Source organism: Limnohabitans sp. G3-2 (assembly GCF_002778275.1).
Taxonomy (GTDB): Bacteria; Pseudomonadota; Gammaproteobacteria; order Burkholderiales; family Burkholderiaceae_C; genus Limnohabitans_A.
The window spans coordinates 169,946-280,995 of sequence record NZ_NESG01000005.1; the positions used below are offsets into that span (position 1 = coordinate 169,946).

At 60.7% G+C, this 111,050-nt stretch carries 111 protein-coding genes and 1 tRNA gene (2 of these 112 running past the window's edge); 28 read left to right on the forward strand and 84 right to left on the reverse strand.

Features of this window, described 5'->3' with window-relative positions; genetic code table 11:
• The 3 genes from B9Z31_RS09360 to secA all read right to left on the reverse strand — a co-directional run.
• Positions 1–718, reverse strand: partial view of an ATP-binding protein gene (locus B9Z31_RS09360; RefSeq protein WP_100119297.1) — the 5' portion only. 173 nt of this gene lie to the left of the window's left edge; 718 of the gene's 891 nt are visible here — the first part of the coding sequence; it begins with the start codon at positions 716–718; its stop codon lies beyond the left edge, outside the window.
• A complete protein-coding gene (argJ, locus tag B9Z31_RS09365) occupies positions 715–1,944 on the reverse strand; it encodes a bifunctional glutamate N-acetyltransferase/amino-acid acetyltransferase ArgJ (RefSeq protein WP_100119298.1) in 1,230 nt (409 codons plus the stop codon). The genes B9Z31_RS09360 and argJ overlap by 4 nt, the downstream gene beginning before the upstream one ends.
• A 77-nt stretch (positions 1,945–2,021) precedes the next feature.
• Entirely contained in the window at positions 2,022–4,769 is a 2,748-nt protein-coding gene (gene secA, locus B9Z31_RS09370; protein ID WP_100119299.1) for a preprotein translocase subunit SecA, read from the reverse strand.
• A gap of 232 nt (positions 4,770–5,001) precedes the next feature.
• On the opposite strand from secA, the gene B9Z31_RS09375 reads away from it, so the two are divergent.
• The gene (locus tag B9Z31_RS09375; RefSeq protein ID WP_100119300.1) at positions 5,002–5,310 is read left to right on the forward strand and encodes a DciA family protein; all 309 of its coding nucleotides are present in this window, start codon (positions 5,002–5,004) and stop codon (positions 5,308–5,310) included.
• Positions 5,311–5,383: 73 nt separating this feature from the next.
• Here B9Z31_RS09375 and B9Z31_RS09380 read toward each other — a convergent pair.
• The 8 genes from B9Z31_RS09380 to B9Z31_RS09415 form a co-directional block, all read right to left on the reverse strand.
• Positions 5,384–5,459, reverse strand: a tRNA-Thr gene (locus tag B9Z31_RS09380).
• A gap of 57 nt (positions 5,460–5,516) precedes the next feature.
• Positions 5,517–5,963 (reverse strand): ClpXP protease specificity-enhancing factor, encoded by a 447-nt coding sequence (locus B9Z31_RS09385; RefSeq protein ID WP_100119301.1) that lies wholly within the window; start codon positions 5,961–5,963, stop codon positions 5,517–5,519.
• 18 nt (positions 5,964–5,981) lie between these two features.
• Positions 5,982–6,593 carry a glutathione S-transferase N-terminal domain-containing protein gene (locus tag B9Z31_RS09390; protein WP_100119302.1) on the reverse strand — a complete coding sequence of 204 codons (612 nt, stop codon included), beginning with the start codon at positions 6,591–6,593 and terminating at the stop codon, positions 5,982–5,984.
• 95 nt (positions 6,594–6,688) lie between these two features.
• Positions 6,689–7,444, reverse strand: coding sequence for a cytochrome c1 (locus B9Z31_RS09395; RefSeq protein ID WP_100119478.1), 756 nt, complete (start codon positions 7,442–7,444; stop codon positions 6,689–6,691).
• Between the two features lie 29 nt (positions 7,445–7,473).
• Positions 7,474–8,883 (reverse strand): cytochrome bc complex cytochrome b subunit, encoded by a 1,410-nt coding sequence (locus B9Z31_RS09400; RefSeq protein ID WP_199174471.1) that lies wholly within the window; start codon positions 8,881–8,883, stop codon positions 7,474–7,476.
• An 11-nt stretch (positions 8,884–8,894) separates the two neighbouring features.
• Complete coding sequence (gene petA, locus B9Z31_RS09405) at positions 8,895–9,491, reverse strand: ubiquinol-cytochrome c reductase iron-sulfur subunit (protein WP_100119304.1); 597 nt, start codon at positions 9,489–9,491, stop codon at positions 8,895–8,897.
• Between the two features lie 171 nt (positions 9,492–9,662).
• A complete protein-coding gene (pdxA, locus tag B9Z31_RS09410; RefSeq protein ID WP_199174472.1) occupies positions 9,663–10,709 on the reverse strand; it encodes a 4-hydroxythreonine-4-phosphate dehydrogenase PdxA in 1,047 nt (348 codons plus the stop codon).
• Positions 10,710–10,775: 66 nt separating this feature from the next.
• Positions 10,776–11,528, reverse strand: coding sequence for a Nif3-like dinuclear metal center hexameric protein (locus B9Z31_RS09415; protein ID WP_100119305.1), 753 nt, complete (start codon positions 11,526–11,528; stop codon positions 10,776–10,778).
• Between the two features lie 84 nt (positions 11,529–11,612).
• Here B9Z31_RS09415 and B9Z31_RS09420 point away from each other — a divergent pair, with 84 nt between their 5' ends.
• Positions 11,613–12,770, forward strand: coding sequence for a S1C family serine protease (locus tag B9Z31_RS09420; RefSeq protein ID WP_100119306.1), 1,158 nt, complete (start codon positions 11,613–11,615; stop codon positions 12,768–12,770).
• An 81-nt stretch (positions 12,771–12,851) separates the two neighbouring features.
• Here B9Z31_RS09420 and tatC read toward each other — a convergent pair whose 3' ends face one another.
• From tatC to hisI, 7 genes are all read right to left on the reverse strand, one after another.
• On the reverse strand, positions 12,852–13,640 hold the full coding sequence (tatC, locus tag B9Z31_RS09425) for a twin-arginine translocase subunit TatC (RefSeq protein WP_100119307.1): 789 nt from the start codon (positions 13,638–13,640) through the stop codon (positions 12,852–12,854).
• Positions 13,641–13,682: 42 nt separating this feature from the next.
• Positions 13,683–14,150, reverse strand: coding sequence for a Sec-independent protein translocase protein TatB (gene tatB / locus B9Z31_RS09430; protein WP_100119308.1), 468 nt, complete (start codon positions 14,148–14,150; stop codon positions 13,683–13,685).
• A 26-nt stretch (positions 14,151–14,176) separates the two neighbouring features.
• Complete coding sequence (gene tatA, locus B9Z31_RS09435; RefSeq protein WP_100119309.1) at positions 14,177–14,425, reverse strand: Sec-independent protein translocase subunit TatA; 249 nt, start codon at positions 14,423–14,425, stop codon at positions 14,177–14,179.
• Positions 14,426–14,521: 96 nt separating this feature from the next.
• Positions 14,522–14,878 carry a histidine triad nucleotide-binding protein gene (locus B9Z31_RS09440; RefSeq protein WP_100119310.1) on the reverse strand — a complete coding sequence of 119 codons (357 nt, stop codon included), beginning with the start codon at positions 14,876–14,878 and terminating at the stop codon, positions 14,522–14,524.
• A gap of 29 nt (positions 14,879–14,907) precedes the next feature.
• Positions 14,908–15,270 carry a hypothetical protein gene (locus B9Z31_RS09445; protein ID WP_100119311.1) on the reverse strand — a complete coding sequence of 121 codons (363 nt, stop codon included), beginning with the start codon at positions 15,268–15,270 and terminating at the stop codon, positions 14,908–14,910.
• Between the two features lie 3 nt (positions 15,271–15,273).
• Positions 15,274–15,642, reverse strand: coding sequence for a phosphoribosyl-ATP diphosphatase (locus tag B9Z31_RS09450; protein ID WP_100119312.1), 369 nt, complete (start codon positions 15,640–15,642; stop codon positions 15,274–15,276).
• 14 nt (positions 15,643–15,656) lie between these two features.
• Positions 15,657–16,046 carry a phosphoribosyl-AMP cyclohydrolase gene (gene hisI, locus B9Z31_RS09455; protein ID WP_100119313.1) on the reverse strand — a complete coding sequence of 130 codons (390 nt, stop codon included), beginning with the start codon at positions 16,044–16,046 and terminating at the stop codon, positions 15,657–15,659.
• 140 nt (positions 16,047–16,186) lie between these two features.
• On the opposite strand from hisI, the gene B9Z31_RS09460 reads away from it, so the two are divergent.
• Together B9Z31_RS09460 and B9Z31_RS09465 are read left to right on the forward strand one after the other, a co-directional pair.
• A complete protein-coding gene (locus B9Z31_RS09460) occupies positions 16,187–16,402 on the forward strand; it encodes a hypothetical protein (protein WP_100119314.1) in 216 nt (71 codons plus the stop codon).
• Complete coding sequence (locus B9Z31_RS09465; protein WP_100119315.1) at positions 16,402–16,701, forward strand: type II toxin-antitoxin system RelE/ParE family toxin; 300 nt, start codon at positions 16,402–16,404, stop codon at positions 16,699–16,701. Before B9Z31_RS09460 ends, B9Z31_RS09465 begins: the two co-directional genes overlap by 1 nt.
• On the opposite strand, the gene B9Z31_RS15370 is transcribed toward B9Z31_RS09465, so the two are convergent.
• The gene (locus B9Z31_RS15370; RefSeq protein WP_143473833.1) at positions 16,698–16,982 is read right to left on the reverse strand and encodes a hypothetical protein; all 285 of its coding nucleotides are present in this window, start codon (positions 16,980–16,982) and stop codon (positions 16,698–16,700) included. The two genes, B9Z31_RS09465 and B9Z31_RS15370, sit on opposite strands and share 4 nt — an antisense overlap.
• A gap of 36 nt (positions 16,983–17,018) precedes the next feature.
• Between B9Z31_RS15370 and B9Z31_RS15375 the strand changes: the two genes are divergently transcribed.
• Entirely contained in the window at positions 17,019–17,309 is a 291-nt protein-coding gene (locus B9Z31_RS15375) for a hypothetical protein (RefSeq protein WP_143473834.1), read from the forward strand.
• Positions 17,310–17,591: 282 nt separating this feature from the next.
• Here B9Z31_RS15375 and hisF read toward each other — a convergent pair whose 3' ends face one another.
• From hisF to B9Z31_RS09575, 21 genes are all read right to left on the reverse strand, one after another.
• Positions 17,592–18,392: an imidazole glycerol phosphate synthase subunit HisF gene (gene hisF, locus B9Z31_RS09475; protein WP_100119317.1), complete on the reverse strand. Its 801-nt coding sequence runs from the start codon at positions 18,390–18,392 to the stop codon at positions 17,592–17,594.
• Positions 18,393–18,415: 23 nt separating this feature from the next.
• Complete coding sequence (locus B9Z31_RS09480; protein WP_100119318.1) at positions 18,416–19,273, reverse strand: D-hexose-6-phosphate mutarotase; 858 nt, start codon at positions 19,271–19,273, stop codon at positions 18,416–18,418.
• Between the two features lie 19 nt (positions 19,274–19,292).
• Positions 19,293–20,033 carry a 1-(5-phosphoribosyl)-5-[(5-phosphoribosylamino)methylideneamino]imidazole-4-carboxamide isomerase gene (gene hisA / locus B9Z31_RS09485; RefSeq protein ID WP_100119319.1) on the reverse strand — a complete coding sequence of 247 codons (741 nt, stop codon included), beginning with the start codon at positions 20,031–20,033 and terminating at the stop codon, positions 19,293–19,295.
• Between the two features lie 48 nt (positions 20,034–20,081).
• Positions 20,082–20,738: an imidazole glycerol phosphate synthase subunit HisH gene (gene hisH / locus B9Z31_RS09490; protein WP_199174473.1), complete on the reverse strand. Its 657-nt coding sequence runs from the start codon at positions 20,736–20,738 to the stop codon at positions 20,082–20,084.
• Between the two features lie 2 nt (positions 20,739–20,740).
• Positions 20,741–21,331, reverse strand: a complete 591-nt coding sequence (gene hisB, locus B9Z31_RS09495; protein ID WP_100119320.1) for an imidazoleglycerol-phosphate dehydratase HisB — start codon at positions 21,329–21,331, stop codon at positions 20,741–20,743.
• Entirely contained in the window at positions 21,328–22,413 is a 1,086-nt protein-coding gene (gene hisC / locus B9Z31_RS09500; RefSeq protein ID WP_100119321.1) for a histidinol-phosphate transaminase, read from the reverse strand. The genes hisB and hisC overlap by 4 nt, the downstream gene beginning before the upstream one ends.
• Positions 22,410–23,753 (reverse strand): histidinol dehydrogenase, encoded by a 1,344-nt coding sequence (gene hisD, locus B9Z31_RS09505; RefSeq protein ID WP_100119322.1) that lies wholly within the window; start codon positions 23,751–23,753, stop codon positions 22,410–22,412. The genes hisC and hisD overlap by 4 nt, the downstream gene beginning before the upstream one ends.
• A 2-nt stretch (positions 23,754–23,755) precedes the next feature.
• Complete coding sequence (gene hisG, locus B9Z31_RS09510; RefSeq protein ID WP_100119323.1) at positions 23,756–24,397, reverse strand: ATP phosphoribosyltransferase; 642 nt, start codon at positions 24,395–24,397, stop codon at positions 23,756–23,758.
• Positions 24,394–25,659: a UDP-N-acetylglucosamine 1-carboxyvinyltransferase gene (murA, locus tag B9Z31_RS09515; RefSeq protein WP_100119324.1), complete on the reverse strand. Its 1,266-nt coding sequence runs from the start codon at positions 25,657–25,659 to the stop codon at positions 24,394–24,396. The genes hisG and murA overlap by 4 nt, the downstream gene beginning before the upstream one ends.
• A gap of 37 nt (positions 25,660–25,696) precedes the next feature.
• The gene (locus tag B9Z31_RS09520; protein ID WP_100119325.1) at positions 25,697–25,939 is read right to left on the reverse strand and encodes a BolA family protein; all 243 of its coding nucleotides are present in this window, start codon (positions 25,937–25,939) and stop codon (positions 25,697–25,699) included.
• 6 nt (positions 25,940–25,945) lie between these two features.
• A complete protein-coding gene (locus B9Z31_RS09525) occupies positions 25,946–26,701 on the reverse strand; it encodes an ABC transporter permease (RefSeq protein WP_100119326.1) in 756 nt (251 codons plus the stop codon).
• Positions 26,698–27,633 carry an ABC transporter ATP-binding protein gene (locus tag B9Z31_RS09530; RefSeq protein WP_100119327.1) on the reverse strand — a complete coding sequence of 312 codons (936 nt, stop codon included), beginning with the start codon at positions 27,631–27,633 and terminating at the stop codon, positions 26,698–26,700. The genes B9Z31_RS09525 and B9Z31_RS09530 overlap by 4 nt, the downstream gene beginning before the upstream one ends.
• 84 nt (positions 27,634–27,717) lie before the next feature.
• Positions 27,718–27,993, reverse strand: a complete 276-nt coding sequence (locus B9Z31_RS09535; protein WP_100119328.1) for a lipid asymmetry maintenance protein MlaB — start codon at positions 27,991–27,993, stop codon at positions 27,718–27,720.
• Between the two features lie 11 nt (positions 27,994–28,004).
• Positions 28,005–28,655, reverse strand: a complete 651-nt coding sequence (locus tag B9Z31_RS09540) for a phospholipid-binding protein MlaC (RefSeq protein WP_233200876.1) — start codon at positions 28,653–28,655, stop codon at positions 28,005–28,007.
• A 77-nt stretch (positions 28,656–28,732) separates the two neighbouring features.
• Complete coding sequence (locus B9Z31_RS09545; RefSeq protein WP_100119330.1) at positions 28,733–29,464, reverse strand: VacJ family lipoprotein; 732 nt, start codon at positions 29,462–29,464, stop codon at positions 28,733–28,735.
• Positions 29,461–29,940, reverse strand: a complete 480-nt coding sequence (gene mlaD / locus B9Z31_RS09550) for an outer membrane lipid asymmetry maintenance protein MlaD (RefSeq protein ID WP_100119331.1) — start codon at positions 29,938–29,940, stop codon at positions 29,461–29,463. The genes B9Z31_RS09545 and mlaD overlap by 4 nt, the downstream gene beginning before the upstream one ends.
• Before the next feature lie 10 nt (positions 29,941–29,950).
• Positions 29,951–30,733, reverse strand: a complete 783-nt coding sequence (gene mlaE, locus B9Z31_RS09555) for a lipid asymmetry maintenance ABC transporter permease subunit MlaE (protein WP_100119332.1) — start codon at positions 30,731–30,733, stop codon at positions 29,951–29,953.
• Positions 30,730–31,545, reverse strand: coding sequence for an ABC transporter ATP-binding protein (locus B9Z31_RS09560; protein ID WP_100119333.1), 816 nt, complete (start codon positions 31,543–31,545; stop codon positions 30,730–30,732). The genes mlaE and B9Z31_RS09560 overlap by 4 nt, the downstream gene beginning before the upstream one ends.
• 105 nt (positions 31,546–31,650) lie before the next feature.
• Positions 31,651–33,132, reverse strand: coding sequence for a glutamate synthase subunit beta (locus B9Z31_RS09565; RefSeq protein WP_100119334.1), 1,482 nt, complete (start codon positions 33,130–33,132; stop codon positions 31,651–31,653).
• A gap of 29 nt (positions 33,133–33,161) precedes the next feature.
• Entirely contained in the window at positions 33,162–37,862 is a 4,701-nt protein-coding gene (locus B9Z31_RS09570) for a glutamate synthase-related protein (protein ID WP_100119335.1), read from the reverse strand.
• A 132-nt stretch (positions 37,863–37,994) separates the two neighbouring features.
• On the reverse strand, positions 37,995–38,690 hold the full coding sequence (locus B9Z31_RS09575) for a transposase (protein WP_100119336.1): 696 nt from the start codon (positions 38,688–38,690) through the stop codon (positions 37,995–37,997).
• A gap of 119 nt (positions 38,691–38,809) precedes the next feature.
• Between B9Z31_RS09575 and B9Z31_RS09580 the strand changes: the two genes are divergently transcribed.
• Genes B9Z31_RS09580 through B9Z31_RS09590 form a run of 3 tightly spaced genes read left to right on the forward strand, consistent with a single transcriptional unit; the run spans position 38,810 to position 41,471 of the window.
• Positions 38,810–40,171 carry an acyclic terpene utilization AtuA family protein gene (locus B9Z31_RS09580; protein WP_100119337.1) on the forward strand — a complete coding sequence of 454 codons (1,362 nt, stop codon included), beginning with the start codon at positions 38,810–38,812 and terminating at the stop codon, positions 40,169–40,171.
• A 1-nt stretch (position 40,172) separates the two neighbouring features.
• On the forward strand, positions 40,173–40,475 hold the full coding sequence (locus B9Z31_RS09585) for a hypothetical protein (protein ID WP_100119338.1): 303 nt from the start codon (positions 40,173–40,175) through the stop codon (positions 40,473–40,475).
• Positions 40,476–40,496: 21 nt separating this feature from the next.
• Positions 40,497–41,471 carry a tripartite tricarboxylate transporter substrate binding protein gene (locus B9Z31_RS09590; RefSeq protein ID WP_100119339.1) on the forward strand — a complete coding sequence of 325 codons (975 nt, stop codon included), beginning with the start codon at positions 40,497–40,499 and terminating at the stop codon, positions 41,469–41,471.
• Between the two features lie 27 nt (positions 41,472–41,498).
• On the opposite strand, the gene B9Z31_RS09595 is transcribed toward B9Z31_RS09590, so the two are convergent.
• The 10 genes from B9Z31_RS09595 to B9Z31_RS09640 form a co-directional block, all read right to left on the reverse strand.
• Positions 41,499–42,374 carry an SAM-dependent methyltransferase gene (locus tag B9Z31_RS09595; RefSeq protein WP_100119340.1) on the reverse strand — a complete coding sequence of 292 codons (876 nt, stop codon included), beginning with the start codon at positions 42,372–42,374 and terminating at the stop codon, positions 41,499–41,501.
• A 75-nt stretch (positions 42,375–42,449) separates the two neighbouring features.
• Positions 42,450–43,004 carry a DUF1415 domain-containing protein gene (locus B9Z31_RS09600; protein ID WP_100119341.1) on the reverse strand — a complete coding sequence of 185 codons (555 nt, stop codon included), beginning with the start codon at positions 43,002–43,004 and terminating at the stop codon, positions 42,450–42,452.
• Positions 43,001–44,203, reverse strand: a complete 1,203-nt coding sequence (locus B9Z31_RS09605) for a CynX/NimT family MFS transporter (RefSeq protein ID WP_100119342.1) — start codon at positions 44,201–44,203, stop codon at positions 43,001–43,003. Before B9Z31_RS09605 ends, B9Z31_RS09600 begins: the two co-directional genes overlap by 4 nt.
• A 72-nt stretch (positions 44,204–44,275) precedes the next feature.
• On the reverse strand, positions 44,276–45,457 hold the full coding sequence (locus B9Z31_RS09610) for a deoxyguanosinetriphosphate triphosphohydrolase (RefSeq protein WP_369804683.1): 1,182 nt from the start codon (positions 45,455–45,457) through the stop codon (positions 44,276–44,278).
• Between the two features lie 5 nt (positions 45,458–45,462).
• A complete protein-coding gene (gene aroB / locus B9Z31_RS09615; RefSeq protein ID WP_100119344.1) occupies positions 45,463–46,575 on the reverse strand; it encodes a 3-dehydroquinate synthase in 1,113 nt (370 codons plus the stop codon).
• Positions 46,576–46,594: 19 nt separating this feature from the next.
• Positions 46,595–47,152: a shikimate kinase gene (locus B9Z31_RS09620; RefSeq protein ID WP_100119345.1), complete on the reverse strand. Its 558-nt coding sequence runs from the start codon at positions 47,150–47,152 to the stop codon at positions 46,595–46,597.
• 113 nt (positions 47,153–47,265) lie between these two features.
• Positions 47,266–48,714 (reverse strand): type IV pilus secretin PilQ, encoded by a 1,449-nt coding sequence (locus tag B9Z31_RS09625; protein ID WP_100119346.1) that lies wholly within the window; start codon positions 48,712–48,714, stop codon positions 47,266–47,268.
• Positions 48,711–49,868 (reverse strand): hypothetical protein, encoded by a 1,158-nt coding sequence (locus B9Z31_RS09630; protein WP_100119347.1) that lies wholly within the window; start codon positions 49,866–49,868, stop codon positions 48,711–48,713. Before B9Z31_RS09630 ends, B9Z31_RS09625 begins: the two co-directional genes overlap by 4 nt.
• On the reverse strand, positions 49,865–50,452 hold the full coding sequence (locus B9Z31_RS09635) for a hypothetical protein (protein ID WP_143473835.1): 588 nt from the start codon (positions 50,450–50,452) through the stop codon (positions 49,865–49,867). The genes B9Z31_RS09630 and B9Z31_RS09635 overlap by 4 nt, the downstream gene beginning before the upstream one ends.
• A complete protein-coding gene (locus tag B9Z31_RS09640; protein WP_143473836.1) occupies positions 50,443–51,201 on the reverse strand; it encodes a hypothetical protein in 759 nt (252 codons plus the stop codon). The genes B9Z31_RS09635 and B9Z31_RS09640 overlap by 10 nt, the downstream gene beginning before the upstream one ends.
• Before the next feature lie 186 nt (positions 51,202–51,387).
• Here B9Z31_RS09640 and B9Z31_RS09645 point away from each other — a divergent pair, with 186 nt between their 5' ends.
• Entirely contained in the window at positions 51,388–53,778 is a 2,391-nt protein-coding gene (locus tag B9Z31_RS09645) for a penicillin-binding protein 1A (RefSeq protein WP_100119350.1), read from the forward strand.
• Positions 53,779–53,830: 52 nt separating this feature from the next.
• Here the strand turns inward: B9Z31_RS09645 and cyaY are convergent, their stop codons facing one another.
• Positions 53,831–54,160: an iron donor protein CyaY gene (cyaY, locus tag B9Z31_RS09650; RefSeq protein WP_100119351.1), complete on the reverse strand. Its 330-nt coding sequence runs from the start codon at positions 54,158–54,160 to the stop codon at positions 53,831–53,833.
• A 12-nt stretch (positions 54,161–54,172) separates the two neighbouring features.
• On the opposite strand from cyaY, the gene B9Z31_RS15625 reads away from it, so the two are divergent.
• Together B9Z31_RS15625 and lysA are read left to right on the forward strand one after the other, a co-directional pair.
• Complete coding sequence (locus B9Z31_RS15625) at positions 54,173–54,466, forward strand: lipoprotein (RefSeq protein ID WP_100119352.1); 294 nt, start codon at positions 54,173–54,175, stop codon at positions 54,464–54,466.
• Positions 54,463–55,749, forward strand: a complete 1,287-nt coding sequence (gene lysA, locus B9Z31_RS09660) for a diaminopimelate decarboxylase (protein ID WP_100119353.1) — start codon at positions 54,463–54,465, stop codon at positions 55,747–55,749. The genes B9Z31_RS15625 and lysA overlap by 4 nt, the downstream gene beginning before the upstream one ends.
• 48 nt (positions 55,750–55,797) lie before the next feature.
• Here lysA and B9Z31_RS09665 read toward each other — a convergent pair whose 3' ends face one another.
• The 5 genes from B9Z31_RS09665 to B9Z31_RS09685 all read right to left on the reverse strand — a co-directional run bounded on the left by B9Z31_RS09665 (position 55,798) and on the right by B9Z31_RS09685 (position 61,962).
• Entirely contained in the window at positions 55,798–56,397 is a 600-nt protein-coding gene (locus B9Z31_RS09665; RefSeq protein ID WP_100119354.1) for a sulfite oxidase heme-binding subunit YedZ, read from the reverse strand.
• Positions 56,398–56,425: 28 nt separating this feature from the next.
• Positions 56,426–57,421 carry a protein-methionine-sulfoxide reductase catalytic subunit MsrP gene (gene msrP, locus B9Z31_RS09670; protein WP_100119355.1) on the reverse strand — a complete coding sequence of 332 codons (996 nt, stop codon included), beginning with the start codon at positions 57,419–57,421 and terminating at the stop codon, positions 56,426–56,428.
• 256 nt (positions 57,422–57,677) lie between these two features.
• On the reverse strand, positions 57,678–58,988 hold the full coding sequence (gene ccsB, locus B9Z31_RS09675; RefSeq protein WP_100119356.1) for a c-type cytochrome biogenesis protein CcsB: 1,311 nt from the start codon (positions 58,986–58,988) through the stop codon (positions 57,678–57,680).
• Positions 58,985–61,111: a cytochrome c biogenesis protein ResB gene (locus tag B9Z31_RS09680; RefSeq protein ID WP_100119357.1), complete on the reverse strand. Its 2,127-nt coding sequence runs from the start codon at positions 61,109–61,111 to the stop codon at positions 58,985–58,987. Before B9Z31_RS09680 ends, ccsB begins: the two co-directional genes overlap by 4 nt.
• A 209-nt stretch (positions 61,112–61,320) precedes the next feature.
• Entirely contained in the window at positions 61,321–61,962 is a 642-nt protein-coding gene (locus B9Z31_RS09685; RefSeq protein ID WP_100119358.1) for a cytochrome c, read from the reverse strand.
• Positions 61,963–62,240: 278 nt separating this feature from the next.
• Here B9Z31_RS09685 and yihA point away from each other — a divergent pair, with 278 nt between their 5' ends.
• Complete coding sequence (gene yihA / locus B9Z31_RS09690; RefSeq protein ID WP_100119481.1) at positions 62,241–62,921, forward strand: ribosome biogenesis GTP-binding protein YihA/YsxC; 681 nt, start codon at positions 62,241–62,243, stop codon at positions 62,919–62,921.
• 39 nt (positions 62,922–62,960) lie between these two features.
• Positions 62,961–63,941: an alpha/beta fold hydrolase gene (locus B9Z31_RS09695; RefSeq protein ID WP_233200878.1), complete on the forward strand. Its 981-nt coding sequence runs from the start codon at positions 62,961–62,963 to the stop codon at positions 63,939–63,941.
• Between the two features lie 28 nt (positions 63,942–63,969).
• Here B9Z31_RS09695 and B9Z31_RS09700 read toward each other — a convergent pair whose 3' ends face one another.
• Both B9Z31_RS09700 and B9Z31_RS09705 read right to left on the reverse strand, forming a co-directional pair.
• Entirely contained in the window at positions 63,970–64,836 is an 867-nt protein-coding gene (locus B9Z31_RS09700; protein ID WP_100119359.1) for a lipid A biosynthesis acyltransferase, read from the reverse strand.
• A gap of 11 nt (positions 64,837–64,847) precedes the next feature.
• Positions 64,848–65,675, reverse strand: a complete 828-nt coding sequence (locus B9Z31_RS09705; protein WP_100119360.1) for a lysophospholipid acyltransferase family protein — start codon at positions 65,673–65,675, stop codon at positions 64,848–64,850.
• 229 nt (positions 65,676–65,904) lie between these two features.
• Here B9Z31_RS09705 and groES point away from each other — a divergent pair, with 229 nt between their 5' ends.
• From groES to B9Z31_RS09725, 4 genes are all read left to right on the forward strand, one after another.
• Positions 65,905–66,192, forward strand: a complete 288-nt coding sequence (gene groES / locus B9Z31_RS09710) for a co-chaperone GroES (protein ID WP_019426307.1) — start codon at positions 65,905–65,907, stop codon at positions 66,190–66,192.
• 81 nt (positions 66,193–66,273) lie between these two features.
• Positions 66,274–67,926: a chaperonin GroEL gene (groL, locus tag B9Z31_RS09715; RefSeq protein WP_100119361.1), complete on the forward strand. Its 1,653-nt coding sequence runs from the start codon at positions 66,274–66,276 to the stop codon at positions 67,924–67,926.
• A 121-nt stretch (positions 67,927–68,047) separates the two neighbouring features.
• Complete coding sequence (locus tag B9Z31_RS09720; protein ID WP_100119362.1) at positions 68,048–68,425, forward strand: hypothetical protein; 378 nt, start codon at positions 68,048–68,050, stop codon at positions 68,423–68,425.
• Between the two features lie 91 nt (positions 68,426–68,516).
• The gene (locus B9Z31_RS09725) at positions 68,517–69,524 is read left to right on the forward strand and encodes a plastocyanin/azurin family copper-binding protein (protein WP_100119363.1); all 1,008 of its coding nucleotides are present in this window, start codon (positions 68,517–68,519) and stop codon (positions 69,522–69,524) included.
• 52 nt (positions 69,525–69,576) lie between these two features.
• Here B9Z31_RS09725 and B9Z31_RS09730 read toward each other — a convergent pair whose 3' ends face one another.
• The 3 genes from B9Z31_RS09730 to tal form a co-directional block, all read right to left on the reverse strand.
• Positions 69,577–69,915, reverse strand: coding sequence for a J domain-containing protein (locus B9Z31_RS09730; RefSeq protein ID WP_100119364.1), 339 nt, complete (start codon positions 69,913–69,915; stop codon positions 69,577–69,579).
• 226 nt (positions 69,916–70,141) lie between these two features.
• The gene (gene pgi / locus B9Z31_RS09735; protein ID WP_100119365.1) at positions 70,142–71,692 is read right to left on the reverse strand and encodes a glucose-6-phosphate isomerase; all 1,551 of its coding nucleotides are present in this window, start codon (positions 71,690–71,692) and stop codon (positions 70,142–70,144) included.
• Between the two features lie 3 nt (positions 71,693–71,695).
• Positions 71,696–72,643, reverse strand: a complete 948-nt coding sequence (gene tal, locus B9Z31_RS09740; RefSeq protein WP_100119366.1) for a transaldolase — start codon at positions 72,641–72,643, stop codon at positions 71,696–71,698.
• 83 nt (positions 72,644–72,726) lie between these two features.
• Between tal and zwf the strand changes: the two genes are divergently transcribed.
• Complete coding sequence (zwf, locus tag B9Z31_RS09745) at positions 72,727–74,190, forward strand: glucose-6-phosphate dehydrogenase (RefSeq protein ID WP_100119367.1); 1,464 nt, start codon at positions 72,727–72,729, stop codon at positions 74,188–74,190.
• A 14-nt stretch (positions 74,191–74,204) separates the two neighbouring features.
• Positions 74,205–75,050, forward strand: coding sequence for a MurR/RpiR family transcriptional regulator (locus tag B9Z31_RS09750; protein WP_100119368.1), 846 nt, complete (start codon positions 74,205–74,207; stop codon positions 75,048–75,050).
• Positions 75,051–75,199: 149 nt separating this feature from the next.
• Here the strand turns inward: B9Z31_RS09750 and B9Z31_RS09755 are convergent, their stop codons facing one another.
• Entirely contained in the window at positions 75,200–76,639 is a 1,440-nt protein-coding gene (locus B9Z31_RS09755) for a sensor histidine kinase (protein WP_100119369.1), read from the reverse strand.
• On the reverse strand, positions 76,636–77,358 hold the full coding sequence (locus tag B9Z31_RS09760; protein ID WP_100119370.1) for a response regulator transcription factor: 723 nt from the start codon (positions 77,356–77,358) through the stop codon (positions 76,636–76,638). Before B9Z31_RS09760 ends, B9Z31_RS09755 begins: the two co-directional genes overlap by 4 nt.
• A 137-nt stretch (positions 77,359–77,495) precedes the next feature.
• Between B9Z31_RS09760 and B9Z31_RS09765 the strand changes: the two genes are divergently transcribed.
• From B9Z31_RS09765 to B9Z31_RS09775, 3 genes are read left to right on the forward strand one after another with little or no spacing between them, the layout of a single operon-like run.
• Entirely contained in the window at positions 77,496–78,470 is a 975-nt protein-coding gene (locus B9Z31_RS09765; protein WP_100119371.1) for a tripartite tricarboxylate transporter substrate binding protein, read from the forward strand.
• A complete protein-coding gene (locus tag B9Z31_RS09770) occupies positions 78,467–78,931 on the forward strand; it encodes a tripartite tricarboxylate transporter TctB family protein (protein ID WP_100119372.1) in 465 nt (154 codons plus the stop codon). Before B9Z31_RS09765 ends, B9Z31_RS09770 begins: the two co-directional genes overlap by 4 nt.
• A 12-nt stretch (positions 78,932–78,943) precedes the next feature.
• Positions 78,944–80,440 carry a tripartite tricarboxylate transporter permease gene (locus B9Z31_RS09775; RefSeq protein WP_100119373.1) on the forward strand — a complete coding sequence of 499 codons (1,497 nt, stop codon included), beginning with the start codon at positions 78,944–78,946 and terminating at the stop codon, positions 80,438–80,440.
• 57 nt (positions 80,441–80,497) lie between these two features.
• Here the strand turns inward: B9Z31_RS09775 and B9Z31_RS09780 are convergent, their stop codons facing one another.
• Entirely contained in the window at positions 80,498–81,847 is a 1,350-nt protein-coding gene (locus B9Z31_RS09780; protein WP_233200880.1) for a hypothetical protein, read from the reverse strand.
• Positions 81,848–81,924: 77 nt separating this feature from the next.
• Between B9Z31_RS09780 and B9Z31_RS09785 the strand changes: the two genes are divergently transcribed.
• Positions 81,925–82,944 (forward strand): porin, encoded by a 1,020-nt coding sequence (locus tag B9Z31_RS09785; protein ID WP_255408654.1) that lies wholly within the window; start codon positions 81,925–81,927, stop codon positions 82,942–82,944.
• Positions 82,945–83,244: 300 nt separating this feature from the next.
• On the opposite strand, the gene B9Z31_RS09790 is transcribed toward B9Z31_RS09785, so the two are convergent.
• From B9Z31_RS09790 to B9Z31_RS09825, 8 genes are all read right to left on the reverse strand, one after another.
• Positions 83,245–84,240: an ABC transporter ATP-binding protein gene (locus B9Z31_RS09790; protein ID WP_100119375.1), complete on the reverse strand. Its 996-nt coding sequence runs from the start codon at positions 84,238–84,240 to the stop codon at positions 83,245–83,247.
• Positions 84,237–85,205, reverse strand: coding sequence for an ABC transporter ATP-binding protein (locus tag B9Z31_RS09795; protein ID WP_100119376.1), 969 nt, complete (start codon positions 85,203–85,205; stop codon positions 84,237–84,239). The genes B9Z31_RS09790 and B9Z31_RS09795 overlap by 4 nt, the downstream gene beginning before the upstream one ends.
• Positions 85,202–86,110, reverse strand: coding sequence for an ABC transporter permease (locus B9Z31_RS09800; protein ID WP_100119377.1), 909 nt, complete (start codon positions 86,108–86,110; stop codon positions 85,202–85,204). Before B9Z31_RS09800 ends, B9Z31_RS09795 begins: the two co-directional genes overlap by 4 nt.
• A 3-nt stretch (positions 86,111–86,113) precedes the next feature.
• The gene (locus B9Z31_RS09805) at positions 86,114–87,694 is read right to left on the reverse strand and encodes an ABC transporter substrate-binding protein (RefSeq protein ID WP_100119378.1); all 1,581 of its coding nucleotides are present in this window, start codon (positions 87,692–87,694) and stop codon (positions 86,114–86,116) included.
• A 37-nt stretch (positions 87,695–87,731) separates the two neighbouring features.
• Positions 87,732–88,973 (reverse strand): M20 aminoacylase family protein, encoded by a 1,242-nt coding sequence (locus tag B9Z31_RS09810; protein ID WP_100119379.1) that lies wholly within the window; start codon positions 88,971–88,973, stop codon positions 87,732–87,734.
• 2 nt (positions 88,974–88,975) lie between these two features.
• Entirely contained in the window at positions 88,976–89,956 is a 981-nt protein-coding gene (locus tag B9Z31_RS09815) for an ABC transporter permease (protein ID WP_100119380.1), read from the reverse strand.
• A complete protein-coding gene (locus B9Z31_RS09820) occupies positions 89,956–91,563 on the reverse strand; it encodes an ABC transporter substrate-binding protein (protein WP_100119484.1) in 1,608 nt (535 codons plus the stop codon). Before B9Z31_RS09820 ends, B9Z31_RS09815 begins: the two co-directional genes overlap by 1 nt.
• Before the next feature lie 148 nt (positions 91,564–91,711).
• Positions 91,712–92,467 carry a DUF3047 domain-containing protein gene (locus B9Z31_RS09825; RefSeq protein WP_100119381.1) on the reverse strand — a complete coding sequence of 252 codons (756 nt, stop codon included), beginning with the start codon at positions 92,465–92,467 and terminating at the stop codon, positions 91,712–91,714.
• Positions 92,468–92,586: 119 nt separating this feature from the next.
• On the opposite strand from B9Z31_RS09825, the gene B9Z31_RS09830 reads away from it, so the two are divergent.
• Positions 92,587–93,561 (forward strand): tripartite tricarboxylate transporter substrate binding protein, encoded by a 975-nt coding sequence (locus tag B9Z31_RS09830; RefSeq protein ID WP_100119382.1) that lies wholly within the window; start codon positions 92,587–92,589, stop codon positions 93,559–93,561.
• A gap of 59 nt (positions 93,562–93,620) precedes the next feature.
• Here the strand turns inward: B9Z31_RS09830 and B9Z31_RS09835 are convergent, their stop codons facing one another.
• The 5 genes from B9Z31_RS09835 to B9Z31_RS09855 form a co-directional block, all read right to left on the reverse strand.
• Positions 93,621–95,774: a TIM-barrel domain-containing protein gene (locus B9Z31_RS09835; protein WP_100119383.1), complete on the reverse strand. Its 2,154-nt coding sequence runs from the start codon at positions 95,772–95,774 to the stop codon at positions 93,621–93,623.
• A complete protein-coding gene (locus B9Z31_RS09840) occupies positions 95,771–96,811 on the reverse strand; it encodes an ABC transporter ATP-binding protein (RefSeq protein WP_199174474.1) in 1,041 nt (346 codons plus the stop codon). The genes B9Z31_RS09835 and B9Z31_RS09840 overlap by 4 nt, the downstream gene beginning before the upstream one ends.
• A gap of 36 nt (positions 96,812–96,847) precedes the next feature.
• Positions 96,848–97,888 carry a carbohydrate ABC transporter permease gene (locus tag B9Z31_RS09845; RefSeq protein ID WP_233200884.1) on the reverse strand — a complete coding sequence of 347 codons (1,041 nt, stop codon included), beginning with the start codon at positions 97,886–97,888 and terminating at the stop codon, positions 96,848–96,850.
• Between the two features lie 10 nt (positions 97,889–97,898).
• Positions 97,899–98,876: a carbohydrate ABC transporter permease gene (locus tag B9Z31_RS09850; RefSeq protein WP_100119385.1), complete on the reverse strand. Its 978-nt coding sequence runs from the start codon at positions 98,874–98,876 to the stop codon at positions 97,899–97,901.
• A 107-nt stretch (positions 98,877–98,983) separates the two neighbouring features.
• Positions 98,984–100,255, reverse strand: coding sequence for an ABC transporter substrate-binding protein (locus B9Z31_RS09855; RefSeq protein WP_100119386.1), 1,272 nt, complete (start codon positions 100,253–100,255; stop codon positions 98,984–98,986).
• A gap of 146 nt (positions 100,256–100,401) precedes the next feature.
• Between B9Z31_RS09855 and B9Z31_RS09860 the strand changes: the two genes are divergently transcribed.
• Positions 100,402–101,304, forward strand: a complete 903-nt coding sequence (locus tag B9Z31_RS09860; protein WP_158235676.1) for an alpha/beta hydrolase — start codon at positions 100,402–100,404, stop codon at positions 101,302–101,304.
• A 25-nt stretch (positions 101,305–101,329) separates the two neighbouring features.
• Here the strand turns inward: B9Z31_RS09860 and B9Z31_RS09865 are convergent, their stop codons facing one another.
• Both B9Z31_RS09865 and B9Z31_RS09870 read right to left on the reverse strand, forming a co-directional pair.
• A complete protein-coding gene (locus B9Z31_RS09865; RefSeq protein WP_100119486.1) occupies positions 101,330–102,469 on the reverse strand; it encodes a Gfo/Idh/MocA family protein in 1,140 nt (379 codons plus the stop codon).
• A 21-nt stretch (positions 102,470–102,490) separates the two neighbouring features.
• Positions 102,491–104,080 carry a glycerol-3-phosphate dehydrogenase/oxidase gene (locus tag B9Z31_RS09870; RefSeq protein ID WP_100119388.1) on the reverse strand — a complete coding sequence of 530 codons (1,590 nt, stop codon included), beginning with the start codon at positions 104,078–104,080 and terminating at the stop codon, positions 102,491–102,493.
• Positions 104,081–104,212: 132 nt separating this feature from the next.
• On the opposite strand from B9Z31_RS09870, the gene B9Z31_RS09875 reads away from it, so the two are divergent.
• Positions 104,213–105,013 (forward strand): DeoR/GlpR family DNA-binding transcription regulator, encoded by an 801-nt coding sequence (locus B9Z31_RS09875; protein WP_100119487.1) that lies wholly within the window; start codon positions 104,213–104,215, stop codon positions 105,011–105,013.
• A gap of 3 nt (positions 105,014–105,016) precedes the next feature.
• Positions 105,017–106,522, forward strand: coding sequence for a glycerol kinase GlpK (gene glpK / locus B9Z31_RS09880; protein WP_100119389.1), 1,506 nt, complete (start codon positions 105,017–105,019; stop codon positions 106,520–106,522).
• 40 nt (positions 106,523–106,562) lie between these two features.
• On the opposite strand, the gene B9Z31_RS09885 is transcribed toward glpK, so the two are convergent.
• Both B9Z31_RS09885 and B9Z31_RS09890 read right to left on the reverse strand, forming a co-directional pair.
• Positions 106,563–107,591: a tripartite tricarboxylate transporter substrate binding protein gene (locus tag B9Z31_RS09885; RefSeq protein WP_100119390.1), complete on the reverse strand. Its 1,029-nt coding sequence runs from the start codon at positions 107,589–107,591 to the stop codon at positions 106,563–106,565.
• Positions 107,592–107,808: 217 nt separating this feature from the next.
• Positions 107,809–108,966: a porin gene (locus B9Z31_RS09890; protein WP_100119391.1), complete on the reverse strand. Its 1,158-nt coding sequence runs from the start codon at positions 108,964–108,966 to the stop codon at positions 107,809–107,811.
• A gap of 357 nt (positions 108,967–109,323) precedes the next feature.
• On the opposite strand from B9Z31_RS09890, the gene coq7 reads away from it, so the two are divergent.
• Entirely contained in the window at positions 109,324–109,950 is a 627-nt protein-coding gene (coq7, locus tag B9Z31_RS09895) for a 2-polyprenyl-3-methyl-6-methoxy-1,4-benzoquinone monooxygenase (protein ID WP_100119392.1), read from the forward strand.
• A 37-nt stretch (positions 109,951–109,987) separates the two neighbouring features.
• Here coq7 and B9Z31_RS09900 read toward each other — a convergent pair whose 3' ends face one another.
• The 3 genes in view from B9Z31_RS09900 to B9Z31_RS09910 are tightly spaced (at most 18 nt apart) and all read right to left on the reverse strand, a layout consistent with a single transcriptional unit that may run on beyond the window.
• The gene (locus B9Z31_RS09900; RefSeq protein WP_100119393.1) at positions 109,988–110,491 is read right to left on the reverse strand and encodes a hypothetical protein; all 504 of its coding nucleotides are present in this window, start codon (positions 110,489–110,491) and stop codon (positions 109,988–109,990) included.
• Complete coding sequence (locus B9Z31_RS09905) at positions 110,488–110,790, reverse strand: DNA polymerase III subunit beta (RefSeq protein ID WP_100119394.1); 303 nt, start codon at positions 110,788–110,790, stop codon at positions 110,488–110,490. The genes B9Z31_RS09900 and B9Z31_RS09905 overlap by 4 nt, the downstream gene beginning before the upstream one ends.
• Positions 110,791–110,808: 18 nt before the next feature.
• Positions 110,809–111,050, reverse strand: partial view of an OsmC family protein gene (locus B9Z31_RS09910; protein ID WP_100119395.1) — the 3' portion only. It continues 211 nt past the right edge of the window; only the last 242 of its 453 coding nucleotides appear in the window; the start codon falls outside the window, past its right edge; the stop codon is at positions 110,809–110,811.

A 111,050-nucleotide genomic window follows, 5' to 3' on the forward strand; every position in this document is an offset into this window, starting at 1 on the left:
CGTCTTGCGAGAAGGGGTAGAAACTGATCCACAGGCCAAAGCGCTCGGACAGGGAGATTTTTTCTTCCACGCCTTCACCTGGGTGCACCTCGCCGTCGTCGGTGTGCTTGTAGGTGAGGTTCTCGCTCATGTACTCGGGCAGCAAATGGCGGCGGTTGCTGGTGGCGTACACCAGCACATTGGGGGTCGAGGCCGCCACCGTACCGTCCAGAATCGACTTGAGCGCCTTGTAGCCCGGCTCTCCGTCTTCAAAGCTCAGGTCGTCGCAATAGACCACGAATTTTTCGGGGCGGCCCGCCACCACGTCGATGATGTCGGGCAGGTCGGTCAGGTCCTCTTTGTCCACCTCAATCAGGCGCAGGCCTTGGGGCGCATAGGTGTTCAGGCACGCCTTGATGAGCGAGGACTTGCCCGTGCCGCGTGCGCCCGTGAGCAACACGTTGTTGGCCGGGCGGCCCTGCACAAACTGCTCGGTGTTGCGTTGCAGTTTTTCCTTTTGGTCGTCGATTTCCTGGAGGTCGTCCAGCGTCATGGCCGCCACATGGCGCACCGGCTCGAGCACGCCGTGACCCGATGAGCGCTTGCGGTAGCGCCAGGCAATGGCCTGCGCCCAGTCGGGTGCCGACAGGGGTTGGGGCAAGACCGACTCGATGCGGTCGACCAATTGGCTGACTTTGGCCAGCAACTGATCCAGGGCGGCATTGGAAGAGGCGTTCATGAACGGTAATCCGCGTTGATGGTGACGTAGTCGTGGCTCAGGTCGCAGGTCCACACGGTGTCGCTGGCGGCGCCCCGGCCCAGACCCACGCGCACGGTGATCTCGCTGCCCTTCATGACGCGCTGACCATCTTCTTCGCGGTACTCGGCCAGGCGGCCGCCTTGCGAGACCACATGCACATCGTCCAGGTGCAACTCGATCAGGCTCTGGTCCAGGTCTTCAATGCCGGCGTAACCCACCGCCGCCAAAATGCGGCCCAGGTTGGGGTCGCTGGCGAAGAAAGCGGTTTTGACCAAGGGCGAATGCGCAATGGCATAGGCCACGAGACGGCATTCCTCGCCCGAGCGGCCGCCGTCGACCTGCACCGTGATGAACTTGGTGGCGCCCTCGCCATCGCGCACGATGGCGTGCGCCAACTGGCGGGCCACTTGCATCAAACCCTTGAGCAGCGCCTGCCCATCGGCGCTGTCCAGCGCGGTGATGGGCGTGTGGCCAGCCTTGTGCGTGGCGATCAGCATGAAGGCGTCGTTGGTCGAGGTGTCACCGTCGATGGTGATGCGGTTGAACGAACCATCGGCCAAATGTTTGGCCAAAGCCGGCAGCAAAGCCGGATCGATGCACGCGTCGGTGGCGACAAAGCCCAGCATGGTGGCCATGTTGGGGCGGATCATGCCTGCGCCCTTGCTGATGCCGGTGATGCTGACCGTTTTGCCACCCACTTGAACTTGCACGCTCGCCGCTTTGGGCACGGTGTCGGTGGTCATGATGCCTTCGGCAGCTTGCGCCCAGTGGGCGGCTTGCGCGTTGGCCAGCGCAGCAGGCATGCCCGCCACGATGCGCTCCACGGGCAGCGGCTCCATGATCACGCCCGTGGAAAACGGCAGCACTTGTGCGGGCGTGCATTGCAGCAAACGGGCCATCGCCTCGCAGGTTTGCCGCGCATGGGCCAAGCCTGGCGCACCGGTGCCTGCGTTGGCATTGCCCGTGTTGATGACCAGTGCACGCACGGCACTTCCTGCAACCAAGTGCTCACGGCAAACTTGGACAGGCGCGGCGCAAAAACGGTTGCGTGTGAACACCCCCGCGACGCTGGTGCCTTCGTCCAGCAAAAACACCGTGAGGTCTTTGCGGTTGGCTTTGCGAACACCCGCTTCGGCAACACCGATGCGAACGCCCGCAATGGGGCTGAGTTGGGCGGGATCCAATGGGGGCAAGTTCACAGGCATGGCGGTCCTTTGAAAAAAACGTTTCGGGTGGCACACAAACAAAACGGGCCGAAGCCCGTTTCATCCGCGCTGCCCATTCAGGCGAGTTTGCCGTGGCAGTGCTTGAACTTCTTGCCACTGCCGCAAGGGCAAGGGTCATTGCGACCGACTTGGCCAAAAGCTTCTTGCAAACCTGCCAAATCAGCCGCCACAGTTTGTGGCTCACCGGACTCGTCCGGTGCACTGTAGGTCACATGGCTGATGTGCTCGGCGCGCTCTTCGATGGCCTGGGCCGCTTGCTCGATCTGTTCACCCGAGTCGATGCGCACTGTCATCAAGGTGCGGGTGACTTCGTTTTTGACAGCGTCGAGCAATTGGCCAAACAACTCAAACGCTTCGCGCTTGTATTCTTGCTTGGGCTGCTTTTGGGCATAACCGCGCAGGTGGATGCCTTGGCGCAGGTAGTCGAGCGAACTGAGGTGTTCACGCCAATGCGTGTCGATGCTTTGCAACAAAATCATGCGCTCAAACGATGTGAAATTGTCCGCGCCCACGCTGTCCAGTTTGGCTTGGAAATGGGCATTGGCTGCGCCCACCACGGCTTCGAGGATGTCCTCGTCGGTGATGGCGTTGGAGGCTTGGACCTTGCCGCGCAGGTCCAATGTCAACTGCCATTCTTCGGCCAAAGCCTTTTCCAAACTGGCCAAGTCCCACTGCTCTTCCACCGTTTCGGCGGGCACGTATTGGCGCACCAGATCGCTGAAACAGCCTTCGCGCAAGGAGGCGATTTGACCGTTCAGATCTTGCGCGTCCAGGATGTCGTTGCGCTGTTGGTAAATCACCTTGCGCTGGTCGTTGGAGACATCGTCGTATTCCAGCAATTGCTTGCGGATGTCGAAGTTACGGGACTCCACCTTGCGCTGGGCGCTTTCGATGCTGCGCGTGACAATGCCCGCTTCGATGGCTTCGCCTTCGGGCATTTTCAGTCGGTCCATGATGGAGCGCACACGGTCACCCGCAAAAATCCGCATCAGTGGATCGTCCAGGCTCAGATAAAAGCGCGAAGAACCTGGGTCACCCTGGCGGCCCGAACGGCCACGCAACTGGTTGTCGATGCGGCGTGATTCGTGGCGCTCGGTGGCGATGATGCGCAGACCGCCCAAGGCCTTGACCTGCTCGTGCACGGCTTTCCATTGCTCGCGCAATTCGTTCACACGGGCTTGACGCGCCTCTTCAGACAGGGCCTCGTCGGCCTCCACCGCCTGGATGTCTTTTTCGATGTTGCCACCCAAGACGATGTCGGTCCCGCGGCCAGCCATGTTGGTGGCAATGGTGATCATGCCAGGACGGCCGGCTTGGGCCACAATGTCCGCCTCACGGGCATGTTGTTTGGCGTTGAGCACCTGGTGCGGCAGTTTCTCTTGCGTCAGCAACTGTGCGATCAACTCGGAGTTCTCGATCGACGTGGTGCCCACCAACACAGGTTGCCCGCGTTCATGGCATTCACGAATGTCCGCAATCGCGGCCGTGTAACGTTCTTGCGAGGTCTTGTAAACGCGGTCCAGCTGGTCTTCGCGCTGGCTCTTGCGGTGCGGCGGAATGACCACGGTCTCCAGGCCGTAAATTTCCTGAAACTCATAAGCCTCGGTGTCCGCCGTGCCGGTCATGCCACCGATCTTGTTGTAGAGGCGGAAATAGTTTTGGAAGGTGATGGAGGCCAAGGTCTGGTTTTCAGCCTGGATGTCCACGCCCTCTTTGGCCTCCACGGCCTGGTGCAAGCCATCGCTCCAGCGGCGACCGGTCATCAAGCGGCCCGTGAACTCGTCGACGATGACAATTTCACCGTCTTGCACCACATAGTGTTGGTCGCGGTGGTACAGGTGCTGCGCACGCAAGGCCGCGTTCAGGTGGTGCATCAAGGTGATGTTGGCCGGGTCGTACAGGCTCGCGCCCTCTGGAATCATGCCCAACTGGGCCAACAGGCCTTCGGCTTTTTCATGGCCTTGCTCGGTCAAGAAAATCTGGTGGGCTTTTTCGTCCAGTGTGAAGTCACCGGGGGTGATCACGCCCTCGCCCGTGCGGGGATCGGCTTCACCTTCTTGGCGGGTGAGCAATGGCACCACCTGCTTCATCGAGAGGTACGTGGCGGTGTGGTCTTCAGCCTGGCCGCTGATGATCAAGGGCGTGCGTGCCTCGTCGATCAGGATCGAGTCCACCTCGTCGACGATGGCGTAGTTCAGCGGGCGCTGCACGCGGTCATGGGCTTCGTACACCATGTTGTCGCGCAGGTAATCAAAACCGTACTCGTTGTTGGTGCCGTAGGTGATGTCCGAGTTGTAAGCCGCTTGCTTTTCTTCACGCGACATTTGGGCCAAGTTGATGCCCACCGACAAGCCCAGGAAGTTGAACAACTTGCCCATCCAACGCGCATCACGGCTGGCCAGGTAATCGTTCACGGTGACCACGTGCACACCTTTGCCCGCCAAAGCATTGAGGTAGGCGGGCAATGTGGAGGTCAGCGTTTTGCCTTCACCTGTTCGCATCTCCGCCACTTTGCCGTTGTGCAGGGCGATGCCGCCCGACATTTGGACGTCGAAGTGGCGCATTTTCATCACGCGCTTGGAACCCTCTCGCACCACGGCGAAGGCTTCTGGCAACAGCGCATCCAGGGTTTCGCCAGCGGCAAATCGATCGCGAAAGTTCTGGGTTTTGGCCCGCAAGGCATCGTCACTGAGCGATTCCAGTCCAGCCTCGAGTGCGTTGATGCGCTCCACCGTTTTGCGGTATTGCTTGAGCAGGCGGTCGTTGCGGCTGCCGAAAATTTTGGTGAGGAAAGGGATGGCCATGTCTACGAGATCCTCTCTCAAACCCAAGGTTGAGAAACAGACCGTCAATCCTGTCTAGTTAAGGTTTCAAGTGTTACAGGACCTGCGGGACCCAATCCCCCACGCCCATGAACAGGCACCATCGAAGCGCACCCGTCGAATCCCCTGATTTTAGCCGCTGGGCGATGTGTTTTGCGGGGCCGTTGCCCCGCGGTCCTGCACGGGCGGCCCAAGCGGTGTTAACCTTTTGGACATGCAAAGACGCCATCAAGCCATTCCCCTGCAGCAAGCGGCGCAAGAGTCGCCTGCGTTTGCACGTTTGTCGGAATTGATCCGGGCGTCCAGCGACCGTCTGCAGGCCATTCGCAGCCTGCTGCCAGCCCCCTTGCGCGCCAGTGTCCAGGCCGGCCCGATGGACGAGGGCAGCTGGTGCTTGTTGGTCAGCTCCAACGCTGTGGCCGCCAAACTTCGCCAACTGTTGCCGGCATTGCAAGCGCATTTGTCACAAAATGGTTTGCCCGTGACCGCCATTCGCATCAAGGTTCAAAACCGCCAGGGCTGACTTTCCGCTGTTGCGCTTGCTTTTTTGAGCCCAAAGAAAAAGGCCCCGATCATTGATCAGGGCCTTTTAAATTTGGTGCCGCTTGTCGGATTCGAACTGACGACCTACCGCTTACAAGGCGGGTGCTCTACCAACTGAGCTAAAGCGGCACGGGCTGAATTCTAACGTGCTCTGGGGCCTTTTCCGTGCCCCATGCTGTCAATTTTTTATTTGATGCGTTTCAAGGCGGGACGAGAAGACGAAGTGCTCGGTGGCGTTGGCTCATCGTCGGGCAGCGCCTCGGCGGCGTGGGGCTGCACCGCAGTCAAGGTGGCCCCGGGGGTCTCGTCATCACTGACAGGAAAGGCCATGCCTTGCCCGTTCTCACGGGCATAAATGGCCATCACGCGGTGGATCGGCACCATGATGTCACGGGGCTTGCCACCGAAGCGGGCTTTGAACTCAATGAAGTCATTGCCCAGCTTGAGTGAGCTGGTGGCGTCCATGCTGACATTCAACACAATCTCGCCACCTTGCACATACTCACGGGGCACTTGAACGGAGGCGTCGACCTTGACGGCCACATAAGGTGTGAAACCGTTCTCGGAGCACCAATCGTACAAAGCCCGGATCAAATACGGGCGCGTGGATGGCAATTCGGTGGCACTGATCATCGTCGGCTCCAGCAGAACTTACTTGCGCATGACCTTCTCGGAGGGGGTCAATGCTTCAATATAAGCGGGGCGCGAAAAGATGCGCTCAGCGTATTTGAGCAAAGGCGCCGCATTTTTGCTCAGCTCAATGCCGTAGTAATCCAAACGCCACAACAGCGGCGCAATGGCCACGTCGAGCATCGAGAAGTTGTCACCCAACATGAACTTGTTTTTCAAAAACACGGGGGCCAATTGCGTCAAACGGTCACGGATGTGCGCGCGCGCTTTCTCCAGAGCCTTGTCATTGCCTTTGAGTGTGCGGTTTTCCAAGGTCAAGACATGGGCGAACAGCTCTTTTTCGAAGTTGAGCAAGAACAGGCGCACGCGGGCACGGTCCACAGGGTCGCCGGGCATGAGTTGAGGGTGAGGGAAACGCTCGTCGATGTACTCGTTGATGATGTTCGACTCGTACAAGATCAGGTCACGTTCCACCAAAATCGGCACTTGGCCGTAAGGGTTCATGACATTGATGTCTTCGGGCTTGTTGTAGAGGTCAACGTCACGGATCTCGAAGTCCATGCCCTTTTCAAACAGCACAAAACGGCAACGGTGGGAAAAAGGGCAAGTGGTTCCGGAATAAAGCACCATCATGGCGGAGGCTCCTCAAAAAATCAAAAAGAGTGGAAGGCCCCAAGGCCTGCCACTCCAAAAGACCCGACCGATGAAATGGCCGGGTGAAAGATCAATTACTTGATGTCTTTCCAGAACGCCGCATTCAAACGCCAAGCGATAAAGGAGAAGAAGGTCAAGAAAATCAGGACCCAGACACCGATGCGAACACGGGTGTTTTGAGCAGGCTCTGCCATCCACTGCATGTAGCCCACCAGATCACCGATCGCTTGGTCGTATTGCAAAGGCGTCATGGTGCCGGGCTTGACTTGCTTCCAGCCAGAGAAGATTTGGACCGTATGGCCGTGCTCTTCTTTTTCAGTGAAAACCGGCTCGCGCTCACCTTGAAGTTCCCACAGTGGGTTGGGCATACCGACGTTGGGCATGGCCAAGTTGTTCCAACCCGTGGGTTTGGTCGAGTCGCGGTAGTACGTGCGCAAATAGGTGTAGAGGTAGTCTGCACCTGTGCCACCGTGGCCTGAACGCGAACGCGCCATCAAGGTCAAATCAGGTGGGTTCTTGCCGAACCAGTCCTTGGCCAGGACGGGGTCCATGGCCACCTTCATGTTGTCACCGACGCGGTCGGTGGCAAACAACAAGTTGTCCTTGATTTGCTGATCGGTCAAGCCAATGTCTTTCAGGCGGTTGTAGCGCATGAAAGCTGCAGAGTGGCAGTTCAAACAGTAGTTGACAAACAACTTGGCGCCGTTTTGCAAAGCGGCCAAATCGTTGGTTTTCTTCGGTGCTTTGTCCCAAGCGATGCCGCCGCCAGCGGCGTGAGCGCCGGCCATCAGACCGAGGGCCATCACAAAGCCCAAAGCGAGTTTCTTGATGTTTTTCATGTTCTTGAATCTCCGTGATCTCAGTGAGGCGTGAAGGTCACGCGGTCAGGAACGGGCTTGGGCGTGCCCAGCTTGCTCCACCAAGGCATCAACAGGAAGAAGCCGAAATAAAACAGTGAACCGACTTGGGAGACACGCTCACCGATGGGTGAAGGTGGCTGAACGCCCAAATAGCCCAAGATCAGGAAGTTGATGACGAACACAGCGTACAAGTACTTGTGCCAATCAGGACGGTAGCGGATCGACTTGACGGGGCTGTTGTCGAGCCATGGCAAGAAGAACAAGATCACCACCGCGCCACCCATGACCACCACACCCCAGAACTTGGCATCGATGGCCAGCATCAGGGCAGAGATCACCACAGCAGCACCCACCACAGCGCCTTTGAGCAATGTGGGCAGCTTGCCTTTGGCCACAGCCAGCACAGCACCGATCACCACGCAAGCGATCAAGGCGTACATCATCTCGCTGGTGATGGCACGCAACATCGAATAGAAGGGCGTGAAATACCAAACGGGCGCAATGTGCAAAGGCGTGGTCAGCGGATCGGCTGGGATGAAGTTGTTGTACTCGAGGAAGTAGCCACCCAGCTCCGGTGCGAAGAACACGATCGCGGTGAAGACCATCAAGAAGACACTCACACCCATGATGTCATGCACCGAGTAGTAAGGGTGGAAAGGAATGCCGTCCAAAGGATGGCCATTGGCGTCCTTGGGTGCATTGGGACCCTTGATTTCAACGCCATCTGGGTTGTTGGAGCCCACTTCGTGCAAGGCGATGATGTGCGCCACCACCAAGCCCAACAGCACCAAAGGCACCGCAATGACGTGGAAGCTGAAGAAGCGGTTCAAGGTGGCGTCGCCCACCACGAAGTCGCCGCGGATCAACAAAGCCAAATCAGGGCCAATGAAAGGAATGGCCGAGAACAAGTTCACGATCACCTGGGCACCCCAGTAGGACATCTGGCCCCATGGCAACAAATAGCCCATGAAAGCTTCGGCCATCAAGCACAGGAAAATCGCGCAACCAAAGATCCAGACCAACTCACGCGGCTTGCGGTAGCTGCCATAAATCAGGCCACGGAACATGTGCAGGTAGACCACCACAAAAAACGCGGATGCGCCTGTGGAGTGCATGTAGCGAATCAACCAGCCCCAAGGCACATCGCGCATGATGTACTCAACCGAAGCAAAAGCCAAAGCCGCATCGGGCTTGTAGTGCATGACCAGGAAAATACCCGTCACGATCTGGATCACCAGCACCAGCAAAGCCAGCGAGCCGAAGAAATACCAGAAGTTGAAGTTTTTAGGTGCGTAGTACTCGGACAGGTGCTCTTTGTAGAGCTTGGACGCCGGGAAGCGGTTGTCCACCCAGTTGAGCAGCTTTTCGCCAGCAGGGGCGTTCGGAGAGATTTCTTTGAATTCAGCCATGTTGTTCTCCATCAGGCCTTTTTGTCTTCACCAATGATCAACTTGGTGTCCGACAGGTACATGTGAGGCGGCACTTCGAGGTTGTCCGGTGCTGGCTTGTTCTTGAACACACGACCGGCCAAATCGAAAGTCGAGCCGTGGCAGGCGCACAAGAAACCACCTGCCCAATCATCGGGCAAAGACGGCTGGGCACCGGTGGCGAACTTGTCGCCTGGCGAGCATCCCAAATGGGTGCAAATACCCACAGCCACCATGATTTCTGGCTTGATCGAACGGTGACCGTTCTTGGCGTATTCGGGGGTGGGGTAAGCCGTGCGGTCAGATGCCGGATCGGCCAACTGCCCTTCAATTTTCTTGAGGGATTCGAGCTGCTCTGGCGAGCGCTTCATGATCCAAACGGGTTTGCCGCGCCATTCGACGGTCAATTTCTCACCCGGGTTCAAAGCGGAAATATCCACCTCGACGGCCGCACCAGCCGCTTTGGCTCGTTCGGAGGGTTGGAAACTGCTGACGAAGGGGGTGGCCACAAAGCCAGCGCCTACGGCACCTGCGCAAGTGGAGGCAATCAGCCAGGTCCGCTTGCTGCTGTCGACTGGGGTGTCACTCATGGGAATCCTCTAGCGAGTCGTTATCAGGGTCAACCCGCGATTGTAGCGGAGTGAAACAGACAAGCGTCTTACAAGACCCCTGCCTTGCCTGTGTTGCCTCAAAATCGGCCGCGCCGTTTTCATCTGACGGTGAAATAACGGTCATTTCGAAAAAAATTAGATGATTTAGAACTACAAAACCATGCCGCCGATCATGTGCCGGGCCATGCGAATGGCCTGAATCAGGCTGCTGGCATTCGCGATGCCTTGGCCCGCCACATCCATGGCAGTGCCATGGTCCGGACTGGTTCGGATCAAGGGCAGCCCCAGCGTCACATTGACCCCTTGTTCCACGCCCAAGTATTTGACAGGGATCAGTCCTTGGTCGTGGTACATGGCGATCACCACATCGAATTCACGGCGACCGTCGGCTTGTTGGCGCGCCCGCATGAACACCGTGTCGGGCGCATAGGGGCCGTGCACATCCAAACCTTCTTGCTGGGCCATGGCCAAGCAGGGCTGCAAGATGTCGATTTCCTCGCGCCCAAACAAACCGCCTTCGCCCGCGTGCGGGTTCACGCCCGCCACCGCCATGCGCGGCCTGCGACCCAAAACTGGCGTCAATGCAGCGTCGGTGATGCGCAGCGTTTGCAAAACACGCGCTGAGGTGATCGCCTCCAGCGCTTGGCGCAAGGACACATGGATGCTCACCAACACGGTGCGCAACTCGTCGTTGGCCAGCATCATGCGCACGGGCATCTGATCCAGCGGCACCCCCATGTGCAGCGCCGACTCGGCCTGCAGCAACTCGGTGTGACCCGGGTATTGGTTGTACGGCGCGCCTGCGGCATGCAAGGCCTCTTTGTGCAAGGGGGCTGTGACCAAGGCCGCCACATCACCGCGCAATGCAGCCCGGGTGGCCCACAGCACCGCATCACCGGCCAATTGACCCGCACGGGCGTCGACGCGCCCCCATGGCAGCGCAGGGGCCACAGGCACCACCTGCAACACAGGCAAGCACCGCGCAGGCACATGCAAAGCGTCTGCAGGGGTCTCAATTTCACACACAGGGTAAGCGGGGAGCGTTTGCACCAAAGCCATCGCTCGGCGCATCAAGCCGACATCCCCCGCCACAAAACAGCCTTGCGTCATCTCAGGCGCTTGGCACCAAGCGCGGGCCACGATTTCAGGGCCAATGCCGCAAGGATCACCCGGCGTGATGGCGATGGGCCGGCTCATCAGGGGCGTTGGCAAAAAAGATGTTGAGCTCATTCGGTGGGGTTTCAACAGGCGGCCGCTGGGACTTCAGGCCGGGTTATCGATCTCGATGAAAAGGTGCTGCAAACCGAGGTTTTGCGCCACATGGGCGGCCAATGCGGGCGCGCCATAGCGCTCGGTGGCATGGTGGCCACAGGCCAAAAAGGCCACCCCCGTTTCTCGCGCCAAATGGGCTTGAGGCTCCGAAATTTCACCCGTGATGAACGCATCCACGCCTTGGGCAATCGCCACCTCAAAATAACTTTGCGCCCCACCCGTGCACCACGCCACACGCCGAACAGGACGATCACCGCCGCCCACACAGGTCACCGATCGGCCCAACTGCGCCGCCACATGCTTGGCCAAAGCCTGCGGATCTGACCATGCTTGTGCGCCAGCACCCACGAAGCCCAGTTCTTGCTCGCCAAAGCGGCCATCGGCTTGCAAGCCCAGCACCCGCGCCAGTTGGGCGTTGTTGCCCAGTTCGGGGTGGGCGTCCAGCGGCAAGTGGTAAGCGAACAGGTGCATGCCGTGCGCCAGCAACAAGCGCAGCCGCTCGCGCATCCAGCCTGTCACGCGCCCATCTTGGCCGCGCCAAAACAAACCATGATGGACCACGATGGCGTCGGCTTTTGCAGCAATGGCCGCTTCAATCAAGGCACGGCTGGCGGTGACTCCGCTGACCAACAACTGGATGTCGCGCTCACCCTCCACTTGCAAGCCGTTGGGGCCGTAATCACGGAACTTCTCTGGCTGGAGCAAAGCATCAAAGGCTTGGCCCAGTATTTTGGCGTCGGTCATTGGCGAAAGCTTTCTGTCTGGTCTGGCTATTGTGGCGCAGGCCGTTTCATGTTGGACGGGCTCGAATCAAGCACAATCGCTTCTATGAAACGTTATTGGCTTTTATTTTCGCAGTGGGTCACCGTGTTGGTCGCCATCTGGTTCGTGGTGGCCACTTTGCAGCCTGAATGGCTGCGCAGTGCCAAACGCTCGGCCGATGGCATGACCTTGCTGCAAGCCCCGGTGGGGTCTGACCTGAATCGCCCGGCAGGCAGCCTGAGTGCGCCAGCCCGCCAAGCTTCTCCCGCTGTGGTCAGCATCAACACCAGCAAATCGAACAGCAGCCGCCCCCAAAGCCAGGACCCTTGGTTCCGCTTCTTTCAGGGGGAGCAAGACGAACAAAATCCGGCAGGACTGGGCAGCGGGGTCATTGTGAGCCCAGAAGGCCACATCTTGACCAACAACCACGTCATTGAAGATGCGGACGACATCGAAGTGGTGCTGGCCGATGGGCGCAAAGCCGTCGCCAAAGTCATCGGCACCGATCCCGAAACCGACTTGGCCCTGTTGAAAATCACACTCGACAAACTGCCCGTGATTGTTTTGGGGCAAACCCAAAATTTGCAGGTGGGTGATGTCGTGTTGGCCATTGGCAATCCATTCGGCGTCGGCCAAACCGTGACTTCGGGCATTGTCAGCGCCTTGGGCCGAAGCCAACTGGGCATCAACACCTTTGAAAATTTCATCCAGACCGATGCCGCCATCAACCCGGGCAACTCGGGCGGTGCCTTGATCGACGTGAACGGCCATTTGATGGGCATCAACACCGCCATCTACTCCCGCTCGGGTGGCAACATGGGCATTGGTTTTGCCATTCCCATCTCGACGGCCCAGCAGGTCATGCAAGACTTGCTGCAAAACGGCAAAGTGATTCGGGGCTGGATTGGGGTGGAGCCCCAAGAGCTGTCTGCCGAATTGGCCCAAACCTTTCAACTGCCGGCAGCAGGGCAAGGCCTGCCCTCGGGCGTGGTCATCACGGGGGTCCTGAAAAATGGCCCGGCAGCCAGTGCGGGCATCCGCCCAGGGGATGTGATCGTCAAGGTGGCGGGGCAACCTGTGCGCAATGTGGCCGAGTTGTTGACCCAAGTGGCCAGCTTGAAGCCTGGCACCCCCGCAGAGCTGAACATTTGGCGTCGCCAAGGCGAGGTCAACCTTCGCTTGACCCCCGCTGAGCGCCCTGCCGTCAACAAACAGCGCAGGTGATTCACGCCCGAACGCGGCGACCGAATTGCACACGCAAAAAAGAGGCCAGCAGGCCTCTTTTTTCAACCGAATTCTGAGCGCTCAGGCCGCCGCGTCGGGCTCTTGCGGCGCTTGGGTGTGCTTGATGAAGATCTGCGCGGCCCAAATGCCCAACTCGTACAGCAGGCACATGGGAATGGCCAGCGCCAGTTGCGACACCACATCGGGAGGGGTGACCACGGCAGCGATCACAAAGGCCAGCACCACAAAGTAGCCCCGAAAGTCCTTGAGCTTTTGCACGCTGACCACGCCCATGCGGGCCAACACCACGACCGCCACGGGCACTTCAAATGCCAAACCAAAGGCCAGGAACATGGACAACACGAAGCTCAAATAAGCCTCGATATCAGGCGCCGCCGTGATGCTTTTGGGCGCAAAGCTTTGAATGAAGCTGAACACTTGGCCAAACACAAAGAAGTAACAAAACGCCACCCCAATGAAAAACAGCAAGGTGCTGGACACCACCAAAGGCATGACCAACTTTTTCTCGTGGCTGTAGAGCCCTGGGGCAATGAAGGCCCAGACTTGGTACAACACCACAGGCAAAGCGATGAGGAACGCGCTCATCAGCAATATCTTCAGGGGCACCATGAAAGGCGAGATGACCGACGTGGCGATCAAAGTGGCGCCTTTGGGCAAATGCACCACCAAGGGCGCCGCCAAAATGTCGTACAAGTTGCCAGGCCCCGGGAAGATGGCCAATACCGCTGCGGCCACAGCCACGGCGATCACGGCCCGCACCAAGCGGTCGCGCAACTCGATCAGGTGCGCCACGAACGGTTGCTCAGAACCTTTGAGTTCGTCGTCGGGCTGGGAGGGGGTATCGGACATGGCGGGGTCGGTTGGACAGTGAGCACCCAAGGTGCGCCAGCGTCAATGAGAATTGAGGGGCTTGGGCCGATAACGGGCCACGCGTGCGGCACCCGAAAGCGCTTTGGTGCGCACACCTGAGCGGGCTTTGTACCACTGGGGCATGGCGCCACGCTTCAAACGCCAGTTTTTGTCTGGGCGCACATAGTAAGGCGGGGGCGGCTCGATGGCGGGCAAATCGCTGTTCAAGCCAGCCGTGGTGTCAGCCCAGTCTTTTTCAAAGTCAGAAGCCGTGGTTTGAACGGTTTGCTCGACATCGCGAGCCGCCGTCTCCATGGTCTCTTTCATCTTTTTGAGTTCTTCGAGGTCCATGGAACGGTTGACCTCAGCTTTGACATCCGACACGTAACGCTGCGCTTTGCCGATCAAGGCACCGAGGGTTCGGGCGACCTTGGGCAACTTTTCGGGGCCGATGACGATCAACGCCACCACACCGATGAGGGCCATTTTCGAAAAACTTAAATCCAGCACAGTGCAGCGTTCAATCGTTCAAAAGTTCAAGACTTGGTCTTGGCTTCAACGTCGATGGTGGTCTTGTCGGCTTGGGCGGGCGTCGAAGCGGTCACCTGACCGGCCACGGGCGCAGCACTCTCTTCGGGCTTGGCGCCGCCGTCTTTCATGCCGTCTTTGAAACCTTTGACAGCACCACCGAGGTCAGAGCCCATGTTTTTGAGCTTTTTGGTGCCGAACACCATGACCACGATCAACAAAACGATCAACCAGTGCCAAATGGAAAAAGTACCCATGAAACTCTCCTGTTAATGCAAGGATTCTAAGGGGATCGACATCCGCCATCGGATCGTCCCTGAGGAAGGAAGGATTTGAAAGGAAAAGACCCGCGCTCAACCCCGCAACCAGGGGCGTGGACCGCCCATGACGTGCATGTGCAGGTGGTGAACCTCTTGACCGCCTTCGGTCCCGTTGTTGACCACGATGCGGAAACCGCCATCCGGGTAAGGGTTACAGCCCTCCTGCAGGGCCAGCTTGGGGGCCAGGGTCATCATGTGGCCCATCAAGGCGGCATGCTCAGGGGCCAAATGCATCATCGACGGGATGTGCAGCTTGGGGATGATCAAAAAGTGAATGGGCGCCCACGGTGCGATGTCGTGGAAGGCGAACACGTGTTCGTCTTCATGCACTTTGCGCGAAGGGATCTGGCCCGCGATGATTTTGCAAAAAATACAGTGGGAGTCGGTCATGGCTCGATAGGTTTCAAATTCAAAAAATGTCAGTCAGTCACCGGGCGCTGCCCGTTCAGGCGCACCATGCCCAGCACGATGCGGTACAAAAACCAGATGGAGATGGTCACCCAGGCCAACCATCCGGGAAAGACAAAGAAGAACCACAGAGGAAACGTCACCAGGTAGAGCAAGGCCGCCCAGATCACGGTGCGGATTCGGTAGCTGAAATGTGTGCGCTCCCAGCCCTGGGCATCGCCTTTTTTGACCGCATCGATGATGAGCGCCACCACCAGCAAGGCCGGACCCATCTGCGCCCCGGGAATGACGGCACTCACCGCCACGATCAGGTGAAGGATGTAGCTGACCCAGCTGATGGTGTGGGTGCTGTCGTCCTGGGCTTGGTCATTCATGGCTTATTCGCCCAAGCGCTCGCGCTCTTGCACTTTGCGCAGGGCTTTTTCTTCCAGGCCGCTCAGTCCTTCACGCCGGGCCAGCTCCTTGACCACATCAGCCGGCGTCAAGCCATAGTGCGCCAGCGCGATCATGCTGTGGAACCACAGGTCGGCCACCTCGCCCACCAGCTTGGCTTTGTCCCCGCCGTGGTCCACGTCTTTGGCGGCCATGACGGTTTCGGTGGCTTCTTCGCCGATCTTCTTCAAAAAGGCGTCGGGCCCTTTGTGCAGCAGGCGGGCCACATAGCTTTTTTCGGGGTCGCCACCGTTGGCGGGTTTGCGGCTTTCGACCACGGCCGCGAGTCGGTCAAGGATGTCCTGGTTGCTCATAGGCTTGGGCTCGCTCACTTGTAAATGGTTTCAGGGTCCTTCAGGACCGGATCGGTCGCCTGCCAGCCGTGCGGCTGCAGGCTCTGAAAAAAACAGCTGTGGCGGCCCGTATGGCAGGCAATGCCCGGCTCATGCCCCAGTTGGGTCACCTTGAGCAGCACCACATCGTTGTCGCAATCGATGCGGATGTCGTGCACCGTCTGCACATGGCCAGACTCCTCGCCCTTGAACCACAACTTGTTGCGCGAGCGGCTGAAATACACCGCCCGTTTCAGCTCGGCCGTCTTTTGCAAAGCCTCGCGGTTCATCCAGGCAAACATCAGCACGTCGCCAGTGTCTTTTTCTTGGGCGATCACAGGCACCAAGCCTTTGTCGTCCCATTTGATTTGATCGAGCCAGTTCATAGGGGGGTGATCTTAAGACATTGGGGTGTCAGGGCTGGATTCGCAGCCTGTAGCACCGTGAATCCAGCTGCATCCAAGACTTGCCGGGTTGCACAAAACACCCATTGGTTGCAAAATACAACCCACCAAGGAGATGCCCCATGGCTGTTGCAATGAAACTATCGGACGAGTTGGTCGAAGACGCCAAACCTTACGCCGCCGCAGAGCACCGCTCGGTGCCACGGCAAATCGAGTATTGGGCACGCATCGGCAAAGCCGTGATCGACAACCCGGACATGCCTTTGCGGCTGATTCAAGACACCATGCTCTCGCGTGAAGAAGTCAAAGCTGGACTGGCTGCGCTTGAGTTTGGCTGATGCTGCAAGTCAGCGCCTCGCCATCGTTCAACCGGGTGGCCAAAAAACTGCACGCCCGGGACAAGAAAACACTGGATGAAGCCATCAAAGCCATTCTTCAAAATCCGCAGCTGGGCGAAGAAAAGAAAGGCGACCTCGCGGGTGTGTTCGTCTACAAGTTCAAATTGAACGGCCAAGAAACCCTGCTGGCCTATGAACTGCAGCCGCACAAAACAGCCCCTTTCGAAGCCATATTGCTGGCGGCTTGCAAGGCGTCCGCGCCGCCGATTGGCGGCGCGTCCGGTGGAAGGGTGGCTTAGGCCTTGCCCTTCACCAACACGTGCTCGGTCTTGATGTCTTTGGGTGACAAACCGAACTTGCTGTAGTAACTCGCATGGCTGGTGTCTTGGAAAGCATCTTTCCTTGCCTCAAAGTAGTCCTTGGAATACCAAGCCACCGAGAACTCCATCAGCATCTTGTCGCGGTACGACTCTTTCCAAGCCCAGAGAATCACGGGATCGGTTCTTGCGCGCATGCGCTCGTCTGACCACTGAAGCATTCGTGCGCATCGAATCACATCGTCTTCATGGATGAAGTTCATCTTCACCACTGTGTACGCATACGGCTTGAGGTGGTCATGCTGCTCAAGCGCAGAGCCGTGAAGAATCTGTGTCCGCTGCGTTCGACCTTGAATCAGCCGCTCAAGAACGTGCTTCGGGAGAGGCTTGACCTCGTCTTGGATCACATTCAGGACGTCCGTAGCCAGAACGATCTTCTCGGTATTGGCATCTGTTTTTCTTGTGGCCATTTTCTTTCCTCCTTTTGCTGCGCCTTCAGAAACCAGGAGGCGCGACTGGTGTATGGGCGAGGCCTGACGGTTGACATGAAAGGTGTGCCATGGCTTTGTGCTGGTGAAAATGGGCCATGACACCCGCTGCCCCTTTTGCAGTCCACCCGTTTGCCCGATCAGGTGAGAGAGCGGTTTTTCACGTGCACTATAGCGTCAACATTGAAAAATGAACACCATATAGCGCAATTTTTATGCACTGGCGTGCCATGCAGCCCGGCGGGCAGCGCCACCCATCGCACGCTGGGTGTGGCCGGTGTGGCATCGGTTTTGAATCAGCAGGAAAGATCGCAAGGACAAATCAGGGGGGCCCCGCCAGCCCGATGGGGGCCTGGCTTTCTACGTGATCGATGGATCAGCGCATCACAAACGCACGGCGATGCCGCGCTCGCGCATGCGCGTTTTGGCCTGTTGCACGGTGTATTCACCGTAGTGGAAGATGCTGGCGGCCAGCACCGCATCCGCGCCGCCGATGCTCACGCCATCGGCCAGGTGGTCCAGGTTACCCACGCCGCCGGACGCGATCACGGGCACGCTCACGGCGTCGCTCACGGCGCGGGTGAGCTGCAGGTCAAAGCCGCTTTTGGTGCCGTCGCGGTCCATGCTGGTGAGCAGGATTTCGCCTGCGCCGAACTCGGCCATTTGGCTGGCCCAGGCCACGGCGTCCAGGCCGACGTTTTTGCGGCCGCCGTGGCTGTACACGTCCCAGCCAGGGCCCATGGGCAGACCGTGGGTGCCGATGCGCTGCTCGTCCTCGGGTGTGCGGCGCTTGGCGTCGATCGCCACCACGATGCATTGCGCGCCGTATTTGGCCGACGCATCGCGGATGACCTGGGGGTTGGCAATGGCGGCCGAGTTGAAGCTGGTTTTGTCGGCGCCTGCGTTGAGCAAACGGCGCACGTCTTCGACCGTGCGCACACCGCCGCCCACGGTGAGCGGGATGAAGACCTGGCTGGCCACGGCTTCGATGATGTGCAGGATCACGTCGCGGCCATCGCTGGTGGCGGTGATGTCAAGGAAAGTCAGCTCGTCAGCGCCCTGCTCGTTGTAGCGGGCCGCGATTTCAACCGGGTCGCCGGCGTCGCGCAGTTCGACAAAGTTGACGCCCTTGACCACGCGACCGCCGGTCACGTCGAGGCAAGGGATGATGCGTTTGGCGAGCATGGCGACTTCTCTTTTTGGATGGTTCAGGGGTTGCGCACTTGCAAGCGCTGCCAACCCGCCCAGCGCCCGCCCGCTGGCAAGGTGATGGGTTCGTAGACCTGCGCGGCTTCGACGCAGAGCATCTGTCGCCAGCCGCCGCCTGGCATGTCGGCCAGGCGTTGACACAGGTCTTGCGCGGGGTTCCAGACCACGGTGTTGGCCCAGCTGGGGCTTTGGCTGATGTGCAGGCTTTGGTTCAGCGTCAGCGGATTCGGTGCAGCTTCGTACACGCGGTCAAATTCGGCGGCAAAGCCGATCGCCTCGGCCGCGTGCGCATGCGAGTTGGTGAGTGAATCCCACTCGGGCTGACCACCCAAGCCCTGCAGCGTGGCCTGCGTGACATCGGGCACGGCCAAATAGGTGTGCAGTGCGCCCGAAAACGCCAAGGGCTGGGCGTCGGTGTTGTGGATGTTCAGGGTCAGCTGCAAGGCACCTGGACTCAGATCGATGTGCAGCGCCAAGGCAAAGGCTTGCGGCCACCACTGGCGGGTCTGGGCGTTGTCTCTCAGGCGCAAGGCAAGGCGGGCATGCTCGGCACCCAGTTCGGGCGCATCGGCCTGCCAGGCCACGTTGCGGGCAAAGCCGTGTTTGGGCAGGCGCTCGGCCAGGGGGCCGCGTTGGTTGAACTGCGGAAAGCAGACGGGCACACCGCCGCGGATGGCGGCTTGGCCGTCCATCACGCTGTGGGGGCTGAGGTACAGCCGCTCTTGGCCGCCCGACACCCAAGACAGCACATGCGCGCCGTGCAGGGCCACCACCAAGCGATCACCTTGCGGCAACGCCAACTCGCAAGCCGGCAGGCCTGCGAACACGGTGTCGCGACAAGTGGCCTGCCCGCTCATCTGGCTTGTCCTGTGGGGTTCAACCGTTCAGTTCGTCGGCGCGTTGCTGCGCCAGCGCGAAGTCGAGGTCGCCCGAATACACGGCGCGGCCGCAGATCACGCCTTCCACGCCTTCGTCTTCCACGGCGCAGAGCTGCTCGATGTCGGCCATGTTGGACAGACCGCCTGAGGCAATCACGGGAATGTGGAGGGCTTGGGCCAGTTTGACGGTGGCGTCGATGTTGATGCCGCTCAACATGCCGTCGCGGCCGATGTCGGTGTAGATGATGGACTCAACGCCCCAGTCTTCGAACTTCTTGGCCAGGTCCACCACCTCGTGGCCAGTGAGCTTGCTCCAGCCGTCGGTGGCGACTTTGCCGTCCTTGGCGTCCAGGCCCACGATGATGTGGCCGCCAAAAGCGGTGCAGGCGTCTTTCAAGAAGCCGGGGTTCTTCACGGCGGCGGTGCCGATGATCACGTAGCGCAGGCCGCTGTCGATGTATTTTTCAATCGTGTCCAGATCGCGGATGCCACCGCCGAGCTGCACCGGGATGTCGTCGCCCACGGCCTTGAGAATGGACTTGATGGCACTGAAGTTTTGCGGCTTGCCCGCGAAGGCGCCGTTCAAATCCACCAGATGCAGACGGCGTGCGCCTTTTTCGAGCCAGGTGCGTGCCATGGCAGCCGGGTCTTCGCCGAATGTCGTGGCTTGGTCCATATCGCCCTGTTTGAGGCGAACGCAGTGGCCGTCTTTGAGGTCAATGGCGGGGATCAGAATCATGGCGAATTTAAAAAGGCTGAGGGGCTGAATAACGGCAGTGAAAACTTCTCAAGGCTGCCAGTGGAGGAAATTGCGGAACAAGGCCAAGCCTTGGGCCGCGCTTTTTTCGGGGTGAAACTGGGTGGCAAAAATGTTGTCGCGGGCCGTGGCGCAGGCAAAGCGGCCGCCGTAATCGGTCTGGGCCGCGCTGTGCGCCGGGTTGGCCACCTGGGCATAAAAGCTGTGCACAAAATAATACCAGCTGCCGTCCGCAATGCCGCGCCACAAGGGGTGCGCCGGTGCCTCTTGCCAGACCTGGTTCCAGCCCATTTGCGGCACTTTGTAGCGGGTGCCATCGGGCTGGATGCGTCCGGCCAAATCGAACTTGACCACGCGCCCAGGGATCAGGCCCAAGCCGGGCGTATCGCCCTCGTCGCTGTGGTCGAGCAGCATTTGCATGCCCACGCACACGCCAAACAGGGGCTTGGATGCCGCGGCTTCGAGCACAGCCTCCATCAAGCCGGACTCACGCAGCTCGCGCATGCAATCGGGCATGGCGCCCTGCCCCGGCAAGACCACCCGGTGGGCGTCGCGCACGACCTGCGAATCCGACGTGACGGTGACTTCGGCATGGTCCACGCTGGAGGCCGCATGCATCACCGCCTGCGCCACCGAGCGCAGGTTGCCCATGCCGTAGTCCACAACAGCGACGCGGTTGACGCTCATGCTCAGAGACTTCCTTTGGTGGAAGGGATCACACCCGCCGAGCGGGGATCGAGTTCGAGCGCGGCGCGCACGGCGCGGGCGAAGGCCTTGAAGATGGTCTCGCACTGGTGGTGCGCGTTCACGCCCTTGAGGTTGTCGATGTGCAGCGTGCACAGCGCATGGTTCACAAAGCCCTGGAAGAACTCGTACACCAGTTGCGTGTCGAGCGAGCCCAGCGAGCCGGAGGTGAAATTCACATCCATGTGCAAACCTGGGCGGCCCGAAAAGTCCACCACCACACGGCTCAAAGCTTCGTCGAGCGGCACATAGGCGTGACCGTAACGGCGGATGCCTTTTTTGTCGCCCATGGCTTGCGCGAACGCCTGGCCCAGGGTGATGCCAATGTCTTCGACGGTGTGGTGGCCATCGATGTGCAGGTCGCCTTCGCAGGCAATGTCCAGGTCGATCAGGCCGTGGCGGGCGATTTGGTCCAGCATGTGGTCCAGAAAACCGATGCCCGAGGCCAGTTTGGCCTGGCCCGTGCCATCCAGGTTGAGGGCCACTCGGATCTTCGTCTCGGCGGTTTTGCGGGTGACGGCAGCGGTGCGGTTCATAAGGAGGCTTTCAAAGCGGCGAGGAGTTGGTCGTTTTCGGTGGCCGTGCCCACCGTCAGGCGCAGGCAGTTGGCCAGCAATGGGTGCATTTTAGAAATGTTCTTGATCAACACCCCTTGGGCCTTGAGGCCGTCAAAGGTTTTGGCCGCATCGGGCACGCGGGCCAGAATCATGTTGGCCTCGCTCGGGAAGGGGGTGACGCCGGGCATGGCGGCCAGCGCTTTCAACAAACGGGTGCGCTGCTCGCGCAGGTCTTTGGCTTGGGCCGCAAACACATCGGTGTGCTCCAGCGCAAACAGGGCGCACTCGCAGTTGAGCACGCTGATGTTGTAAGGCGGGCGCACTTTGTCGATCTCGGCGATGAGGGCCTTGGGGCCGATCATGTAACCCAAGCGAACCCCGGCCAAACCAAATTTGCTGAGCGTGCGCATCAACAGCACATGCGAGTGGCGCGTGATGCGGTCGGCATAGCTGCGGCTGGCAAAGGGTTGGTAGGCCTCGTCCATGACCACCAAACCGCCTTGCGCACCTTGCGCGAGGACGATTTTCTCGATCACCTCGTCATGCCACAAATTGCCCGTGGGGTTGTTGGGGTAAGCCAAATAGACGATGGACGGCTTGTGCTCAGCTATGGCGGCCAGCATGGCGGCTTCGTCGAGTTCGAAGTCGGCCGTGAGCGGCACACCATGGAAGGCCAAGCCTTGCAGCTGAGCGCTCATGGCGTACATCACAAAGCCGGGCAAGGGCGAAAGAATCGAAGCGCCAGGCACATCGCAAGCCAGCGCCAGCAAGGAAATCAATTCGTCGGAGCCGTTGCCCAACATGATGTCGAAGCCTTCGGGCATGCCGGCGTATTGGGCCAAAGCTTGGCGCAGTTCATTCACACGGCCATCGGGGTAGCGGTTGAGCGCCAGCGCGCCCAGGCGTTCACCCAAGGCCTTTTGCAAATCTGCAGGCAGGCGGTGCGGGTTTTCCATCGCGTCGAGCTTGACCATGCCGACCGAGTCCTGGATGGCGTAGGCGTGCATGGACTGCACGTCTTGGCGGATTCTTTGCAGGAGTTCAGGACGGACTTGGCTCATGGTGTGTCTCGCATGGGGGGCACAGGGTTCAGGCGCAATTCGGCGGCGCGGGCGTGCGCTTGCAGGCCTTCGCCATAGGCCAGCTCGGCGGCGATGCGGCCCAGCGGCTGCGCACCGGCTTCGCTCACCTCGATCAAGCTGCTGCGTTTCTGGAAGTCGTACACGCCCAGGGGCGAGGAGAAACGTGCCGTGCCGCTGGTGGGCAACACGTGGTTGGGGCCGGCGCAGTAGTCGCCCAGCGATTCGCTGGTGAAAGCGCCCAAAAAGATGGCCCCTGCGTGGCGCAGCAAGGGCTCCCAGCGGTGCGGCTCGCGGCTCGACACCTCCAAGTGCTCGGGCGCGATGCGGTTGCTGATGGCGCAGGCTTCTTCCATGTGGCGCGTGAGGATCAGCGCACCCCGGTCGTTCAGGCTCTTGGCAATGATCTCGCGACGCGGCATCTGCGGCAGCAGGCGGTCAATGGCGGCCTGCACTTGGGCGATGTACGCCGCATCCGGGCACAGCAAAATGCTTTGCGCCAGCTCGTCGTGCTCGGCCTGGCTGAAGAGGTCCATCGCCACCCATTCGGCGGGGGTGGAGCCGTCGGCCAAGACCAAAATTTCTGAGGGGCCCGCGATCATGTCGATGCCCACGGTGCCGAACACACGCTTTTTGGCGCTGGCCACATAGGCGTTGCCCGGGCCGGTGATCTTGTCCACTTTGGGGATGGTGGCCGTGCCATACGCCAGCGCGGCCACGGCTTGCGCACCACCCACCGTGAAGGCGCGGCTCACGCCTGCCACACACGCGGCGGCCAGCACCAGCGGGTTGCGCACGCCCTGCGGCGTGGGCACCACCATGATGATCTCTTGCACCCCGGCCACATGGGCAGGAATGGCGTTCATCAACACCGAAGAGGGGTATGCCGCTTTGCCACCAGGCACATAGATGCCCACGCGGTCGAGCGGCGTGACTTTTTGGCCCAGCAGCGTGCCGTCTTCATCGCGGTAGCTCCAGCTCTCGCCGGACGCTTTCTTTTGCGCTTCATGGTACTGGCGAACCCGGGCGGCGGCGGCCTGCAGGGCCTCGCGCTGGGGAGCAGGCAGGCTGTCCAAGGCGGACTGCAGCTCGGTTTGGGTGATCTCGAGCGCTGTCACATCGGCCGCTTGCAGGCCATCAAAGCGCTGGGTGTAGTCGAGCACGGCTGCATCGCCCCGCTTTTGCACATCGGCCAGGATGTCGGCCACACGCTGCTCGATGGCCGCGTCGGTGTCGGCAGACCAGTGCAGGCGCGCCGCGAAGGCCGCTTCAAAACCGGCGTCCGCCGTGTTCAGTTGCAATGGTTTGGCGTGCAATCCCATGTTCAGTCTTTCTTCACCGCGCCCGCAAAGGCATCGATGATGGCGCGGATCGGCGCTTGTTTGAGCTTGAGTGCGGCTTGGTTGACGACCAGACGCGAGCTGATGTCCATGATGCGCTCGACCTCCACCAAGTGGTTGGCCTTGAGCGTGTTGCCGGTCGACACCAGATCGACGATGGCGTCGGCCAGGCCCGTGAGTGGCGCCAGCTCCATGCTGCCATAGAGCTTGATCAGGTCCACGTGCACACCCTTGGTGGCAAAAAATTCGCGCGCAATCGCGGTGTATTTGGTGGCCACTTTCAGGCGGGCACCCGTGCGCACCAGCGCCGCGTAGTCGTCATCGGCCCGCACGGCCACGCTCATGCGGCATTTGGCGATGTTCAGGTCCAGCGGCTGGTACAGGCCTTGGCCGCCGTGCTCAATCAAGGTATCGAGGCCGGTCACGCCCAAGTCGGCACCGCCGTACTCCACATAGGTGGGCACATCGCTGGCACGCACCAACACCACGCGCACGTTGGGCTGGTTGGTGGGCAAGATCAACTTGCGCGATTTTTCGGGGTCTTCCAGCACCTCGATGCCCGCGGCTTGGAGCAGCGGCAGGGTTTCGTCAAAGATGCGTCCTTTGGACAGGGCCAGCGTGATCATTTCACTCTTTCAATGTCGGCCCCCAGGCCGCGCAGTTTCAGTTCCATGCGGTCATAGCCGCGGTCCAGGTGGTAAATGCGGTCAACCACGGTTTCGCCTTCGGCCACCAAGCCGGCAATCACCAAGCTGGCCGAAGCCCGCAAGTCCGTCGCCATGACCGTCGCACCCGAGAGCTTTTCAACGCCCTCGATCACCGACACTTTGCCGTCGATCTGGATGTGCGCACCCAGGCGCACCAGCTCGTTGACGTGCATGAAGCGGTTTTCAAAAATGGTTTCGGTGACCTTGCTGGCACCCTGCGCGATGCAGTTGAGCGCCATGAATTGCGCTTGCATGTCGGTCGGAAAGCCCGGGTACTCGGTGGTGCGAAAGCTCTGCGCCTTCAGGCGGCCATCGGCCTTGACGCGGATGAAGTCCACACCCGCTTCGATCGTGGCTCCGGCGTCGCGCAGCTTCTCGATCACAACCTCGAGGTGATCGGCGCGGCCATGGCGCAGGACCACGTCGCCGCCTGTCGCAGCCACAGCGCACAAGAAGGTGCCCGCTTCAATCCGGTCTGCCACCACTTGGTGCGCGCAACCGTGCAAACGCTCCACACCCTGAATGCGGATGCGGCGCGTGCCATGGCCTTCGATCTTGGCGCCCATTTTGATGAGCATCTCGGCCAGGTCTGGAATTTCAGGCTCCTGGGCCGCGTTTTCCAGCACCGTCTCGCCTTCGGCCAAGGCCGCGGCCATCATGAAGTTTTCAGTGCCAGTGACGGTGACCATGTCGGTGGTGATGCGTGCGCCTTTGAGGCGCGCGCGGCCCGCGGGCAAGCTGGCCAGCATGTAGCCATGGTCCACCGTGATGACAGCGCCCATGGCCTGCAGGCCTTTGATGTGCTGGTCAACCGGGCGCGAGCCAATGGCGCAGCCGCCTGGCAAAGACACCTTGGCATGGCCAAAGCGGGCCAGCAGGGGACCCAGTGCCAGAACCGAGGCGCGCATGGTTTTCACCAACTCGTAGGGCGCTTCGGGGTTGTTCAAAGCGCCCGCGTCCAAGGTGACGCGACCGTCTTCGTGGTGCTCGGCCGTCACGCCCATGTTGCGGATCAGCTTGAGCATGGTCGAGACGTCTTGCAGGCGCGGCACATTGGCCAGCGTCACAGGCTCGGCACTCAACAAAGCCGCGCACAGCTCGGGCAGGGCAGCGTTTTTGGCACCCGACACATCGAGCGTGCCTTGCAGGCGGTGGCCACCGCGAATTTTCAGTTTGTCCATGGGTCAGGTCGGTGCGTTGGGCCCGAAGGCCTTCGGTTCATTTCGCTTGTGCGGCCCATTCAGCGGGCGTGTAGGTTTTCATCGACAAGGCGTGCACCTCGTCGGTATGCATTTTTTGGCCCAGCGTGGCGTACACCCTTTGGTGGCGAGCGATGGGACGCATGCCGGCAAAGGCTTCGGACACGACCACGGCACTCCAGTGGCGGCCATCGCCCTCCACCGTGAGGTGGGTGCACGAAAGGCCTGCGGCGATGATGGCTTGGAGTTGCTCAGCGTTCATGGGGTTTCAGCTTCGGATTTTGTAGCCGATGCGCAAGAGGTGAAGGGTCAGGCCCGCGATGGCCGCCAAGGCGGTACCGACCACCGCCAAACTGATCCAGGGCGACACATCGCTTTGGCCAAAAAAGCCATACCGGAAGCCGTCGATCATGTAGAAAAACGGGTTCAAGTGGCTGAGTTTTTGCCAAAAGGGTGGCAGCGAATGAATGGAGTAAAAAACGCCCGACAAAAACGTCATGGGCATGATGATGAAATTCTGAAAGGCCGCCATTTGGTCGAACTTTTCGGCCCACAAACCGGCGATCACACCCAACGAGCCCATCATGGCAGCGCCCATGACGGCAAAAGCCAAAATCCACAGTGGATTGACAAAGGTGATGTTGACCATCCAGCCGGTGATGACAAACACGCCCAAGCCCACCGCCAGACCGCGCACCACCGAAGAACCCACATAGGCCACAAACCAGCTGCGGTGTGACAAGGGTGTGAGCAAAAGAAACACCAAGCTGCCCATGATCTTGCTTTGCACCAAGCTCGACGAACTGTTGGCAAACGCGTTTTGCAACACGCCCATCATCATCAAACCAGGCAGCAAAAACGAGGTGTAAGACACCTTGTCATAGACCTTGACATGGTCTTCCAGCACATGGCCAAAGATGAGCATGTACAGCACCGAGGTGAGCACGGGCGCGGCCACGGTCTGGAAAGCGACTTTCCAAAAACGCAGCACCTCTTTGTAGAGCAGGGTTTGCCAGCCCGTCATGCCAGCGCTCCCGATGCGGTTTGTTTGCGGTTCATGACTTCGAGGAAGACATCTTCCAGGTCAGCTTGGCGAATTTCCACGTCTTCCGCGACCAAGCCGGCGGTGCGGATGGTGGCGAGGTGTTTTTCAATCTCGACCGCGTTGTGCACGGGCAGCTGAACAATGCGGCCCGTGACGCGGGCGATGGCGGCCAGGGCAGGCGGCAAGTCGCCGTCGAGCTTGAAACGCAGCACTTGGCTGGTGGCCGAGCGCAGCAAATCGGAAGTGCGCTCCAGCGCCAGCAATTGGCCGCGCTTGAGCATGGCGATGCGGCCGCACAGGGCTTCGGCCTCTTCCAGGTAATGGGTGGTGAGCAAGACCGTATGGCCTTGCTTGTTGAGTTTGGCGATGAACTGCCACAAGGTCTGACGCAGCTCCACATCGACCCCGGCGGTGGGCTCGTCGAGCACGATGACCCGCGGTTTGTGCACGAGGGCTTGGGCCACCAGGACACGGCGTTTCATGCCGCCCGAGAGCTGGCGCATGTTGGATCCGGCCTTGTCGGCCAGGCCCAAACTGTCCAACAGCTCGTCGATCCATGCCTCGTTTTTCTTGACCCCGAAATAGCCCGACTGGATGCGCAGGGACTCACGCACCGTGAAAAATGGGTCAAAGACCAACTCTTGCGGCACCACCCCCAAAAGGCGTCGGGCGGCGGCGTAATCGGATTGCACATCGTGGCCATGGACCTGCACATGGCCCGTGCTGGGGCGCGTCAAACCCGCCAAAGTGCTGATCAGGGTGGTTTTGCCCGCGCCGTTGGGGCCCAAAAGACCAAAAAACTCGCCCTCTTGCACATCAAAGCTGACTTGGTCGAGTGCTTTGAATGCGGCTGTTCCCGCCTGGCGTGCAGGATAGGTTTTAGAGACGGATTGGAATGAGAGCGCAGGCATGTGAAGGGGGTATTTTAAGTGCTGGCCCACAGACCCTGCTGGTCAACCCGTGGATCCGGTCAAAAAGACCTGAAAACCCTGCATTCAGTGGGGCTCGAGCAGGTCCATCACCCCATAGAGGCCTGCCAATTCGCGCAAACGCGCTGACATGCCCGTCACTTGCAAAGCGCTGCCCCGCAACACCAACTCCCGCCGCAAGCCCAGCATGACAGCCAGCGCCGAAGAATCAAACTCGGTCAGCTCCGAAGCATCGAGGCCAACGGAGGGCGGCAAATGGCCCGGCAGTTGCGCCACCCACTGGGCCAAGCACGCATTGGCTTGGTCATGCAGCAGACGGTTGGGCAACTTCAAGGGCAACATGTCAAAGCGCCTCAAGCGGGTTTGGCGTTGGATTTGTTGCGCAGCGCCAAGCTGGCAATCAAGGCGTCGATGCCCCCGGCATTGATCTCTTTGGTGAACTGGGTGCGGTAATTCTCAACCAACCAGACGCCCAGAACATTCAAGTCAAAGATCATCCAGCCAGCACCTTCACCCGGGGTTTTCTCCAAGCGGTAATCCAGTTGGATCGGATCGCCCTTGCCGCGCACCTCGGTGTTGACCACCAGATTTTTGTCTTCTTGGCCTGCCCGCAGGGGTTTGACCACCACCACCTGGTCGCTGACTTGGCTGAGCGCGCCGGAATAGGTGCGCACCAACAAAATTTTGAACTCATCTTGCAGCCGTTTTTGCTGCTCCGGCGTGGCTTTGCGCCAAGCAGGGCCGGTGGCCAAAGAAGTCATGCGGCGAAAATTCACATGCGGCATCAGTTTGGCATCCACCAACTGGATGAGTTTGCTCATGTCCCCGCTGCGCAGTGATTTGTCCGCCTTGATGAGCTCCAAGGTGTCGTTGGTGATGCGCTTGATGAAGGCGTCCGGGGCCTCATCGGCAGCCCATGCAGGCGCCAAGGCAGACGCCAGGGCCAAGGCGGCAAGCTGCAGGCCGTGTCGGCGACTCAGGGACATCGGGATCGAAGTTTTCATGCCATCACTATAAGGTTTTACCACCAGCATCTTGTGAACAACTGTAACGTTCACCAGGGATGGCTTGAGGTCATCCATCAAGGCGCGTCAGACTCTGAATAATCAAATCGGGCAGGCGGATTGCCGTCGTGCACATCGTTTTCGCGTTTTTGCAAATACGCGTCGCGCACGAAGGAGTAAGGGTCAAGGGCTGCGGCCTTGATGACATCCAAAGACTCCAACAAACCCGAACGCACATCCAAGACACGGGTGGCTGTCAAAACTTGGCGCGTGGCCGGGTCGTTGAACTGCTGGGTCACATTGCCCTGCATGTCGACGGGGGTGGCCAAAGCGTCACGCAAAGTGGACGGTCCCAACACCGGCAGCACCACATACGGACCGGGCTTGACACCCCAGTAGCCCAGCGTCTGCCCAAAGTCTTCTTTGCGCTTTTCAAGCCGCATCTCTGTGGCCACATCCAGCACGCCACCCAGACCCAAGAAGGTATTGACCGAGATGCGCATGAAGGTCTCTGCCGTGGCCTGCAGTTTCAATTGCATGGCGGTATTGGCCAAGGTCCAAACATCGCCCAAATTCCCCACAAAATTGTGGATGCCCGTGCGCACGGGGCTCGGCAACACAGCGGTATAGGCCTTGGCGGCTGGTTGGATGGCGACGTTGTCCAACATTTCATTGAAGTTGTAGACACTTCGGTTCATGGGCTCCCAAGGGTCACGCACATCGGCATTTTTGACCGATGCGCACGCCTGCAACAGGAGCAGACCAGCGATCGCAAGGATTTTCCCGAATCGTGGGTTCCAGGTGTTCATGGCTGCGTGCTTCCTGCGGCAGGTTTTTCAGCCTGGCTGTAAAGAAATTGGCTGATCAGGTTTTCCAGAATCACCGCCGATTGGGTTGAGCCAATTTTGTCGCCCGCGACCAGATTTTTCTCATCCGCACCTGGCGACACGTCCAGGTATTGCTCGCCCAGCAAACCACTGGTCAAAATTTTCAGCGAACTGTCTTGCGGAAACGCCAAGCCGGTTTGCAAAGCCAAGGTCACCTTGGCTTGAAAGGACTCGCCGTCGAACTCGATTTTCTTGACGCGGCCCACCACCACGCCAGCACTCTTGACCGCTGCGCCAGGCTTGAGCCCACCGATGTTGTCAAACTTGGCGCTCACTTCGTAATCCTGGTTCAGGCTCCAGGTCAACAAATTGGCCGCCTTGAGCGCCAAAAAAAGCACCGCGACAGCCCCGAGCATCACAAACAAACCGACCCACACATCATTTTTTGAACTTTGCATGCCGTCCTCCTCAAACGCTGAACATCATGGCGGTGAGGATGAAATCCAGCCCCAGCACCGACAAAGAAGAAACCACCACGCTGCGCGTGGTGGCGCTGGCCACACCTTCTGGGGTGGGCTTGGCCACATAGCCCTGGAGCAAGGCGATGAAAGTCACAGCCACACCAAACACCACACTTTTGAGGATGCCGTTGCCCACGTCTTTGAACACATCGACCCCCCCCTGCATTTGGCTCCAAAAGGAGCCGGCGTCCACGCCAATGAGCAACACGCCGACCACGTAGCCACCGCATATGCCCACGGCACTGAACACGGCAGCCAGCAGGGGCAAGGCGAGGATCCCGCCCCAAAAACGGGGGGCCAAAATGCGTTGAACCGGGTCCACCGCCATCATCTCCAATGCGGTCAGTTGCTCGCCAGCCCGCATCAAGCCAATCTCGGCTGTGAGCGAAGCTCCTGCCCGCCCGGCAAAAAGCAAAGCGGCCACCACAGGGCCCAATTCTCGTACCAGAGTGAGCGCCACCAAAAGACCCAAGGCTTCTGCAGAGCCGTAACGCTGCAAGGTGTAGTAGCCCTGCAAACCCAATACAAAACCCACAAACAAGCCAGACACCACGATGATGGCCAGCGAATAATTGCCCAAGAAATGGATTTGGTCACGGACCAAGCCAAAACGTTTGAGCACAGCACCCGACATGCCCAAAAGCTTGAAAAACAAGCGGGCAGCAAAACCCCAATCGGCCAACATCTGGCGAGTGGCCGTGCCCAAAATCGTCAACCAGCGGATGATCATGAGGACCTCATCCCGTAGTCACTCAGCGCGGGAGGTGCCGGGTAATGGAAGGGCACAGGGCCATCGCTCAAGGCATGCACAAATTGGTGAATCAAGGGGTCGGTGCTGGCCCGCAGTTCAGCAGGTGAACCCTGGGCCGCCACACCGCCGTGCGCCAAAATCACCACGTGGTCCGCGATCTCGAAAGTCTCGGTCACATCGTGGGACACGACCACGCTGGTGATGCCCAAGCTGTCGTTCAATCGGCGGATCAAGCGGGCCGCAGTCCCCAATGAAATCGGATCGAGACCGGCAAAGGGCTCGTCGTACATGATCAGGTCCGGATCCAGGGCGATGGCGCGCGCCAGAGCCACACGGCGACTCATGCCACCCGAAATTTCTGAGGGCTTGAGGTCACGCGCGCCTCGCAAACCCACCGCATCGAGCTTCATCAGCACGATGTCACGGATCAGGTCTTCGGACAGATGGCTGTGCTCGCGCAGCGGGAATGCCACGTTGTCGAACACACTCATGTCGGTGAACAAGGCCCCAAACTGAAACAACATGCCCATGCGGCGCCGGGCAGCATACAGCTCGGTTTGGCGCATGGGGGTGATGTCCTGCCCATCAAACAACAATTGCCCTGCACTGGCGCGGATCTGCCCACCGATCAAACGCAAGACCGTGGTTTTGCCCCCACCCGACACCCCCATCAGGGCCGTGACTTGGCCACGCGGCACATTGAAGCTGAGGTTCTTCAAAATGACGCGGTCGCCGTACCCGAAACTCAGGTCACGCAATTCAACGAGTGGCGGTGGTGTGCTGGTGGTCATGAAAAAACAAAAGCCGGAAGGTCCGGCTCTTGTGGTTGGAGGGGGTTTTGGGCGGGCTGGCGAGCGCCCCAACATTCTAGGGATTTTACCTAGAACGAATGTTCCTCATCGCGGCAGGTCGCTGACCCCCATCAAGAACTCGTCCACAGCACGCGCGGCTTGACGGCCTTCGCGGATGGCCCAGACCACCAGCGACTGACCCCGGCGCATGTCGCCGGCGGCAAACACCTTGGCCACATTGGTGGCATAGCCGCCTGTGAAGTCGGTGCTGGCCTTGGCGTTGCCACGGGCGTCTTTGTCAATGCCAAAGGCGTCGAGCACCGTGGCGACCGGGTTGGTGAAACCCATGGCCAGGAGAACCAAGTCCGCTTTGTGCTGTTTTTCGGTGCCTGGCACTTCGACCATCTTGCCGTCTTTGAATTCGACTTGAACGGTGGTCAAACCCGTGACCTTGCCCTTGTCACCGGTGAAGGCTTTGGTGGAGATGGCGAACTCGCGCTGCAACAAGCCTTTTTCGGCGCTCTCGTCGTGGCTGGAGCTGGTGCGCAGCTTCATGGGCCAGTAAGGCCAGACCATCAACTTGTCTTCTTTTTCGGGTGGCTCGGGCATCACCTCGAACTGGGTCACGCTGACAGCGCCGTGGCGTGTGCTGGTGCCCACGCAGTCGCTGCCGGTGTCGCCACCGCCGATCACGATGACGTTTTTGCCGTCAGCGCGCAATTGGCCCTTGAGCTTGTCGCCCGCATTGACCTTGTTTTGCTGGGGCAAGAATTCCATCGCGAAGTGGATGCCCTCCAGGTCACGGCCTGGCACCGGCAGGTCACGCGACTGCTCGGAGCCGCCCGTGAGCAGCACGGCGTCAAAGTCTTTTTTCAGCTGCTCGGCGCTGATGGTTTCCTTGGCCCAGTTGGTGACCTTGGAGTCCTTGGGCCACTCGCCCACCAAGACGCTGGTGCGGATCGTCACGCCTTCGGCTTCGAGCTGCTGGACGCGGCGGTCGATGTGCGTCTTTTCCATCTTGAAGTCGGGAATGCCGTAGCGCAACAAACCACCCACGCGGTCGTTCTTCTCGAACAAGGTCACGTCGTGTCCAGCGCGCGCCAGCTGCTGGGCCGCGGCCAAGCCGGCCGGGCCTGCACCAATCACGGCCACTGTTTTGCCAGTTTTGACTTTGGCAGGACGGGGTGTGACCCAGCCTTCGGCCCAAGCGCGGTCGATGATGGCGTGCTCAATCGACTTGATGCCCACCGCATCGTCGTTGAAGTTCACCACACAAGCGGCTTCGCAAGGCGCGGGGCAGATGCGGCCCGTGAACTCGGGAAAGTTGTTGGTGCTGTGCAGCACCTCGATCGCGTTCTTCCAGTCGCCTTCAAACACCAGGTTGTTGAAGTCTGGAATGATGTTGTTGACCGGGCAACCGTTGTTGCAAAACGGCGTACCGCAGTCCATGCAGCGCGCGGCCTGGGTTTTGGATTGTTCTTCGGTCAAACCGATCACGAACTCACCGTAGTTCTTGAGGCGCTCGGAGACCGGCTTGTAGCCCTCTTCGATGCGCTCAAATTCCATGAAACCTGTGATTTTTCCCATGATGTTTCCTTAGCTTCTTGACGTGGGGCTCAGGCGGCCACAGGCTTGGCGGCCTTGGCCGCATTCGCCGCTTTGCGTGCATTGATCTCACCCAAGGCGCGTTTGTATTCGTTCGGGAAGACCTTCACGAACTTGGCCCGAGCCGTGGCCCAGTTGTCCAGCAACTCGCGGGCGCGCTGGCTGCCGGTCCACTTGTGGTGGTCTTCCAACAGCTTCTTCAGCTGCGCTTCGTCGGCTTGGTCGCGGTGCCAGACCTTGCGGTCCACTTGCGCTTCTTGCTCGGCGGCTGACAACACTTTTTCCATGCTGACCATGGCCGTGTTGCAACGCGACGCAAACTCACCGTCTTCGTCGTACACATAAGCGATGCCGCCGCTCATGCCGGCGCCGAAGTTGCGGCCGGTCTTGCCCAGCACCGCCACGGTGCCGCCGGTCATGTATTCGCAACCGTGGTCACCGGTGCCTTCGACCACGGCTGTGGCACCTGACAGACGCACCGCAAAACGCTCGCCGGCCACGCCAGCAAAGAAGGCCTCACCCGTGGTCGCGCCGTACATGACGGTGTTGCCCACAATGATATTTTGCGCCGCCACGCCACGGAACTCGAGGCTCGGACGCACCACCACACGGCCACCGGACAAACCTTTGCCGGTGTAGTCGTTGGCCTCGCCGATCAGGTACAGGGTGATGCCCTTGGCCAAGAAGGCGCCAAAGGACTGACCGCCTGTGCCTTCGAGCTGGATGCGCAAGGTGTCGTCTGGCAAGCCTTCAGGGTGCACTTTGGTGACCGCACCCGACAACATGGCACCGACCGAGCGGTTCACGTTGCGCGCGACTTCCATGAACTGCACTTTTTCGCCTTTGTCGATGGCGGCGCGGCTCTTGGCGATCAGCACGTTGTCAAGGGCTTTTTCGAGGCCGTGGTTCTGCGTGTCCACATGGCGCACAGCCACGGTGGATGCCACTTGGGGCACCGCCAGCAGGCGACCAAAGTCCAGGCCACGGGCTTTCCAGTGCGCCACACCGCTCTTCATGTCGAGCAGGTCAGCACGGCCCACCAGATCGTCGAACTTGGCAATGCCCAACTGGGCCATGATCTGACGCACCTCTTCGGCGATGAAGAAGAAGTAGTTCACGACATGCTCAGGCTTGCCGGTGAACTTCTTGCGCAGTGTGGGGTCTTGCGTGGCCACGCCCACCGGGCAGGTGTTCAGGTGGCACTTGCGCATCATGATGCAGCCTTCCACCACCAGCGGTGCGGTGGCAAAGCCGAACTCGTCTGCACCGAGCAAGGCGCCAATGGCCACGTCACGGCCGGTTTTCATCTGGCCATCGGCCTGCACGCGGATGCGACCGCGCAAACCGTTGAGCACCAGCGTTTGCTGGGTTTCGGCCAGACCGATTTCCCATGGGCTACCCGCATGCTTGACGGACGACCAAGGCGACGCGCCCGTGCCACCATCGTGGCCCGCGATCACCACGTGGTCGGCCTTGCACTTGGCCACACCGGCGGCGATGGTGCCCACACCGATTTCGGACACGAGCTTGACGCTGATGTCGCTGTGCGGCGCCACGTTCTTCAGGTCGTGGATCAGCTGCGCCAAGTCCTCGATCGAGTAGATGTCGTGGTGCGGTGGTGGCGAGATCAGGCCCACACCGGGCACCGAGTGGCGCAGCTTGCCGATGTAGTCGGACACCTTGCCACCGGGCAGCTGACCGCCTTCACCGGGCTTGGCACCTTGGGCCATCTTGATCTGGATTTGATCGGCGCTGGAGAGGTATTCGGCCGTCACACCAAAGCGGCCCGAAGCCACTTGTTTGATGCGCGAACGCAGGCTGTCACCCGCGGCCAAAGGCATGTCCACTTCGACGTTTTCTTCACCGATGACGCTCTTCAAGGAATCGCCCAACTTGATCGGGATGCCCTTGAGCTCGTTGCGGTAACGGTTGGCGTCTTCACCGCCTTCACCGGTGTTGCTCTTGCCGCCGATGCGGTTCATGGCCACAGCCAAAGTGGCGTGCGCTTCGGTGGAGATCGAGCCCAGCGACATCGCGCCGGTCGCAAAACGCTTGACGATCTCGGCAGCAGGCTCGACCTGCTCCAGCGGGATGGCTTTGGACGGGTCGATCTTGAACTCAAACAAACCGCGCAGCGTCATGTGGCGCTTGCTTTGGTCGTTGATGATCTGCGCGTATTCCTTGTAGGTGCTGAAGTTGTTGGCACGCGTGGAGTGCTGCAACTTGGCAATCGCGTCCGGGGTCCACATGTGCTCTTCGCCACGGGCACGCCAGGCGTATTCGCCGCCCGCGTCCAGCATGGTGGCCAGGATCGGATCGTCGCTGAAGGCGGCGGTGTGCATGCGGAAAGCTTCTTCGGCGATCTCAAACACACCGATGCCGCCCACGCGGCTGGCTGTGCCGGTGAAGTACTTGTTGATGGTCTCGCTGTTGATGCCGATGGCCTCGAACAACTGCGCGCCGCAGTAAGACATGTAGGTCGAGACGCCCATCTTGGACATGATCTTGGACAGGCCCTTGCCGATCGCCTTGATGTAGTTGTAGATGGCTTTCTCGGCGGACAAATCACCGGGCAGCTCTTTGTGCAGCGCGGCCAGGGTTTCCATCGCCAAGTAGGGGTGGACGGCTTCAGCGCCGTAACCGGCCAGCACAGCGAAGTGGTGCACTTCGCGGGCCGTGCCGGTCTCGACCACCAAGCCAGCGGTGGTGCGCAAGCCTGCGGTGACCAAGTGCTGGTGGATGGCGGACAGGGCCAGCAAGGCGGGCACCGCCACTTGGGTGGCGCTCACGCCACGGTCACTGATGATCAGGATGTTGTGACCGCCCTTGATGGCGTCCACGGCTTCGGCGCAGAGCGAGGCCAGCTTGGCCTCCACACCTTCGCGTCCCCACAGCGCGGGGTAGGTGATGTCCAACGTCGCGCTCTTGAACTTGCCCTTGGTCGCGCTGTCGATGTTGCGCAGCTTGGCCATGTCGGCGAAATCCAGAATCGGCTGGCTCACTTCCAGGCGCATGGGCGGGTTGACCTGGTTGATGTCCAGCAGGTTGGGCTTGGGGCCGATGAAGGACACCAGCGACATCACGATCGCTTCGCGGATCGGGTCAATCGGCGGGTTGGTCACTTGCGCGAACAGCTGCTTGAAGTAGTTGTAAAGCGGTTTGTTCTTGTCGGACAGCACGGCCAGTGGGCTGTCGTTGCCCATGGAGCCAATGGCCTCTTCACCGGCCGAGGCCATCGGGGCCAGCAAGAACTTGATGTCTTCTTGCGTGGTGCCAAAGGCTTGTTGCAGATCGAGCAAGGGCACATCAGAGGCTGGGGCCACGGGGGCCTCGGCCACATCGTCCAGCTTGATGCGCAGGTTCTCGATCCACTGTTTGTAGGGCTTGGCACTGGCCAAACCGGCTTTCAACTCTTCGTCGTTGATCATGCGGCCCTGTTCCAGATCGATCAGGAACATCTTGCCGGGCTGCAGACGCCACTTGCGCACGATCTTGCTCTCAGGGATCGGCAACACGCCGGTCTCGGAGCCCATGATGACCATGTCGTCGTCTGTGATGATGTAACGCGAGGGGCGCAGGCCGTTGCGGTCCAGCGTGGCGCCGATCTGGCGACCGTCGGTGAACACGATCGATGCGGGGCCATCCCATGGCTCGAGCATGGCGGCGTGGTACTCGTAGAAGGCCTTGCGGCGCTCGTCCATGGTGGTGTGCTGCTCCCAAGGCTCGGGGATCATCATCATCACGGCCTGGCTGATGGGGTAGCCCGCCATGGTCAGCAGTTCCAAGCAGTTGTCAAAGGTCGCGGTGTCGGACTGGCCGGCAAAGCTGATGGGGTAGAGCTTTTGCAGGTCGTTGGCCAACACGGGTGAAGACATCACGCCTTCGCGGGCCTTCATCCAGTTGTAGTTGCCCTTGACGGTGTTGATCTCGCCGTTGTGCGCCACGTAGCGGTAGGGGTGGGCCAATGGCCACTCAGGGAAGGTGTTGGTGGAAAAACGCTGGTGCACCAGACCCAAAGCCGAGACGCAGCGCTCGTCTTGCAGGTCCAGGTAATAGGTGCCCACTTGGTCGGCCAGCAGCAAGCCTTTGTAGACCGCGGTGCGGCTGGACATGCTGGGGATGTAGTACTCGTTGCTGTGCGTCAAGTTCAGGGCCTGGATCGCGGCGCTGGCGGTCTTGCGGATCACGTACAGCTTGCGCTCCAAAGCGTCTTGCACGATCACATCGGCGCCGCGCCCGATGAAGATCTGGCGCATGATGGGCTCTTTTTCGCGCACGGTGGGCGACATGGGCATGTCACGGTTCACCGGCACATCACGCCAGCCCAGCACCACCTGGCCTTCGGCCTTGACGGCACGCTCCAGCTCCTGCTCGCATGCCATGCGCGAGGCGTGCTCTTTGGGCAAAAACACCATGCCGACGCCGTATTCACCAAACGGGGGCAAAGCCACGCCTTGCTTGGCCATCTCGTCGCGGTACAGCGCATCGGGCAACTGAATCAAGATACCGGCACCGTCGCCCATGAGCGCGTCAGCCCCCACAGCACCCCGGTGGTCCAGGTTTTCCAGGATCTTGAGCGCCTGCGTCACGATGGCGTGCGTCTTGTGACCTTTGATGTGGGCCACAAAGCCGACACCACACGCATCGTGCTCGTTGGCAGGGTCATACAGACCGGTCGATTGGAAATGTTCTTTTGCACTGGCCGAAGTCATGGGCGCTCCTAAGGGTTTTCACGCAGACCGAAGAGTGTAGTGCACAGCAGCATCCATGCCAATCTTTTTAATTGGGGTCAGATCCCAATTAATTTAGCTTTTCCCCTGGCATTTATTTAATTGGGGACAGATTCAATCGGCGGTCTTTTTGGCCGGTCGCCCGGCCTTTCCCGGCAGCAGGCGCCGCTGGGTGGCTTGCTGCAAGCCTCCCAAGAAGTCGGCCGATCCCAAGGCCCAGCCCGACAAGGCGCTTTGGGTGAGTTGCTCCTTTTCGCGCTGGGCCAGGCCGGTTTGCACCAGCTCGGCATAAACCGCCTCACGGGCAAAGGGGGTGTTGCCCAAGCCCCAAAACAAGGCATGCGGCGTCACCCATTTGGCGCTCAACTGCCCAATACAGTGCCTGTGGCTGGACCATTTGAAGTCGGCAGCTTGTGCCACCATGCCCGCACGCACCGGATTCAGGTCGATGTAGACCATGCACGCCAAAAGATAGCGCTCACTCTCTATGAGGTTGCTGCGGTAGCGCCCTTCCCACAGCGTGCCGCTGCGGTGGTGGCGCACATTGAAGTAGCGCACATACGCCCGCCCCACCGCCTGCATCATCTGCGGCAGGCCCTCGTCTGTTTCGGGCGTGAGCAGCAAATGAAAGTGGTTGTCCATGATCACGTAGGCATGGATGGCCACCTTGAAGGTCTGCGCATGCTCTTGCCACAGCGCAAGCAAGCGCTCCCGGTCCGCATCGTCGCGCACGATGGCCTGGCGGTCATTGCCGCGCTGGATGACGTGGTGCGGGTAACCGGAAACGGTGAGACGGGGTTGGCGGGCCATGGGGACTTCCTGAACTGGACCCGCAGTTTAATTGGGATCTGACCCCAATTAGCTGATTCCAATCAAATACGAGCTCTCGCGTGACAGGCTGTTGGCGCGCGTGCCATTAAGCTTGGTACATGCACAAGACATCCCTTCGCATCGGCGCCGGAGCCGGCTATTCGGGTGACCGCATCCCCCCTGCCGTCGAGCTGGCCGACAAGGGGCAGCTCGACTATCTGGTGTTCGAGTGCCTGGCCGAGCGCACGATTGCCTTGGCGCAGCTGGAGCGGTCCAAAGACCCCGCTGCTGGCTTTGACCCGATGCTGGCAGCCCGCATGCGGGCCGTGCTGCCCGCCTGCCTTCGCCATGGCACACGCATCATCAGCAATATGGGCGCGGCCAACCCGCTGCAAGCCGGGCACGCGGTGCTGGCAGTGGCGCGTGAATTGGGTTTGCCGCAGCTCAAAGTGGCGGTGGTGCTGGGCGACGATGTGCTGGCCACCCTGACCCAAACCGGCTTGGCGCTGCCCGTGCTGGAAAGCACACAAACTTTGGCCGACTTGCAGCCCCAGCTGATTTCAGCCAATGCTTACCTTGGCGCAGAGGCCCTTGTGCCCGCGCTGCAGACCGACGCCCAAGTCATCATCACCGGCCGCGTGGCCGACCCGGCCCTGTTTTTGGCGCCCTTGATGCACCACTTTGGCTGGGCCGCTGACGACTGGCAACGGCTGGGCAAAGGGGTTCTGGTCGGACACCTGCTGGAATGCGCGGCGCAGATCACGGGCGGGTACTTTGCCGATCCGGGCTACAAGGATGTGCCCAACTTGGCCCAGCTGGGTTTCCCGTTGGCCGAAGTCAGCGCCTCGGGGGACGCCGTCATCACCAAAGTGGCGGGTTCTGGCGGTTGCGTGACGGTCGCCACCTGCACCGAACAACTTCTGTATGAAATCGAGAACCCCGCTCGCTACCTGCAGCCGGATGTGGTGGCGGATTTTTCGCAGGTGCAACTGACGCAACGGGGGCCGGACCGCGTTCAGGTCACCGGTGGCAACGGCCACCCACGCACCGAAACCCTCAAGGTCACGCTGGGTTACCGCGACGGCTTCATTGGCGAAGGCCAAATCAGTTATGCCGGGCCGGGCGCACAAGCGCGGGGCCAACTGGCGCTGGACGTGGTGCGCGAGCGCCTGGCCTTGGCAGCTTACGCCGACTATGAAAGCCGCTACGACCTGATCGGTGTGAACGCGATCTTCGGACCCAGCGCCTCAAGCGCTGACCGGGAAGAACCCACCGAAGTGCGCGCCCGCGTGGCCCTGCGCGTGCCCAGCTTGCAGCAGGCCCAGCATGTGGCGCACGAGGTCGAAGCGCTCTACACCAACGGCCCGGCCGGTGGGGGCGGCGCCACACGCGCGGTGCGTGAGGTGATTGCCGCTGCCGCCGTGCTCATGCCGCGCAGCGCTGTGCACACCACCACCGTGCTGCTCACACAGGACCCCTGACATGCTGCTGCGCGACATCGCCCATACCCGCACCGGGGACAAAGGCAACCGGTCCACCTTGTCGGTGATTGCTCACGACAAAAATGACTTTGCCTTGCTGGAACAGCACCTGACGGCCGAACGCGTGCAAGTCCACTTTGCTGGCACGGTGCTCGGCCCGCTCGAACGCTACGCCCTGCCCCAGCTGGGCGCCCTCCACTTTGTCATGCACAAGGCCCTGGGCGGTGGCGTGACCCGCTCGCTGGCGCTCGACGCCCACGGGAAATGCCTGAGTGCGCACCTGCTGACATTTGTGATTGAATGACTTTTTTCCACTGGAGACCCCATGAAACGTTTGCGCATCACCTCTTTGTTGTCTGCCGCCCTGGGCCTCAGCCTTGTGGCTTCTCAAGCGCTGGCTCAGGCCTACCCCAACAAACCCATCAAAGCCATCGTGCCCTTTGCCGCAGGCAGCGCGACCGACCAAATTGGCCGTGCCTTTGCACAAAAAATGTCCGAGGTTTTGGGCCAGCCCGTGGTGGTGGACAACCGCGCTGGCGTGAACGGCATGCTGGGGGCCGACGCTGTGGCCAAGTCGGCGCCTGACGGCTACACCCTCCTGATCGGCACCAACAGCACCAACGCAGCGCTCAAAAGCCTGATGAAAAAACTGCCCTACGACCAAGACACCGCCTTTGCGCCTGTGGCCTACATGGGCTCGGTGCCGCTGATCGTGGCCGTGAACAACGAGGTGCCCGCCAAAACGCTCAAAGAGTTTGTGGACCTGGCCAAATCCAAGCCCACACAAATCACCTTCGCCAGCGCCAGCACTTCGCAACTGGTGTCCAGCGAAGTGCTCTCCAGCATGGCCGGCATCCAGATGACCAACGTGCCCTACAAAAGCGGCCCCGCAGCCATGACCGACTTGATTGGCGGCCAGGTGAACATGTTCAGTGCCGACTTTGCTGTGATGCTGCCTCAGGTCAAGGCGGGCAAGATCCGCGGCTTGGCCGTGACCTCGACACAGCGCTCCAAGGCCATCCCTGAACTGCCCACGGTGAACGAAGCCCTGGGCCTGAAAGACTATGAATTGATCGCCTACTTTGCGGTCTTTGCGCCCGCTGGCACACCTGCAGACATCATCACCAAGCTCAACGCTGCGGTGAATGCTGCGGCCACCGACAAGACGATCTTGGAGCGCTTCTCTGCCCTGGGCTTTGAAACCGCTCCCGCATCACCCGAAGCATTGGCACAACGCTCCAAAGCCGAAACCGCCAAATGGGCCAAGGCCATTCGCGACGCAAAAATTGAACCGCAATAAGGCGCTGCTTGCCTGCTGAGCGCCCGATCAGACCGTTTCTGATTTGGCGACCAGCGGGTAGCGCCCACCCATCAGCGCCGCCACCCCAAACTCCTGCAGCAAAGCCAGCAGGCGCTCGCCGGAGGTGCGTTTTTTCTGGCCGGTGTATTTCGCCAGAATCAGCTCGTTTTTCATGGAATGTTCCCAGCCCACCAGCTCGGTCACCGTGACCTGGTAGCCCTGTGACTCCAAGTAGAGGCAGCGCAACACATTGGTCAGTTGGCTGCCCACTTCGCGGGTGTGCAAGGGGTGACGCCACAGCTCGGCCAAAGGCGTGCGCTGCAAATTCATAGCCTTGTTCTGGTTGAGTGCCCGGGCCAATTCGGCCTGGCAGCAAGGCACCAGCACCATGTATTGGGCTTTCTTTTGCAGGCCAAAGGCGATGGCGTCGTCGGTGGCAGTGTCGCAGGCGTGCAAGGCCGTCACCACGTCGATTTGCGCGGGCAGTTCACCACTTTGCGTCGATTCGGCCACGCTCACATTCAAAAAGCGCATGCGCTCAAAGCCCAGCCTCTGGGCCAGCGCCTTGGACGAGTCCACCAGTTCGCTGCGCGTTTCGATGCCGTAGATCGTGCCTTGGCCCAAGGCCTTGAAAAACAGGTCGTAAATGATGAAGCCCAAATACGACTTGCCTGCACCGTGGTCGGCCAAGGTCGGCCCGCCTTCACGGGCAGGCAGCTCCAGCAGCAGTTTTTCGATGAACTGAAACAGGTGGTACACCTGCTTGAGCTTGCGGCGCGAATCTTGGTTGAGCTTGCCTTCGCGGGTCAGGATGTGCAGCTGCTTGAGCAGCTCGACCGACTGGCCCGGGCGCACTTCGGGCGGCAAGGCTTGGCTGTCGACGGTAGGTGTTTTTTTCTTCATGGTTTTTTGATGGGCGCTGCGCCCTCGCGGCGTTCAGGCTGGGTTGATCGCGACGAGGGCGTCGCTCCTACGGCTTCAGGGGCTTGGGCCCACATCCAGCTTGTTCCAGCCCTCGGCACCCAACTTGTCCATCGTCTCGATGTTGGTTTCGTAAATCATCTCGGCTTCAGGAAAAGCCTCCACCGCCCGGTCGATGCTTTCCTCGCGCAGCAGGTGCAGCGTGGGGTAAGGCGAGCGGTTGGTGAAATTACCAATGTCGTCCGGCTCGGTATCCGCGAACTGGAACTGCGGATGGAAACTCGCCACCTGGAACACGCCTTCCATGTCCAGCTCTTGCAGCACCGCATCGGCCTCGTCCAGGAAATCGTTGAACGCCAGGAAATCCTGCAGCATCTGCGGCACGATCAAGAGCACGGTTTCGCGTTCTTCGGCGGGCGTGGCAGCCAGCGCCTGCAGCTGCTCTATCAGCTCATCGCGCAAGCCTTCCAGGCCCTTGGCTTCGCTCAGCACGTAATGGATCTGGCCCTTGACGTGCGGGGCTTTGGCAAAAGGGCAGAGGTTCAGGCCAATCACGGCGCGCTCAAGCCAGCGCACGGTGTCGGCAATTTCAAGGGTGTTCATGTCGGTCATGGGCGAGATTGTGCCTGTGGCAGCAAGCGCCCAGCCGCCCACGCCAACAGCGCCCCCACCGCGCAACACCCGAGCGTGACCACAGGCGTGAGCTGCCAGCCCCCTGCCCGCGCAGCCACGCTGGCCACCAGCGGTGGCCCGACAAATTGGCCCAGCGCCGAGAGTTGCTGCATCCAACCCACCGTGGTGGCCACCTGCTGCTCCCCCGGGGCCAAGCGCACGGCCAGGCTGAACAGGGTGCCCGGCACCAAACCACCCAAGCCCGAGAACACCAGCACACCCGCATAACGCAGCCAAGGCTGCGTTTCGGTGAAAGGCGCAAAAGCCACGGTGCTGCCCAGCGCCATGGCGCCAAAACCCAGCCACAGTGTGCTGCGGGGTGCCCAGCCGCGCTGCAGCAAGCGGCCAGAGCCCATATTGCCCAAGATGTTGACGGCCGCCGCCAAAGCGGTGAGCACGCCCAGCAACGCACCGCTCACGCCAGCGGCTGCGTAAATCGACGGCAAGAAGCCCACCACAGCCAGCCACTGGCCCGAATACATGCAAAAGGTGAGCGCCACCAGCCAAGGGCCGGGGGCGCCGAGGGTGCGGCGCAGGCGCAGCCAAGCACCTGTCTCAGCGGCTGCGGCTGGGGCCATCGGGTCGATGGGGACACTGCGCCAAACCCAAGCGGCCATGGCCAAGGACACGCCCGCAAACAAAGCCCACCAAGCCCCCCAACCCCAAGCCGGTATGAACAGCGGCCCGGCCAGCAAAGCCAGGGCCGTGCCCGTGGGCATGTAGGCCCCCCACACACCGAGCATGCCGGGCAGTTGAGCGGGTGGAACCAAGCGGCGGATCAAGGCCGGTGCAGGCAAGGCCACCAACAAGAAGCCCAGGCCTTCGATGGCGCGCAGCGCCAGCAATGCGGTCGCCGAGGTGGCGAATGCGCCCAAGCCACTGGCCATCGCCAGCAAACACAGGCCACGCACCATGCTGCGCTTCAGCCCCATGCCATCGGCCCACAAACCCATGAAGACCGCCAGGCTCATGCCAGCGAGTTGCACCATGGACAAGAGGAAACCGGACTGCACCAGCGTCAGGCCCAGCTCGGCCTGCAGCGCGGGCAAGGCGGGCGGCAGCTTGCCGACTTGCAAAGCGGCCACGCCGCCAGCGGCAACGACCAGCCAGGCGGCGCGATTTTGGCGCAGAGTGCTCATGCGGCCAAGCCTCCGATCACCCGTTCGCGAGCAGGGGCTCGCGCCCACCAAGGGCCCACCGTACCCGTTCGCTCACAGCAGTTTGCGCCCCGTCAGGCGTTCGTGTTCGCGCAGGGCGAAGCGGTCGGTCATGCCTGCGATGTAGTCGGCCACCGAGCGGTGCAGGTCGGCACTGGCTGCGAAATCGGCGCTCATCTCGGAGGGCTGGGCCACATACGCGGCGAACAACTCGCGCACCACCTGCTGCGCCTGACCCGTGGTGTGCATGACCTGCGGGTGGCGGTAGAGCTGGCCGAACAAAAACTGTTTGAGTTCGGTGCTGCGCGCCTTCATCTCGGTGCTGAAAGCCACCAAAGGCCCCGCTTGGCGGGCCTCTGCCAGCGTCGTCACACCCGAACGGGCAACGCACTGGCGCGTGGTGTCGATCACGTCGTACACCTGGTCGCTCAGCATACGGCGGATGGTTTCGTACAAGACGCGGCGCGGCTTTTCAGACAAGCGCGGGTGCTCGGCCAGCGTCTGGCGGTGGTAGTGCGCGAAGAGTTCCACCTGCAGCAATTGCTCGATGCTGATCAGGCCGGAGCGCACGCCGTCGTCGATGTCGTGCGCGTTGTAGGCAATCGCATCGGCCAGGTTGCACAGCTGCGCTTCCAGGCTGGGCTGGGTGCGGTCCATGAAACGCCGTCCCACCCCCCCGGGTTCGGCCAACTCCAGCTGTTCGGCGTTGCTGCGCGAGCAGTGCTTGAGCACGCCCTCGCGGGTTTCAAAGCTCAGGTTCAGACCGTCAAACGCGGGGTAGCGCTCTTCGAGTTGGTCCACCACCCGCAAACTTTGCAGGTTGTGCTCGAAGCCGCCGTGTTCGCTCATGCAGTCGTTCAGCGCGTCCTGCCCAGCGTGACCGAACGGGGTGTGGCCCAAGTCGTGAGCCAGCGACACGGCTTCGACCAAATCCTCATGGAGCCCCAGCGCCCGGGCGATGGAGCGGCCCAGCTGGGCCACTTCGATGGAGTGCGTGAGCCGCGTGCGAAACAAGTCGCCTTCGTGGTTCAAAAACACCTGTGTTTTGTAAACCAGCCGCCGAAACGCGGTGGAGTGCACGATGCGGTCGCGGTCGCGCTGAAAAGCGTTGCGTGTCGGCGCAGCCGGTTCGGCAAACCGTCGGCCCCGGCTGTGCGCCGGGTCGCAGGCCAGCGGCGACAAGCGGCTCGGCGCCTGGCTTGAAAGCACCGACACATCCAGTGATTCGGCGAACATGGGCATCAAGCGCAGCAGGCGTTGATCACCTCGCGCACCATGGCGTCGGGCGCACCGCACACGGTGGCTTGGCCGGGGCCATTGATCACCACAAATTGGATGTCGCCGCCAATGGCTTTTTTATCGAGGCGCATGTGCTCGATGTAATGGCCTGCGTTGTCGGCCGCGTCAATGACCGGGCCGCGCACGGGCAGCCCCGCACGCGCGATCAAGGCGCGCAAACGCGCCACAAAAGCGGCGTCGACTTGGCCCAGTCGCTGCGACAGCTCTGCCGCCATGACCATGCCGCAGCCCACGGCCTCGCCGTGCAGCCAAACGCCAAAGCCCAGACCGGCCTCGATGGCGTGGCCGAAGGTGTGGCCAAAATTCAGGATGGCCCGCAGACCCGCTTCGCGCTCGTCCTGCCCCACCACCCAGGCCTTGATTTGGCAGCTGCGCTGGACAGCGTGCGCCAGCGCGGCCGGGTCTTGGGCAACGAGCGCATCGATGTTCACCTCGATCCAGTCCAGAAAAGCCATGTCGGCGATCGGGCCGTATTTGATGACCTCGGCCAGGCCTGCGCTCAACTCGCGCGGGGGCAAGGTGGCCAAGGTGTTCAGGTCACAGACCACGCGCACCGGCTGGTAGAACGCGCCAATCATGTTTTTGCCCAGCGGGTGGTTGATGGCGGTTTTGCCGCCGACCGACGAATCCACCTGCGACAACAAGGTCGTCGGCACCTGCACAAAAGGCACACCGCGCATGTAGCTGGCCGCCGCAAAACCGGTCATGTCGCCCACCACACCGCCGCCCAAAGCAAACAGCACCGTTTTGCGGTCGCAGCCTTGGCCCAGCAGCGCGTCAAAAATCAGGTTCAGGGTCTGCCAGTCCTTGTGCGCCTCGCCATCGGGCAGCACCACGGTGTGCACTTGTTTGTAATGCGGGGCGATGGCGCTGCGCAAAGCGGCTTCGTACAGCGGGGCAATCGTGTCGTTGGTGACGATCATGGCCGTCTGCGCCTTGGGCAGGCCGGCCCAGCTTTCAGGGCGGCTCAGCAGGCCTTGGCCAATGTGGATGTCGTAACTGCGGTCGTCCAGCGATATGGCAACCGTTTGGATAGGGGATGTGGACTCGGACATAGCCCTCAAGTGTAGGCGCTCAGGGCTGCAGTTTGGGTGGTGACGGTGCCTGCGCATGGGCCGGCAGATGCCCGGCCAGTTCCAGCTGCATGGTGATCATGTTGACCAAAGTGGCCACAGAGGGACGCCCGGTTTCGATCACAAAGTGGGCGGCTTGGCGGTACAGCGGGTCTCGCGCCTCAAACAAGGTCCGCAAGCGGTTCAAGGGGTCGTCCACCTGCAGCAAGGGGCGGGCTTTGTCGTGGCGCACACGGCGAAACACATCTTCGGGCGTGGACCGCAGGTAAACCACTTGGCCCCGCTCGTGCAAACGGCGGCGGTTGGCTTCGCGCAGCACTGCACCGCCCCCTGTGGCGATCACCCCGTGGTGCGATTGGGTCAGTTCGTGGAGCACTTGCTCTTCCACATCCCGAAAGCTGTCTTCGCCTTCGCGGGCAAAAAACTCCCGTATCGAGCAGCCCAATTGGTGCTCGATCACATGGTCAGAGTCCACAAACGGCACATCCAACCGGCGTGCCAATTGCCTGCCGATGGTGGTTTTGCCCGAACCTGGAAGGCCCACGAAGATGATGCTCAAGGAAATCTCACACTGAAAAAGCCGCTCGGGACGCCATGTCAACGGCCCTCACTTTGAATGCAAAGAGTGTATTCGACCTGCTGCCGACACTTTCCAATGGCCATGCGCAGGGCCTAGGGGGAAATGTTCTCGGATGAGACGTTCGCAGGGCCATCCGCGACCACCCGGGGCGTCAAAAAAATCAGCAGCTCGCTTTTGCGCTGGGTTTGGTCGCGCTTTTTAAACAACCAGCCCAAACCCGGCACGTCGCCCAAACCGGGCACTTTGGCATCGTCACTGCGACGGGTCTCCTCGTAAATGCCGCCCAGCACCACCGTCCCCCCGTCTTCGACGCGCACTTGGGTTTTCACATGCTTGGTGTTGATGGCATAACCGGCTGCCGTGATCTGACCCACGCTGTCGCGGTTCACATCCACCTCCAACACCACAGAACCATCGGGCGTGATCTGGGGCGTCACCTCCAGCTTGAGGTTGGCCTTTCTGAAGGAAATGGCGGTCACCCCGTTGCCCGCGGCGGTTAAATAAGGCAACTCGGTGCCCTGCTCGATCAAGGCTTTGGTCTGGTCGGCCGTCACCACCCGAGGCCGCGACACCACCTTGCCCAGCCCGGCGGCTTCCAGGGCCGAGATTTCGACATTGATGAACCGGTCGGCAGCGGCATTGAAGAGCGACACCGCAAAGGTCGCTGGGGTGCTGACCGTTTGCCCCGCCAGCCCTGCAGGCAGGTTCACTTGTTGGCCCGCCACCGTCCCGGCGGCTGCGGGCGGGAGACTGGCGCCCACCGCCAAGGTATTGGACCGCCCCTGCACCTGCAGGGGAACCGCCAGGGCAGAGCCCAAGCGCACCCCGAGCGACTGGCCAAACTGGTCATCCGCCTCCACGATTCTTGCCTCGATCAAGATTTGCCGGACAGGCACATCCAGCAGCACCAGCATTTTTTGCAGGTCTTGCAAACGGCCAGGCAGGTCCAGAATGAAAAGTTGGTTGGTGCGGGGTTCGGCCAAAACACTGCCGCGGGCACTCAACCAACGCCCAGCGCTGCTGCCCGCGGCACCCCCTTGCAAGCGCTGAGCCACTTCAGTGGCGCGGGCGTACTGCAAGCGCAGCGACATCATGTGAAGAGGGCTGACCGCGTCCAAAGCCGCCTGGGCATCCAGTTGTTTTTTTTCGCGCAAGGCCCACTCACCTTGCGGCGAAATCCACACCACGCGACCTTCTTGGCGCGCCAGCAGGCCCTTGGATTGCAGCACGATGTCCAGCGCTTGTGGCCAGGGCACATCGCTCAAACGCACACTGACCGGGCCCGTCACACTGTCGGTGGGCACCAGATGCAAGCCTGAAAAATCGGCAAACACCTGCAACAAGGCTTTGATGTCGATGTGTTGGAAATTCAAGCTGATGGGCTTGGCATGGAGCACCGAAGTGGAGGGCCATGAGGGGTTGACCACCGTCCAAACGGGGGGCGAAGGCGGGGCATGGGTTTGCCCCAAAACCGCACTGGATGGGTCAAGACCCGCCAGCCACAAGCCAATGGATGCGCCCAAATGGGTCATTTTTTTCATGGGGGTGAACTCCCAGTGTTAAGGCCCGGATGGATGCTGGGCTTGGATGGGCCTGGCAAGACACCTGGTATGACGCCTGCCATGACACCTGCCGACAGCCCCCCCGAGCCACCCACTTGAGCCGTGTCAGCCCAAGGCAGTTCCAGCGCGGGCCCCTTGCCCAAACGCACGTGCACCCCCAGGTCGGTGATGGCGGCCACCCGATGCCCCTCCAAAGAGATGCGTTGGCCCTGCGTCACCTTGACCGCGTGCGCGCCGGCTGAGACAAACGCTTGCCGTTCATCGCCGTGTCGCCACAAGCCGGCCAATCGGATGCGTGCCCAAGGCCATTGCCTGGGGTCATCCGGCAAGGCCGACACACCCGCCTCGCCAGCAGAGCGCCCTGCGGCGCCTGTGGGCGGCACCTGTGCGACCGCCTGCGTCGTCTGCAGATCCGCTGCCGATGAACCGCTGGGTGCAAACAAGGCGGTGCGCGAATGAGCGGATGGCCGCGCGCCCTGTTGCACAGCCGCCACCCAATCGGCCAACGCCAACGCATCGGACGGCGGCCCTTCGGCAGAACGCATCCAAACGCGCATCACGGCATCCATTTGCACTTCGCCGGGTTGGGGCGTGGCCACCACGCTGATGCGCTCAAGGGCACACACCGGCCCACTTTCGGCGCAAGCCGCCCAGACCCGCACCCAATCGTCAAAGCGCCCCACCACCCGCCATGCGGCCGCGTGGCTGACCCCTGCATCGCCTCGCCCAACCGGGCCGTTGGAAGGCATGGGCTGCAAGAACACAAGCCGCAAATCATGGGTCGCCAAAATTTGCTGCCACGCCGCCCACAGGTTGTCTGGCCGGGTCGACACAGGCAACTGACTGAAAAGGCGCTGCGCTTGGGGCCCCGAATCGACGTCGGTGGCCGCCACTTTTTCCGGTGTGGCGCCAGCAGCACTGGGGCGCAGGTCTGCCAATTGCTGAGCCAGCCGAGCATGCGCTTGAAGCGCTGAGGCGTAAGACTCGCCCACCTCAGGCTGAGCCAGCCACATCCCCCCCAGGCCCAGGGCCCATCCCGCGAAGGCATAGCCCCAACGGCGCAAGCCACGCTGCGCCAGTCTTTGCAGGTGAGGCCAAGCCCATGCGCCTGATGGCCATGCGATGGGGCTCATGGCTGCACCTTGAGCGCGGGTTCAGCCTGTGTCAGCCGGGCACCGAGCAAGGCCGGCCAAGTGGTTTGCCAGACGAACTCCACTTGGGATGCCGGCCCCATGGCCATGTCTTTGAGGCTCAGGTCTTGCCCCCATTGCTCAGACAGGCTTTGGCGCGCAGCGGCCATGGCTTCGAAGCGGCTGAACTCGCCATGCCAAGCCACATGGTCGGCATCCGCATTCAAGCGCGACAGCCTCAGACCTTCCTGGGCCATGTCCTGCATCCGCTCATGCACGGCCATCCAGGCCTGTTGGTGCGTGGCGATGCGCTGCAAATGCAGGTCTTGCTCCACCTGCAGACGCTGGCGCAACTGCTGCTGAGCCGCGTCCTTGGCCTGTTGCGTGCGTGCAAGCCACTCCGATTGGAGCTGACTGTGTGCCCCTTGGAGCCGCAGCGTCTCAGCCGTTTGCCACTGCTGCCCGCACCAGGCCAGCGAACAGCCCACCACCACACCCGCCCCACTGGTCCACCAGCGGTGGAACACCCTGCGCTGATGAGCCAGGCCAGGATGGCTCAATAAATTGAACGGGCGCATCAATGCCACGCCTTCAGCGCCAAGCCAGCGGCCACCAAGCGAGCGCCACCCGGCGTGCGCATGATCTGATCAAGGGCTTGCGCGATGGTGTCGTCGGATTCCTCTGAAGGCGCCGCCGACGCGTCGGGCGGCCGGGGCATCACCCGGTCCAATTCGAATTGCCAGTCTTGCGGCGCTTGGGTCAACAAGCTGAGCGACCCACCCTTCAAAGCGCGAACGCCCCGCTGTGCCGCCTGTTGTTCCATTTCGACGGCCGCCAAACGCCAACCCGCGGCCCGGATACAGTTTTTGTACACCGCCATTTGCGCTTGTGCACAGCCCACCCAATGCACACGCCGCACCAAACCATCACTGTAGGGGGCCGGCTCAAAATCAAAATGGACCTCGTCAGGCGCCAATTGCAAGGCTTGTGCGACGTCCAGCTGCACCTCGTACAGCCAGTCTTTTTCTGGCCATTCGAGCGGAAAGTCGATGAAACCCTCATGGACAAAATCTCTGGGCAAAGCCATGTTCAGTCGCCGGTGGGCACCCCCCCGAGCACGGGCGTGTTGGCGCAAATGCGCACTCAAACCACTCAGGTCGGTCGTGTCGGCTTCGCTCAAGGGACGCCATGTGGCCCATGTCTGCACTTTGACCAAGGCACTGCTTTGCCGAACCAATCCGGCCAACAGCCAGGCACCGTCCATCGGCGCCATGCCCCATGCGTGACGAACGGCCCCTCGGGCCCACCTTTGCCACCAATGCGCCAATCCGTGCATGTTGAGCCTCCCTGAAAGTGCCCAGATCCGACTGAACAGGGCAGTTTTGTAACATGAATCCGCTTGAATGATCATTTTTAAAAACAAAATCATTCATTTTTAAATTGGGTTTGACCCATACTTCCAGTCGATTTTTTTATAATGGACAAGCGCTGTGCAACTCGCACGCTGCCTCAAAGCCCACCTATGCCTGCCCACCACAACGCCTCTCCAGAAAAACAAAGCCCCTCGGCGACCATCGGTACAGGGGGCCCCCTGTCTTGGGCCCTCAAGTTGGGGGCGTGGGGCGTGGGCCTGGCCGTTGCGGGATTGGCTGCGATCTTGTTGGTGGTGGGTGTGGCCATGGTCATGGCGTACCCGAACTTGCCGGACATCTCGGACCTGGCCGACTACAAACCCAAACTGCCGCTGCGCGTGTTCACGGCAGATGGCCAACTGATGGGTGAGTTTGGAGAAGAACGCCGCAACCTCACGCCCATCAAAGACATTCCGAAAGTGATGAAAGACGCGGTGCTGTCCATCGAAGACAACCGCTTCTACCAACACGGCGGCGTCGACTATTTGGGCATTTTGCGTGCGGGCATTGCCAATATCGGCCGCATGAAAAGCCAAGGCGCGTCGACCATCACCATGCAGGTGGCCCGCAATGTGTACCTGTCATCAGAGAAAACCTACACCCGCAAAATTTATGAAATTTTGCTGACCTACAAGCTCGAGCACCTGTTGACCAAGGATCAGATCCTTGAGATTTACATGAACCAGATCTTCTTGGGCAACCGGGCTTATGGTTTTGCCTCGGCCGCAGAAACTTACTTTGGCAAACCCCTCAAAGACATCACCGTCGCCGAAGCGGCCATGTTGGCTGGACTGCCCAAAGCACCCTCGGCCTACAACCCGATCAGCAACCCCAAACGCGCCCGTTCACGCCAGCTCTACATCATTGAGCGGATGGAAGAAAACCAGTACATCACGGCGGCCCAGGCCAGGGCAGCCAAGAGCGAGCCGCTCAAACTGCGCTCGGCGGCCGACAAAAAAATCCTGCACGCGGAATACGTGGCAGAAACCGTGCGCCAAATGGTCTTTGCCCAGTACGGCCAAGAGACGTACACCCGTGGCCTGAACGTGTACACCACGGTCCAGTCGACCGAGCAGATGGCGGCATACAAAGCCTTGCGCCAAGGCATCATGGATTTTGAGCGCCGCCAGATTTACCGCGGCCCAGAGAAATTCATCGATCTGCCGAGCGACCCTCAAAAGATGGACGACGCCATCGATGACGCCCTGGAAGAGCACCCTGACAATGGCGACGTGTTGTCGGCCGTGGTGCTCGAAGCCTCGCCCCGCAAAGTGGTGGTGATTCGTCAAAACGGCGAACAAATCACCCTCTCTGGTGACGGCCTCAAGCCCGCGCAATCGGGACTGTCCGACAAGACCCCCCCGGCCAAACAGATCCGCAAAGGCGCTTTGATCCGCGTCACGCAAACGCCCAAAGGCGCTTGGGAGATCACCCAACTGCCCGAAGTGGAAGGTGCCTTGGTCGCCATCACCCCCCAAACGGGCGCCATCCGCGCCTTGGTCGGAGGCTTTGACTTTGCCAAAAACAAATTCAACCATGTGACGCAGGCTTGGCGCCAGCCCGGCTCGAGCTTCAAACCCTTCATCTATTCGGCCGCCCTCGAAAAAGGCTTCACGCCAGCCACCATGGTGAACGACGCCCCCTTGTTTTTTGACAGCGGCGTCACAGGCGGACAGCCCTGGGAACCCAAAAACTACGATGGCAAGTTTGACGGGCTCATGAGTTTGCGCACAGGCTTGGCCAAATCGAAAAACATGGTCTCCATTCGCGTCTTGCAGGCCGTCGGGCCTCGGCCAGCGCAGGAGTGGGTGACCCGTTTTGGCTTTGATGAAGACAAACACCCCGCCTTTTTGACCATGGCGCTGGGTGCGGGTTCGGTCACCCCCATGCAAATGGCGACGGGTTACTCGGTGTTTGCAAACGGCGGGCACTTGGTTCAACCCCACCTCATCACCCGCATCACCGACTTCAAGGACCGCGTCTTGGTCGACAGCCCTGCTGTGGCGCAGTTGGGCGAGACACCCGTCATCCCTGCACGGAACGCTTTTGTCATGACCAGTTTGCTGCAAGAGGTCACGCGATCGGGCACCGCCGCCCGCGCCCAAGGCACCCTCAAGCGGCCTGACATTTACGGCAAAACCGGCACAACCAACGATGCGATGGACGCCTGGTTTGCGGGCTACCAAACCAACTTGGCCGCCGTGGTCTGGATTGGCTACGACACCCCACGCAAATTGGGCGATCGGGAAACAGGCGGTGGCTTGAGTTTGCCGGTGTGGATCAGTTTCATGGAAACCGCTTTGCGCAGTGTGCCCATTTCCGAGCCCCCCGTGCCCGAAGGCCTTGTCCATGTGAGCGGCGATTGGATGTACGAGGAGTACGCCAAAGGGGGTGGCATCAGCAGCCTGGGCGCTGGCAACGACAGCTCAGGCAAATCGAGCAACGCTGCCATGCCTCCCGCCGAAGAGCGCAGCCGGATTTTGGACCTGTTCAGGAACTGAGTGGCCGCACAAAAGCCATCGGCCTTGAACCGTCCAAGAATCCGTCAGGGTCTCACAGCTTGAAAGACAAGGCTTGGCCCGCCTGCTCAGAGGCATAACGCGACAGGCTTTCCCAAAATTCGCCCTGCCCTTTGGTGTCCATCCAGTGCGCACCGTCAAATTTGTAATGGAAGCCGCCACACCGCGCCGCCAACCACACCTCGTGCAGGGGCTTTTGCAGGTTGATGACGATCTGACTGCGGTTGGGAAAAGTGAGCGTCACCATGCCGCCCACGCGCTGGTTGTCGATATCGGCGTCGGTGTCGTCGTTGAGGCGATCGCTGCTGATCTCCACGCCCGCGAGCAGGCGTTCAGCTTGGTCCAGAAATTCAAGGTCGGTCATTACAATCGCTGCATGTTGAAGGTATTGAAGATTTTAGTCACGGCGCATGCCCTTGTCGGTGGTGCGGCGATGCTGAGCGCTTGCGGTCAAAAAGGGGCTTTGTTTTTGCCAAGCACCCCCGAGTCCCTTGGGCGCGCCACCTTGCCACAAACACTCAAAATGTGGCCGGCGCCCACCGAGTCTGTCCCCCCTGCACAGCCCGCCCCTGGCGCCTCGCCTGGGCCATCTGCGTCATCACCCACCCTTTCGTCTCCGACCCCCCGCCCCTCGAACCTGCCTGCGGCTCCCAAGACCACCCCACCATGAACGCACCCGTCACTGCCCAAGGCCTGCCCGGCCAGCCCCATATCGCATACACCGAGCACCAACTCATGGTGGAAGGCCTTCGTTTGTCGGACCTGGCCCGCGAACATGGCACGCCCCTGTTTGTGTATTCCAAAGCGGCCATGCTGTCGGCCCTGGCCGCTTACCAGCGCGGCTTTGCCGGACGCCAAGCGCAAATTTGCTACGCCATGAAAGCCAACTCGACCCTCGCCGTGCTGCAGGTTTTTGCCGATGCGGGTTGTGGTTTTGACACCGTCTCGGGTGGCGAGCTGGCCCGGGTGCTGGCCGCTGGCGCGGATCCGGCCAAGGTGATTTTTTCGGGCGTGGGCAAAACCCGTGCAGAGATGAAGCAAGCCCTGCAAGTGGGCATTGGCTGCTTCAACGTGGAGAGCGAAGCCGAACTGGACGTCCTGAGCGAGGTCGCTGTCGGCTTGGGCCTGCAAGCCCCGGTCAGTTTGCGCGTGAACCCCAACGTGGACGCCAAGACACACCCCTACATCTCGACCGGCCTGAAAGGCAACAAATTCGGCATCGCCCATGAAGACAGCCTGCGCGCTTACCGCCACGCGGCCAGCCTGCCGGGCCTCAAAGTGGTGGGCATCGACTGCCATATCGGCTCGCAAATCACCGAAACCACCCCCTACCTGGACGCCATGGACCGCGTGCTGGACCTGGTGGGCGAGATCGAAGCGGCAGGCATCCCGATTCACCACATCGACTTTGGCGGTGGCTTGGGCATCAATTACAACGGTGACACCCCACCCGAAGCCGACGCGCTGTGGGCACTGTTGCTGGCCAAACTCGATGCACGTGGCTACGGCCAGCGGAAGATCATGATCGAACCTGGCCGCTCTTTGGTGGGCAACGCAGGCGTTTGCCTGACCGAAGTGCTGTACCTCAAGCCCGGCGAACAAAAGAACTTTTGTATCGTCGACGCCGCCATGAACGACCTGCCCCGCCCGGCCATGTACCAGGCCTTCCACCACATCGTGCCCGTGGCGCCTGTTGCCGGTGAGGGTGTGCTGTACGACGTGGTGGGCCCCGTGTGCGAGAGCGGCGATTGGATCGGCCGCGACCGGCAACTGCAGGTGCAAGCGGGTGATGTGCTGGCCGTGTTGTCAGCCGGTGCTTACTGCATGAGCATGGCCAGCAACTACAACACGCGAGGGCGCGCCGCCGAGATTTTGGTCGACGGCCAACAAGCCCATCTGATTCGCCAGCGTGAATCCGTGTTCGACACCTTTGCGCTGGAGCAATTGGTCTGACACGCCGCGCCGCCTGCCATCGGCTGCATCGCCACTGAAGGGGGGCTCTCAGCTTCGCCGCAATGCGCGCAAAGCACGCCAGCCCAGCAAACCCGCCAAGATGCCCGCGTACACCAGCACCTCGGCAAAATCTTGCTTGCCCGCGCGCATCCACCAAAAGTGCAGCACGGCGAGCACAGCCACCAGATAAACAGCCCGGTGCAGGCGCTGCCAGCGCTTGCCCCCCAGCCAACGCACAGCGCGGTTGAATGAAGTGGCCGCCAGCGCCAGCAACATCACAAAAGCACTGAAACCCAACCAGATGAAGGGGCGCTTGATGAGGTCTTGCAGCGTGTCGGCCAGGTCAAAGCCCATGTCAAACCAGGCGTAGCACAGGAGGTGCAGGCTGGCATAGCCAAACACCAGCAAGCCCAGCATGCGCCGAAACCGCAGCAACTCGGGCCAGCCCAGCCAAGTCCGCAAAGGGGTCACCAGCAACACCAGGCACAGGCTGCGCAGCGTCCAATCGCCTGTCGCCCGGATCAAGGCTTCTGCCGGGTTGGGCCCGAGCTGGTCCTGCAGGGTTTGCACCACCAACCAGACCCCAGGCCCGCAGCCGAGCGCCAACAGGGCCCACCAAGCGGCGGGATGACACAGCAGCCCCCTCATGCCCCTGAAACCTTGGCCTGAAACAGCATCAGAAGAATTTTTTCAGGTCCATGCCCGCGTACAGCTGGCCCACCTGCGCCTCGTAGCCGTTGAACATCAGCGTCTTGCGTTTCTTGGCCAGCAAGCCATCTTCCCCAATGCGCCGCTCGGTGGCCTGACTCCAGCGCGGGTGGTCCACCGTCGGATTCACGTTGGAGTAAAAGCCATACTCCTGCGGCGCGGCTTTTTCCCACGACGACACAGGCTGCTTGTCGGTGAAACGGATCTTGACCAGGCTTTTACCGCTCTTGAAGCCGTATTTCCAAGGCACCACCAAACGCAGGGGTGCACCGTTTTGCTTGGGCATGACCTCGCCATACATGCCAAAGGCCAGCAGGGTCAGCGGGTGCATGGCTTCGTCCAGGCGCAAGGCCTCGACATACGGCCAGTCCAAAGCCCCGCCGCGCACGCCCGGCATGGTCTTGGGGTCTGCTTGCGTGACGAATTCCACAAATTTGGCCCCAGGCAGGGGTTCCACGCGGCGGATCAGATCGGCCATGGCATAACCCACCCAAGGAATCACCATCGACCACCCTTCCACGCAGCGCAGGCGGTAGATGCGCTCTTCCATGGCGCCCCACTTCATCAGGTCTTCCAGGTTCACACGGGCAGGTTTCTTCACCAAACCTTCGATCTCCACGCTCCAAGGGTCGGTCTTGAGGGTGTGGGCCCGCTTGGCCGGGTCGCCTTTGTCGGTGCCAAACTCGTAGAAATTGTTGTAGGTGGTGGCGTCTTTGTAGGGCGTGGGCTTGTCCAAGACCATGGCCCCAGCCAGTTTGGAGGGCACCGCGTCGAGGGCCGGCAATTGCCCAGGCCGGGCCATTTGAGCCTGCGCATCGCGCATGCCCCAAGCGGCCATGGCCAAACCCGCCGAGCCTGAGGCCATCAGGCGAATGATCTCGCGCCGCGTCTGGTACACCGATTCAGGGGTGATCTCGCTGCCGATGGGGTGCTGGAAACCGGACTTGTCTGTGTGAATGATCATGCTGGACCTTGGCTGATGACGGAGAATGCAAAAGGTATTTTGAACTGTTTCAGCCACCCTCGCCCAATCGGCCTGCCTCCCCCTCGGAATAACCCCTCTGTGTGTGACCGCCGTTCAACACCCAAGAGATGCTGCGGGTGATTGGCCAAGCGAAGGGGCAAACGGGCGCCCCACTGTCGCCTGCCGCATCCCAGCCCCAAGGAACGGCGCATTCGGCGATCTGTGGGCGCAGGCGCAGCCTGCCCCCCCGCCGCGCTCAAAGCGTGCCGTAGCTGTGCAGGCCGCTCAAGAACATGTTCACGCCCAAGAAGGCGAAGGTGGTCACCGCCAAGCCCATCAGGGCCCACCAAGCGGCCACGGTGCCGCGCAAACCCTTCATGAGGCGCATGTGCAGCCAAGCGGCGTAATTGAGCCAGACGATCAAAGCCCAGGTTTCTTTCGGGTCCCAGCTCCAGTAGCCGCCCCAAGCTTCGGCCGCCCACAAGGCCCCCAACACGGTGGCGATGGTGAAAAAGGCAAAGCCCACGGCGATGGCTTTGTACATCACATCGTCCAAGATTTCGAACGAGGGCAAGCGCTCGGCAATGCGACGACGGCCCCACAAAATAGCGGCCACGATCAGCGCCGAGATCCCGAAATAAACCATCCAATAGCCGCTGCCCCCGTCTGTCGGCGACTTGCGGAACACCACCGGCTCAAAGCACAACACAATGCCCAACAACCACAAGGGTGCGAGCTTGTACCAACGGGTCTCGCCTGCGGTTTGCTTGATCAGGTAGGCAAACGCCACCATGGCCGCCAAGGCAAAAGTGCCGTAACCGATGAAGTTGGCCGGCACATGGATCTTCATCCACCAGCTCTTGAGGGCCGGCACCAAAGGCTGGATGGCGTGCGCCTCGCGCACCAAGGTGTACCACAGCAAAAAGCCCACCGCCGCGCTGACCACCAACATCACAAACGCACCCAAAGCACGGGTTTTGTACTGCGCTTCGTAGTACAGGTAAAACGCTGCCGTCATCCAGCAGAACATGACAAAGACTTCGTACAGGTTGCTGACCGGGATGTGTCCAATATCAGGGCCCAACTGGTGGCTTTCATACCAGCGCACCAAAGTGCCAATCAGGGCCAGGCCCACCGCCACCCAAGCCATGCGCGAGCCCAAAGACTCCATGGCGTCGCCTTGCCCGCGAACGAACATGCCCGCCCAGTAAAAAACCGTGCTGATGAAAAACAGCAAGCTCATCCACAAAATGGCCGACTGGCTGGACAGGAAATATTTGAGCAAAAACACCTGCTCCGAGCGGGCCAGATCACCTTGGTAGAGGTAAATGGCCAACAGCGACAAGCCCGTGACCACCAGCATCAAGGTGCGCAGGGGACTCCAAAACCAAGCCAGCCCCACAACGGCTGGCAGCGTGCAGACCAATATGGCTTGCTCGTACACGTCCATCGACTGCTGGTAGCGGGTGAAGGCGAACACGGTGCCCAGCAGCGCAAGCATTGCAAAGCCCCAGTCTAAAGCCGAGCGGCTCGAAAAATAGCCCGGGTTCAAGGTCACAGTCGTCATGGTGTTTTCTCGGAGCGGCCCAGCAATCGGGCGGTCAGTTGTTCAAATTCACGGTCTACGTCCATGGTCTTGCGGTTGGACGACAAAGCCACGGTGGCTTGCGCGCCCCCCCCCTGAGGAGAGAGCCAGACCCACAAGCGACGGTCCCGAACATACAGCATTGCAAAAATACCCAGGATCAAAAGGGCACAGCCCAGATAAACGATCGACTGGCCAGGCGCCCGGGCCACCTGAAACACGCTGGCTTGCACTTGCTTGAAGTCTTTCAACAGGAACGTCATGGGGGCCGAGTAAAGCGGCGCATCGGACAAGGCCAGCACCGCTTGGGACATGAAGCCCTGAACCTTGTCTTCGGGCAAAGGTTTGGCGGCGGCCTGCTCGCGGGCCACCGTGTCCAACTCGAGCAAAGTGCCGTTCAGGATGCGCACAAACATTTCACCCGCACGGGCGCGTTCGGCCTCGGGCACATTGGCTTCCAAAAAGTCGGCCAAGGCCTGCAAGCCCGCCACTTTTTTGCCTTTGACCTCCTCTTGACCCGCGAACAAGCCCAAGGCCCGCTCTGCCGAATCGGCCAGTTGCTGGGTCAGTTCGGGCCGCTTCGGGTCCACCGCCTGGCGGGCGTAGCGCTGCACCGCCCGCTCGCGCAAGGCGGGTGTTTCCAGGGCCGCACGCAAGCGGATGAAGCCGGTCAACTCGCCGTTTTCATCCGCTGGAGGGCGCAGGTAGCGGTAGGGCTCACTGGGCGTTTCGCGCATGCCCAACAAGAACACCGGCACACCGTCGCCGGCATCCACGGGCAACATGTAGTTGTTGTACTCACGGGCCTGGCCTGCCGCATCGCGCAGCTTGTAGCTCACGCTGGGGCCAACGTTGTGCAGGTTTTTGGTTTGGGTGGTTTTGTGTCCTGCCCCCATGCGCGCCTCGAGCGAGCTGCGCAAATCGACTTTGCGCACGTCCACACCCGTGGCTTGAGGCCCCTCGCCACCGGAGAGGTTTTCCACGTTGATGACACGCAGGCCGGTGAACTCCAAACTTATTTTTTCGCTGCCATTGGTGAGGTCGGTGCTGCCGCCAATGGTGCCTTCCACCTCGAACGACTTGGTGGCTGCGGACATCGGCACAGCTTGGAGTTTGACACTCGAGCCGCCGTCGTCAAAGCTGGACTGGTAAATGTTGATGCCTTTGAAACTGGCCGGATGGTTCACCTCCACACGGGCTTCTTTTTTCTCGCCTGTGGCTTTGTCGTGGATGATGATGTCGCTGGCAAACAGCTTGGGCATGCCCGTCGAGTAGTACTCGACAATGAACTTTTTGAGCTCGATCACAAAAGGCAGCTCTTGCAACAAGATGCCATTGGACTGGTTCAAGATGGCGGTGCCCGAAGCCGTGTCTTCGGCCACCAGCAAGTTGGCGCGAAAGGCCGGGTTGCGTTCTGACAAACGGTGCTTTTCAGGCACATCCACGATCAGGCCGCCGCCGTTGTAAATTTCTTTGCCGCCAAACCACATCTGGGCGCGCACCATCAAATCGCCGTCGAGCAAACCACCCACACACACCAACACAATGGCCGAGTGCGCAAAGATGTAACCGATCTTGTTCGCCGCACCCGCCTTGGCCGCCAACATCCAGCCCTTGCCTGCCGGCGTGTCGCGCTCTTGCAGTTTGACTTTCCAGCCCCCTGTGGCCAGCAGGGCGCCCAAGCGTCGGGCAGCCACCTCGGGCAACTCACCCAAGTGCCCTTCGGCCTTGTGGTGAAAGGCCTTGAGGCTTTGTTCACGGATGTTTTCCTTGTAGTTCTTCAGGTCCACCAGAATCTTGGGCGCATTGCGGGCAATGCACAAACTGGTGCTGAGCACCAAGAAAGCCAAAATCAGCAAAAACCACCAAGCGCTGTAGACGGTGTTGAGTTTGAGGGTGGTGAACAACTCGGCCCAAAACGGGCCAAACTGGTTGACGTAATTGACACCGGGTTCGTTTTGCTTGAGCACCGTGCCGATGACGGAGGCGATGCAGATGATCGTCAACAGCGAAATGGCGAAACGCATGGACGACAGCAATTCGATCACAGCCTGCCCTCGGGGCGAGCCGCGCTCGGATTCATGGCTGGAAGCAACAGTCGTCATGGGGTGCTCAAGAAAGAAGCCCAAAAGGCGGTGGGACAGGGAAATGGCCGGGAAAGCCCCGCCAGAAACGATCAAGGCCGGGAAAACCGGCCTTGGATCAAGTCATATCAGCCGATGCTGAATTGTGCCGCAGGGGCATGTGCTTTGCCTGAAAACCCCCTGAAACAAGCAGGGCAAGCCCCAGCACATCCAGGCGACCCGGTTTGGTTTCAGCGCAAACCAGCGATGTAGTCGGAGACGGCCTTGATTTCGCGGTCGTTCATTTTGGCCGCGACTTGCGTCATCTGCAGGTTGTTCTTGCGAACGCCTTCACGGAACTGCACCAACTGAGAAGCGGTGTAGTCGGCGTGTTGGCCCGACAAACGGGGGTATTGCGAAGGCATGCCTGCGCCGTTGGGCGAATGGCAGCTGGCGCAAGCGGCGATTTGGCGGTCTGGAATGCCGCCGCGGTAAATGCGCTCACCCCAAGCCACGGTGTCTTTTTCTTTCGCAAAGCCTGGCTTGGCTGGTTTGGAAGCCAACCAGTAAGCGATGTTGCGCATGTCGTCGTCGCTCAGACCGGCCACCATGCCGCTCATCACCGCGTTGGCACGTTTGCCGGACTTGAATTCCTGCAGCTGTTTGATCAGGTATTCGGGGTGTTGCTGAGACAGTTTGGGATTGACCGGTGTGGTCGAGTTGCCGTCGGCCGCGTGGCAGGCCACGCACATGGCGAAAGAAGCTTCGCCTTTGGCCAAATCAGGCTTGGCTGCAGCGGGGGCAGGACCTGCCGCCAGTGCTGTACCCACCATGAAAACAGACGTGGTGGCAGCCAAAGTGGCGGACTTCAGGAGAGAAACAATTGACTTCATGGTCGTCGTCCAATAGTTGGAAGAAGGGAGCGCAAAACCCAAGGATTCTACAATGAGGTCTGCGTCAGTTTCCTGACGACCCAAGGTATCCCTGATTTATGAGCTCCCGCCCCCCCGTTCGTGCGTCTGCCCGCCGCAAAGTCACCCAGCCCGCCACGCCGATCGCCCCCTCCAAGGCCCCTGCCGTGGCGCGCGCTCTTGCCGATCCGATCGAACGCCCCACCTCGTCTGTCAGCCCCACCGGCAAGGCGTCTGGGGTGCCCGCCGTCGTCACCCCCATGGGCTGGATGCACACCGCCCGGTTTTTGACCACCGCGGCCCAGCTGCACCATTTGCCCGACATGGACACCCCGGAGATCGCCTTTGTGGGTCGCTCGAATGCGGGCAAATCGACTTGCATCAACACCTTGACGCAACAGAAACAACTGGCATTTGCTTCTAAAAAACCGGGCCGCACCCAACACATCAACTTGTTTGCACTGGGCAAACAGGGCGTGACCGACGCCGTATTGGCCGATTTGCCCGGTTATGGCTACGCTGCCGTGGCCAAAATGGACAAGCTGCGCTGGCAGCAGGTCATGGCCAACTATTTGGTCAGCCGCGAGAACTTGACGGGCATTGTCATGATGTGCGACCCGCGTCACGGCTTGACCGAACTGGACGACATCCTGCTGGAAGTGATCCGCCCCCGGGTCGAAGAAGGCCTGAAGTTTTTGATCATCCTCACCAAGGCGGACAAGCTCACCCGCGCTGAACAGGCCAAGGCTTTGTCGATTGCGCGACTGCAAGCGGGCGGCGGCGAGGTGAAACTCTTTTCGGCCCTGAAAAAACAAGGCGTTGACGAGGTGGCCCAACTGCTGTGGGACTGGACCCACCCCGCGGCAGGCCCTTTGTTGGCCGCCCCGACGGCCCAGACGCCCCCTTCGTCCGAAGAAGAGCCTGAAGCCCTGGACGAGTGATGCAGCCACGGGGCCCCTTTGAACAGAAAGCCCCTTGTGGTGAACACCGACATCCAAACTTGGCAGCAACAGCTGCCCCACGGCATCACCTTGAGCTGCCGAGCCTGCGGCGAACCCGGTCGACCGGTGCTGCTGTTTTTACACGGCTTTCCTGAGGGCGCTTGGGTTTGGGACCCGTTGCTGAGGCATTTCTCCCGACCCGAAAACGGGGGCTACCGCTGCGTCGCACCCAATCTGCGGGGTTACGAACGCTCGAGCGCGCCCGAGGACGTCAAGGCCTACCGGGCCAAACACCTGGTGCAAGACATCTTGGCTTTGATCGAAGCCGAATGCGGCCCCGCACCCACGGCCGCACCCACGGCCGCACCCTTGGCAGCATTGGTGGCCCATGACTGGGGAGGCGCCGTGGCTTGGAACCTGGCCAACCAACACCCAAAGCGGCTGCGCCAGTTGGTCATCATCAACTCGCCCCACCCGGGCCCATTGCTCCAGGCCTTGCAACACGACCCGGCACAGCAAGCAGCCAGCGCTTACATGAATTTTCTGGTGCAAGCCGATGCCGCCGCGCTGCTGGCGGCCAACGACTTCGAGCGCTTATTGGGTTTCTTGACCGGTCAAGACACCTCACTCACGTCGCTCACGGCCACGCCAGACTCGGCATCAAGGCCTGATTGGCTCACGGCCGAGGTCCAGGCGAAATACCGAGAGGTCTGGCAACACGGCTTACAGGGTGGGCTCAACTATTACCGCGCTTCGCCTTTGCGCCCCGCCACAGCCAGCGATCCTGGGGCCAGCGCCATCCAGATCCCAGAGGACGCCCTGCGCATCGATGTGCCCACCTTGTTGCTGTGGGCGCTGGACGATGTGGCGCTTTTGCCCTGCCTGAGCGAAGGGCTGGATGCGCACATCCCTGAGCTCAAACGGGTCACCATCGAGAACGCCACCCACTGGGTGGTGCACGAACAAGCCGATCGGGTGATGGCGGAGATCCGTGCTTTTCTCCAAGCGCCCTTGAACTAGGCGCACCCATGCAGGCCTGAACAAGGCCTCAATAAAAGCCGGGCTCGCCTTCGGGCCGGGTCTTGAAACGTTTGTGCACCCAGTAATACTGCTCGGGCATGGTGAGCACCCAATCGGCCAAGAGGCGGTTGACCCGGGCGGTGTCGGCCACCAGATCGGCACTGGGAAAGTCCATCAAGGGGGGATGGATTTCGATGTCGTAGCCATCCGGCGTCATGCGCGTCACCACAGGCACCACCCGCGCACCCACCACCTTGGACAAGCGTGACAAGGAGGGCACCGTGGCGGCTTGCTCGACCCCCATGAAGGGCACAAAAATCGATTCGCCACGGCCAAAATCCATGTCCGGCGACAGGTGCAAGGGTTCGCCCTTTTTGATGCCCGCCAAGATCTGGCGCATGCCTTGGTGACGGAAATAAGGCCGCACATTGCCCGAGCGCTCTCGCCCTTCGCGGACCCATGCCTCCACCTCGGGTCGGGATTGCGCCCTGAAAATGAAGGCCACTGGCCCCTGCACATCCAAGGACACGGCCAGACCGCCGGCATCGAGCCCCACAAAATGGGGGGCAAACATCACCAGGGGACCGGGCGCTTTCAAGGCGTCCAGGTCGCCCACCCAGCGCAAGCGTTGGCGCACCGTGGCCTCGGGCGCGTGCCAAAGCCAAGCGCGGTCCATCACCGACTGGCCAAAGGCCACAAAGTGACGGTAAGCCAAGGCCTTGCGCTGCGCCTCGGACCATTGCGGCAGGCACTTTTGCAGGTTGACCTGCACAACGCGCCGGCGGGCAAGGGCCGCATGCCACAGCAGCCAACCCAGCCCCGTACCCGCTGCGCGCACCCATGACAGCGGCATCCGCGAGAACAAGCGCAAAAATGCAATCAACAAGTGCACCATAGGGGAGTCGCTCAGGCCTGTCGGGGGTTCTTGTAACGGGCATAGCCCCAGATGTACTGCGACGGACACTGCAAAATCAGCCGTTCCATGGCTTGGTTGATTTGCACCACGGCCGTGTCCAGATCCTCGGAGAGCGCATGTCCCAAAGCCTGGGTGTGCAATCGGTAGCCGCGGCCCCAGGACAAACGCTCACCCCAAATCAACACCACCCGGGCCCCGGTTTGCAGCGCCAAACGGGCCGCCAAAGTCATGGTGTAGGCCGGCTGCCCAAAAAAGGGGGCCCACTGTCCCATGCCTTCGGGCGGCACCTGGTCCGGCAACAAACCCACTGCGCGGCCGCTGCGCAAGGCTTTGATCATCTGGCGCACCCCCGCCAAGGTGGTCGGCACCGCTTCCAAGCCCGGACGGTTCCTGGCCAATGCCATGACCTCGCCCAAACCGGCATGACGGGCGGGGCGGTAAAGCACCGTCAGGGGACCGTGCTTTTGTGAGAAACGTGCAGCCAGTGCTTGGGCCGTGATCTCAAAACAACCCATGTGAGGCGTCAAAAACAAGACGCCTTGACCGCTGCCGTAAGCCTCCACCGCCGCGCGGTCATCCACCCAAGCCAAGGGCGGCGTTCGGCCCAGCCACAAACGCGGCAACTCAGCCGACATGCGACCGGCGTGGCCTACCGCCCGAAAAACGGTGCCCCAGCCCAATCCGGCAAAGCGCACGTTTTTCAAAAAGCGGCTCCTGTAACGCCCCGAAAAGCACCAAGCCAGCCAGCCACCCAAGCTGCCCAGCACATGCAATGCCCACAGGGGCCAACGGGAAAAAAACAAAAACCATCTCAACATAGGGGGTGATTTTGCACTGAAGATGCTTGTCCCCGGTGAAAAGGAGGGCGGTGACGATCACATCCAATTCACAAGGGAATCAACAAGCCGCTCTTGAAATGCCCAGAAATGCCCGTATCATTAGCACTCGATGGGGATGAGTGCTAACAAAACCCACCCCTCAGATTTCAGCAGCACCCTTTTCAGGTGCTTTTGTTTTTCAACCCTCGTTTCACATCCAGGAGATTCCATGAAACTGCGTCCTTTGGGCGATCGCGTGATCGTCAAGCGTATCGAAAGCGAAACCAAAACAGCTTCGGGCATCGTGATCCCCGATTCCGCTGCAGAAAAGCCTGATCAAGGTGAAGTCTTGGCCGTCGGCCCTGGCAAAACCAACGACAAAGGCGAGACCAAAGCGCTGAGCGTCAAAGTCGGCGACCGCGTCTTGTTCGGCAAGTACAGCGGCCAGACCGTCAAGGTCGGCGGCGACGAGCTGTTGGTCATGAAAGAAGAAGACCTGTTCGCAGTGGTCGAGTGATTTGCGAGACAGACCGACAAACGCGCCAAGCGCCCGTTCGATCTGTCCTCAACTGATTAATTTGAATTTAGGAGCTTAAAAATGGCAGCAAAAGACGTAATTTTCGGCGGCGAAGCCCGCGCACGCATGGTTGAAGGCGTGAACATTTTGGCCAACGCGGTCAAAGTGACTCTGGGCCCTAAGGGCCGCAACGTGGTTCTGGAGCGCTCGTTCGGCGCTCCTACCGTGACCAAGGACGGTGTGTCCGTGGCCAAGGAAATCGAACTCAAAGACAAGCTGCAAAACATGGGTGCGCAGATGGTCAAGGAAGTCGCTTCCAAGACTTCTGACAACGCTGGCGACGGCACCACCACCGCGACTGTGTTGGCCCAAGCCATCGTGCGCGAAGGCATGAAGTACGTGGCCGCTGGCATGAACCCCATGGACCTCAAGCGCGGCATCGACAAGGCTGTTGCCGCTTTGATCGACGAGTTGAAGAAAGCCACCAAGGCCACCACCACGACCAAAGAAATCGCCCAAGTCGGCTCGATCTCTGCCAACAGCGACCACAGCATCGGTGACATCATCGCCAAAGCCATGGACAAAGTGGGCAAAGAAGGCGTGATCACCGTGGAAGACGGCAAGTCCTTGGACAACGAACTCGACATCGTTGAAGGCATGCAGTTTGACCGCGGCTACCTGTCGCCCTACTTCATCAACAACCCTGAAAAGCAAGCCGCTTTGTTGGACAACCCCTTTGTGTTGTTGTTCGACAAGAAGATCAGCAACATCCGCGATCTGCTGCCCACCTTGGAAGCCGTTGCCAAAGCGGGCCGTCCTTTGTTGATCATTGCCGAAGAAGTCGAAGGCGAAGCCTTGGCCACTTTGGTGGTGAACACCATCCGTGGCATCTTGAAGGTGGTGGCTGTCAAGGCCCCAGGCTTCGGCGACCGTCGCAAAGCCATGTTGGAAGACATCGCCATCTTGACCGGCGGCAAAGTGATTGCCGAAGAAGTCGGCCTGACACTCGAGAAAGTGACTTTGGCAGACCTCGGCCAAGCCAAGCGCATCGAAGTGGGCAAAGAAAACACCATCATCATCGACGGCGCTGGTGCCGCTGCTGACATCGAAGCCCGTGTCAAGCAAGTGCGCGTGCAAATCGAAGAAGCGACTTCTGACTACGACCGTGAAAAACTGCAAGAGCGCGTGGCCAAGTTGGCTGGCGGTGTTGCCGTGATCAAAGTGGGCGCTGCCACCGAAGTCGAAATGAAAGAGAAGAAAGCCCGCGTGGAAGATGCATTGCACGCCACCCGCGCTGCAGTGGAAGAAGGCATCGTGGCTGGCGGCGGCGTGGCCTTGCTGCGTGCACGTCAAACCGCTGGCGCCATCAAAGGCGACAACGCTGACCAAGACGCTGGCATCAAACTGGTGTTGAAGGCCATCGAAGCGCCTCTGCGCGAAATCGTTTACAACGCCGGCGGCGAGCCATCGGTGGTGGTGAACGCGGTGTTGGCTGGCAAAGGCAACTACGGTTTCAACGCGGCCAACGACACCTACGGTGACATGATCGAAATGGGCATTCTGGACCCCACCAAAGTGACACGCACTGCTTTGCAAAACGCAGCGTCTGTGGCCTCTTTGATGTTGACCACCGAGTGCATGATCTCCGAAGCCCCGAAGGACGAGTCCGGCGCTGGCGGCGGCGGCATGCCTGACATGGGCGGCATGGGCGGTATGGGCGGCATGGGCATGTAATGCCCCGGCCGCTTGGCCTGGGCATTTCGGTGCCCTGACCCCAAGTCAAAAGCCCCACGGGAAACCGTGGGGCTTTTTTCTTTTCCCCCTTCGGTCCGGGCAGAGCGCTTAAGATCTGGCCATGCGGCGTTTTTCTTGGTTTTGTCTGCTGGTGATCATGTTCAAACTGTGTCTGGGCACAGCCATGGCCATGCCTGCCATGGTGCCAACGCATCACCCGTCTGAGCAGACCTTGTCTTTGCCCGCATGCCATGGCGAAGCCAAGACCGGCCACGCGCAGCACCCGCAAGGGGCTGTTGATGCGGCGCAGTCCACCAGCGACCCTGCAACGCACACGCCATCCGCAACGGATGCGGACTGCCACCATTGCTGCGCCCTGGGTCTGGGGTCTCTTCACCAGGGTTTTGGGCCGACGGCACCGTCGGTCCAGGCCACTCGGATTCAGCCAGACTGGCGCAGCGTGAGCCTGCGGCCGGGCTTGCGTCCCCCCATCCTCTGAATCCCCCCCCCAACCGCTCGTTCCGCGTAGGCCATGCCCACGCGGCAATTTGGTATGCACGCGCGGACTTCAAGCGCGCAAGGATGGACACATGACTTCTTCTTTTCAACAACAACACGCTGCGATGCTGCTCAAGTATTCCGGCATCAGCTTCATCTCGGGGGCCGTGAACCACGGCTTTTTCAGCGGAACACGTTCGCTGTGGACCGCGGCGGTGGGTATCGTTTTATTTGTGCTGGGCGCTTGGCTGGAGCACCGCCTGAACACCGAGTCGGCCGACACGCCGCGAACAGGTTTGTTCCACACCTTGCTGCTGGGCACTTTGCTGTCGATTGGCCTGGGATTTTTCACCGGCGGTTTGCAGCACTTTCCAGACTCCCCTGCACGCAGTGCCTGGGTGGTTCCTTTGGGCTTTTTCATCTCCGTCCTGGCTTTGGGTTTGAGCGCAACGCGCCAATGGTCAAGGGGTCTGACGGTGTATGTGCTGGTGCTGGGCACGGCCGTAACGGCAGGCAGTGGTGCTGCTTGGCAGTGGCTGCAGCACCACCCCGAATGGGCGGCCACCGGACACCTGCACGGCGAGTCGGCGGCTTCCGATGAGCACCACGGGGCCTTGGCCGCGACCGCGCCGCATGACCCCATTCGGGCCCAAGTGGTCAGCCGCAGCGTGGCGGTGAACATGGACGACCTCATGCGTTTCACACCCAGCCAAATCGAGGTGCAAGCGGGGGAGACCATCCGCTTCGTGGTCAGCAACTCCGGCCAAACGGCCCATGAAATGGTGCTGGGCAGCGAAGAGGACATTCGGCTGCACGCCGAAGCCATGCAGCAAGCGGCGGCAAAAGGTCAAGGGCCGAATGGCGGGAGCAGCCACGGCACGGGCCACGACCATGGCGCAGGCGCCGCCATCCGCGTGGCGCCAGGGCAAAGCGGCGAGTTGGTGGTGACCTTCCCCGAAGCCTCCCTGGTGCAAATGGCTTGCTTGATCCCCGGCCACTACGAGGCCGGTATGCGCGGCTCGATCCAAGTGGGGGCGGCGGTGAAAGCCCCAGCCGCCAAGGCTGCTGGACAACACGGCCATGGGGCTCACCCACACTGAAACAACTCAAACCGAACTGGGCGCTGGCCTTGGGAAGCCTTGATGCCAGCGCTCAGACAAAGGCGTGCAAGCGGCCCCGCGCATCGTAGGTGGTCAAAAACGGTTGTCCGGTGCGCACCGATGCGCGGGTCGTGTTGTGGATCAGGGGGGCCACCCCCTGAGGCGCTGGTGGGCACCGGCTGGCTTCGTAGGCACGACGGCGCTCTGGCTGGCTCAACACCTCATAGGCTTGGTTGATGCGGGCCATCTTGGCCGCCCACAAGGCCGATGCGCCTGTTTGGCGGTCTGGATGGTAACGCTGGGCCAATGCCCGAAAAGCCGCCCGAATGACTTCGGGTTCGGCTTGCGGTGTGACACCGAGTTCAGCGTAAGGGTCCAGGGCCTTGTCCATGGCCGAATATTAAAATATGAATACATTTAAACTAAATAAATATGCAATTTAAACGTATCAAATTGTTAAAAAACCCAAGGTCTCTGCTCAGAAAAGGAAGGCATGGGGGGGCAAGACATGGCCTGAGATGCGTTGGGGTCCCCCGCCGCTGGCGTTCGCTTTGGGCCACAGAACCGCCAGAAGAAGGACCCCGGATCTAGCCCGAGGTGCGCCGCGCAGAAGCAGTTCAGCCTGGCCGCACGCGTTGCAACAATCCAGCACTCGATGCGTCGAGCCCATGGACATCGCCCGAGAGGATGCGCGCATGGATGTCTTTGGCCAGCACCTTGCCCAGCTCCACGCCCCATTGGTCAAAACTGTTGATGCCCCAGACCGAGCCGCTGACAAACACGCGGTGTTCCTGCAAGGCGATCAGTGCACCCAGGCTGGCGGGCGTGAGCTCATCGAGCAGCAAAAAGGTGCTGGGCCGGTTACCCGTGAAGTGCTGGTGCCCCCCTTCGTCGGCCTTGCCCACCATGAGCGCCTGGGCCTGCGCGATCGCATTGGCCAACAGCAGTTCGTGGTGGTCGACCAAGTGGTGCGAAGGCTTTTTGACCGCGATGAGTTCCAGCGGCACCACGTCGGTGCCCTGGTGCAGCATCTGAAAGTAAGCGTGCTGCCCATTGGTGCCCGGCTCGCCCCAGAGCACGGGTGAAGTGCCGTAGGGCAAGGCCTGGCCGTTTCGGTCCACGCGCTTGCCGTTGCTCTCCATCTCGAGCTGCTGCAAATACGCAGGCAAGCGCCGCAAGGCGCTGTGGTAGGGCGCGATGGAGCGGCTGGTGTAATTCAAAAAATTGCGGTACCAGACGTCGAGCAAACCCAGACGCACAGGCAAGTTGGCCTCCAGCGGCGCCGTCTGGAAGTGCTGGTCCATCGCGTGCGCCCCGGCCAGAAAATCTCGGAAGCCTGGCGCGCCAATGGCGATGGCCACCGGCAGTCCAATGGCCGACCACATCGAGTAGCGCCCGCCCACCCAGTCCCAAAAGCCAAAAGTCGTGCGGATACCGAATTCGGCCGCGGCCGCCACGTTGGTGGTCAGCGCCGCGAAGTGCCGGGCCACATCGGCGCCGCCTTGCGCCTGAAACCATGCCAGCGCCGAGCGGGCATTGGTCATGGTCTCGATGGTGGTGAAGGTTTTGGAGGCGATCAAAAACAGCGTGTGCTCGGCCCTCAGCCCCTTGAGCACCGCAGCCAACTCATGGCCGTCCACGTTCGACACGAAATGAAAGCGCTTGCCCGGGATCACGAAGTCCTGCAGCGCCAGCACCGCCATCTGAGGGCCCAGGTCCGAGCCGCCGATGCCGATGTTCACCACATCGGTGATCTGCGCATCGGCACGGATGGTTTCGGCATAGGCCAGCATGCTGGAAAGCGTGGCCTGCACCAGCGCCAGCGGCTCGGCCAAAGCGCCCCCCAAAGCGCCCCCAAAAGCGCCTTCGGGTTGGCGCAGCAGCCAGTGCATGACGGCGCGGTCCTCGGTGGTGTTGATGTGCTCCCCCCGAAACATGGCGTCGCGGTGCGCACACAGACCGGTCTGCCGGGCCAGCGCTTGCAGCAGGGCTTCGGTGTCGGCGTCCACATGGTTTTTGGACAGGTCGGCAAAGACATGGGGGGCGTTCTGGCTCAGGCGCTGCGCCCGACGGTCGTCTTGTGCGAAGGCCACGCGCAAATCGAAACCCGTGGCCGCACTCGCATGGGCCGTCAAGGCCTTCCAGGCCGGGGTTTGGTCACAGCGCATGCCTCAGGCCTTCTTCATCAAGGCTTCAAGCTTGAGCGCATCGGCACAGAACGCACGGATGCCCTCGGCCAGCTTTTCTGTGGCCATGGCGTCTTCGTTGAGCGCCAAGCGGAAAGAGGCTTCGTCGTAACTCACAGCAGGCAAGTCCATGCCCTGCGCGGCTGCGGCGTCCAGCGCCAAACCCAGCGGAGCGTCGCTGGCGGCCAACTGCGCCAGCAACTCGGGGCTGATGGTCAGCAGATCGCAACCGGCCAGGGCCGTGATCTGGGCCATATTGCGAAACGACGCGCCCATGACTTCGGTTGGGATGCCGTGCTTTTTGTAATGGTTGAAGATGGCCCGCACCGACTGCACGCCGGGGTCGTTGGCGCCTGATTGGGCCGCTTCGTCCCAAGCGGAGCCTGCCGACTTCTTGTACCAATCGTAAATACGGCCCACAAAAGGCGAAATGAGTTGCACCTTGGCCTGACCACAGGCCACCGCTTGGCAAAAGGCAAACAGCAGCGTCAAATTGCAGCGGATGCCCTCACGCTCGAGCTCGGCGGCGGCTTGAATGCCTTCCCAGGTCGAGGCGATTTTGATCAGCACACGCTCGCGGGAAATGCCCTTGGCCTCATACAGCGCCATGATGCGACGCGCCCGCGCCACGGTGGACGCGGTGTCAAAGCTCAAGCGGGCATCGACTTCGGTCGACACACGGCCCGGGATGGTGTTCAGAATTTCGCAGCCAAAACGCACCAGCAGATGGTCCATGACCACGTCCAGCGGCTCGCCCCGGTGAGCGCTCACGGCATCGGCCAGCAAAGGCGCATATTCGGATTTTTGGACCGCCTTCAAAATCAGCGACGGGTTGGTGGTCGCGTCTTGCGGTTGAAACTGGGCCAGTTGCTTGAAGTCACCGGTGTCGGCGACCACGGTGGTGAATTGTTTGAGCGCGTCGAGTTGGTTCATGGCGTTTATTTGAGAAGTCGCTTGAATTATCAGTGAAACAAAGTTACATTTCAAATCAATTTTTCATGTAACTCAAGAACATCATGGCTTTTGATTTGGTTTTCTTTGGCGGCACGGGCGATTTGGTCTGGCGCAAACTCATGCCCGCCCTGTTCCAGGCTTACCGCCACGACAGTCTGCCTGAAGGGGGCCGCATCATCGGTGTGGGCCGCGACGACATGACGGACGCGCAATACCGCCAGCAAATCCAGTCACGTTTTGACCAAGTGGACGGGGACAAGCGCCCCAACAGCGAAGAGTTCGCCCGCTTTGCCAGCATGCTGTGCTACGTGCGCATGGACCTGTCCCAGCCGACGTCTTATGCGGCCTTGTCTGCCCGTTTGGCCGAGCGCGAGACCGACCACGTGGTGATGTATTTGTCCACCGCACCCAGCCTCTTCACCACCGTCTGCGAACAACTGGCGGCCAACGGCTTGAACACCGCCAAGACGCGCATCGTGCTGGAAAAGCCGCTGGGCCATGACCTGGCCTCCAACCGCTCGATCAACGAAGCGGTGGGCAAGGTCTTCAAAGAACAGCAGATTTTCCGCATCGACCACTACCTGGGTAAGCCTGCGGTGCAAAACCTGTTTGCGCTGCGCTTTGGCAATGCCTTGTTTGAGCCCCTGTGGCGGCGTGAGCACATCGCCAACATTCAGATCACCATGTCCGAAGAACTGGGCGTGGAAAAACGTGGCGGCTTTTACGAAACCACCGGCGCCCTGCGCGACATGGTGCAAAACCACGCCTTGCAATTGCTGTGCGCGATCGCGATGGAGCCACCCATCAACGCCCACGCCGACGCGATCCGCGATGAAAAGCTCAAGGTCTTGCGCGCCTTGAAGCGCTGGACGCCCGAGGCCCTGAGCCAGCACGTCATCCGCGGGCAGTACAGCGCAGGCAATGTGTTCGGCCAAGCCGTGCCCGGCTACAAGCAAGAGCCCGGTGTCAGCCCGAGCAGCAGCACCGAAACCTTTGTGGCGCTGCGCACCGAAATCGCCAACTGGCGCTGGGCGGGTGTCCCGTTCTACATCCGCACCGGCAAACGCATGGCCTCGCGTGAGGCGCACATCGAAATCAATTTCCGCAAAACGCCGCACGAGATTTTCCAAAGCCCCTTGGGGCAGGCCAACAAACTGGTCATCCACTTGCAGCCCAAAGACGGGCTGGAGCTGCACCTGTTCGCCCAAGGCCAAAGCAAACGCAGCGATGGCAGCAGCGCTGCCGCTTTGAGCCCGGTGCACCTGGACCTGGACTTTGACAAGCGCTTTGGCAGCCAACGCGTGGGCGCTTACGAGCGCTTGCTGCTCGACGTGCTCGATGGCCGCCTGAACCTGTTTGTGCGCAGCGACGAACAAGAAGAAGCTTGGCGTTGGGTCGAGCCGATCTTGCAGCACTGGCGCCACGACACCATCGGCCCACGCCCCTATGCAGCCGGCACATGGGGGCCGAGCGCCTCGAGCGCCATGATCGCGCGCGACGGCTTTTGCTGGTCTGAAGAAATTTAAACCGGAGACACACCATGCTCGAGCGCATCAAAGCCTCTTTGCCCTCCCTGGCCCCGGCCGAGCAACGCGTGGGCAAGCTCGTCTTGGCGGACCCACGGGCCTTTGCCAACTTGCCCGTCACCGAGTTGGCCGACCGCGCGCATGTGAGCAAACCCACCGTGGTGCGCTTTTGCAGAAGCGTGGGCTACGACGGCTTGTCGGATTTCAAGCTCAAGCTGGCGGGCAGTGTGAGCGAAGGCGTCCCCTTCATCCACCGCAGCGTGGATGTGGACGACAAAACCAGCGACATCGCGGTCAAGGTCATCGACAACACCGTGGCCGCGTTTTTGAAGTACCGCAACGACGCCAGCTCCTTCGCGCTGGAACACGCCGCGCAAGCCTTGGCGGCCACGCAAAAAACCAACCGCCGCATCGAGTTTTACGGCGTGGGCAACTCCGGCATCGTGGCGCAAGACGCGCAGCACAAATTTTTTCGCCTGGGTGTGAATGCCATCGCCTACAGCGACGGTCACATGCAGGTGATGAGCGCCTCCATGCTCAAGCCGGGTGACTGCGCGGTGATCATCTCCAACTCGGGCCGCACCCGCGACCTGATGGACGCCTGCGACATCGCCAAAAAACAAGGGGCCACGACCATTGTCATCACCGCCAGCGGCTCGCCTCTGGCCAGCGCCGGGCACATCCACTTGACCGCCGACCACCCCGAGGGCTACGACAAATACAGCCCCATGGTCTCGCGCCTGCTGCACTTGCTCATCATCGACATCCTGGCCACCACCGTGGCCTTGCGCATGGGCGAGCAACTGCAGCCCAATCTGCGGGACATGAAAAACAACCTGCGCAGCAAGCGTTACACCTGAAGCGGGCTGCGGTAGGCGCGAGCCGCAATCCTGTGGGAGCGAGCCCCCGCTCGCGAATGCGCGGTTACGCGAAAGAACCCCTGCAAAGAATCCACCGCAGAGCCAGCGTCCCACAGCCAGAGCCATTGAGCCGCAAAGCTTCTACAAGCTCAAGGTTCGTCAGCGCGCTGCCACCTCATGCGAATCGCCGTACCGTGCCCATCCGCCACCGGGCTGCGCACGCTCACGACGGCGCCTTGTTGGTCCGCGATCTCTTTCACGATGGCCAAACCCAAACCGCTGCCAGAGACACCCGAGGGTGCGGCGCGGTAAAAACGCTCGAACACATGGGCTTGGTGCTCGGGCGCAATGCCCGGGCCGTCGTCCACCACCTCGACCCAGCCGGGCCCTACCCGCACCGTGATGTGCGTGCCCACGGGACTGTGGTGCATGGCGTTGTCGATCAAGTTGCTCAGCGCTTCGTGCAGCAACAAAGCCACGCACTGCACCTCGCTGCGCTCGATGAGTAGCTCGAGGCCCAAATCGTCACCCGCTTGGTGCGCGCGCAGCAAATGCTCCTGCGTCACCCGCCGTGCCAAGTCCACCAGGTCCACGCGCTCGGGGCTGTGCATTTCGCGGGCATGCTCGACCCGCGTCATGGCCAGCAACTGCTCGGTCAAACGCACCGCATCGTCCGTGGTTTGCCGGGCCGCCGCCATCAACGCCTGGGCATTTTCGGGCTCGGCGTTGCGCTGGGCCAGGGCCAATTGGGTTTTGAGCGCGGTCAGCGGCGTGCGCAACTGGTGCGCGGCGTTGTCCAAAAAGCGTTTGCGGATCTCGATCAAGCGGCCCAAGCGCTCCAGGTAGCCGTTCAAAGTCTCGATCAAGGGGCGCAATTCACGCGGCAAATCGGGCGGCTGGATGGGCGAAAAATCGTCGTCGCTTTTTTGGGCCAATTGCTGGCGAAAAGCCTCCAGCGGGCGGATGCCGCGCTGCACCCCCCACAGCACCAACAAGGCCGCCGCCAGCAGCAGCAGGCCTTGGCTGCCCAGCGTGTCCCACAAAATGTGTTCAATCAGTTGCTGGCGCGCCTCCATGGTCTCGGCCACGGTGATCTTGACCAAAGGGTCAGCGGGGCCCGCCGCGGTCAGTCTGGTCGCGCCTTCCACCACATGCGTGAGCTGCGCCAAACGCACCGCTTGGCCCAGGTATTGGCCGTCGTCAAACTGCACCAGCGCAAAAAACTTCACCGCAGAGTGGTCGCGCGCGGGGACCTCAGGCAAAGCCGCCACACCCGCCAGCCACTGGCCTGCGGGCGTGGTGATTTTGTAAAACAAACGCGAGCCCGTGTGGTTCTCGAACAAATAACCAGCGGCCTGCGTCACATCGAGTTGAAGGCCTGCATCCTGCCATTGCAGTCCTTCGGCCAGCGTGCGGGCGGCCAAATACAAAGACCGGTCGTAAGCCTCATTGGCCGCCTGTACCGCGTTGCCGTAAGCCACCCAGGCGTTGAGACCGATCAGCGCAGCCAATGGCCACAAAATCCAGCTGAGCAAACGCCTGCGCAAGGACGTGGCCGAAGCCGCCCAGACCTGTGGGGCCTGGCTCATGGCGATGCCGCCTCTGGCGGCTTCACAGGTTGGGTCAGCATGTACCCCATGCCCCTGAAGGTCGTGATCGCCACATCGAGCGCTGCGCCGGGCGCCAGCGCAGACGGTTCGAGCTTTTTGCGCAAGCGGTAAATCAGCACCTCGACCGCGTCCAAGCCGGCGGCCTCGTCCGCGAACACCTCGGCGTGCAACTGCTCTTTGCTCACGGTGCGTTGGGGCGAGGACAGCAACACGCGCAGCGCCGCCGCCTCCCGCTGGGTCAGCGCCAAGGGCTGCCCGCGCAGTTGCACCTCTTGGGTGTCGGTGCGCATCTCCAAGGGCCCCCATCGCAGGGATGCCGTTTTGGCGCGCCCGCGCCGCCTCAACAACACCTGCAGGCGCGCTTCGAGTTCACTCAAATCGAAAGGCTTGGGCAAATAATCGTCCGCCCCCATGTTCAGGCCCAGCACCCGGTCAGGCACACTGGCGCGCGCCGTCAAGATCAGCACTGGCACCGTGTCTCCTCGCTCGCGCAAGGCCTGCAAAACGCTCAGGCCGTCGGGTCCGGGCAAGTGCAGATCGAGCAGCACCGCATCGAAACCGTGCCCCGACTGCAAGCAGCGCTCAGCGGCATGCCCGTCTGCGGCGAACGCCACCTGCATGCCCCCCAGGCGCAAAGCCGTCCCCAGCCACAAGGCGATATCGGGGGTGTCTTCCACCAACAAAATTCGGGGGGTCATGGGTCGTTTGAGGGTAAATACCGAACGGAATTGACAGCTGATTGACAGGTTGGCGGCCAGCCACGCCGCAAAATCCGCGCATCTGCAAGCCGCACGCGCCCTGCAGAGCTGTTTTCATTTTCACACAGGAGACCCGCATGACCCTTTCCAAACGCGACTTTCTGGCCCTCGGCGCTGCCGCTGGCGCATCCATGGCCCTGCCCGCTTGGGCGCAAGCCAAACCCCTGATTGCCAGCCTCAACATGTTTGTGCCCGCAGCGCCTGGTGGCGGTTGGGACGGCACGGCCCGCGCCATCGAGCGCGCAGCCAAAGCCGCGGGCCTGGTCGGCAACATGCAGTTTGAAAACGTCGGCGGCGCCGGTGGCATGGTGGGTCTGCCCCGTTATGTGAACCAGCGCAAAGGCCAAGGCAACAGCCTGATGGTTGGCGGCTCCGTCATGATCGGTGCCGGCATTGCCAACAAGAGCCCTGTGACCATCAAGGACGTGACCCCGATTGCCCGCCTGACCGAAGAGGCGGGCGTGATCGTGGTGCCAGCCAACGGCAAAATCAAGACGTGGAAAGAACTCGAAGCCGCCATCAAGGCCAACCCCAAAGCGGTGTCGGTGGCTGGCGGCAGTGCAGGCGGCACCGACCACCTGATTTTGGGCATGTTGATCAAAGCCTTGGGCAAGAACCCGCGCGAAGCCGCTTATGTGGCTTTTGCAGGCGGCGGCCCCGCCAACGCGGCCATTTTGGGTGGCCAGGTCACGGCCGGCATTTCAGGCTATTCCGAATTCGAAGAACAAATCAAAGCCGGCCGCATGATCCCGCTGGCCGTGTCGGGCAAGCGCCGCATCCCCGGCGTGAGCGTGCCCACCCTGACGGAATTGGGCATCAACGTGACCGAGTCCAACTGGCGCGGCGTGTTTGCGCCCCCCGGCATCTCGGCGGCGCAACGCGAGGCCATGATCGACTTTGTCACCAAGCTCACCGCCTCGGCACCCTGGAAGCAAGAACTGGAAACACGCAAGTGGACCGACGCCTTCATGACCGAACGCCCCTTTGAGCGCGACCTGGCCAAGGACATCGCCGAGAAAGAAGTCCTGATGAAAGAGCTGGGCCTGGCATGACGCCTTGTCGTGTCGCCCTTTTGCTGCTCGCCCTTTGCGGGGTGGCTGCATGGCAGGTCACGGTCATTCCTGAATCTTTGATGCAGATGACCGTCGGCCCTGTGCTCGCCCCGGGCGTGATCGTGGCCGCACTCAGCCTGTTGGCCGTGCTCTACGGCATCAGCGCGTGGCGCGGTCGCCAAACCGATGAAAGCCAGGCCCCTGAGCAGTCCCCCCTGCCCGGCGCCCCTGTGCGCATGCTCAGCTTGCTGGGCGGCGGCGTGGCCTTCATCGTGCTGGTGATTCCCTTGGGTTTTGTCATTCCTGGCACCTTGTGCGGCATGGGCGTGGCCCGCTCCTTTGACGCGCCACTGGGCGTCAAATCGGCGCTGATCTGCTGCGCCATTGCCAGCACCTTCTGGTTTGTGTTTGCCCAATTGCTGGGCGTGGGTTTGGGCCCAGCACTGCCCTGGTTGATTTGAATCGGATACCCCATGGAAGCTTTTGACGCCCTGATGGGTGGCTTTGCCATCGCCTTGCAACCCACCACCTTGATGTGGGGCTTCGTGGGCTGCTTTGTCGGCACGCTGGTCGGTGTGTTGCCCGGCATTGGACCTGCGCTGACCATCGCCTTGCTGCTCCCCCTGACCTACCACGTGCCGGCCACCAGCATGTTCGTCATGTTTGCCGGCATTTACTACGGCGCAGCTTACGGGGGCTCCACCACCTCCATCTTGCTCAACACCCCGGGGGAATCTGCGGCTGTGGTCACAGCCCTGGAAGGCAACAAAATGGCCCGCCGGGGCCGCGCGGGCCAAGCCCTGGCCACTGCCGCCATCGGCAGCTTTGTGGCCGGCACCATTGGCACCTTGGCACTGACCTTTGTGGCCCCCTGGGTGGTGGAAGCGGCGCTGGCCTTTGGCCCGGCCGAGTACTTCAGCCTGATGGTCTTGTCGGTGGTGGCCGTCTCGGCCGTGCTGGGCAACTCCATGCTGCGCGGCTTGGTCGCGCTGGGCTTGGGCCTGCTGCTCGGCATGGTGGGTGTGGACCTGCAAACCGGCCAACCCCGGTTCACTTTTGGCCGCCCCGAATTGCTCGACGGCATCGAAGTGACGGTGGCCGCTGTGGGCCTGTTTGCGGTGGGCGAAGCGCTGTACCTGGCTTGGCAAGGCCGCGAGTCCAAAGGGGGCGAGGTCATGACATTGACGGGCAGCCTGTGGATGAGCAAACAAGACTGGGCACGATCGTGGAAGGCTTGGTTCCGCGGTGCTTTCTTTGGCTTCCCGATCGGTGCCATGCCCGCCGGTGGGGCCGAGTTGCCCACCCTCTTGTCTTACTACACCGAGAAAAAGCTCTCCAAACACCCCGAAGAATTTGGCCATGGCGCCATCGAAGGCGTGGCCGGACCCGAAGCGGCCAACAACGCCGCTGCGGCGGGCGTGCTCATGCCCCTGCTCACGCTGGGCATCCCCACCTCGGCCACGGCGGCCATCATGCTGTCGGCCTTTGAAGGCTATGGCATCCAAACCGGACCCCAATTGTTCAGCCAGCAAAGCGGCTTGGTGTGGACACTGATCGCCAGCCTCTACATTGGCAACGTGATCTTGCTGGTGCTCAACCTGCCCCTGGTCAGTCTGTGGGTCAAGCTGCTCAAGATCCCCCCGCCCTGGCTGTACGCCGGCATCATCGTCATCTCGACAGCGGGTGTGTACGGGGCAGGCAACTCGGTGTTCAACGTGGGTTTGTTGTTTGTCTTCGGTTTGCTGGGTTACACCATGCGCCGCTTCGACTTCCCGGCTGCACCCCTCATCGTTGGCTTGATCCTGGCCCCATTGGGCGAGCAGTCCATGCGCCAGGCCCTGACCATCAGCCAAGGCGAATGGTCCACCTTCTTCACGCGGCCCCTGTCCGGCAGCTTGATGGCTGTGGCACTCCTGCTGTTGGTCGTTCCCAGCCTTTGGCGACAGTTGGGGCGGGCTTCCAAACCCTGATGCGCATCAGGGCCAGCGAACAAGTCCGGTGGAAAGAAGCCGTCATCCAAGGGCACATCAAACCCGGTTGAGCGGCTCCCTCGCTGGCCTGCTCGATCGGCGACTTTGAATCATGGCCACGTTCATTTCGCCGTCGAGTGAGGACGCATAAAAACGCTCAATCATCTGAACCGATGTTCTGGCATTGCGCGCCAAGGTGAGCATGTCGATGCCTTGACCGTAAAGCAGCCTGAACATGATGGAGGTGTGCCTCAAACAGTAAAGCGTTTTAGGGCGGTCTCTTTCATCGGTGGAGGCCAAACCGGCCTCGCGCATGACCCATTTGAACCAAAACCCAAGCACTGCCAAGGCATAGTTGCGGTCCTTTTCCGCAGGCAAAAAAAGATAGTCCTCGGGGCCGGCCAAGCCCTGCGCTTTTTGATGCCGGAGCAGTGACTCGTACACCTGCACGGCCGCCTGCATGGTGACCATCGGCTTGTCGTGTTTTTTGGTTTCAGGCAAGTTCATGCGCAAATACACGTTTTGACCCCGCACCACCGTCACGTGCTTGTGCTTGAGTTGCCTCAAATCACCGGGCCTGACAAAGCTGTTAGCCATGAAACGGATCACCCAAAACATATCGGGCGCCAACAACCGGTTGCGAGGGGCCACCCAAAATCGCGCCCTTTGACCTTCGGTTGACTTGATCTCGGGAGACGCCACATGGGCGCGTGAAAGCTTCAGCGCTGTTCTGGCCAATTTGCTGTAGTCGTGCAACGACAACATGGACCGTGGTTGGGTGACCACTTTGATTTTGGGAAACTCGGGCACCTCTTTCAAAAGCCCTTGACGCGTGGCCAATTTGAGCAATTTTCGAACCAGCACAAAATATTGCGAGATGGTGGTGGAGCTCAGTGCGTGCTTTGTCAGACGGGACACGAAGCCATCCAAATCGACGTGGGTCACTTGGCTGGGCGGGATGTATCTGAAAAAGGGCAGCACATGGGCGTCAAGCCTGTTCTTTTGAATCCCCACAGATGAAGCGCTCAATTCTTGGCGAGAAACGCGCTCCCACTCGATGTCCAACAGTGTTTCAGAAAGCGCCGTGAAGTTGTTCTTTTTCTCAAATGTCTGCGGCTGCGAGACCCGCTCGACCGTTTGAGCAGGCCTGGGCTTGACCACATGGGTCTCGGCGTCTGGCAAACCGACCGAAACCTTGCCCAGCGTTTCAAGCCCTTGAACAGACGCCTGACCCAGTTGCTTGCAAAGGGCGGTCCAAGCCTGTGGTTTCAGAACATAAAAAGCGGGCTTGTTGTCATGCAAGACCAGGAGTGAAGAGTCACCACACGCATCGACAATGCTTTGGGGGCTGGACAGAAATTCGTCAAGGCCAATCAAACTTCCAGTATTTATATAAATTGAGCTCATATAAAGCTAGTGTTAGACAGAATGGTAATTAAATCTGTTCGGGAAAGCACCCAGAGCAACTTTACACTGTAGCTGCTCTGGCTACATTGGCAGCCGCAACTGGCTCTTTCGCTCAGTCCAGCGTGACTTTGTACGGTGTGGCTGACTTGGGCTACAACACTGTCAAGCTGTCTGACGGCACTGACACAGTTAAACAATCTGGCCTGAACAGCATTGCATCTGGCAGCCGCTTTGGCTTCAAGGGCACCGAAGACCTGGGCGGTGGCTTGAAGGCGAACTTCCTGATGGAATACAGCGTGCAGCCTGATGAGGCAACAACCTCAATGGCCAACCGCCAGTCTTACGTAGGCTTGGAGGGCGATTTTGGCTCCGTGAACTTGGGTCGCCAGTACACACTGCACCACGGTGTGCAAGGTGGCGCTGACTTGATCGGAAACGTGACAGCAGCAGGCTGGATCGGTGGCATGGACAGCCGTGTCCGTCAATCCAACGCCATTACTTACAAGACGCCCACCTTCAATGGTTTCAGCGCATCTGCTCAAGTCGGCTTCGGCGAATCAGTCCAGTTGAACGGTTCTGCTAAAGAGAACGAGCAAACTTCATTGGGCTTGAACTATGCAAATGGCCCATTGGCTTTGGCATATGCTTACGAAAAAGTGAAGAACACAAGCGTTTTGGCGCGTGACTTGGCTGGTACAGCGTTTGACGTTGCTGCAATAGCAGGCGCTGACTCTTGGAAAGCCAATGCGTTGTCTGCTTCTTATGACTTCGGCGTTGCAAAAGTTGCATATTTGAACAACAGCACCAAAGCTGATGACACAACTTTCAATGCTAAATTTGCAGCAAACAACTTTGCTGTCAGCGTACCATTTGGCTCTTTCACTGCCTTGGCTACCGTTGGTAACGGCAAGATCAAAGTTGACGGCGTTGACGACACAAAACTGAGCGCATACCAGCTGGGTTTGACATACGCTTTGAGCAAGCGTACGACAGCTTACTCTTACATCGGTGAAACGAAATTTAAAGACGTGTCCGTTACACCTAACGAAACAATCAAGTACAGCACAACCGCTGTTGGCGTTCGCCACACTTTCTAATTCCCCGCTGGCGCAAGCCAGTTGAGAGTTAAAAGCTTAAAAACCCGCCGTGGCAACACGGTGGGTTTTTTTACGCCTGCACGCTGGCATGGTTGTCCGGGATCTGGACAGTATTGTTGGCTTGGCTTGGCTTGGCTCTGGTTTAAAGCCTGTGTGAATAGACCGATGCCATGTGAGGACACCACGCCCTAGATGAGCAGTGGGCGGGTAGCCCATCTTGGTCATGCGCCCACAAAAGGCAAGCGCCGGCGCTCAAGGCATACCGACGGTGTGCTGATGCACGGGCTACGTGACGCGGCCTCAGACCACCGCGTGGCAAGCGATCTTGATGCCTTGGAAGTCGCGCAGCGGCGGGCGTTCGGCGCGGCAGATGTCGGTGGCTTGCGGGCAGCGCGGGTGGAAGGTGCATCCACTTGGCGGGTTGAGCGGGTTGGGCACTTCGCCTTGCACAGGCGTGCGGGCGCGGCCGGTGTCGTGCATCTTCGGAATCGCGTCAAGCAGCATCTTGGTGTAGGGGTGCTGCGGATTCGCGAACAGCGTGTGCTTGTCGGCCAGCTCGACCAGTCGGCCCAAATACATCACGCCCACTTGGTCGCTCACATGGCGCACCACGGCGAGGTTGTGGCTGATGAACAAATACGTCAGGCCCCGCTCGCGCTGCAGGTCTTTCATGATGTTGAGCACCTGCGCTTGCACGCTCACATCGAGCGCCGAGGTCGGCTCGTCACAGACCAGAAATTCGGGTGCTGTGGCCAAAGCACGCGCGATCGAAATGCGCTGGCGTTGTCCGCCCGAAAACTGGTGCGGGTACTTGACCATGTCCAGCGGCGACAAGCCCACCGACTTGAGCAGCTCGGCCACGCGGGCTTTGAGCTCTTCGGCGTCGCTGATCAAGCCGTGTTCCTTGAGCGGCTCGCCAATGATGTTGTCCACCGTCCAGCGGGGGTTCAGGCTGGCGTACGGGTCTTGGAAAATCATCTGGATGCGTTGGCGCATGGCCTTGGCATCGCCCGATTTGAAGGCGGCATGCGCGTCTTGGCCGTCAAAGGTCAAGCCGCCGCGTGTGGGCTCGTACAGGCCCACCAGCAAGCGGGCCACGGTGCTTTTGCCGCAACCTGACTCGCCCACCAAGGCCAGGGTTTTGCCGCGCTCGATCTCAAAGCTCACGCCGTCCACGGCGTTGAGCATCTGGCGGGGTTTTCGCTCGATCACGCGGTTGAGCCAGGGGGAGGAGACGTCAAAGGTCTTGGCCAGGTCGTGCGCCACGACCAAAGGCTGGGTCTTGTGCTCGCTCATGCCTGGCCCCCGTTGTGCAGCCAGCAAGCGGCTTGGTTGACGCCCGCTTGCACCAGCTCGGGCCGCTCTTGGCGGCAGCGTTCAAAGACTTTGGGGCAGCGCGGATTGAACGCGCAGCCTTGCGGGATGGCGTTCAGGCGCGGCATGGCGCCGTCAATTTGGTTCAGGCGTTCGCGGTCACTGTCCATGTCGGGGATCGAGGCCATCAGACCTGCGGTGTAAGGGTGGGCCGGGTGGTTGATGACCTGGTGCACGGGGCCGATTTCGGCCACGCGCCCGGCATACAGCACCGCCACGCGGTCACAGGTCTCGGCGATCACACCCATGTCGTGCGTGATCAGCATGACCGCCGCGCCCCGGTCTTTGCAGACCTTTTTGAGCAAGCTGATGATTTGCGCCTGGATGGAGACATCGAGCGCGGTGGTGGGTTCGTCGGCCACAATGAGCTGCGGCTCGGCGGCCAAGGCCAGCGCGATCACCACGCGTTGGCGCATGCCACCCGAGAACTGGTGCGGGTAATGGTCGATGCGCTCTTCGGCCGCCGAAATGCCCGTGTCTTTGAGCAGTTGGATGGCCCGTTGACGCGCCTCTTGGGGCGACACCGGCAAGTGGGCCAAAATGGTTTCTGTCAGCTGCCGCCCGATGGAGTACAGCGGGTTGAGCGAGGTCAGCGGGTCTTGGAAAATCGCGCCAATCTTGCGGCCCCGGATGTGGCGCATCTGGTCATTGTTCAGGTGGTCGATGCGTTGGCCTTCGAGCAAGATTTGTCCGCTGGCCACACGGCCCGGTGGCTCCAGCAGGCCAATGATGGCGGCGCCCGTGAGTGACTTGCCCGCACCCGACTCGCCCACCACCCCCAGAATTTCACCGGGGGCAATGTCGAAAGAAATGTCGTCCAGCGCACGCAGCGTGCCGTGGCGGCTGGGGAATTCCACCACCAAATTCTTGACTTGTAAAAGACTCATCGCAATCTCGGATTCAGCGCGTCGCGCAACCAGTCACCCAACAAGTTGACCGACAAAGCGATCAGCACCAGCATCAGCCCCGGAAAAATCGTGATCCACCATTCGCCCGAGAACAAATAGTCGTTGCCCACACGGATCAGCGTGCCCAGCGAAGGCGAGGTGGGCGGAGCGCCCACACCCAAGAACGACAAGGTGGCCTCGGTGATGATGGCCGTGGCCACCTGGATGGTGGCGAGCACCATCACAGGGCCCATCACGTTGGGCAGCACATGCTTGAACATGATGCGCAAAGGCGCCACACCCGTCACACGCGCGGCCTGCACGTACTCCTTGTTGCGCTCAACCAGTGTGGTGCCGCGCACGGTGCGGGCGTATTGCACCCAACCGGTGAGCGAGATCGAGATGATCAGCACACCAAAGGCCAGGGATTCGTTGGCGTTGGGAAACAAAGCACGCCCCACGCCAGCGATCAACAAAGCCACGAGGATGGCGGGAAAAGACAGCATCACATCGCACAAACGCATCAACAAAGCATCCAGCCAACCGCCTTTGAAGCCGGCCAGCAAGCCCAGGCCCACGCCCACCGCCACCGACAAAATGACCGAGGCGATGCCCACCACCAAAGAAATGCGCGAGCCGTAGATCAGGGCCGACAGGATGTCGCGCCCCTGATCGTCGGTGCCGAGCAGGAACTTGGTGGTGCCGCCCTCCATCCACGATGGGGGCAAGCGGGCGTCGCTCAGCTCCAGCGTGGCCAGGTCAAACGGGTTGGTCGGCGAGACCCAGCCGGCAAAGACCGAACAAAAAAGACAAACGAAGGCGATGGCCGCCGCCACCATCGCCGTGGGCGATTGGCGGAAGCTGTAACCGACGTCGCTGTTCAGCCAGCGTTGCAATGCGTTCATGGATTACTTCACCGTGATGAATTTCCAAGCCATGCCGTTGTCCGGAAACTGCACCAACTCGATGTTTTTCTTGGCCGCCCAGTTCAGCGCTTGCTGGTGCAAAGGCAGGTGACCCACATCGTCTTGGTGGATCTTCATGGCTTCGCGGATCATCTCGTTGCGCTTTTTCTGATCGGTTTCAGACGCCACTTTGTCGGTCAACTCGTCGACCTTGGGGTTGCTGTAGGCGCCCAAGTTGAACTGGCCGCGCCCACCGTCACCGGGGGTCGACAAAATGGGGTACATCACGTTGTGGGCGTCCACCGTGCTGGCGGTCCAGCCCAGCATGTAAAAGCTGGTGTTGCGGCTCAAGATTTTGGGGAAGTAAGTGCCCTTGGTCTCGGCTTCGAGGTTGATCTTGACACCCACTTTGGCCAGGTTGGCGGCCACGGCCTGGCAGATTTCTGCGTCGTTGACATAACGGTCATTCGGGCAGTTCATCTTGACTTCAAAACCGTTGGGGTAACCTGCTTCGGCCAGCAGCTTCTTGGCGGCTTCCACGTCATACGGCAAGCGCTTGGCCAAGTCAGGCGCAAAACCGTTGACCTGTGGTGGCATCATCAAAGCCAGCGGGGTGGCGGCACCGCGCATGACACGCGTGCGGATGGTTTCGATGTCGATGGCCTGGTAGAACGCCTTGCGAACACGCAGGTCTTTGAAGGGGTTCTTGCCCTTCACGTTGGAGAACAGCAGCTCGTCGCGTTTTTGGTCCATACCCAAGAAAATGGCACGCAACTCTGGGCCTTGCAGCACTTTGAGCTTGTCGTTGGCTTTGAGGCGGTCCACGTCTTGCACGGGCACGGGCTCCATCACATCGAGTTCACCCGACATCATGGCCGCCACGCGGGTGGCGTCGTTGCCGATCACGTTGTAAATGACTTCGTCCACGTTGCCGGTGACCTTGCCCCAGTAATTGCCGTTGCGGGCAAATCGGGTTTGCACATTGGGCTGGCGCTCTTTCACAACGAAAGGACCTGTGCCGTTGGCGCGGAAAGACGCTGCGTTTTCAATGCCCTTGCGGCGGTCCACGGGTTTGGTGGCCTGGTTCTCTTCGCACCACTTCTTGCTCATGATGGCCCAGTGCGTGATCAACTCGGGCACGATGGGGAATGGGGCGTTGGTGATGATGTCGATGGTGTGGTCGTTGATCTTCTTGATCTCTTTGAATTGACCCACATAGCTCTTCATGTCGGAGCCATCGCCTTTGGCGCGCTCATAGCTGAAGATCACGTCGTCTGCGGTGAAGGGCGTGCCGTCATGGAACTTGACCCCTTTGCGCAACTCAAAACGCCACACGGTGGGGGCGGTCTGCTTCCAGCTGGTGGCGAGCAAGGGGGTGAGTTTGTAATTGGCGTCGCGCGACACCAAGGTTTCATAGACGTTTTCAACGACGGAAATCTGCAAAGACTCGTTGAGCGAATGGGGGTCCATGGACAAGGCATCGCCTTGGTTGCCGATGCGCAAAGTCACGGCGGAAGCCGACACCGCCGTCAAGGCCAGCGCGGCGGCCAGGGTGACCACGAGAGGGTTGAGTTTGAAAGCCATGGGTATCTCCTTGTTGAATGAACTCACTGAAACCAAATCATCGTCCGGCCTTCAGGGGCAAGGCTTGCTCCACCAAACTGGCGTGCAAGGCCGCGCCCAAAGGCAAGATGTCGTCGTTGAAGTCGTACCGGCTGTTGTGCAGCGGGTGCGGACCGGGGCCGTGCGGCAGGCCTTGACCGATGCGGATGTAGGCACCGGGTTTGGCCTGCAGCATGAAAGAAAAATCTTCACCGCCCATGCTGGGCAGCATGTTGCGCCAGACCTTGTCTTCGCCCACCAAGCTGGCGGCCACGTCACAGGCAAACTGGGCTTCGGGCACCGTGTTCACGGTGGCGGGGTAAACGCGTTCGTAGGTCAACTCCGCCGAGGCGCCAAAGCCCTGGGCGATGCCTGCGCACAAAGACCGCAAGCGGTCTTCGATCAGGTCTTGCACGCTTTCGCTGTACGTGCGCACCGTGCCCACCAAAGTGACTTCACCCGGGATCACGCTCATGGCCCCGGGGTGACCGCCTTGCATCGAGCAAATGCTGAGCACCGCTTGGTCAAAGGCCGACAGGTTGCGCGAGACCACGCTTTGTGCGGCGGTGATGATGTGCCCTGCCACCAGCACCGGGTCCACGCCTTGGTGCGGGCGTGCACCGTGGCCGCCTTTGCCGCGAATCAAGATTTCAATCCGGTCCACCGCCGCCTGCATGGGGCCGGGCGTGATGCCAATCACACCCAAGGGGGTTTCGGGCGAGTTGTGCTGGGCATAGACCTGTTCGCACGGAAAACGCTCAAACAGGCCGTCTTGCATCATGGCGCGGGCGCCCGCGTAGCCTTCTTCGCCGGGCTGAAAAATCAACACCGCGGTGCCGTCAAAGCGCCGTGTTTCGGCCAGATAGCGGGCCGCGCCCATGAGCATGGCGGTGTGGCCGTCGTGGCCACAGCCGTGCATCAGGCCCGGCGTGCCCGACTTCCAAGGGCAATCGTTGAATTCGGTCAAGGGCAGCGCATCCATGTCGGCCCGCAAACCGACCATGCGGCCCGGATCGGCGGGCGAGCGGCCTTGTCCGTGGACCAAGGCCACGACACCGGTTTTGCCGATGCCCGTGTGGACGCTGTCGACGCCGCAAAGCTGCAGCATTTCAGCCACGCGGCGTGCGGTGTACACCTCTTCAAAGCCCAACTCGGGGTGGGCATGCAGGTCGCGCCGAAAGGCTGTCAGCTCGGGGTGGAACTGTGCAATGCGCGCAAACGCAGCACCCCGCCCCAAAACAGATTGCAGTGAAGCGCCCATGTTCAGTGCCCCCCCGGTTTGCCCACGCGCAAGCGTGGATCGACCACAAAGTAAAGCAAGTCGACCACCAAATTGATGGCCACAAAAATCAGCGCGATCAGGCACAAATAAGCGGCCATGACGGGAATGTCGGCAAAGGTGACCGCCTGAATGAACAGCAAGCCCATGCCGGGCCACTGGAACACGGTCTCGGTGATGATGGCAAACGCGATCAAACCGCCCAATTGCAAGCCGGTGATGGTCAAGACCGGCACCAAGGTGTTTTTGAGCGCATGGCCAAAATGGATGGCCCGGTTGGACAAGCCGCGCGCGCGGGCGAACTTGATGTAGTCGGTGCGCAGCACCTCCAGCATTTCGGCCCGCACCAGACGCATGATGAGCGTGAGCTGAAAAATCGCCAGCGTGACCGCGGGCAGCACGATGTGGTGCCAGCCCTTGGCCGTCATCAAGCCGCTCGACCACCAACCCATTTGCACCACCTCGCCCCGGCCAAAGCTGGGGAACCAGCCCAAAATGACAGCGAACACCAAGATCAACAAGATGCCGATCAGGAAGGTGGGCAGGGACACGCCCAGCAAAGACACCGTCATGATCAGTTGGCTGGTCCAGGTGCCCCGGCGCAGCGCCGCGTACACCCCCATGGGAATGCCAATGAGCAAGGCCAAGGAAGCCGCGACCAAGGCCAACTCGAGGGTTGCCGGCAAACGCTCGGCGATCAAGCGGGACACTTTGGCGCCCTGGCGCAGGCTCAGACCGAACTCGCCTTGCACCGCATTGGACAGAAAATGCCAGAACTGCACAAAGAAGGGCTGGTCCAGCCCCAGGCCTTGGCGCAACTCTTTGATCTGGTCGGGGGTGGCGTCTTGTCCCAGCAAGAACACGACCGGATCCCCCACATATTGAAACAGCAAAAATGCGATGAAAGCGACCGTGACCATGACGATCACGGCCTGGATCAGCCGCTGCAAAATGAAAGCGAGCATCAGTTGACCTTGATCAGGGCCCAATCGAGGCGGTTGTCAGGGCGGTGCACCACCTCCACGTTTTTCTTCATGGCCCAAGGGATCACCTGGTTGTGCAGCGGGATGTGCGCCACGGTGTCGTTTTGCAGTTGCAGCCCTTCGGTCAGCAAGCGGTTGCGCACGGGCAGATCGGTTTCGGTTTTCACACGGTCCACGATGTAGTCCATGCGGGTGTTGCTGTAACGGCCCACGTTGTAGTTGCCGTCACCGCCTGAGCCCACCGAACGGGTGAGCGACTGCAGGCTGTACAAGGCGTCAAAGGTCGGCACGCCCCAACCCAGCATGTAAATGCTGGCTTCGTAGCGCTGGATCATTGGGAAATAAGTGACCAAGGGCAGCGTGCGCAGCTTGGCTTTCACGCCCACTTTGGCCCACATGGCGGTGATGGCCTGGCAAATTTCCTCGTCGTTGATGTAACGGTTATTGGGGCAGGCAAAGTCCACCTCAAAACCATTGGGGTAGCCGGCCTCGGCCAGCAGTTTTTTGGACGCATCTTGCGAATAGGGGAAGCGGGTGTCCACGTTCTTGGTCCAACCGTTGACCTGAGGCGCGACCAAAGCGCCCGTGTTTTGGGACAGGCCGCGCATGGTCACGCGGTGGATGGTGTCGATGTCGATGGCCTGGTACAAGGCCTTGCGCACTTTCACGTCTTTGAGCGGGTTTTTGCCCTTCACACTCGAGCCTGGCAACTCGTCCCGGTGCTGGTCCATGCCCAAGAAAATGGTGCGGTTTTCAATGCCGTCGACCACTTTCAAGTTGGCATTGCTGCGCATGCGGCCCAGGTCTTGCGGGCTGGGGTCGAGCACAAAATCAAGCTCACCCGACAACAAGGCGGCTGCGCGGGTGGCTTCGTTTTTGATGGGGGTGTAAATGATTTCGGTCACATTGGTGGGCACCTCAGACCAGCCCCACCAGTTGGGGTTTTTCACCAACACCAATTTCTGGTCAGGTTGCCACTCTTTGACCATGTAAGGGCCGCTGCCCATGGCGTTGCGGTGGGCAAAGTTTTCTTCTTTGGCCTTGGCGTCCTTGGGCTCGACCGATTTGTTCTTCTCGGCCCAGGCCTTGCTCATGATGCGCAGTTCGGTCAATTGGTTCATCAGCACCGGGTTGGGGCCGCTCAAGACGATGTCCACCGTGTTGGCATCCACCTTCACCACTTTGCTGAAACCCTGGGTGTAGACGTTGAAGTTGGAGGTTTTGGCGCGTGCGCGCTCCAAAGAGAACACCACATCGTCGGCCGTCAGGGCTGAACCGTCGCTGAACTTGACGCCTTTGCGCAAATTGAAGCGGTATTGCGTGGCCGACATTTCTTTCCAGGAGGTGGCCAGCTTGGACTCGATCTTGAAGGTCTTGCTGTTGTAGTAGACCAGCGAGTCAAAAATGGCCGCATGCACACCGTTGCCCAGTGCGTTGTTTTGCGAATGGATGTCGAGCGTGGGAATGTCGCTGGCGCTGGACCATTTGAACGGTTTGGCTTGCACGGCGGCGGCGCCCATCAGGCCTGCCAAACCCAATGACAGCACCAACGTGGTGGTGCGAACGGACAAATTTTTTGCGCTTTTCATGAAAGTCACCTCGATCATGGAATGGGATGGACTGAGTTGCACACTATGCAACATTCAGGCCCACCTCAGGGAGAGGGAATTCCCCCAAATGGCCTGTCGCGCACAGGACTGGTGCACGCGGCACGGGGGGCCACCACCCAGACAGCACTCAGTCGAGTCGGATGTCGCCGTACCAAGCCCGGACATGGCCACGGGTGTTGTCCGAGTCGGTCATGATGGCCACCCCCACCAAAGCCCCGGGCGCTTCGCCAAAGGCCTTTTCAAAGTCGGCGCGCACATCCCGGTTGTGCTGCCGCCATTGCCGGATGTGCGCGGGGCCAGAGTCCACCACCCATTTGCGCACACGGTCGGTGCGCGGGTTGACGATGACCGTGTCCACCGGTCGGCGGTTGCACCAGACGTACATCAAGGTGGCATAGGGCAAGGGCTCGCCCGTGAGGGCCTCGGTCAGGTCGCTGAGCATGGCGTTCTTGGCTGAAAACCGGCTGCGGTCGCCTTCAAAAGCCAAGATCACCCGCACCGGGGAATCTTCGCTGTCGCGTTCGCCCATGTCCGCCCCGGCCAGCAAGTTGTCAATCTGCCACGCAAATTGCAGCCGGCCCAGTTGGTCGGCAGGCACCTGGAGCCGCTGGCGCAGCATGCTGGCCGAGGCCTCGGCCTGCGCGCTCAGGGCCTCGCGCTGTTGGCGCTTTTCCAGCTTGAAGGCGGTGCGCAATTTGCCAGGCAAGGTCACCGCCTCCCACTGGGCCTTGTCCTGGGCGCTGAAATGCAGGCCGCCCGGCCGCTGCGTCAGAACGGGGCTGGCCACACGCTGGGCCGGCTCACCCTGCGTGGCACACCCCGACAGGAAGGCCAAACCCAGCGCGCCAAGGCCAAGCCGAATCCACAAGCCAGAGAAAACCATGAGGGACCTTTCGTGCCGTTTGAAAGACAATGCCACACGCATCTTCTCCGATTTTTGATTCACTGACCCCTTTTCCCCTTTTCCCCATTTCCCTATCTCCCCATTTTGGAACCCTTGCCATGTTCAACCGTCGCCACCTGCTCCAGTCCATCGCCCTGATTGGCCTGCCCTCTGCCTGGGCGCAAGCCCCCTCGGTTTTTCCCAGCAAACCGCTGCGCATTGTGGTGCCCTTTGGCGCGGGCGGCGTGGCCGATCTGACCGCACGTGCCGTGGCCCAGAAACTGTCCGAGAACTTGGGGCAAGCGGTGGTGATTGACAACCGCCCCGGCGCGGGCGGCATTGTCGCGGGCGAGCTGGTGGCCAAAGCCGCACCCGACGGCCACACGCTGCTGTTGATGTCCAATGGCACAGCGGTCAGTGCCGGTTTGTTCAAGTCACTGCCCTTCAACCCCCGCACAGACTTTGCGCCCGTTTCGCTGCTGGGCTTGTTTGACATCGCCGTCGTGGTGCCCGAGTCCTCGCCCTTTAAAACACTGGCCGAGCTGGTCAGTTTTGGCCGCGCCAACCCGGGCAAGCTGAACATCGGCACCATCAACATTGGCAGCACACAGCATTTGGCGGCCGAGTTGTTCAGGACACAAGCCAACCTGATCAGCCAAATCATTCCTTACAACGGCACCCCGGCGGTCATCAACGCCTTGCGCGGTGGCCAAGTCGATGTGGTGGTGGAAATTCTGGGCCCGCTCAAACCCCAAATCGCGGCCAAAGCGGTGCGTCTGCTGGGCGTCATGGGCGCATCCCGCCCCAAAGACCAGCCGCAAGTGCCGGTGGTGCAAGAACTGCCCGGACTGAGCAGCTTCAACGTTTCGTCTTGGAACGCCTTGGCGGCCCCCGGCAAAACGCCCAAAGCCGTGGTGGACCGCTTGAGCGCCGAAGTGGCCAAGGTCTTGTCAGACCCCGACATGGTGCAGCGCTTGGCGGGCTTCAACGTCCAAGCCAAGGCGAGTACACCCGCCCAATTGGCGCAATTGCTGGACACCGACATCAAGCGCTGGAGCGAAGTGATTCAGAAAGCGGGCATCCCTCAGCAATGACCCTCTGAACAACAGCTTGAGGGCTTAAACGACTGCGGAAACCGTCGTTTTTTTGAATGTTAAAAAACCAATGTATCGACCACAGGATCGTCGAACTGAGGCAAAGCCCCGCCCTGGGGTTTCGCCACAGGAATCTGTGCACCTGCCCGTGCGAACAAGGGCAAATGGTGCAAAGGCGCGTCCACCTCGTGCTCAGCCCCTGCGGCCAAAGGTGCGCGGGTGTAGAAGTCAAACCACTGCTCGCCTGCCGGCAGCTGGGGCAAATACACCCGCCGCCGCTGGGCGCCTTGCTGGGTGACGGGCGCCACCAGCAAGTCGTCTCCCAGCATGAAATCGTCGCAGTCTTCGAAGCAGCGGGCGTCGTCCGGATAGTTGAAAAACGTCGGCCGGATGATGGGCACGTGCTGGCGGCTGGCCCTCTCGAAGCATTGCCACAAGTAGGGCATCAACTGGTAGCGCAAGCGAATGGCCTGGGTCACCGCCTCGGTGACTTGCGGGTGCATCCAAGGCAAGTTGCTGACATTGCCCTCTTTCCATGAATTCATCACCATGCGCGGGTTCAAGCAGCAGGCCTGCACCCAACGCAGGAACAGCTCGGCATCGGGCACAGGCCCATAGAAGCCGCCGACGTCATGCCCGATGTTGAACATGCCCGACAGGCTCATTTGCAAGCCGGTGCGGATGTTCCACTTCAAACTGGCCCAGCTGGTGGTGTTGTCACCCGACCAGGTTTGGGCATAGCGCTGCAAGCCCGGTGGGCCTGCGCGGGTGATGGTGAAGACCACATCGTCTTGCCCGGTCTCTCGGGCGTGGGCTTGCTGCGACTCAAAGGTGGCACGCGTCATCAACAAGCCGTGCAAGGGGCGACTGCGGTGCATGGGCAGGGTCTGCCCCAGGCCCGCACTGAAAGCGTCTTCGGCTTGGATGGCGTATTCGTTGTTGTCGTTCCAGCCCACATCGATACCGCGATGCAAAATTTGTGCTTTGAGCTGCGACTGCCACCAGCGAATGGCTTGCTCACGGGTGAAATCCAAATGGGAACCCTGTCCATCCCAATACGGCTCCACCACGGGCTCGCGCGTGTCCTCGTGCTCGATGAACGCCCCTTGCTGGGCCAATTCGGCGTAGGCCGGGTGGTCGTCAAGCAAGCAGGGCTTGAGGTTGGCGACCAGTTTCATCCCCGCGGCATGAAATTTGGCATTGACCCGCTCAGGGTCTGGGAATTTGTCAGCGTTCCAAGTGAACACATAGCGCTGCTTGCCCCGGTTCGAATAGCCCGAGCCGTAATGAAAAGCCGATATCGGCACGCCATGCTGCTGGCATTCGTCAATGAACGATTCCAGCAAGACCTGGGCATTGGGGGAGTCGGCCAAGCCCATGGCGGTTTGAGCAAAGCCCAAAGTCCAGCGCGGCGGCAGCAAAGTGCCCCCCACCAGTTGCACAAATTGGGCGACCACCTGTGCAGGCGTCTCGCCCACCATGAGGTAGTAGTCCAGGTCACCGTCGTCGATTTCCGTGGTGCGAAACAGCCCGTGGTAGTTGTCGTGCTCGCAACCCAAATCGAAGGTGCAAGCGGACAAGGTGTCGTAATAAATCCCGACCCACAAACCGTCGACCGTGCGGGTCATCAGAAATGGCCAATGCTTGTACAGGGGATCGCCATGCCGGGGATCGTAGCCAATGGAGTCCTGCCCCAGACAACGCAAACGGCGGCCATGCAAGTTCAGCGGCCCGGTCTTGTCGCCCAAGCCAAAGTAGTGCTCGCGCGGATCGCGCACCACACAGTGGCGCACCAGCCCGGTGCGCTTCTCACTCAAGTAAGCACTGGTCACACGGTCGGACTGAAAGACTTTGCCACTGCGCGGCTGCGACCACGCCAGGCGCACAGGAGAACCGTGGCCGCCCGTCCACTGCACCGCCAACTGAGGGGTCTGCAGACCTTGGCCATTCGCCGTTGGCTCCAATGGGGGCCGCTCAAAGCCTGCCAAGCTGCTGCGGTCGCGCCCTTGCCAAGGCACATCCTCACCGGCCACAGGCGCAATGGCCCAAGTTCTCGGCTCTTTGAAACCAGCCTCGGGCTGCCAGCACACGCGTGCCATGGTGTCGGATAAAAAGACCAAGCTCAGCTGGCCACCGGATTGCAGTGGCGCCACCGCATCGGCTGCATGTGAACTTGGCTGGGCTTGCCAAGCGGACGTGGAGACGGGTTTCATGCGGCCGTCCTGTCGATGCGCTGGTCCTGTGCATCAAACACATGCACATGGTGTTCGGCCACCGACATGTGAATGACTTGCCCTGCAGACAACAGCTGCTCCCCGTCGACCAGCAATTCCACGCGGGTTTGGTCTGCCAGCTCGGCATGGACCAGGCGTTGGGCGCCCATGTATTCGGCATGAAGAACCGTCATGGGCAGGCCCTGCCCGGGCGCGCAGGATTGCCAGTGTTCAGGTCGCACGCCCACCTGCTGGGCCTGTGGCGGCACCCAAGCCGACAAAGCCGGGCAAGCGCGCACCAGGGCCGCGGCCATGAAATTCATGCGCGGACTGCCGATGAAGCCGGCCACAAAAGTGTTGCAAGGTTTTTCATACAAGGACACCGGCGTTCCCACCTGCTCCACCAAACCGGCACGCAACACCACAATCTTGTCGGCCATGGTCATGGCCTCCACCTGATCGTGCGTCACATACACCATGGTGGCACCCAAGCGCTGATGCAGCTCGCGCAACTCACTGCGCATGGAGACACGCAGTTCGGCATCCAGATTGGACAAGGGTTCGTCAAACAAGAAGATTTTCGGGTCGCGCACAATGGCTCGGCCAATGGCCACCCGCTGGCGTTGCCCGCCGGACAGCTGTGTCGGGCGCCGCTGCAGCAAGGCATCGAGCCGCAGCAAAGTGGCTGCCTCCTGCACCTTGCGCTCAATCTGCGCACGCGGCACCTTGGCGTTTTCCAGGCCGAACGCCATGTTGTCGTACACCGTCATGTGCGGGTACAGCGCATAGGACTGAAACACCATGGCACAACCCCGCTCGGCCGCGCCCACGTCGTTGACGCGCTCACCGTCGATCAGCAAATCACCCTCGGTGGGCGCATCCAGACCGGCGATCATGCGCAGCAGGGTGGATTTGCCACAGCCGGAGGGGCCCACAAACACCACAAACTCGCCATGGGCCACCTGCAAATCCACACCGTGGATCACCGGGGTTTGGTCAAACTTTTTATGAAGGGCACGCAGTTCAAGAGTGGACACGATCAATGACCTGACAAAAATATAAAAACAAACCGTTCACTTCACCCCGGCACCCGCGATGCCGGTGGTGATGTAACGCTGAAGAAATGCAAACACCAAGGTGACGGGCAACAAGGTGATGACCGTCATGGCCAGCAGGTAGTGCCACTGGGTGTTGAGCTCGCCTTGGAAAGAGTTGAGGGCCAGCTGCAAAGTGAAGAACTCGTTCTTCGACAACACAATCAAGGGCAACAAGAAATCGTTCCAGCGCCACATGACCGAGAAAATGGCCAACACCGCCAAAGCGGGCGCAGACAAGGGCAACACAATGCGCCAATAAATGCGCCACTCGCTGGCATGGTCCATGCGGGCCGCTTCGATCAGCTCGTCCGGAATGGTCAGCATGTATTGCCGCAGCAAAAACACCCCGGTGGGCGTGGCCACGGCCGGCAAAATCACCCCCCACAAACTGTTGAGCAAGCCCACCTGGTTGATCACCAGAAACACCGGCACCAAGATGATGGTGGGCGGAATCATCAGCGTGGCAATGATGAGGAAGAACACCCCTTTTTGCCCGCGAAACCGGTATTTGGACAAGGCAAACGCAGCCATGGAGTTGAAGAGCAAAGTCAGCACCGTGGCCACCACCGTGATGAACACACTGTTCCAAAGGTAGGTGCCAAAGGTGAACTTGCCAAACAATTCGGTGTAGTTGCTCCAGGCAAACTTCAAGGTATTGACCGGTTCACGCTGACGGATATTGATCTGCACACGCTCCTCAGGCGATGCGGGATCGACCATGTTGGCCATGATGCCGATGCGCCCCACCTGCGCCATTTCGCGTTTGCGACCATCGTCCAGGGTCACCGTGAACAGGGGCAAAGGTTTGTCATGCCCGGCCACCACCACGGTTTTTTGTGCGTAGGGCATGAACGTCGGTGGGAATTGCCCAATTGCCGCCTCGGTCTTGAAAGACGACATGACCAGCCACACCACAGGTGCAAACATGGTGAACAAGCCCACCACCAAGTAGGCATAGCTGAGCACATCGGTCCAGTCCAGCCGCTGGCGGCCGCGGGTGCGCAAGAAAAAATTCATCCAAGCCATTTCAGCGCCCTTTCTGGCCAGCTTCGCTGGCTCGGGTCAGACTCAACTGCGCCAAAGTCAACACAATCAAGAAAAAAGCGAGCGCCAGGGAGGCGGCGGCGGCCAAACCGTACAAATGGATTTGCTCTGCGAACCCGGTCTGGTAGATGAACTGGACAATGAAGGTGGTGGCCGAACCCGGCCCCCCACCGGTCAAGACAAACACCTCATCGAACACCTGCACCGCGCGGATGGCGGCCAGCACCAGCACCACGATCAGGTTGGGCATCAGCAAGGGCAGTGTGATGCGGCTCAAGGTGCGCCAGGGACTGGCGCGGTCCATCTCGGCGGCCTCGTACAAATCTTTCGGAATCGCCTGCAGACCAGCCAGCAAAATCAAGGTGTAAAAACCCATGTGCGCCCAGATGGACACAAAAACGGTCCAGAAAAAAGCCCAGCCCGACTCGGTCAGCCACTGCACAGGCGGCATCTCGAGCGCCACCAAACCCGCGTTGAACGCGCCTTGGCTTTGCAGCAACCACTTCCAGATCAAGGCCACCACCACGGGTGACAACAAGACCGGGTAGAAAAACACCCCGCGCCAAAACCCACGCCCCAAGATCTTGCGGTTGAGCACGAGCGCTGTCACCAGCGCCAGCAACACCATCAAGCCCACCTGAATGACGCTGAACTTCAGGGTGTTGAAAATGGCCCGCCAAAAAACATCCTTGCGGCAAGTGGACAAGTCCAGGTAGCTGCCGCACTCAAACAAGATTTGGAAGTTCTCGGCCCCGGTGAAGGGCCGACTCAAAGGCATCAAGTTCACGCCACCGGTCACGGCATAAACCAGGTTGATCAGAATCGGCAAGAAACAAAACAGACCAAACACCATCAAATTGGGGGCAACGAACATCCACCCCAAGCGTTGCAGGCCCAGGCGCTGCTGTCCGAATCGGAAAACAGGCTCCAGCAGATTGAAAAAGAAGGCGAGAAATCTCATGAACAACCCTCACCCCGCTCTCAAACTGGGGCGATCTGCACAACCATAAAAAAAGCGGTGTGGGCATTGGAATGCCCACACCTGCGTTGACCAAGCGCGGCCCTGGATTACTTTTGGGCTTGCTTGACCGCGTCTTGCATGTCCGCGGTGATCTTGTTGACTGCCTCGTCCGTGCTCATCTCACCCACAATGGCTTGCGTCACGCGGCTGACCGTGGGGAGCATGATGGCGCGGTTGAACTTGTAGCCTTGGAATTGGTAGGCCACAGGTGCGAGCTGCGCCACACCGGCGCTGAACACGCCCAAAGCCGCTTTGGCTGCAGGCTTGGCGCTGGCGTAGTCCACGCCTTTTTTGGCCAATCCAGCGTGTGCTGGAATGTTGTTGGTGCGGGCGCTGAACTCGGCATAAGCGGCTTCAGAAGCCATGAAGTCCATGAAGGCACCCACTTCCTTGGGCGATTTGCTGGTTTTCAATGCCACCCAAGCCGCACCACCGGGGATGCCTGAACAAGCGGCAGGGCCGCAAGGGTTGGGCACCGCGACCCAGTCAAAATTGGTGCCCACTTTGTTTTGCAGGTTGCCAATTTGCCAGCTGCCGGCCAACACCATGGCCACATTGCCGTTGATGAATTCGTCGATCGAAGAGGCGTACGTTGAGCCGCCCGAGCCGGCCCACACTTCGCGCATCATGCCGCCGTCTTTGTGCCATCCCACAAATTTATTGACTGCGTTTTTATAGCCCGCATCGATGACCGGGTTGCCCTGCGCATCAAAGATTTTGGCGCCGTAGCTGATGGCTGGGCCTGCAAAACGGTGGCCAGAACGGTCCCACGCGGCAGCGGCTTTGATTTGTGTGGCCTTGGCCACCTTGCGGCTGGCCTCCATCCAGTCGTCCCAAGTGGCTTTGGCGCCTGGCATCGGCACTTTGGCTTGCTCAAACAGGGTTTTGTTCACAAACGGGCCGGTCATGGTCAGTTGCGACATGAAACCGTAAATGCCTTTGTCGGTGGCGCTGGGGCGCAGCCAGCCAGCGGTTGCACCAAAGTTGTCGTCCCAGTATTTGCGGTTTTTCAGGTGTGCAGAAATGTCCATGTAGTACTTGGACAAACCACCCAGATCGGTCACCCGGGCAATGTCCGGTCCTTGCCCTGCCGCCAACTGAACCGGCAGCTGCTCCACGATGGACTTGTAGGGCACCGTGTCAACGATGACTTTGGTGCCGGGGTTCTGGGCTTCAAAGCGTTTGGCCAGATCGGCGGTGACCTCGCACTCCACGCCGTCTTGGTAGCACATGACGCGAATTTCTCCGGCGTGGGCCATACCCGCCAAGGCGGACAAACCAGCGGCCAAAGCCAGGGGGCGGATGAATACAGATTTCATGGTGGACTCCTCGTTTAGTGGTGAAATGAATATAGTTGAAAGAAGACGAAACACGCTTATCGTTTACACGAATGCTGAATGAATTAAGCCCTGACCCCGCGGCATCTGTGCCGGATACGGCGACGTACCTCGCAGCCCTCGAAGCCTTGTTTGGACACATGGTGGCCCGCACCGCCCCGGTACATGCACAGCTGGCGCACCAACTCGTGCAAACGGACCGGGTGCTGGAGGTTTGGCGCGTCGGCGCAGGCGCGCCCGCTGGGGTTCAGTGGCGCATGACGGTGTTTTGGCCACGGCAAAAGGCACGCTGCCCGGTTTTGCTCAGCCCCGATGGCTGCTGGCCGCATGTGGTGGGCCACGATGCCGCGTCGACCGCTCTGCGGCAAGGGGTCGCACTGGCCTGGTTCGACCGCACCGAGCTCGCATTTGACAACGACACAGGGCAATGCGAAGGCCCTTTTTACGAACAATGCCGGCCAAGCAAGAGCGGCAGTTTGGCGGTCTGGGCATGGGGCATTCAATGCTGCGTGGATGCCTTGGAAAAAATGGCCCATGACCGCCTCTCGGGTGTGGCGACCATCGGGCACTCGCGGGGCGGCAAAGCGGCCTTGCTGGCCACAGCCTTGGACCCGCGCATTGCCGCCGTCATCGCTCACAACAGCGGCACCGGTGGCGCCGCCTCTTTGTCCACCCAAGCGCCAGGTGCGGAGAGCCTTGCGCAATTGGCCCAGCAATTCCCCCACTGGTTGGGCGCTGCCATGCAAGATGCGGCCGAGCGCGAACGCATTGTGGCGATGGACTTGCCTCGGCTGATGCTGAGCCAGATCGCGCCCAGGGGCTTGTGCCTGCTGCAAGCGCGCGACGACCTGTGGGCCAATCCGGCGGGCACCCGGCGCATGGCCGATCTGCTTCGCCCCCACTGGCAGGGCACCGCGCAAGACCCCCAGCGCTCGCGCCGCCTGCAATGGCACGAGCGCACAGGCGGCCACGCCATGACCCTGGCCGATTGGCAAAGGGCTGCGCAATTCGTGCGCGAGGTGTTGGGGTGATGTTCGCGACACCGCCGTCCATGCCTTAAATCTGGCTCAGGGCGTAAGCGCCCTGGGTCAAATCAATCGCCTGCCCCGTGCGCGCAGACTCTTGAGCGGCCAAGCCCATCAGCACAGCCGCCAGGCCATCGCGCAAACTCACCTCAACCTGGCCTTGCCCGCGCACCACCGCATTGAAGCGTTGGTGCTGGTACAGCGTGGAGCCGTTGTGGTCTCCGGCGGCCAAAGCCACGGGGTCGACCGGCACATCCAACTCACGAGGACCTTTGGGCTCGCGGGGACTGATGACCACCTTGGGCACCGGCGCTGCGCCCAAATGGGCAGGCCAAAAACGGCCCGGCCCAGGCACAAAACATTCGGCTTTGCCGCGCGAACCGACCAATGAAATCTCTTCTTGGTAACGCGCGCCCTCGGCAAACATGCACAACTCCAGCAGGGCCCGCTGGCCATTGGCAAAGTCCACGATCACGTAGGCGTTGTCCAGAATATCGGGCACACCGTCCGCATAGCGCTCGTCCAAATGGTTGTGCGCCACCGAGGCGGATGCGTAAACCCGCACAGGTTCACTGCGCAAGACATGGCGCATCAGGTCAAAGAAATGGCAGCATTTTTCGACCAGCGTCCCGCCGGTGTAGCGGTTGAATCGGTTCCAGTCGCCCACCTTGACCAAAAATGGGAAACGGTGTTCGCGTATGGACAACATCGACAACGGTCCGGTGTGGGTCTGGCTGTGCGCCTCTTCGGTCAAGCGAGCCACGGGGGGCATGTAGCGGTACTCCATCGCCACCCAAATCGGCGCCGGGTAAGCCTGGCGCAACAAGGCCAAGTCGCGCAAAGATTCGAGCGAGGTGCAAGCGGGCTTTTCCAGCAACACAGGCAAGGGTCGCAAAGCCGCGATGTCGGCCAATTGTTCGGCGTGCCTGAAATTGGGGCTGGCCACCAGCAAGCAATCCACATCGGGGGATGTCACCACCTCCGCCAAACTGAATGCACGTTGGCTGCCAGGGCTCATGCCCAAACTGGCCGCCGCCATGGCGTCGTCGGGCTCAAAAATACGTGTCACCGAAGCGCCGGGCAACAAAGCAATGTTGCGCAAGTGCTCTTGGCCCATCATGCCGCAGCCAATGATGCCGTAACGTACTTCAGACAGGGTGGGGGTGTTCACAACCATCGCTCCTTCAAACCTTCATGGGGTGCATGTGTCCGCCAAATCTGACGGGCTCAACTGGTACTGCTGGCACAAGGCCAAAAATGCGGGCAATGCCGGGTCGATGCCCGTCTCTTGTTCCAACAACTCGGCCACGCGCGGGGCCATGCGGGCGGCCAGGCGGGCATCCAAAAACAAAACACGCCAGCGCCGTGCCAACATGTCTTCGACGGTGACGGCCCATTCTGAACGCGCAGCGTAACGCACCACCGCAGCCGTCAAGCCCAGCCCCAACAGCTCTTCGGAGCCCGGGGCATTGGCCACTTGGCCGGCTTGCGTGCCCAACAGGTGCAAGCCCGGGCCATCCCTCAAACTCACCGCCGGGGTGCCGGGCGGGGGCGCACCAAACAAGGTGTGCTGCGCGGTGCGGGCATTGCGCAGCGGCGCAGACACATCACCCTGACGCACCAATTCGTCCATCACCTCCAGCGCCATGCTGCGGTAAGTGGTCCATTTGCCGCCGGTCACGGTGACGAAACCGGGCGCCTCACGCGTGATCAAATGTTCGCGTGACAGGCGCGCAGTTCCACCCGCAGCGGCCGAACCACCGCCCACCAAGGGGCGCAAACCGACCCACACGCTTTGGATGTCTTGGGCCCGCAAGCACACGCCCAAAGCCTGCTGCGTTTCTTGCAACAAAAAGGCCAACTCTTCGGCCATGGGACGCGGCTCGAGCGGCGCATCGTCCCTCGGCGTGTCGGTGGTGCCAATCACCGTGGCCCCCAACCAGGGCACGGCAAAGAGGACTCGGCCATCCGAAGTGCGCGGCACCAACACGGCTTCTTTCAAAGGCAGCAGCGCACGGTCCACCACCCAGTGCACGCCCTGGCTCGGCTTGACCAAAGCCGGCATGGCCTGCGCTGGGCTTGCAGCCGGCAAGGCCAGCTGCCGCAGCGCATCGACCCAGACCCCGGTCGCGTTCACCACGCAGGCGGCTTGGAGCGTGGCGGTTTGGCCACTCAGGCCGTCTTGCAACTGCACTTGCCAGCCATCGCCATGCCGCACCATGCCCACCACCCGCACATGGTTGCGCACCCGCGCACCACCGGCTTGTGCGGTTTGGGCCAAAGCCAGGGCCAAGCGCGCATCCTCAAACTGACCATCCCAATAGCGCACTGCAGCCACGGTGCCGGGCAGCACAGGGACCGAGGCGCTCAGCTCAGCCCCATGGAGCATCTCTGTGGCCCCGAGGCTCAAGCGACCCGCCAGCCATTGGTAGAGTTTGAGGCCTGCCGTGGTCAGTGCCCACGACCACCAGCTTCGCTCGTGCACCACAAACGGCAAAGGCTGCGCCAAATGCGGTGCCAGGCCCAGCACAATCGCCCGCTCTCGCAGCGCCTCACGCACCAACTTGAAACGCCCTTGCGCCAGATAACGGACGCCGCCATGCAGCAATTTGGTTGAACGCGACGATGTGCCGCTCGCAAAATCACGCGCCTCGACCAGCGCCACTTGGCGCCCCTCCAAGGCGGCCTGAACAGCCACACCCAATCCGGTGGCACCGCCACCGACCACCAGCACATCGCAAGGTTCTAGGGTCCAGTCTGAAAGCGAAAGTCGAGGGCTCATGGGGCGCGAAAATGTTTCTTTTTTTTCGTTTATTTTCTTTTATGTGTTTATACAGGGGGTCCAGATGATCACATATGATCGTTATCCCTGATGGCCATCCCTGGAAAAAGCGGTACAACCAGCGCCATGACCATGGCACTCAATCCAAGACAACAGGCCATGCTGCAGCACGTGCGTGAACGCGGCAGCCTCAAAACCGAGGCCTTGGCCGCCCAATTCGAGACCACGCTGCAGACCATCCGCCGCGACATCCAGCGCTTGACGGAAACCGGCGCGCTCGAGCGCTTTCATGGCGGGGTTCGCGCCATCGACAGCAGCGCACGCAACACCACCTATGCCCAACGCCAACGCACCCATGCCCTGGCCAAACAGCGCATTGCACGCACCGTGGCCGCCGCCATCCCCCCCGGGGCGAGTCTGTTCATGAACATTGGCACCACGGTGGAAGCGGTGGCCAGCGAATTGCTGCACCACGCCGACCTGCGCGTGATCACCAACAATTTGCATGTGGCCCAGACCTTGACCGCCAACCCCCAATGCGAAGTCCTCATGGCAGGCGGCACAGTGCGCCACGAAGACTTGGGTGTGGTGGGAGAGGCGGCGCTGTCGTTCATCCGCCAATTCAAGGTCGACATTGGCCTCATCGGCATCAGCGGGATCGACGCGGACGGCACGCTCAGAGACTTTGACATGCGCGAAGTCATGGTGGCCCGCGCCATTGTCGAGCAGTCGCGGCAAGTCTGGTTGGTGGCAGACCACAGCAAATTTGGCCGCGCGGCCATGATCGAGATGGCCCCCTTGAAAGCCTTGCACACCCTGTTCACCGACGCCCCCCTGTCGCCCGACTTTGAACAACTGCTGCGCGACCAATCTGTCCGCTGTGTCCTGGCCCCCGCCAAAGACGCCGCGCCTGGCACCCCCTCAGACACTTGAACCATGACACACCCCACTTATTTGCTGGCACTCGACCAAGGGACTTCCAGCTCCCGAGCCATCGTCTTTGACGACCGCGGCCGCATCGTCGGCACCGCGCAGCAAGAGTTTGCGCAAATCTTTCCACAGCCCGGCTGGGTCGAGCACGACCCCATGGCCATCTGGCACAGCCAACGCGACACGGCGCAACAGGTGTTGGCGCAGTGCGGCCTCAAACCCTCGGACATCCGCGGCGTGGGCATCACCAACCAGCGCGAAACCACGCTGCTCTGGAGCCGCCGCACCGGGCTGCCGCTGCACAACGCCATCGTTTGGCAAGACCGCCGCACCGAAGCCATGTGCCAAGCGTGGCGCGACCAGGGCGCAGAGCAGCGCGTCCAAGAACGCACCGGCTTGCGTTTGGACCCTTATTTTTCGGCCACCAAACTGCGCTGGCTGCTCGACCACATTCCTGGCGCACGCGCGCAAGCCGAGGCCGGCGAGCTGGCCTTTGGCACGGTGGACAGCTGGTTGATCTGGCAACTCACGGGCGGCCAAAGTCACAGCACCGACATCAGCAACGCCAGCCGCACGCTGCTGTTCAACATCCACACCGGGCAGTGGGACGACGATTTGTTGGCCTTGTTCGACATCCCGCGTGCCGTCTTGCCGCAGGTGCAAGCCTCCGTCTCAGAATTTGGTCGGGTGCAAAACGGCTTGCTGGGCGAAGGCCCCGGCCCCGTGATTAGTGGCGTGGCGGGTGACCAGCAGTCGGCCCTGCTGGGCCAGGCCGGGCTGCGCGCCGGCGATGTGAAGAACACCTACGGCACGGGCTGCTTCATGCTCATGCACACCGGCTCGGTGGCGCTGCAAAGCGACAGCGGGCTGATCACCACATGCGCTGCGCAATTGCAAAGCCAAGCGCCCATCGACTATGCCCTGGAAGGCAGCGTGTTCATCGGGGGTGCGGTGGTGCAGTGGCTGCGCGACGGCCTCCAAGCGATTGCCCACAGCAGCGAGGTCGAAGCCCTGGCAGCCCGTGTGCAGAGCAGCGACGGCGTGGTGCTGGTGCCCGCATTTGCCGGCTTGGGCGCGCCCTATTGGTTGCCCCATGCCCGCGGCAGCATCCAAGGGCTGACGCGGGGCAGCACCGTGGCGCACATTGCCCGCGCCGCCCTCGAGAGCATCGCCCTGCAAAGCACGGTGCTGCTGCAGGCCATGCAAAAAGACGCCCGGCATTTGCCCCATTTGCAAGTCGCCGCCCTGCGTGTGGACGGTGGGGCCTGCGCGAACAACCTGCTCATGCAACTGCAAGCCGACCTGATGGGCTTGCCCGTCATCCGTCCCCAAACCACCGAGACCACCGCCTTAGGCGCGGCGGTGTTGGCAGGGCTGCAACAAGGGGTGTTCAAACACGCGGGCGAACTGCGTGAACGCCTGGCCACCGAGCGGGTCTTTGAACCCCAATGGAGCCGCGACCAAGCGCAGGCCAAACTGGCCGAATGGGATGCAGCGGTTCAGCGCAGTTGAACCCTGTTGAGCCTGGCGCCCGCCAGCGATGGCCCCAGGCTCAAAGTTGGTCGATCTTGATGCCCTGCTGTCGGACCACTTTTTGCCAAGCGCTCAGGTCACTGCGGATGAATTTGTCCATGTAAGCCACGCCTGCGGGCGCGGCTTCCAACGCATCGTTTTTCAAGCGGGCCTGCACATCGGGCATGGCGGTCACTTTGACCAAGGCCTGGTTCAGGCGCTCCACCACATCGCTGGGGGTACCTTTGGGGGCCACCAAACCAAAATAGTTCAAGGCCGTCAAATCGGCCAAATTTTGCTCGGCCAGTCCCGGCACTTGGGGAAACATGGGGTGGCGCTGACCGGTGGTGACCGCCAAGGCTTTGATGCGCCCATCGCGAACCAAGGGGGCCAAGGCCGGAATGGTGCCGGTCAGCACATGGATTTGCCCGCCCACCATGTCCACCGTGGCCGGCGCGATGCCCCGATAAGGGATGTGCACAATCGACACCCCCTGCTGCGCCTTGAGTTGCTCCAGCACCAAGTGGTTGATGCCCCCTGCACCGGCCGAACCGTAATTGAGCTGACCCGGCCGGGTTTTGGCGTACGCCACCAATTCGGCCAAATTGTTGACCGGCAAGTCTTTGTGGCAAGCCCACATCAAGGGGCCCTGCGCCACCATGCCGATGTTGGTGAAACTGCTCATGGGGTCGTAGCCAGCCGTGGGCAAAACGGCCGGCACGGTGGTGTAAGGGGCGGCCACCAACAACAAGGTGTAGCCATCGGGCGGGCTTTGGGCCACAAATTGGGCGCCAATGGCCCCCGAAGCCCCAGTTTTGTTGTCCACCACGACCGAAACGTTGAGCAGCTCACCCAATTTTTGCGCCAACAAGCGCCCCATGGCATCGGTTCCGGCACCCGGTGCAAAAGGCACGATGATTTTGACGGGCTTTTCAGGGTAAAGGGCAGCGCGTGCGCCCGTCGCCACCCACACGGCGCCTGCCGCGCCTGACAGCAACACGCGGCGACGCGAAGGCCATAAGGCAGGTGGAAACTTTTCAGGACGGCTCAGAGGGGGTACAGGGTTCATTCATCACCTCGGCAAATGGCAGCATTTTGACGGCACCCCATGTCAAACGAATGACTTGGGTCGCCAGTCCCAGACAAACGGTCCATTTTCATTAAAAAACCGGGAACGGCTGGCAATTTGGAAAAAGGGCGGGCACACCACCACAAAAAAACCCCGCCATGTTGCCATGGCGGGGTTTTGTGCTTTTAACTCTCAGCTGGCTTGCGCCAGCGTCAAATTAGAAGGAGTGAGCAACGCCCAGGTCGAACGATGTGACTTTGGTGTTGCTCTTGCTGTTGTCAGCGTTGTAGCTGTTGTTCTTACGAGTCTGGCTGGCCACGTCTGTGTAAACGAATGTGCGCTTGCTCAGGTCGTACTTCACGCCCATACCAAACTTGTTGTCGTCTTGTTGACCAGCAGCACCGTTGCCGTTCCACACGCTGTAACCCACGCGCAGAGTGGCGGCGCCCATAGGCGCTGTAGCACCCACGGTCCAGTTCTTGATCTTGCCGCCAGCAGCAACTTGCTTGGTAGTGCCACCAGTGTTCACAGCAGAAGATGCAGCTGCGAAAGTGCCGCCCAAACGTTGCTCTTCAGCAGTGCCGCCTTTGATGGTGGCCGAAGAAGCGAACACCTTGGCAACGCCCAGATCGTAGTTACCGTAGACTTGCGTGATGGTGTCGTTGGCACGGTTGCGCTCGTTACCCACACCAACCACCAGAGGACCAGCAGCGTATGTCAGGTTGACAGACTGGGAAGTCTTGGAAGAACCAGCAGCAACTGCTGAAACTGCGTTTGTACCTTGCACGCCACCGGCGTCAGCAACAGCAGGAGCAGCAGCAACGGCAGCAGTTGCAACCTTACGTGGGGACATGGTCAACGACAATGTCAAGCCGTTGATGGTGGGAGCTGTGTAAAAGATACCTTGGTCGATACGGCCTTCGCCACCAGCGGCGTAGTCGGTCGCGAAACCAGCAGCGTACACGCTACCAGCCACGGTGGTCACGCCCCATGGGTCAGAGTTGCCGCCGTTAGCCAATTGCAGTGCTGTCAGGCCACGGCCCAACATCACGGTACCGAAACCGCCGCTCAAACCCACGCGTGTCTCGCCTTGGAACAGGGGACGTGCGCCAGCAGCCTCTGGTGTGCCAGTGGTTGGGTCAAAACGCATTTGTGCATTGGCCATGGCTTTCAAGCCGCCGCCCAGGTCTTCGGTCACGCCGAAAGCAACGCGGTTGTTGTTGCCAGAGCCAACGGACATCTTGGCTGTATCAGGCTTAACTTGGTTAACGTTTTTGATACCCACGTCCAAAACGCCAGAGATGGTCACGGTGGACTGAGCGAAAGCAGCGCCTGTGGCAGCGATAGCAGCCAGAGCAATCAGAGTTTTTTTCATTGCAAATTTCTCCAAAGATTAAAAAAGAGCTTCGTATCCACCAGGTGAAAAACACCCATCTGAACGCTTAGCCAACCTCCAAATTCGGAAGGTTGAGCTATTGCACCAGAGCAAGACCACTTTTCAAAGAACTTCCATGAATAAAAGGTCTTTTCGTTGCACGAATGCAACAAATCAGGTGCACCAGAGACTTTTCCCACCCTTCATTTCCATTTTTATCAATCAATTCAAGCATTTGGCGGATTTTCAGAAGGCATCGCTTGAATACAGCGCTGTGAGCTTCAGGGTGTTTGGGCTGGCGCGGCGCAAGAAACCCAGAAGACTCCATTAAAGTTCGGCACTCACCAAAGGTTTTGCATGTCCACCAACGCTTTCATCTTGGCAGCCGACAGCGCTTTGCGCACTTTGTTTGCCGAGCCGCGCGCCAGTCGGCCGACCCCGCAGGCCTCCAGGGCCGAGTTGGCGTTGACGGCGGACGAGCAACGTGAATCGGCCGCACTGATGCGCGTGAACCATGTGGGGGAGGTGTGCGCCCAAGCGCTCTACACAGGACAGGCGCTGGCGTGTCAAAACCCTGCATTGCGCGCGCAGTTGGCCCAAGCCAGCCGAGAAGAGACCGACCACTTGGCGTGGACGCAGCAACGCCTGAACGAACTGAAGGGCCGCCCCTCTTTGCTCAACCCGCTTTGGTATGCAGGGGCGTTTGCCATTGGTTATGCCGCAGGCAAGCTGGGCGGCGATCAGGTGAGCTTGGGGTTTGTGGTGGAAACCGAGCGCCAAGTCGAAGCGCACCTGCAAAGCCACATGGACTTGCTGCCTGCGGCAGACAACGCCTCTCGCGCCATCGTGGCCCAAATGAAAGCCGACGAAATCGCCCACGCCCAGATGGCCATGAAGGCAGGGGCTGTGGCGCTGCCAGACCCCGTCAAGTCCCTGATGCAGCTGGCCGCCAAGGTGATGACCACCGTGGCGCAGCGGATTTGAACGGCCAGCACTGGCCAGTTCTTAGCTGATCAAACCATCAACCCAATAAAGAAAGCGTTCGGCGCTCGAAGTTGTCCACGGTTTGCGCCAACATCGAAACATGGGCGTGCGCCGCACAGAGTGCCATGTGCAAAGTTGCTGGATGGTCGATGTACTCATGAACCATCAAATTGCGCAGTTTGCGAACGGCTAACCAGTCATCCGCGCTGCTCAGAAGTCCCAGTTTTTCTGCCCGGTCTAGGTTTTCGAGGGCAGCGCCCGCCCCCTCCTCCATGGCCTTGAGCCAAGCGGGCAAAAATTTATCGCCCAAGAGATCCTGCAGACGACCAAAACGCGCAACAAACGCATCAACACGCTCTGAAAAGTCAATGTCTTGCAAATGCGTGACCAACTCTTGCGGGTTGAAGGCTTGACGAAATAGCCTCGCATCTGTTTGCTGCAAATGCATCAATTCGGCTTTGGCAGTTCTGAGCAAACTGGCCAAACGCTCGCGGTCGCCCTTGGACAGTTTGTCTTTCAGTGGCGGCCTTGTTGAACTCATGTCAGCAACGCGCCTTCTGAAAGTGCGACGTCATCGATGGGCAAATGGTTTTGGTGCCCGCCCAATAAACGGACATCCACTTTACGGCCATCCAGCTGTCGTTGCAATTGAGCGGCCAGCAAAGAAGCTTCCCAAGCCGGGTTATCGACCTCACCTTGAACCTGCACATGCAAGTCGATGTCTCCGCCCTTGGCCGAGTCATCCAAGCGAGAGCCAAACAAACGCACTTGCGCTCGATCGCCCCAGCGCAGCGCAACGGCCTGCTGAATGATGGCTTTTGAGCGAAGTGAAATTCTCATGCTTTGAGGATAGCGGATTCAGTGCACTTCCACCAACTCAAAACTGGTGGTGATGTCGGCGCTCTTGCCCAGCATGATGCTGGCCGAACAATATTTGTCATGGCTCATGGCAATGGCCCGCTCCACCGCGCTGGCGGGCACGCCTTTGGCGGTGACGGTGAAGTGCATGTTGATCTTGGTGAAAACTTTGGGGTCCACCTCGGCGCGTTCGCTGCTGAGCTTGACGCTGCAGCCCCGCACGTCGTGCCGGCCCCTCTTTA

Excerpts from the sequence above, each read along its gene's own strand:
- argJ (WP_100119298.1), bottom strand. The coding sequence starts at position 1,944 with ATGCCTGTGAACTTGCCCCCATTGGATCCCGCCCAACTCAGCCCCATT.
- secA (WP_100119299.1), bottom strand. The coding sequence starts at position 4,769 with ATGGCCATCCCTTTCCTCACCAAAATTTTCGGCAGCCGCAACGACCGC.
- B9Z31_RS09375 (WP_100119300.1), top strand. The coding sequence starts at position 5,002 with ATGCAAAGACGCCATCAAGCCATTCCCCTGCAGCAAGCGGCGCAAGAG.
- B9Z31_RS09385 (WP_100119301.1), bottom strand. The coding sequence starts at position 5,963 with ATGATCAGTGCCACCGAATTGCCATCCACGCGCCCGTATTTGATCCGG.
- B9Z31_RS09390 (WP_100119302.1), bottom strand. The coding sequence starts at position 6,593 with ATGATGGTGCTTTATTCCGGAACCACTTGCCCTTTTTCCCACCGTTGC.
- B9Z31_RS09400 (WP_199174471.1), bottom strand. The coding sequence starts at position 8,883 with ATGGCTGAATTCAAAGAAATCTCTCCGAACGCCCCTGCTGGCGAAAAG.
- petA (WP_100119304.1), bottom strand. The coding sequence starts at position 9,491 with ATGAGTGACACCCCAGTCGACAGCAGCAAGCGGACCTGGCTGATTGCC.
- pdxA (WP_199174472.1), bottom strand. The coding sequence starts at position 10,709 with ATGAGCCGGCCCATCGCCATCACGCCGGGTGATCCTTGCGGCATTGGC.
- B9Z31_RS09415 (WP_100119305.1), bottom strand. The coding sequence starts at position 11,528 with ATGACCGACGCCAAAATACTGGGCCAAGCCTTTGATGCTTTGCTCCAG.
- B9Z31_RS09420 (WP_100119306.1), top strand. The coding sequence starts at position 11,613 with ATGAAACGTTATTGGCTTTTATTTTCGCAGTGGGTCACCGTGTTGGTC.
- tatC (WP_100119307.1), bottom strand. The coding sequence starts at position 13,640 with ATGTCCGATACCCCCTCCCAGCCCGACGACGAACTCAAAGGTTCTGAG.
- tatA (WP_100119309.1), bottom strand. The coding sequence starts at position 14,425 with ATGGGTACTTTTTCCATTTGGCACTGGTTGATCGTTTTGTTGATCGTG.
- B9Z31_RS09440 (WP_100119310.1), bottom strand. The coding sequence starts at position 14,878 with ATGACCGACTCCCACTGTATTTTTTGCAAAATCATCGCGGGCCAGATC.
- B9Z31_RS09445 (WP_100119311.1), bottom strand. The coding sequence starts at position 15,270 with ATGAATGACCAAGCCCAGGACGACAGCACCCACACCATCAGCTGGGTC.
- B9Z31_RS09450 (WP_100119312.1), bottom strand. The coding sequence starts at position 15,642 with ATGAGCAACCAGGACATCCTTGACCGACTCGCGGCCGTGGTCGAAAGC.
- hisI (WP_100119313.1), bottom strand. The coding sequence starts at position 16,046 with ATGAACTGGCTCGATCAAATCAAATGGGACGACAAAGGCTTGGTGCCT.
- B9Z31_RS09460 (WP_100119314.1), top strand. The coding sequence starts at position 16,187 with ATGGCTGTTGCAATGAAACTATCGGACGAGTTGGTCGAAGACGCCAAA.
- B9Z31_RS09465 (WP_100119315.1), top strand. The coding sequence starts at position 16,402 with ATGCTGCAAGTCAGCGCCTCGCCATCGTTCAACCGGGTGGCCAAAAAA.
- B9Z31_RS15370 (WP_143473833.1), bottom strand. The coding sequence starts at position 16,982 with ATGAACTTCATCCATGAAGACGATGTGATTCGATGCGCACGAATGCTT.
- B9Z31_RS15375 (WP_143473834.1), top strand. The coding sequence starts at position 17,019 with ATGCTGCTCAAGCGCAGAGCCGTGAAGAATCTGTGTCCGCTGCGTTCG.
- hisF (WP_100119317.1), bottom strand. The coding sequence starts at position 18,392 with ATGCTCGCCAAACGCATCATCCCTTGCCTCGACGTGACCGGCGGTCGC.
- B9Z31_RS09480 (WP_100119318.1), bottom strand. The coding sequence starts at position 19,273 with ATGAGCGGGCAGGCCACTTGTCGCGACACCGTGTTCGCAGGCCTGCCG.
- hisA (WP_100119319.1), bottom strand. The coding sequence starts at position 20,033 with ATGATTCTGATCCCCGCCATTGACCTCAAAGACGGCCACTGCGTTCGC.
- hisH (WP_199174473.1), bottom strand. The coding sequence starts at position 20,738 with ATGAGCGTCAACCGCGTCGCTGTTGTGGACTACGGCATGGGCAACCTG.
- hisB (WP_100119320.1), bottom strand. The coding sequence starts at position 21,331 with ATGAACCGCACCGCTGCCGTCACCCGCAAAACCGCCGAGACGAAGATC.
- hisC (WP_100119321.1), bottom strand. The coding sequence starts at position 22,413 with ATGAGCCAAGTCCGTCCTGAACTCCTGCAAAGAATCCGCCAAGACGTG.
- hisD (WP_100119322.1), bottom strand. The coding sequence starts at position 23,753 with ATGGGATTGCACGCCAAACCATTGCAACTGAACACGGCGGACGCCGGT.
- hisG (WP_100119323.1), bottom strand. The coding sequence starts at position 24,397 with ATGATCACGCTGGCCCTGTCCAAAGGACGCATCTTTGACGAAACCCTG.
- murA (WP_100119324.1), bottom strand. The coding sequence starts at position 25,659 with ATGGACAAACTGAAAATTCGCGGTGGCCACCGCCTGCAAGGCACGCTC.
- B9Z31_RS09520 (WP_100119325.1), bottom strand. The coding sequence starts at position 25,939 with ATGAACGCTGAGCAACTCCAAGCCATCATCGCCGCAGGCCTTTCGTGC.
- B9Z31_RS09525 (WP_100119326.1), bottom strand. The coding sequence starts at position 26,701 with ATGACGGGCTGGCAAACCCTGCTCTACAAAGAGGTGCTGCGTTTTTGG.
- B9Z31_RS09530 (WP_100119327.1), bottom strand. The coding sequence starts at position 27,633 with ATGCCTGCGCTCTCATTCCAATCCGTCTCTAAAACCTATCCTGCACGC.
- B9Z31_RS09535 (WP_100119328.1), bottom strand. The coding sequence starts at position 27,993 with ATGTTGCCCTTGAAGTTGCCCAACCGTCTGCTGCATGACCAAGCCAAT.
- B9Z31_RS09540 (WP_233200876.1), bottom strand. The coding sequence starts at position 28,655 with ATGAAAACTTCGATCCCGATGTCCCTGAGTCGCCGACACGGCCTGCAG.
- B9Z31_RS09545 (WP_100119330.1), bottom strand. The coding sequence starts at position 29,464 with ATGAACACCTGGAACCCACGATTCGGGAAAATCCTTGCGATCGCTGGT.
- mlaD (WP_100119331.1), bottom strand. The coding sequence starts at position 29,940 with ATGCAAAGTTCAAAAAATGATGTGTGGGTCGGTTTGTTTGTGATGCTC.
- mlaE (WP_100119332.1), bottom strand. The coding sequence starts at position 30,733 with ATGATCATCCGCTGGTTGACGATTTTGGGCACGGCCACTCGCCAGATG.
- B9Z31_RS09560 (WP_100119333.1), bottom strand. The coding sequence starts at position 31,545 with ATGACCACCAGCACACCACCGCCACTCGTTGAATTGCGTGACCTGAGT.
- B9Z31_RS09565 (WP_100119334.1), bottom strand. The coding sequence starts at position 33,132 with ATGGGAAAAATCACAGGTTTCATGGAATTTGAGCGCATCGAAGAGGGC.
- B9Z31_RS09570 (WP_100119335.1), bottom strand. The coding sequence starts at position 37,862 with ATGACTTCGGCCAGTGCAAAAGAACATTTCCAATCGACCGGTCTGTAT.
- B9Z31_RS09575 (WP_100119336.1), bottom strand. The coding sequence starts at position 38,690 with ATGGCCCGCCAACCCCGTCTCACCGTTTCCGGTTACCCGCACCACGTC.
- B9Z31_RS09580 (WP_100119337.1), top strand. The coding sequence starts at position 38,810 with ATGCACAAGACATCCCTTCGCATCGGCGCCGGAGCCGGCTATTCGGGT.
- B9Z31_RS09585 (WP_100119338.1), top strand. The coding sequence starts at position 40,173 with ATGCTGCTGCGCGACATCGCCCATACCCGCACCGGGGACAAAGGCAAC.
- B9Z31_RS09590 (WP_100119339.1), top strand. The coding sequence starts at position 40,497 with ATGAAACGTTTGCGCATCACCTCTTTGTTGTCTGCCGCCCTGGGCCTC.
- B9Z31_RS09595 (WP_100119340.1), bottom strand. The coding sequence starts at position 42,374 with ATGAAGAAAAAAACACCTACCGTCGACAGCCAAGCCTTGCCGCCCGAA.
- B9Z31_RS09600 (WP_100119341.1), bottom strand. The coding sequence starts at position 43,004 with ATGACCGACATGAACACCCTTGAAATTGCCGACACCGTGCGCTGGCTT.
- B9Z31_RS09605 (WP_100119342.1), bottom strand. The coding sequence starts at position 44,203 with ATGAGCACTCTGCGCCAAAATCGCGCCGCCTGGCTGGTCGTTGCCGCT.
- B9Z31_RS09610 (WP_369804683.1), bottom strand. The coding sequence starts at position 45,457 with ATGTTCGCCGAATCACTGGATGTGTCGGTGCTTTCAAGCCAGGCGCCG.
- aroB (WP_100119344.1), bottom strand. The coding sequence starts at position 46,575 with ATGTCCGAGTCCACATCCCCTATCCAAACGGTTGCCATATCGCTGGAC.
- B9Z31_RS09625 (WP_100119346.1), bottom strand. The coding sequence starts at position 48,714 with ATGAAAAAAATGACCCATTTGGGCGCATCCATTGGCTTGTGGCTGGCG.
- B9Z31_RS09630 (WP_100119347.1), bottom strand. The coding sequence starts at position 49,868 with ATGAGCCCCATCGCATGGCCATCAGGCGCATGGGCTTGGCCTCACCTG.
- B9Z31_RS09640 (WP_143473836.1), bottom strand. The coding sequence starts at position 51,201 with ATGCACGGATTGGCGCATTGGTGGCAAAGGTGGGCCCGAGGGGCCGTT.
- B9Z31_RS09645 (WP_100119350.1), top strand. The coding sequence starts at position 51,388 with ATGCCTGCCCACCACAACGCCTCTCCAGAAAAACAAAGCCCCTCGGCG.
- cyaY (WP_100119351.1), bottom strand. The coding sequence starts at position 54,160 with ATGACCGACCTTGAATTTCTGGACCAAGCTGAACGCCTGCTCGCGGGC.
- B9Z31_RS15625 (WP_100119352.1), top strand. The coding sequence starts at position 54,173 with ATGTTGAAGGTATTGAAGATTTTAGTCACGGCGCATGCCCTTGTCGGT.
- lysA (WP_100119353.1), top strand. The coding sequence starts at position 54,463 with ATGAACGCACCCGTCACTGCCCAAGGCCTGCCCGGCCAGCCCCATATC.
- B9Z31_RS09665 (WP_100119354.1), bottom strand. The coding sequence starts at position 56,397 with ATGAGGGGGCTGCTGTGTCATCCCGCCGCTTGGTGGGCCCTGTTGGCG.
- msrP (WP_100119355.1), bottom strand. The coding sequence starts at position 57,421 with ATGATCATTCACACAGACAAGTCCGGTTTCCAGCACCCCATCGGCAGC.
- ccsB (WP_100119356.1), bottom strand. The coding sequence starts at position 58,988 with ATGACGACTGTGACCTTGAACCCGGGCTATTTTTCGAGCCGCTCGGCT.
- B9Z31_RS09680 (WP_100119357.1), bottom strand. The coding sequence starts at position 61,111 with ATGACGACTGTTGCTTCCAGCCATGAATCCGAGCGCGGCTCGCCCCGA.
- B9Z31_RS09685 (WP_100119358.1), bottom strand. The coding sequence starts at position 61,962 with ATGAAGTCAATTGTTTCTCTCCTGAAGTCCGCCACTTTGGCTGCCACC.
- yihA (WP_100119481.1), top strand. The coding sequence starts at position 62,241 with ATGGGCTGGATGCACACCGCCCGGTTTTTGACCACCGCGGCCCAGCTG.
- B9Z31_RS09700 (WP_100119359.1), bottom strand. The coding sequence starts at position 64,836 with ATGGTGCACTTGTTGATTGCATTTTTGCGCTTGTTCTCGCGGATGCCG.
- B9Z31_RS09705 (WP_100119360.1), bottom strand. The coding sequence starts at position 65,675 with ATGTTGAGATGGTTTTTGTTTTTTTCCCGTTGGCCCCTGTGGGCATTG.
- groES (WP_019426307.1), top strand. The coding sequence starts at position 65,905 with ATGAAACTGCGTCCTTTGGGCGATCGCGTGATCGTCAAGCGTATCGAA.
- groL (WP_100119361.1), top strand. The coding sequence starts at position 66,274 with ATGGCAGCAAAAGACGTAATTTTCGGCGGCGAAGCCCGCGCACGCATG.
- B9Z31_RS09720 (WP_100119362.1), top strand. The coding sequence starts at position 68,048 with ATGCGGCGTTTTTCTTGGTTTTGTCTGCTGGTGATCATGTTCAAACTG.
- B9Z31_RS09725 (WP_100119363.1), top strand. The coding sequence starts at position 68,517 with ATGACTTCTTCTTTTCAACAACAACACGCTGCGATGCTGCTCAAGTAT.
- B9Z31_RS09730 (WP_100119364.1), bottom strand. The coding sequence starts at position 69,915 with ATGGACAAGGCCCTGGACCCTTACGCTGAACTCGGTGTCACACCGCAA.
- pgi (WP_100119365.1), bottom strand. The coding sequence starts at position 71,692 with ATGCGCTGTGACCAAACCCCGGCCTGGAAGGCCTTGACGGCCCATGCG.
- tal (WP_100119366.1), bottom strand. The coding sequence starts at position 72,643 with ATGAACCAACTCGACGCGCTCAAACAATTCACCACCGTGGTCGCCGAC.
- zwf (WP_100119367.1), top strand. The coding sequence starts at position 72,727 with ATGGCTTTTGATTTGGTTTTCTTTGGCGGCACGGGCGATTTGGTCTGG.
- B9Z31_RS09750 (WP_100119368.1), top strand. The coding sequence starts at position 74,205 with ATGCTCGAGCGCATCAAAGCCTCTTTGCCCTCCCTGGCCCCGGCCGAG.
- B9Z31_RS09755 (WP_100119369.1), bottom strand. The coding sequence starts at position 76,639 with ATGAGCCAGGCCCCACAGGTCTGGGCGGCTTCGGCCACGTCCTTGCGC.
- B9Z31_RS09760 (WP_100119370.1), bottom strand. The coding sequence starts at position 77,358 with ATGACCCCCCGAATTTTGTTGGTGGAAGACACCCCCGATATCGCCTTG.
- B9Z31_RS09765 (WP_100119371.1), top strand. The coding sequence starts at position 77,496 with ATGACCCTTTCCAAACGCGACTTTCTGGCCCTCGGCGCTGCCGCTGGC.
- B9Z31_RS09770 (WP_100119372.1), top strand. The coding sequence starts at position 78,467 with ATGACGCCTTGTCGTGTCGCCCTTTTGCTGCTCGCCCTTTGCGGGGTG.
- B9Z31_RS09775 (WP_100119373.1), top strand. The coding sequence starts at position 78,944 with ATGGAAGCTTTTGACGCCCTGATGGGTGGCTTTGCCATCGCCTTGCAA.
- B9Z31_RS09780 (WP_233200880.1), bottom strand. The coding sequence starts at position 81,847 with ATGAGCTCAATTTATATAAATACTGGAAGTTTGATTGGCCTTGACGAA.
- B9Z31_RS09790 (WP_100119375.1), bottom strand. The coding sequence starts at position 84,240 with ATGAGCGAGCACAAGACCCAGCCTTTGGTCGTGGCGCACGACCTGGCC.
- B9Z31_RS09795 (WP_100119376.1), bottom strand. The coding sequence starts at position 85,205 with ATGAGTCTTTTACAAGTCAAGAATTTGGTGGTGGAATTCCCCAGCCGC.
- B9Z31_RS09800 (WP_100119377.1), bottom strand. The coding sequence starts at position 86,110 with ATGAACGCATTGCAACGCTGGCTGAACAGCGACGTCGGTTACAGCTTC.
- B9Z31_RS09805 (WP_100119378.1), bottom strand. The coding sequence starts at position 87,694 with ATGGCTTTCAAACTCAACCCTCTCGTGGTCACCCTGGCCGCCGCGCTG.
- B9Z31_RS09810 (WP_100119379.1), bottom strand. The coding sequence starts at position 88,973 with ATGGGCGCTTCACTGCAATCTGTTTTGGGGCGGGGTGCTGCGTTTGCG.
- B9Z31_RS09815 (WP_100119380.1), bottom strand. The coding sequence starts at position 89,956 with ATGCTCGCTTTCATTTTGCAGCGGCTGATCCAGGCCGTGATCGTCATG.
- B9Z31_RS09820 (WP_100119484.1), bottom strand. The coding sequence starts at position 91,563 with ATGAAAAGCGCAAAAAATTTGTCCGTTCGCACCACCACGTTGGTGCTG.
- B9Z31_RS09825 (WP_100119381.1), bottom strand. The coding sequence starts at position 92,467 with ATGGTTTTCTCTGGCTTGTGGATTCGGCTTGGCCTTGGCGCGCTGGGT.
- B9Z31_RS09830 (WP_100119382.1), top strand. The coding sequence starts at position 92,587 with ATGTTCAACCGTCGCCACCTGCTCCAGTCCATCGCCCTGATTGGCCTG.
- B9Z31_RS09835 (WP_100119383.1), bottom strand. The coding sequence starts at position 95,774 with ATGAAACCCGTCTCCACGTCCGCTTGGCAAGCCCAGCCAAGTTCACAT.
- B9Z31_RS09845 (WP_233200884.1), bottom strand. The coding sequence starts at position 97,888 with ATGAATTTTTTCTTGCGCACCCGCGGCCGCCAGCGGCTGGACTGGACC.
- B9Z31_RS09850 (WP_100119385.1), bottom strand. The coding sequence starts at position 98,876 with ATGAGATTTCTCGCCTTCTTTTTCAATCTGCTGGAGCCTGTTTTCCGA.
- B9Z31_RS09855 (WP_100119386.1), bottom strand. The coding sequence starts at position 100,255 with ATGAAATCTGTATTCATCCGCCCCCTGGCTTTGGCCGCTGGTTTGTCC.
- B9Z31_RS09870 (WP_100119388.1), bottom strand. The coding sequence starts at position 104,080 with ATGAGCCCTCGACTTTCGCTTTCAGACTGGACCCTAGAACCTTGCGAT.
- B9Z31_RS09875 (WP_100119487.1), top strand. The coding sequence starts at position 104,213 with ATGGCACTCAATCCAAGACAACAGGCCATGCTGCAGCACGTGCGTGAA.
- glpK (WP_100119389.1), top strand. The coding sequence starts at position 105,017 with ATGACACACCCCACTTATTTGCTGGCACTCGACCAAGGGACTTCCAGC.
- B9Z31_RS09885 (WP_100119390.1), bottom strand. The coding sequence starts at position 107,591 with ATGAACCCTGTACCCCCTCTGAGCCGTCCTGAAAAGTTTCCACCTGCC.
- B9Z31_RS09890 (WP_100119391.1), bottom strand. The coding sequence starts at position 108,966 with ATGAAAAAAACTCTGATTGCTCTGGCTGCTATCGCTGCCACAGGCGCT.
- coq7 (WP_100119392.1), top strand. The coding sequence starts at position 109,324 with ATGTCCACCAACGCTTTCATCTTGGCAGCCGACAGCGCTTTGCGCACT.
- B9Z31_RS09900 (WP_100119393.1), bottom strand. The coding sequence starts at position 110,491 with ATGAGTTCAACAAGGCCGCCACTGAAAGACAAACTGTCCAAGGGCGAC.
- B9Z31_RS09905 (WP_100119394.1), bottom strand. The coding sequence starts at position 110,790 with ATGAGAATTTCACTTCGCTCAAAAGCCATCATTCAGCAGGCCGTTGCG.